This window comes from Pantoea sp. At-9b (assembly GCF_000175935.2).
Classification (GTDB): domain Bacteria; phylum Pseudomonadota; class Gammaproteobacteria; order Enterobacterales; family Enterobacteriaceae; genus Pantoea.
In genome coordinates this window covers 3,792,179-3,907,521 of the sequence record NC_014837.1, presented here as the reverse complement: position 1 = coordinate 3,907,521, position 115,343 = coordinate 3,792,179, and the positions used below count along the sequence as shown (strand labels likewise).

Genomic DNA, 115,343 nt, shown 5'->3' with positions numbered 1-115,343 from the left:
TTCTGTTCAAATACATGCCGGAGCTGGAAGCCTATTTCCACTACCGTTACCTTGATGTCAGCACGCTGAAAGAACTGGCACGTCGCTGGAAGCCCGATATCCTGCCAGGCTTCAAAAAGAGCGGCAGCCACCAGGCGCTGGATGATATCCGCGAGTCAGTCGCGGAACTGGCATACTATCGCGAGCATTTTTTGCAGCTTTAATCGCCGCCGGGTGCGCAGGAAAACAGCAGGTTGCTGAATTAATCGGCAAACGCGCGCAAAGCGCAAAATTTTGCTTTCAGGCTCTTGCGATGGAAAGGATTTCTCGTATAATGCGCACCCCGTACCGATGAAGAATTTCGGTGCGGTCAGAACCAAGATGATGCGGGAATAGCTCAGTTGGTAGAGCACGACCTTGCCAAGGTCGGGGTCGCGAGTTCGAGTCTCGTTTCCCGCTCCAAAATTTGGTTCAGCAGTACCTCCTATGCGGGAATAGCTCAGTTGGTAGAGCACGACCTTGCCAAGGTCGGGGTCGCGAGTTCGAGTCTCGTTTCCCGCTCCAAAATTTGTATAGCAGTACCTCCTACGCGGGAATAGCTCAGTTGGTAGAGCACGACCTTGCCAAGGTCGGGGTCGCGAGTTCGAGTCTCGTTTCCCGCTCCAGATTTTTATATTCATTTAAGTTATTTGTCTTCGGTCACGAGCAAAACTAAAACTGTGGCAGCCAGACCGTTTTCTGGAACGTTTGCGCCATGCTGCAAAGTCAAAAATTGATGAACTGACGACAGTTGCTGCCATGATCGGCCAGCAGGTTATCCACAATCTGCCCGGCGCATTCAGACGGCGCTTTACCCTATATGCAAAACCGTTTTGAACAGAGTTATCCACAGGCTCTGGACGACTGCATAGCGCTGAAATTATGTATAAATGTTTACGATAAATCAGTAATTTATTGATTTATATGCCTATTTTCATGTTTCAGACTGTTGTTAAACTTATTAGACGATATAACGGGGCATACCGCTAATCGGCCTGATAATTTTATTCACAGCATGTGGAAAAGGATTTTATCCTGCAAATTTGTTCAATCACGCATCACGTGATAAACCTTTTTCGATGGCGCGTACCAGACGCAATTTCTGTGCCGGTTGAACCTCAACCTTGAGGGCGGCGCGTTTCTCACGCTGTTGTGCCAACGCCCATTCAATATGCTCATCCAGCAATGGATGCTCTCCGCAACGCTGTTGCAGCACGGCGATATTTTCTTCTGACCAGGGGGCATTGCCCAGCGCCACCGCCACATTACGTAACCAACGCAGATGCCCAATACGGCGAATGGCGGATCCTTCCGTAACGCGCAAAAATTTTGCCTCATCCCACATAAACAGTGTCGTGAGCGGTGGAGCATGCAGCACGGCACGCGGTGAAAAATCGTCTTCATCCGTCAACTGACCGTAACGGTTCCACGGACAAATCAGCTGACAATCGTCACAACCATAGATACGGTTGCCAATCAGCGGGCGAAACTCTTCCGGAATGGCACCTTCCAACTCAATGGTCAGGTATGAGATGCAGCGTCGCGCATCGACGGTATAAGGCTCGACGATGGCGGAGGTGGGGCAGATGGTCATACAGGCCACGCAGCGGCCACACTGTTCCTCCTGAGGGGTATCGACCGGCAACGGCAAGTCGATCAGCAGTTCGCCGAGGAAAAACCACGAACCCGCTTCACGGTTGAGAATCAGTGAATGTTTACCGGTCCAGCCCAGACCCGCTTTGGCTGCCAGTGGGCGCTCCAGCAGCGGGGCGGAATCAACAAACGGGCGAAAATTCAGTTCGCCGCAGTGCGTCTGAATCATTTCCCCGAGCTTTTTCAGTCGATTGCGTAATACTTTGTGATAATCGCGGCCCAGCGCATAACGGCTGACATAGCCAAGCTGTGGGTTTTTAAGCGTACTGGCAAAGGCCGCTTTAGCAGGCAGGTAGTTCATGCGAACGCTGATCACCCGCAGCGTACCGGGCAGTAACTCATGCGGACGCGCACGCATCATGCCATGTCGCGCCATCCATTCCATCTCGCCGTGGTATTGTTTCTCCAGCCACGCCTGGAGCCTGGGCTCTTCAACACGCAGGTCTGTATCGCAAATACCGACTTGCTGGAAGCCAAGTTCGCGCCCCCAGAGTTTAATCTGTTGAGCAAGCTGATGAAGATCGAGAGGGTATGACATGAGAAACCAGGAATTGAACGCTAACACGGGCAGTTTATCACACTCTGTCTGGCCCGCGCAGGCTATCGGACAACTGGAGCGTGATGCCGCCGACAGCCTGGGGCTGACCCTGTATGAACTGATGCAGCGCGCCGGGCAGGCCAGTTATGAACTGGCGCGTCGCCTGTGGCCTGAAGCCAGCCACTGGTTGATTCTTTGTGGGCATGGCAATAACGGCGGGGACGGTTATGTGGTGGCGCGCCTGGCGCAAGCGGCAGGTATCACGGTCACGCTGCTGGCCTGTGAAGGGAATAAACCTCTGCCGGGCGAAGCGCAGCAAGCGCGCGATGCCTGGTTGGCATCAGGTGGCGTAATTCATGCCGCGGATGCCGCCTGGCCCGAGCCGGTTGAGGTGATCATTGACGCCCTGCTGGGCACCGGGCTGAACCGTGCGCCCGCGGCACCTTATGATGTTCTGATTACGCTTGCCAATGCCCATGCTGCACCGGTGCTGGCGATTGATATGCCGTCAGGGTTGGTGGCTGCCGATGGCACTGCGCCAGGGGCGGTGATGCTGGCGAGGCATACCTTAAGCATGATTGTCTTGAAGCCCGGACAACTCACCGGCAAAGCGCGTGATTATGTCGGGCAGTTGCATGTGGATGAACTGGGGCTGTCGGCTTTTCTGACAGGCAACCCGGCCCCGATGCAGCGTGTTGACGAGCAGGATCTCGCTGGCTGGCTGACGCCGCGTAAAGCCACCTCGCATAAAGGCGATCATGGCCGCTTGCTGGTGGTCGGCGGAGATCGGGGCACCGCAGGCGCGATTCGCATGACGGCAGAAGCTGCGTTGCGGGCGGGAGCAGGGCTTGTGCGCGTGCTGACGCATGAAGATAATATCGCCCCAATACTCACCGCGCGACCGGAACTGATGGTGGATGCGTTGGTCGAAGAACGGCTACAGCACGCGCTGGAATGGGCGGATGTGATTGCCATTGGCCCTGGTTTAGGTCAGCGCGATTGGGGTAAACAGGCGCTGAAAACCGTCGCCGCCTGTGAAAAGCCGATGCTTTGGGATGCGGATGCGCTTAACCTGCTGGCAATCAATGCGGATTACCGTCAGAATCGCATCATTACGCCGCATCCCGGCGAAGCCGCGCGTCTGCTGGGCGTCAAGACCAGCGAAATTGAGAGTGACCGCATCCATGCCGCCCAGGCGCTGGTAAAGCGCTACGGAGGCGTGGTGGTGCTAAAAGGCGCGGGCACGGTAATAGCCGATACCGGCGGAAGGCTGGCGATTGCCGATGTGGGTAATGCCGGTATGGCCTCTGGCGGTATGGGTGATGTATTAAGCGGCATTATTGCCGCGCTGATGGGCCAAAAACTGGCCCTGTTTGATGCGGCCTGTGCAGGCTGTGTGGCGCATGGCGCAGCAGCCGATGCCGTAGCCCGCCAGCGCGGTACACGCGGAATGCTGGCCACTGATTTGTTCGAGCTGCTGTGGCAGTTTGTTAATCCTGAGATGATCCAACAATAAAGAATGAAGACCTGTGTTATTCCTTTGCCCGATGAAGCGGCAACCCTTGACCTTGGCGCACAACTGGCCCGCGAGTGCCACAGCGCGCTGGTCATTTATTTGTATGGCGATCTGGGCGCGGGTAAGACCACGTTCAGTCGTGGTTTTTTGCAGGCGCTGGGCCATCAGGGCAATGTGAAAAGCCCTACTTATACGCTGGTCGAACCCTACACGCTGGCAAGTCGCACGCTTTATCACTTCGACCTGTATCGCCTGGCCGATCCGGAAGAGCTGGAGTTTATGGGGATCCGCGACTATTTCAGCGGTGACGCCATTTGCCTGGTTGAATGGCCACAGCAGGGCGCGGGTGTGTTGCCCGAGCCGGACCTGGCGCTGACGTTGCGCTACGTTGATAACGCGCGTGAAGCCGAACTCCAGGCCATTTCAGCGCAGGGTGAAACTCTGCTGCAACACCTCCAGTCGCGCAGGGATCAGGCATGATGTCACGGATGAAAATCGCGTTGGTGGCGCTGCTCTGTCTGTTCTCAGGCTCGACACTGGCCGCTACCTTAGCGGACATAAAAGTCGATAACGGCGATAGCCAGGCAACCGTCACGCTGAGCTTTAATGGTCAGCCGGTGTATGGTTTCTTCCCACTACACAATCCCGACCGCGTGGTGTTGGATATCCGCCAGAGCGGCAATATCCAGGGACTGCCACTGACCTTCAGCGGCGAAAATATCGTCAAGCGCATCCGCAACAGCAAAGCGCAGGATAAGCAGAGTATTCGTCTGGTGTTTGAATTGACCCAGGCGGCGCGCACGCGTGCGACGACGCAGCGCGACGGTAATCAGTATCGTGTGGTGTTCACCATTCGCGGTACGCAAACCGCGAAACGTAATGCCGCACCGGTCAGCTCGGTGCGCGAAACATCAAGCAGCAGCCAGGGGAATCCGTTTAACGCGAACCCGGTGACGACGGTCAGCAGCAGCAATACCACCATCCGCCCCGGTGGCGCGGTGAGCCGCAATGAACAGGTGATTGTCGCGATTGATGCCGGTCACGGTGGTCAGGACCCGGGGGCAACCGGGCAGCGCGGGTTGCATGAGAAAAACGTCACTATCGCCATCGCACGCAAACTGAAAGCGTTGATGGATCAGGACCCGATGTTCAAACCGGTGCTGACCCGTACCGGTGATTATTTTATCTCGGTGATGGGCCGTTCTGACGTCGCACGTAAAGAGAACGCTAACCTGTTGGTTTCGATCCACGCGGATGCGGCACCCAGCCACTCGGCAACCGGTGCATCGGTGTGGGTGTTATCCAACCGTCGCGCCAACAGTGAGATGGCCAACTGGCTGGAGCAGAAAGAGAAACAATCGGAACTGTTGGGCGGTGCGGGCGATCTGCTGGCGAATACCCAGGCCGATCCGTACCTGAGCCAGGCCGTGTTGGATCTGCAATTCGGCCATTCGCAACGCGTCGGTTATGACGTGGCGGTGAAAGTGTTGCAGCAGCTGCGTGGCATCACGCCGTTGCATAAACGCTTACCTGAGCATGCCAGTCTCGGCGTATTGCGTTCACCGGATATCCCTTCTTTATTGGTCGAAACCGGCTTTATCAGTAACCTGACAGAGGAGCGGCTGCTGGGCAGTAGCGCTTATCAGGAGAAGATTGCGCAGTCGATATATAAAGGGCTGCGTAACTACTTCCTGGCGCATCCGTTGCAATCGATGCCAAAGGAAGAAAACCGACCGCTGGATAACGCACCAGCGGTAAGCGTCGCCAGCAATCCGGCGACCGGCACGGTGCAATATACCGGCGCAACGCAACGCCATACCGTGACGCGTGGTGAAACCTTGTCAGGTATTGCCGCCAAATACGGGGTTAGCATGGCGACGCTGCGTGACATGAACAGCCTGAAACGTGATGTTGTTTGGGTGGGGCAGCGCCTGAAAGTCCCGGCGAAATCGACCGTGACCGCAAGTGCTTCCCGTGGTCCGGTACGTCATAAAGTGGTACGCGGCGACTCGCTGACAGCGATTGCCGCCCATTATGGTGTCAGTCCCAATGCCATCATGCAGGCGAATAATATGAAGTCATCTAACGTGATGCTGGGGCAAACCCTGAAAATCCCGCAATCCTGATTGCTGGCCCCGGGTGGGCCAGCCAGCTACAAGGATCATCAGCATGCCTATACAAATTTTACCGCCGCAGCTGGCAAACCAAATTGCCGCAGGCGAAGTGGTGGAGCGTCCGGCATCGGTGGTGAAAGAGCTGGTGGAAAACAGTCTCGATGCCGGTGCGACACGTATTGATGTGGATATCGAGAAGGGTGGCGCGAAGTTAATCCGCATTCGTGATAACGGCTGTGGTATTGCTAAAGACGAACTGGCGATGGCGCTGGCGCGACATGCAACCAGCAAAATTGCCTCGCTGGACGATCTTGAAGCCATTGTCAGTCTGGGTTTTCGTGGCGAAGCGCTCGCCAGTATCAGTTCGGTTTCCCGCCTGACGCTCACCTCCCGTACTGAAGCACAAACCGAAGCCTGGCAAGCCTACGCGGAAGGGCGTGACATGGCGGTGACGGTAAAACCGGCGGCGCATCCGGTTGGTACTACGCTGGAAGTGCTCGATCTGTTTTACAACACCCCGGCTCGACGCAAGTTTATGCGCACGGAAAAAACGGAGTTTACCCATATTGATGAAGTGATCCGGCGTATTGCGCTGGCGCGCTTTGATGTGGCGATTTCGCTCAGTCATAACGGCAAGCTGATGCGCCAGTATCGTGGCGTGAGCCAGGATGCACAGCGCGAGCGCCGACTGGGGGCGATTTGCGGCACCACCTTTATGCAGCATGCGCTGAGGATTGACTGGCAGCATGATGATTTAGCGCTGCGTGGCTGGGTGGCCGACCCGGCTGGCTCACGTCAGGTGACGGATCTGCAATATTGCTACGTCAATGGCCGCATGATGCGCGATAAGTTGATCAACCATGCGATTCGCCAGGCTTATCAAACGCAATTGGGTGACGAGCAGCAACCGGCTTACGTGCTCTATCTGGAAATTGATCCGCACCAGGTGGATGTTAATGTCCATCCGGCCAAGCACGAAGTGCGTTTTCACCAGTCACGTCTGGTCCATGATTTTATCTGGCAAGGGGTGATGAGCGCGTTGCAGGCCAGCCGTGCTGCCGAATTGCCTCTTGCCCATGCAGAAGAACCCGCGCCACAGTGGCAGCCGGAGAATCGGCAGGCGGCGGGGAGCAACCATTTTTCCCAACCGGCGACCACGCTACGTCGTTCCGGTGTGTCAGGTGGTGGCTGGCAGCCACAAGAGCCGACCTACAGTGCACGTGAAGGCGCGGCGTATCAGAAACTGATGCAAACGCCGGTCAGTGCCCCGGCCCCGGTCAAAACGCCCGCGGATCCGGCACCGGTGCGTAAGCCTGAAAGTGCCACGCCGCTGGCGGCGCATGCGCAGAGTTTTGGGCGGGTACTGAGCGTGATACGTCAATGTTACGCCTTGCTGGAACGGGGTGACACGCTGCAATTGCTCTCTTTACCGGTGGCGGCGCGCTGGCTAAAACAGGCCCAGTTACAACCAGGGGAAGAGGGGCTGAAACCTCAACCGTTGCTGATCCCTGTCAGGCTGAAAGTTGCAGCAGAAGAGATGGCGGTAATCGGTCGACAATCAGCGTTGTTAACCGCAATGGGCATTGATTTACAACGGGAAGGCCAGCATGTGACGCTCCGCGCCGTGCCTTTACCGTTACGAACACAAAATTTACAAATCTTGATTCCAGAACTGTTAGGCTATCTCGCCCGGCAGCAAGAGGTTTCTGCATTCGCGCTGGCCCAGTGGCTGGCTCGTCGTGACGATGCAGAGGCCGCACACTGGAATCACTCGCAGGCGATTGCGTTGCTGACGGAGCTGGAACGGCTATGCCCGCAACTGTTAAAGTCACCGCCATCTGGTCTGTTACAGGCCGTTGAGATTGAGAGTGCGATTAACGCGTTGAAGCATGAGTGAACAGAACCAGGCTAGCCGGCCTAAGGCAATTTTTTTGATGGGCCCGACAGCCTCCGGTAAGACGGCGCTGGCAATTTCATTGCGTCAGCATCTTCCGGTGGAACTTATTAGCGTTGACTCTGCCTTAATCTATCGCGGGATGGATATTGGCACGGCGAAGCCGTCCGAAGAGGAGTTAGCGCAGGCACCCCATCGTTTGCTGGACATTCGCGACCCGGCGGAGGCGTATTCCGCTGCCGAGTTTCGTCGTGATGCGTTGGCAGAAATGGCGGAAATCACCCAAAGGGGTAAGATTCCGTTGCTTGTTGGTGGAACCATGCTCTACTTCAAGGCGTTGCTTGAAGGATTGTCGCCGCTGCCCTCGGCCGATCCGGACGTGCGTCAGCGGATAGAGCAAATGGCGGCGGAGAAAGGTTGGGACGCCTTGCACCGCCAGCTGTGTGAAATCGATCCGGTCGCCGGTGGTCGTATTCATCCGAATGATCCGCAGAGACTTTCGCGAGCACTGGAAGTTTTTTTTATTTCGGGTAAAACTTTAACGGAACTGACAAAAACATCCGGTGAAGCGTTACCCTACGACGTGTATCAGTTCGCAATCGCTCCGGCGAACCGCGAAGTGCTACATCAACGCATTGCGTTGCGTTACAACCAGATGCTGGCGTCAGGATTTGAAGCGGAGGCTCGCGCTCTGTTTGCACGAGGTGATTTGCATACGGATATGCCTTCCATTCGCTGTGTTGGTTATCGTCAAATGTGGTCTTACCTCACTGGCGAAATCGATTACAACGAAATGGTTTATCGGGGAATTTGCGCAACCCGGCAGCTCGCGAAACGCCAGATGACTTGGTTACGTGGCTGGCCTGACGTGCACTGGTTAGACAGTGACGAGCCAGATTTAGCGCGTAATGCGGTGCTTCAGGTTGTTAGTGCGAAGCAGGGATGATTGTGTACAATTGATCCGTTATCGTGCGCAAATTTTTTACGCAGTTTTTCTGAACCACGGTTCAAAAAGTAACAAACAACAAGCATATAAGGAAAAGATAGAATGGCTAAGGGGCAATCATTACAAGACCCGTTTTTGAACGCACTGCGTCGTGAACGTGTACCGGTTTCGATCTATTTGGTGAATGGTATTAAGCTGCAAGGGCAGATTGAATCCTTCGATCAGTTCGTTATTCTGTTAAAAAACACGGTTAGCCAGATGGTGTACAAGCACGCCATCTCTACAGTGGTTCCTTCACGTCCGGTATCGCACCATAGCAACAATGCGACGGGCGGAAGCAGCAATTACCACCACGGCGGAAGCAACCAGGCCGCTCAGTCGCAGCCACAACAAGACGGCGATAACGCAGAATAATTTTTGTGTTGCCGTGAAGCCAGGGCTGGAGAGCGAGACCGTTTTCCCGTCCTGGTTATTTATTTTAGCGAGGTTATAGCTTGTTTGACCGTTATGATGCCGGTGAGCAGGCCGTACTGGTACACATCTGGTTCTCCCAAGACAAAGAGCTGGAAGATTTGCAGGAGTTTGAAACTCTTGTCTCTTCTGCGGGCGTCGAAGCGCTGCAGGTAATTACTGGCAGTCGTAAAGCGCCACATCCCAAATATTTTGTCGGTGAAGGAAAGGCAGTTGAAATTGCCGATGCGGTGAAAGCGAGTGGAGCATCGGTCGTTTTATTCGATCATGCCTTATCCCCTGCTCAGGAACGAAACCTTGAGCGGCTGTGCGAATGTCGCGTTGTCGATCGCACCGGCTTAATTCTTGATATTTTTGCTCAGCGCGCCCGCACCCATGAGGGTAAATTGCAGGTCGAGCTGGCACAGCTACGCCATCTGGCAACACGCCTGGTTCGTGGCTGGACGCACCTGGAGCGTCAGAAAGGCGGTATCGGTTTGCGTGGTCCGGGTGAAACCCAGCTGGAAACGGACCGTCGTTTGCTGCGTAACCGTATCAGCCTGATCCTTTCCCGTCTTGAGCGCGTGGAAAAACAGCGTGAACAGGGACGCCAGGCGCGCGCCAAAGCGGATGTGCCAACCGTATCGCTGGTGGGCTACACCAACGCCGGTAAATCCACCCTGTTTAACGCCATCACGTCTGCGGATGTTTATGCTGCGGATCAGCTGTTTGCAACGCTGGACCCTACCTTACGCCGTCTTAATGTGGCGGATGTGGGCGAAGTGGTGTTGGCCGACACGGTAGGTTTTATTCGTCACCTGCCTCACGATTTGGTGGCTGCATTTAAGGCAACATTGCAGGAAACACGTCAGGCTACCTTACTGATGCATGTGATTGATGCCGCTGATTTACGCGTCAATGACAACATCGAGGCGGTTAACGAAGTGTTGGCAGAGATTGAAGCCGATGAAATTCCAACCCTGCTGATCATGAACAAGATCGATATGTTGGACGGTTTTGTGCCACGTATTGATCGTGATGAAGAGAATAAACCGATTCGTGTCTGGCTGTCGGCGCAGACCGGGGTCGGTCTGCCATTATTGTGGCAGGCACTTTCAGAACGTCTGGCCGGTGAAATCGCGCAGTATGATCTGCGTTTGCCACCAGAAGCCGGGCGTCTGCGCAGTCGCTTCTACCAGCTACAGGCGATTGAGAAAGAATGGAATGAAGATGATGGCAGTGTAGGTTTACATGTACGAATGCCGATTGTGGACTGGCGTCGTCTGTGTAAACAAGAGCCGTCGCTAGCCAGTTATATTGTTTGACCGTTGCCCAACTCATTTACCGTAAAAGCCAGATCATCGGCTGCCAGGTAAAACGTAAATACAATAAATGGAGTAGAGACATGGCGTGGAATCAGCCCGGTAATAACGGACAGGACCGCGACCCGTGGGGAAGCAGCAATAATCAAGGCGGCAACTCTGGGGGAAACAAAGGAGGTCGCGATCAAGGACCACCTGATCTGGATGATATCTTCCGTAAACTGAGTAAAAAACTCGGTGGACTGGGCGGTGGCAAACAGAGTGACAACAGCGGCCAGCGCAGCGGTGGTAGCGGTGGCAAATTGGTTGGCATTGTTGCCGCTGCGGCAGTAATTATCTGGGCGGCCAGCGGATTCTACACCATCAAAGAAGCGGAGCGTGGCGTCGTCACCCGCTTCGGTAAATTTAGTCATCTGGTGGAGCCGGGTCTCAACTGGAAACCGACTTTTATCGATCATGTCCAGGCGGTCAACGTGGAAGCCGTGCGTGAACTCGCTGCTTCTGGCGTGATGCTGACCTCGGACGAGAACGTCGTGCGCGTGGAAATGAACGTGCAGTATCGTGTCACCGATCCGGAGCGTTATCTGTTTGCCGTGACCAGTGCTGACGATAGTCTGCGTCAGGCAACGGACAGTGCACTGCGTGGCGTCATTGGTCGTTCCACCATGGACCGCATCCTGACGGAAGGCCGTACCGTGGTGCGTAGTGAAACCCAGCGTGAAATTGACGAAACCATTCGTCCGTACAACATGGGGATTACGCTGCTCGACGTGAACTTCCAGGCGGCTCGTCCACCGGAAGAGGTGAAAGCCTCGTTTGACGATGCGATCGCGGCACGTGAAAACCGCGAGCAGTACGTGCGTGAAGCGGAAGCCTATGCCAACGAAGTCCAGCCACGGGCTAATGGTCAGGCACAGCGTATTCTTGAAGAGTCGCGGGCTTACAAAGCGCGCACCGTGCTAGAAGCGCAAGGTGAAGTGGCGCGTTTTGCGCTCATGCTGCCGGAATATAAGGCGGCTCCGCAGATCACTAAAGAGCGTCTCTACATCGAAAGTATGGAACGCGTGCTCAGCCATACTCGCAAAGTACTGGTTAGCGACCGTAGCAATAACCTGATGGTACTGCCGCTGGATCAATTGATGCGTGGCGGTCAGCCCGTAGCGGGTCAAACCGGTCAGAAAAATACCGACTTGATGAAGTTGCCACCTGCGGATAGCAACGCCAGCAGCAGCGACACGTCATCGTACAGTCCGAGCAGCATCATGGATCAGCGTCGCGCTAATGCGCTGCGTAACGATACCCAGCGTCTGGGGAGGGAATAATCGATGCGTAAGCCAATTATCGCCGTAGTTATTGTCGTGCTGGTGGCGCTGTACGCGTCACTGTTCGTGGTGCAGGAAGGTCAGCGCGGCATCGTGCTGCGTTTCGGCAAGGTTCTGCGTGATAGCGAAAACAAACCGCTGGTGTACGCACCGGGCCTGCATTTCAAGATTCCGTTTATTGAAACCGTGAAATCGCTGGACGCACGCATTCAGACCATGGACAACCAGGCAGATCGTTTTGTCACCAAAGAGAAAAAAGATCTGATCGTTGATTCCTACATCAAATGGCGTATCAGCGACTTCAGCCGTTACTACCTGGCAACGGGTGGGGGTGACGTTTCGCAGGCTGAAGTGCTGCTGAAACGTAAATTCAGTGACCGTCTGCGTTCTGAAATGGGACGTCTGGATGTGAAAGACATCGTGACTGACTCACGTGGCCGCTTGACCACCGATGTCCGCGATGCGCTGAACACCGGTAGTGCTGGCAACGATGACGAAGTTCAGACGCCAGCCGCTGACGATGCGATTGCCAATGCGGCAGCACGTGTGGAGCGCGAAACCAACAGCAACGAACCGGCACCGAATCCGAACAGTATGGCGGCGCTCGGCATTGAAGTGGTTGACGTGCGGATTAAGCAAATCAACCTGCCGGCTGAGGTGTCTGATGCGATCTACAACCGTATGCGCGCCGAGCGTGAAGCGGTCGCGCGTAGCCAGCGTTCACAAGGTCAGGAAGAGGCGGAAAAACTGCGTGCTCAGGCGGATTACCAGGTAACCCGTACACTGGCTGAAGCGCAGCGTGAAGCCCTGATTACTCGCGGTGAAGGGGATGCTGAAGCGGCGAAACTGTTTGCCGATGCGTTCAGTCAGGATCCGGATTTCTACGCCTTTATCCGTAGCCTGCGTGCGTATGAGAACAGCTTTGCCGATAATCAGGATATTCTGGTTTTGAGCCCGGATAGCGATTTCTTCCGCTATATGAAAGCGCCCTCTAACGCCACGCGTTAATAACTGATATAAAGCTAAGGCCGACAATGATGTCGGCCTTTTTTTGGGGAAATGATGATGAACACAACCATCTGGATGGCACTGGCGTTGGTGCTGGTTCTGGAAGGGCTGGGGCCGATGTTTTTACCGCGCATCTGGCGGCGCATGATCCTCGCAATGGCGCAGATGCCGGATCGTTTGTTACATCGTTTTGGCGGCGGTCTGGTGGTGGCTGGCGTGGTGATTTATTACATGGTCAGCGTGCATGCGAGCTAAATTAGCGCACAGAATTGTGCCTTAGCGCAGATTTCTCCCCAACATGTTGTATCGATCAAAACTCAGGCAAAAAACCACGCAATCGTATGCTAAAAGAGCTGAAAGAGAGAAAATCAGGTGGTAGAATCCATTTTTAAGCAATCGGTGATTTTGAAAAAATGGGTAAGAACGTCGTCGTACTGGGCACCCAATGGGGTGACGAAGGTAAAGGTAAGATCGTAGACCTTCTCACAGAGCGCGCGAAATACGTCGTGCGTTATCAAGGTGGTCACAATGCAGGCCACACGCTTGTCATCAACGGTGAAAAAACCGTCCTTCATTTAATTCCCTCTGGCATTCTGCGTGATAACGTCACCAGCATCATTGGTAACGGCGTTGTTCTGTCGCCTGAAGCGCTGATGAAAGAGATGAAAGGCCTTGAAGATCGCGGTGTACCGGTACGTGAACGTCTGCTGCTGTCTGAAGCTTGCCCGTTAATCCTGCAATATCATGTTGCAATGGATAAAGCGCGTGAGACTGCACGCGGTGCCAAAGCTATCGGCACCACCGGTCGTGGTATCGGCCCGGCATATGAAGATAAAGTTGCTCGTCGCGGTCTGCGCGTGGGCGACCTTTTCAACAAAGAAACCTTCGCAGCGAAACTGAAAGAAGTGGTGGATTACTACAACTTCCAGTTGGTGCACTACTACAAAGAAGAAGCCGTTGATTACGACAAAGTGCTGAATGATGTGATGGCCGTGGCCGACATCCTGACCAGCATGGTGGTTGACGTCTCTGAGCTGCTGGATACCGCGCGTCAGCGTGGCGATCTGATCATGTTCGAAGGGGCACAGGGTACGCTGCTGGATATCGACCACGGTACTTATCCCTACGTGACGTCGTCAAACACCACCGCAGGTGGCGTGGCAACCGGTTCAGGTATTGGCCCGCGTTATGTCGACTACGTGCTGGGTATTGTAAAAGCTTACTCCACTCGCGTGGGTGCAGGTCCGTTCCCGACTGAGCTGTTTGATGAAACCGGCGAGTTCCTGTGCAAAAAAGGCAACGAGTTTGGTGCCACCACTGGCCGTCGTCGTCGCACGGGCTGGCTGGATGCCGTGGCGGTACGCCGTGCCGTGCAGATCAACTCGCTGTCAGGTTTCTGCATGACCAAACTGGACGTGCTGGATGGCCTGAAAGAAGTGAAAATTTGTGTGGCTTATCGCATGCCGGATGGCCGCGAAGTCACCACTACGCCGCTGGCTGCTGAGGGCTGGGAAGGTATTGAGCCGATTTACGAATCAATGCCGGGCTGGAGTGAAAATACCTTTGGCGTGAAAACGCTGGAAGGTCTGCCGCAAGCCGCACGTGACTACATCAAACGTGTGGAAGAGGTAACCGGTGTGCCGGTAGATATTATTTCTACGGGTCCTGACCGTGAAGAAACGATGATTTTGCGCCACCCGTTCGACGCATAATCCCCTCAGGCCGGACTCAGTCCGGCCTCTGTTTATCTGCTCTTTGACTCCGCTCACACCATTTTTTCTTGCAAATATCGATAGTTGCCTGAAAAAAACGCACCGGCCTTCACGCACTGGTTTATCATCATAATTAAACACCACGCCTGCTGGCGCATAACAATAACATCTGATGATTCACTGAGGTAAATGTGCAGCTTACAAGTTTTACTGATTACGGTCTGCGCGCCCTGATATATATGGCGACGTTGCCGGAAGGCACACAGACCAACATTACCGAAGTGACCGATACCTACGGGGTGTCGCGCAATCACATGGTCAAAATCATCAACCAGCTCAGCCGGGCCGGGTTCGTGGCCGCAACGCGCGGTAAAAACGGCGGAATTCGTTTAGGCATGGACCCGGAAAAAATAGTCATTGGCGACGTTGTAAGAAAAATGGAGCCATTACAATTGGTTAATTGTAATGAGTGTTCAATTACGCCAGCCTGTCGCTTGCGTAAAGCCCTGAACGATGCGGTCCAGTTATTCCTCAGGGAACTGGACAATTACACGCTAGCCGATCTTGTCAAAGGCAACGACTCTTTGTACCAAATTTTATTGTCCGAACCGCCGGTGGCAATCCATCAAAAATGACATCGGAGGAACCGTAATGTCAAAAGACCCTTTTCAGGAAAGAGAAGCTGAAAAATATGAAAACCCGATCCCCAGTCGGGAATTTATCCTGGCGCTATTAGAAAAGCGTGAAAAGCCTGCCAACCGTGATGAAATCGCGCAGGAACTCAACATCAGCAGCGAAGAGCAGCTGGAAGCACTGCGCCGTCGCCTGCGGGCGATGGAGCGCGATGGGCAACTGATCTTTACGCGTCGCCAATGTTACGCCCTGCCGGAACGCCTCGATCTGCTACGCGGCAAAGTGATTGGCCACCGGGATGGCTATGGCTTCCTGCGCGTGGAAGGGCAGAAAGATGATTTCTACCTCTCCGCTGAGCAGTTGAAGCTCTGCCTGCATGGCGATGTCATTCTGGCGCAGCCTGGCGGTGCGGATCGTAAAGGTCGCCGCGAGGCGCGCGTAGTACGTGTGCTCGAACCGCGTAACAGCCAGATTGTCGGTCGCTACTTCACCGATGCTGGCGCGGGCTTTGTCGTGCCGGACGACAGCCGTCTGAGCTTTGATATCCTCATCCCGCAAGATCAGACGCTGAACGCGCGTATGGGTTCTGTGGTGGTGGTGGAGATCACCCAGCGTCCGACACGTCGTACCAAAGCCTTGGGTAAAGTCACCGAAGTGCTGGGCGACAATATGGGCACCGGCCTGGCTGTCGATATGGCGCTGCGCACCCATGAAATCCCCCATGTTTGGCCGGAAGCGGTAGAAAAGCAGATCGCCAAACTGAAAGAAGACGTCCCGGAAGAGGCGAAGAAAGGCCGCGTCGATCTGCGCCAACTGCCGTTAGTCACCATTGATGGCGAAGATGCACGCGATTTCGACGATGCGGTCTACTGCGAGAAAAAACGCGGTGGCGGCTGGCGCTTATGGGTGGCGATTGCGGATGTCAGCTACTACGTGCGCCCGGGCACCGCGCTGGACAATGAAGCGCACCAGCGTGGCACCTCGGTCTATTTCCCATCGCAGGTCGTCCCAATGCTGCCGGAAGTGCTGTCAAATGGTCTGTGTTCACTAAACCCGCAGGTCGATCGCCTGTGTATGGTGTGTGAAATGACCATCTCTGCCACCGGCAAGCTCACCGGTTATAAACACTACGAAGCGGTGATGAATTCACACGCCCGTCTGACCTACACCAAAGTGTGGAATATTCTGCAAGGTAACCCGGAGCTGCGTGAACAATATGCGCCACTGGTGAAACACCTTGAAGAGTTGCACCGCATGTATCAGGTGCTGGAGCAGGCGCGCGAGCAGCGTGGCGGGATTTCGTTTGAAACCGAAGAAGCCAAGTTTATCTTCAACGCCGATCGTCGTATTGAGCGGGTTGAGCGCACGGTCCGTAATGATGCGCACAAGCTGATTGAAGAGTGCATGATTCTCGCGAACATCGCCTCAGCGCGCTTTGTGGAGAAGAATGAAGAACCGGCGCTGTTCCGCGATCACGATCGTCCCAGCGATGATAGCATCACCAGTTTCCGTACCGTGCTCAACGAGCTGGGCCTGAGCCTGCCGGGTGGCAGCAAACCGCAGCCGATCGATTATGCTGAGTTGCTGACGCAGATCGCCGACCGACCGGATGCGGAAATGCTGCAAACCATGCTGCTGCGCTCAATGAAACAAGCGGTGTACGACCCGGAAAACCGCGGCCACTTTGGCCTGGCGCTGGCGTCGTATGCACACTTTACCTCGCCGATTCGTCGCTATCCGGATCTGCTACTGCACCGCGCCATCAAATATCTGCTGGCGAAAGAGCAGGGCGAAGAGAAAGGCAACACCACCGCTACCGGCGGTTATCACTACGATATGCAGCAGATGTTGCAACTCGGTCAGCACTGCTCCATGACTGAGCGCCGTGCGGATGAAGCGACCCGCGATGTTGCCGACTGGCTGAAATGCGACTTTATGCAGGATCAGGTGGGTAATGTCTTCAACGGCGTGATCTCCAGCGTGACTGGCTTTGGTTTCTTCGTGCGCCTCAACGATCTGTTTATTGATGGTCTGGTGCACGTGTCATCGCTGGATAATGATTACTACCGCTTTGATCCGGTGGGGCAGCGTCTGATCGGCGAGTCCGGCGGGCGTACTTATCGTCTCGGTGATGCGGTAGAAGTGCGGGTTGAAGCGGTACACATGGATGAACGCAAAATCGACTTCGCGCTGATTTCCAGCAAGCGTGTGCCGCGGGGTGAGGGTAAAACCGCCCGCGAGCGCGAGAAACGCGGCGCTAAACCACCGGCGAAGCGTCGCCGTGATGCCGGTAAAAACGTGAATTTCGAGCCAGATGCCGCTTTCCGCAGTGACAAGAAAAAACCTGCGAAAGCCAAAAGCGAGAAAAAAAGCAAAAAAGTCTCGGAAAAAACCCGTAAAATCGCCGCCGCCACGAAGGCGAAGCGTGCGGCGAAGAAAAAAACCAGCGAAGCCTGATGCCGTAAAGTTTCGGCATTTTTCGTAGCGGCGCGATTCATCGCGCGTCTTTTAAAATGCGCGCAATAAATTGCGCCGCTACGTTCGACATCCAACCTTGAGCTAAGTAATGAGTGAAATAATTTTTGGTATCCATGCCGTGCAGGCACTGCTGGAGCGCGATCCTCAGCGTTTTCAGGAAGTTTTTATCCTTAAAGGCCGTGACGATCGTCGCCTGCAACCGCTGGTCGCGGCACTGGAAGCTCAGGGAATCGCCGTGCAACTGGCGAACCGTCAGTGGCTCGACAGTCAGGTGGAAGGTGGGGTGCATCAGGGGATCGTGGCACGCGTTAAGCCAGGTAAAAATTACCAGGAAGGTGACCTGCCGGATTTGCTGGAATCGATCGAAAACCCGTTCCTGCTGATCCTCGATGGCGTTACCGATCCCCATAACCTCGGTGCCTGCTTGCGTAGCGCTGATGCGGCTGGCGTGCATGCGGTGATTGTGCCAAAGGATCGCTCGGCGCAACTGAATGCCACGGCGAAGAAAGTGGCTTGCGGTGCCGCAGAAAATGTCCCGTTGATCCGTGTCACCAATCTGGCGCGCACCATGCGTTTGTTACAGGAGTATCAGATCTGGATCGTCGGCACCGCCGGTGAAGCCGATCATACGCTGTATCAAAGCAAGCTGCCGGCTGCCCTGGCGCTGGTCATGGGAGCGGAGGGTGAGGGCATGCGCCGTCTGACCCGTGAACATTGCGATGAACTGATCAGTATTCCGATGGCGGGCAGTGTCTCCTCGCTCAACGTCTCGGTCGCCACCGGCATCTGCCTGTTTGAGGCGGTGCGTCAACGTCAGGCGTGATCCCTGCCGCAAATTAGTTTCTGTGCCAGGCATAACTGCGCTTCGTCCTCATACTTAGTATGGCGGAGATTCGCGAGGAGCCGTTATGACCTGGATAACCCACAACGTTTTCAATCAACCTCAGCCACTCAGCAACAGCAACCTGTTCACCCGCGACCTGCCATTATGCGAAGCGGTCGCGCGCGAAGGGGCCAGCTGGGATCGCGAATGGCTGGCATCCGTCGGCCTGCAACTCGGCAGCGCCGAATCCCTTGAGCTGGGGCGACTGGCTAATGCTCAGCCCCCGGAATTGCTGCGCTATGACGCGCGTGGCGAGCGACTGGATGAGGTGCGCTTTCATCCCGCCTGGCATCTGCTGATGCAGGGATTATGCGCCAGCCGTCTGCATAATCTGAGCTGGCAACCTGATGTCCAACCGAATGCGATGGTGGCGCGCGCGGCACGCTTTATGCTGCACGCTCAGGTGGAAGCTGGTTCCCTGTGCCCGGTGACCATGACCCATGCTGCGATTCCGCTCCTGCAAAATTATTTACCTGCACCCTACCTCGACTGGCGCGATGCGTTGCTGAGCGACCGTTATGATGCGCACCATCAACCCGGCAGTAACAAGCGCGGTTTGCTGATTGGTATGGGGATGACAGAAAAGCAGGGTGGCACCGACGTACTCAGCAACAGCACGCGTGCGGAACCGCTGGGTGGGCGCGGGCCAGGTGAGGCTTATCGTATCGTGGGTCACAAATGGTTTTTCTCGGTGCCACAAAGCGATGCGCACCTGATCCTGGCGCAGACCGCTGGTGGCCTGAGCTGCTTTTTCCTGCCGCGCCTGTTGCCGGATGGTGCACGTAACGCCATCCGCCTTGAACGTCTGAAAGACAAACTTGGCAACCGTTCCAATGCCAGCTGTGAAGTGGAGTTTCAGGACGCCATCGGCTGGCTGATGGGTGACGAGGGCGATGGAATACGGCTGATCCTGAAAATGGGGGGGATGACGCGGTTCGATTGCGCGCTCGGCAGTCACGGGCTGATGCGTCGTGCCTTCTCTATCGCCCTGCATCATGCGCAGCAGCGTCAGGTGATGGGTAAAAACCTGAGCGATCAACCGCTAATGCGCACCGTGCTGGCGCAGCAGGCGCTCCAACTGGAAGGACAAACGGCTCTGCTGCTCCGCCTGGCGCGCGCCTGGTCAACCCCGGTGAGCGAGCATGAACGTCTCTACGCACGTCTGTTCACCCCGGCGGCCAAATACGTGATTTGTCAGGCCGGAATCCCCTTCGTGGCTGAGGCGATGGAGGTACTCGGCGGCATCGGTTATTGCGAAGAGAGCGAACTGCCCCGTCTGTATCGTGAGATGCCGGTCAACAGCATCTGGGAAGGTTCCGGCAACGTGATGTGCCTGGACGTGTTACGCGTTCTGAACCGGCAATCCGATGCGCTGGTGATGCTCAGCGACGAACTGGAGGCGGTGAAAGGCTGCAATCGTCATTTTGACCGCCGCTGGCGGCAATTGCGCCTGCGTCTCGGCAATGTGCCGGAGGGGCAGGCACGTGCGGTGACAACGGAGTTGTTGCAACTGGCCACTGCCGCCATCCTGCTCAACGTAGCGGAACCGCCACTGGCCGATGGCTGGTGCCAACAGTTTCTCGATACGCGCGGGCAGCGGCCATTAAGTCACGATCTCAACTCACGGTTACTGCTGCGCGCCTGTTCCGGTTGATGGGCCGTAAAGGATGGCGGTGGCGTACCAGAAACCGGGCAATACCGTCTCATCCAGCATTAAAACCTGATAATAAGTGGCACCTAACTGATTCGCTCTGGCGGCAATGGCCCGCTGGGCATCATCCGGCGAACCGCGCACCTGCGCGCTGATGGTGCCGAGTTTGGGCAGGCCATAGCTCTGTGCCCGGTTTATTTCCTGGGCATGTGTTGTGGGCGGCGGCGGGGGTTTCGGGGTAGGCGTCAATGCCGAGCAGCCGCTCAGCAGCAGGCTCAACGCCAGAAATAACGATACACGCATGACGACTCCGGTTCAGGGAAGATGGCTCAAGTGTAAGCCATCTTCCTTTGGCGCATTATGACTTGAGATGAAAAATACTCACCAACTGCGTCAAGTGATGGCCCTGCTGACTCAGGCTTTGTGCGCTGGCCTCAGATTCTGAGACCAGATCGCTGTTCTGATGGGTTGCTTGGCTGATATGGTTCATCGCCTGATTCACCTGACCAATACCGGATGCCTGTTCCTGTGCGGCGATATTGATCTCACCCATCAGGGCTTTTACCTGCGCGATATGTTCCACAATGTGCTGCATGGCATCACGCGTCTGTTCAGACAGGGTATGCCCCTCAGCGACCTTACTGATGGAGCTGGCGATCAGCCCGTCGATCTCTTTGGCCGCCTGGGCACTGCGCTGCGCCAGCGCGCGCACTTCTGCTGCCACAACCGCAAAGCCTTTGCCGTGCTCACCGGCGCGTGCCGCTTCTACGGCCGCATTCAGCGCCAGAATATTGGTCTGGAACGCGATAGACTCAATCACATGGGTGATATCGGCAATGCTTTGCGAAGCGACGCGGATTTCCGTCATGGTACTGACTGAGCGCGACACGGTTTTGCCACCCTGCAACACGGTCTGGTCAGCCTCGCTTACCAGCGCCAGCGCCTGACGCACGTTGGCGGCGGTTTGTGCCACGGTCGCGCCAAACTGTTCCATACTGGCGGAAGTCTGCTCTACGCTGCTGGCCTGACGACCAATCTGCTCACTGATGTTCTGGCTACTGGCCGCGATGTTATCGGTGCCCTGACTAATCTGCTGCGCCGTTTGCCGTACCTGGCCGACGATTTGCGCCAGGCCATCGCCGATGCCGTTAATTGCCGTCACCAGTTGACCGATTTCATCATGACGCGTCGAATCGAGGTGCGCCTGAAGATTACCCGCCGCATAGGCTTCGGCCAGATGGATCACCTGATGAAGCGGACGGGTGATAGCGCGGCGGCTGTACCACATAAAGCCGATCGCAAAGGCCAGCACCAGCGCCAGGCCAAGAGCAAGGAACAGGTTACGGCTGTGGGTAATGGGTGCCAGCAGACTGGCCCGGCTGACTTCTCCGGCAATAATCCAGTTCCAGCCAGGTAACTGCTGCCAGGCCAGCAGCCTGGTTTCACCTTCAAGTGACAGGGCGACCAATCCCTTCGGCTGGCTCAGCAGCTGTTGCTGCGTTGCTGCATCCCACAGCGGCAACTTGCCTTCACGCTGATTATCAAACAGATATTGCCCCTGTGTGGCACCGGCGGCACCGTTCAGCACAAAGAAATGTCCACTGTCGCCAAGATGGCGGGCCAGCACTTTTTCGCGCATCAGCGCGTACTGTTTATCGATTTGCACCCCGACAAACAGAATGCCGATCACCGCGCCGCTGTCATCGGTGACAGGTTGATACTGTGTGATATAACGATGACCAAACAAGGTCGCCAGACCGCGATAAGCTTCGCCCTGGTTCACGCTGCGCCAGGCGGCGGTGCTGCGGTCCAGTCGGGTACCGATGGCACGGTTGCCGTCTTCCTTCTTCAGTGAAGTCGCGATGCGTACATAATCATCGCCGTCACGCACAAATACGGTCGAGACCGCGCCGGTACGATCGAGAAAATCATCCACAGCGATCTGGTCGAGGTTGAGGGTTTTCAAACCGGCACGCAGGGTTGGCGTGCTGATATCGCCCACCTGAATCCGCGCGCTTTCGTCGCGGCTAAAGCGTTTGGGCAGAAAACTCTGGAAGAGTCGGGTGTAATTCGCCACCTCGGCAGACAAGGTGGTATTAAACATGCTGGCCATCTCGCTGATGCCCTGCACCTGGTTCTGCATATCGTCTGTCGCCAGGGTTTCCAACTGACGCGCGGCGTTGTGGCTCAGGGTAAGGGTGAGGGTCAGCAGTACCACGGCTACGCTTAAAGACGTCAGTACAGACAGCTTGATGCCGAGCCCCATTGCGCTGAGAGAGAGACGCTTCATAAAGTACCTATGTTGATGTGGATGAGGGGATACAAGATCAACGGCAGGTGAGTGAAAAGGTTTAGGGTAGAAATTATTCACACAAAAATGTGAAGTGCCTCGCGTTTTGGGGCGCAGGGTTTACACTTGAGCAGGTGATAATCATTCTCAACGGAGGCGACATGATTGAACTGGCAACGGAAACGCTGGCAGGAATCCAGTGTATCCATGCAGCACCGGCAGGACAGCGTCAGGCGCGTCTACCGACCGTGCTGTTTTATCATGGCTTCACCTCGTCGAAAGAGGTGTACAGCTACTTTGCGGTCGCCCTGGCGCAGGCAGGCTTTCGCGTGGTAATGCCAGATGCAGACATGCATGGCGCGCGCTATAACGGTGATACCGAAACCCGGATGACGCATTTCTGGGAGATCCTCAAACAAAACATCGACGAAGTGCCGAAACTGGAAGCGGCGTTACGCGAAAATGACTGGATTGCGGACGAACGCTTTGCGGTGGCCGGTGCGTCGATGGGGGGAATGACGGCACTGGGTGCCATGGCGCGCTATCCACAGATTCACAGCGTCGCCTGTATGATGGGATCGGGTTACTTTATGCAACTGAGCCATACGCTGTTTCCACCGCTGGTGGCGCGCACGCCGGAGCAAAAGGAAACCTTTGCGGCACGCCTGGCCCCGCTGGCCCCCTACGATCCCAGTCAGCATCTTGCCATGCTGGCGAACCGACCTCTGCTGCTGTGGCATGGGGAGGCCGATGAAGTGGTGCCGTTTGCGGAAACGGTGCGGCTGGAAAAAGCGTTACGTGCCGCGCAGTTGGACGGGAAGCTAACCTATCTGTCGGAGAAGCAGATCGGGCACAAAATCACCCCTTCAGCCCTGTGCGCGCTGGTGAGTTTTTTCAAACATCATCTGTAAAACGAATTCGGGCTGGCAATCAACCGCCAGCCCGTTACGACACACCGGACTACAATTGTGACGATAACCGGTCAGCCGCGCTGCTATTGGCGCCGGTGTGGTTATCACTGGGTGCGCCCAGCCGGTTGACGTAGACAGGGCCTGATGCCGCTTGGCTGCTGTTGCTTCGCATCTGCTGCGCATAATCAGTAGTGCTGGCAACCGCGGGAGTAGACAGGAAGAGACCCAGTAAAGTAGCGATAACGAAAGTTTTCATAATCGACTCCTCACTACAGGGAATTCACTCTCAGACGCCGACGACAAGCCGAACCGTTGCGCCCATTAATAGTTTAGTTCTTCACCCAATTGCTGCCAGACAGTCCTGTTGAACCTGTTGTTCAGACTTTTTGCTGCCGTGCCGCTTAACCCACTGAATCGCCATCATTAGCACAAAAAGGCTCCTTCCCTGGCACGTTACCCACCATTTGATGAATTGTGCGCTTGAGTTTAGCGGACAACGTCAGTATGATTACGCGTCAATTTTTCAGCTGCATTCAGAGGTGTGTTTCATTTTTCGGATGAATCACAACCTATAACGTTCCTTGCTTCCGTGGGCCGCAGCTGACCCTGACAGGAGGCTGAATAATCCGTAAGGAGCAATTTCGATGCGTCATTACGAAATCGTATTTATGGTCCATCCTGACCAGAGCGAACAGGTTCCGGGCATGATCGAGCGTTACACTGGTGCTATCACTGGTGCTCAGGGCACGATCCACCGTCTGGAAGACTGGGGCCGCCGTCAGCTGGCTTACCCGATCAACAAACTGCACAAAGCACACTACGTTCTGCTGAACGTAGAAGCGCCGCAGGAAGTGATTGACGAGCTGGAAACTAACTTCCGTTTCAACGACGCCGTTATCCGCAGCATGGTTATGCGCGTTAAGCACGCGGTAACTGAAGCATCTCCGATGGTTAAAGCGAAAGACGAGCGTCGTGAGCGCCGTGAAGACTTCGCTAACGAAGCGGCAGATGACTCAGATGCTGGGGATTCTGAAGAGTAATCCAACGTGACGACCAATCGACTGCGCCTCTCTGGCACTGTGTGCAAGACGCCGGTTCGAAAAGTCAGTCCGTCAGGAATTCCTCACTGCCAGTTCGTGCTTGAGCACCGTTCCATGCAGGAGGAAGCCGGGTTTCACCGGCAAGCCTGGTGTCAGATGCCGGTGATTATCAGCGGCAGCGCCCATCAGGCGATTACTCAACATATAACGGTCGGCACGCAACTCATTCTTGAAGGTTTTATTAGCTGCCATCAGGCACGCAATGGACAGAGTAGAATGGTGTTACATGCCGAGCAGATTGAATTGATAGATTCTGGAGACTAGCCAAATGGCACGTTATTTCCGTCGTCGCAAATTCTGCCGCTTCACTGCGGAAGGCGTTCAAGAGATCGATTACAAAGATATCGCTACGCTGAAAAACTACATCACTGAAAGCGGTAAGATCGTACCGAGCCGTATCACCGGTACTCGCGCTAAATACCAGCGTCAGCTGGCTCGTGCTATCAAGCGCGCGCGTTACCTGTCCCTGCTGCCGTACACTGATCGTCATCAGTAATCGGCCGCCGTCAACCACGACTTTAAGAGGATAAGGTAATGCAAGTTATTCTGCTTGATAAAGTAGCAAACCTGGGCAGCCTGGGTGATCAGGTTAACGTTAAAGCAGGTTACGCTCGTAACTTCCTGTTCCCGCAACAGAAAGCTGTACCGGCTACTAAAAAATACGTTGAGCAATTCGAAGCGCGCCGCGCTGAACTGGAAGCCAAACTGGCTGACGTTCTGGCAGCTGCTAACGCACGTGCTGAGAAAATCAACGGTCTGGGCAGCGTCACCATCGCGTCTAAAGCAGGCGACGAAGGTAAACTGTTCGGTTCCATCGGTACTCGCGACATCGCTGACGCTGTAACTGCAGCTGGCGTTGACGTGGCTAAGAGCGAAGTTCGTCTGCCGAACGGCGTTCTGCGCACCACCGGTGAGCACGAAGTTGACTTCCAGGTTCACAGCGAAGTATTCGCTAAACTGGTTGTGAATGTCGTTGCTGAGTAATTTTACTCAGTGATGCGAAAAAGCCGGCCTTGTGCCGGCTTTTTTGTTATTGCGCGCGAATAAAGCTGCCGTCCGGCTGGCGGGTAAACAGCACCGGTCCGTTGCCGCTATCCACCGTCAAGCCTGTCACTACCCCCTGCGCATTTTGACGAATCTTCACCTCTTGACCACTTTGCAACGCGCTCAGCGGTTGATCGTTGCCTTCCACTCGTGCCATCGCAAACACATCATTTACCGGTAAATTGTTATCGCGGAACAGCTGCGCCAGTGTCTGGCCGGATGCGACGGTGTAGGTATGCCATTCGCCTTGTGAATCAGGCGCAGGTGCTGCCTTGTTGTCATAAATCTCCGCCTGCATCGGCACCTCTTTAGGTGCGCTATCGCTGACCGGGCGTTCTACCGGGTACTGCGGGGTGCTACTCGGCCACAGGAAGGCCAGCAGGATGACCAGCAGGGCAATGACGATACCGCGACGATGCAGCGCGGGCAGGGGATCCATCCAGCGGACGTTGTCCAGCAAATGCCAGACACGGTTCAGACCTTCGGCAACACGGGAAGGGGTAGCAGAAGCCATTCGTGAATCCTCCTCACTGGCGGCCTGGCGTTTGCCTTGCGGCAGCCAACGTTGCAACCAGGGTAAAATAGTACGCGGTGCGCGCGTCCTGCGACGTCGTGGGGCGATCTGGCCCATGTATTCTCTCTTATCTCGACGGAGGAAAGGTTCATCCTCTCCTCTATTGTAGTATGGGCAATGTTGGGGCGAAGTGCCTGCCAGCATTGAAAAATTTCACATCTGTATTGTTTCTCTTTCCCTGAGAAATGTCATCTGTGATGCGTGAGATTTTACGCCAGCGGCCTGCGCTGTTATGCTGCCGTTTCTATTTTTCTCCGGGATTAAGGAAACAAGATGACGACCCCTTCATTCGACAGCGTCGAAGCACAAGCAAGTTACGGTATCGGTTTACAGGTAGGCCAGCAGCTGCTGGAGTCCGGATTGCAGGGCCTGCAACCGGAAGCGCTGCTCGCGGGCCTGCGCGACGCGCTGGAAGGGAATTCACCGGCAGTTCCGGTTGATGTGGTCCATCGTGCACTGCGCGAAGTACACGAACGTGCTGAAGGTGTGCGTCGTGAACGTGTACAGGCGATGGCAGCAGAAGGCCAGAAGTTCCTTGAGCAGCATGCACAGCGTGAAGGCGTGAGCAGCACCGAATCAGGTCTGCAATTCAGCGTGATCAAACAGGGTGATGGGGCTATCCCGTCTCGTCAGGACCGTGTGCGTGTACACTACACCGGTAAGCTGATCGACGGCACCGTGTTTGATAGCTCTGTGGCGCGTGGCGAACCGGCGGAATTCCCGGTAAGCGGCGTGATTGCTGGCTGGATTGAAGCGCTGACCCTGATGCCGGTTGGCTCCAAATGGGAACTGGTGATCCCACACAACATCGCTTACGGCGAGCGTGGCGCAGGTGCTTCCATCCCGCCGTTCAGCACCCTGATCTTTGAAGTTGAGCTGTTGGAAATTCTGTAAGGCTCAGGCTGGGCGGCACGATGCCGCCCGCCATTCCTTACGGCTGCTGTAAATTGACCTGCCAGATGGCAAAACCAATCTCATCACTTCCCACCGTTTTCATTGGATAATCCGCGTGTTGCTGGATAAAGCCGGTCGCTTTCGCGCCAGGTGCGGTTTCAAAACGAATATCTAACGCTGTATCGCTATGAATCGGTGCCAGACGCCAGTTATGGTCAGCCTGCGGTTTCACCTCACCCTGCGCTTTGGTTTCGCTGCTGATATAAGCCGCGACCACGGAGCGGTTCTCATCCGGTGAAGCAAACGCCACAAACTTATCCCCTGTACCCGCAAACTTGCCGCCGTAAGCACGATAGTTATTGGTGGCCACCAGGAAGGTCATGCCGGGGTCAATGGGTTTACCCTGCCAGCGTAGATCCTTAATGCGCGAAGCATCTTTATTGATCAACTGACATTCGCTGTCGTAACGCGCCGGTTGGGTGACATCAATTTGGTACTGCACGCCGTCAATGACATCAAAATTGTAGGTGCGGAAATCCCAGTTGATCAGCGCCTGGGGTTGCGTGCTGTGCGGATCGATCTGGTTAAATTGCCCGGCGGAGCACTCCAGCCACTCCTTCACCTGCGCCCCACTGACCTTCATCACCACCAGGGTATTGGGATAGAGATAGAGGTCGGCGGCGTTACGGAAGGTCAGATTGCCTTTCTCCACTTCCACGTAGCTGGCCGGATCGTTTTTGCGTCCACCGGCTTTGAAGGGCGCGGCGGCGCTCAGTACCGGCAACCGGCTGAGGTCGGGATCGCCCTGAATAAAATGTTCGACATAAGCACGCTGCGCATTATTGACGATCTGTACCGTTGGATCGTCCTGTACCAGCGCCAGATAGCTATACATCACATCAGCGGATTTGCCGATCGGTTTGGCGACGAATGCCCGCGTCGCACGATGGTCCTGAGCCAGCACTTTCACCAATCCGGCGTCTTCGGCCGCCAGTGATTTTTTGGCTGCGCTGTCGTAGATCGGACGCGCCTCCGCTTTGCCCTGCGTCACTTGCCAGCGGCCACCCGCATTATTGAGCACCAAATCGACCACACCAAGATGATCGCCCCACATGCCCGGCATCACGGCGGGCACACCATTCAGCGTCCCCTGAGTGATATCAGCGCCTTTAATCGCCGCAAAATCCTTGCTCGGGAACACCGCATGGGCATGCCCAAACATGATGGCATCAATACCTGCGACCTGGCTGAGATAGTAAACCGAGTTTTCTGCCAGGGCGTGATACGGCTCACTGCTTAAACCGGAATGCGGGATAGCGATGATTATTTCAGCACCTTTTGTACGCATTTCCGGCACATAACGCTTCGCTGTTTCCGTGATGTCATCAACGCGAACTTTTCCCTGCAGATTGTTGCGATCCCAAATCATAATCTGCGGCGGAACGAAGCCGATATAACCAATTTTTAACTTTTGTGGCTTGCCGTCGCGGTCAGTGACGGTAGTTTCCTTGATTAAGTAAGGGGTAAACAGTGGTTTTCCGCTTTTCAGGTCAATAATGTTGGCGTTCACATAAGGAAAACGCGCGCCGGCCAGCGCTTTTTTCAGATAGGGCAGACCATAATTAAATTCGTGGTTGCCGAGATTGCCAACGCTGTAATCCAGCGTATTAAGTGCTTTATACACCGGGTGGACTTCGCCGGGTTTCAGCCCTTTCGCGGCCATGTAATCGCCCAGTGGGCTGCCCTGAATGATGTCGCCATTGTCCACCAGCACGCTATTTTTGACCTCCGCACGCGCCTGATGAATCAGCGTCGCGGTGCGCACCAGGCCAAATTTTTCCGTCGGGGTATCTTTGTAATAGTCGAAGTCCATCATATTGCTGTGCAGATCGGTGGTTTCCAGAATGCGCAGATCCACCGTTGCGGCCTGTGCCAGGCTGGCAGAAAGGCCGAGTGTCAGTAACGCCATGCTCACTTTGAACATGTTTTCTCCTTGTTGCTGTCCAATGGGCCTCTCAAAATAATGTAAAAAGGTGACAAATTGTCAGATGAAAACGTGATGTGCTTCAGGGTTTTGCCATGTTGTTGTACTGATACCGTAGCGCGAGATGTCATAGATGACGGCAGGCGATGAACTATGATATTGATATTAAAATAGATTGCTCTCGCCCCAGGCGTGAACGCCGGTTAAAACCGGTCGCCTGCTAAAATGGTTACAGGTTTACCGTTGGCAGCGAGTAAGCAGAATCAGCAGAAAAGAGGTGAAGTATGTTAGAGCAAATTTGCCAGCTGGCGCGTGCGGCGGGCGATGCGATTATGCAGGTTTATAACGGCGTGCAGCCGATGGATATCGAACGCAAGGCGGATGATTCCCCGGTCACGGCAGCCGATCTCGCCGCACATAAAGTGATTGTCGCGGGTCTGAATAGCCTGACACCAGAGGTGCCGGTCCTGTCTGAAGAGGATCCTCCGGGCTGGGAAATTCGTCAGCACTGGCAGCGTTACTGGCTGGTTGATCCGCTCGACGGCACCAAAGAATTTATCAAGCGCAATGGCGAGTTCACGGTCAATATTGCCCTGATTGAAAATGGCAAACCGGTACTGGGGGTGGTGTATGCCCCTGCGATTGGCGTGCTGTATTCCGCGGCAGAAGGCAAAGCCTGGAAAGAAGAAGGCGGCAATAAAACCCAAATTCATGTGCGCGATGCACGTCCACCGCTGGTGGTGATCAGCCGTTCTCATTTCGACAAGGATGAGGAGCTGAAAGAGTATATCCAGCAACTGGGTGAGCATCAGACCACAGCCATCGGTTCATCGCTGAAGTTCTGTCTGGTGGCAGAGGGCAAAGCACAGCTCTACCCGCGTTTTGGGCCGACCAACATTTGGGATACCGGTGCCGGACACGCTGTCGCGATTGCCGCAGGCGCGCACGTGCATGACTGGACCGGTAAAACCCTCGATTACGCCCCGCGTGAATCTTTCCTCAACCCAGGCTTTCGTGTGTCGCTGTTTTAGCGTTTTCCGTAGCGGCGTGATCAATCGCGCGCCGCTACTTCAGTAGTTGATGTAACAGCGTCATCACCTGCTGTACTTCTTGCTGCGTCAGTGCGCCATCTTTAGCGAACTGGACATGCCCGCTCTTATCCAGCACCACAATCGCTGAGCCACCACTTTCCAGCTGCCAGGCTTTGCGCGCATTGCCATTGCTATCAACAATAAATTGCGACCACGGATACTGCTGTTTATTGCTTTCGATGCTGCTGCGCACAAACATACCGGTTCCCGGAATCGCATCGTCTGTGTTGACCACCGTGGTGGTCTGATAGCGGTCATGCGGTAGACCGGCAGCTTTGATGGCTTCAATCAGTGCCGCATTTTGTTCTTTTGCTGACGATCGCCCGGCAATGTGTTGAATGACTCGCACCTTGCCAATCAGTTGGGCGCTATTCCACGGGCGATAACTGAATTTGTCCTGTTGCCAGAGCAATTCTCCTTTGTCATTCACACCGACTGCGGGTACGCGCTCCCCTTGTTTGAACAGGTGGGCTGCGGCGATATTGGGCAAAACCAGTGCCAGTGCAAACAGCAGATGTGGCAATCGCATGAAAGTCGCTCCTTAGTGATCCGACCAGTTAGTCATGTTCCTGCAATAATAAGCGTGGATGATGCGCCCTGTCGCGAAGATTTCACAGCTTTGTAACCGACGCCACAATTCCTTAATGTCTGAAGGTTTATACTGGATTGTGTGACCGTGATAACAGAGTGTTCTGTAATGATGTGTCAATTCAGTAAAAAATTCATTTTTTCGGAACATCCGCAACGCAGGATGTTCTATAGTTTAGGCCTCATTTTCGCTTCATGGGCTCGTACCGATTTTGGCAACGGCGAAGCGTTTTACATCTGTACAGGAGTTAGAACAGTATGAAGATCTTCCAGCGTTATAATCCGCTGCAAATTGCGAAATATGTAAAAACGCTATTTAAAGGAAGGTTGTATATCAAGGACGTTGGCGCATTCGAGTTCGACAAAGGGAAAGTGCTTATCCCGCGTGTCAAAGACGTACAGCACTTAAGTGTGATGTCTGAAATCAATCGCCAAGTGCTGCGGCTACAAGCCGAGTACCATTAAGCAGAAGAAAGGGCGCCGATGGCGCCCTAAGTTTTTTTACGATGAGGGGTTTTCCGCATCAGCGACGGCGCTCTTCGCCACATTCAGCACCGGCGGGCGTTCATCAATGCGTGTTACCAGCAACTGATCAATGCGATAGCTATCAATATCGACCACTTCGAACTTGTAACCCGCGAATTTCACGAAATCGGTACGTTTCGGGATCTTACGCAGCATATACATCATAAAGCCGCCGATGGTTTCGTAATTGCCCGACTGCGGGAATTCATCGATGTGCAGCACACGCATCACGTCATCAATCGGCGTACCGCCTTCCACCAGCCATGAGTTCTCATCACGCGCCACAATCTGCTCTTCCAGACCCTGGCCGACCAGGTCACCCATGAGCGTAGTCATCACGTCGTTGAGCGTAATAATACCGACCACCAGCGCGTATTCGTTCATGATCACCGCAAAATCTTCACCGGCAGTTTTGAAGCTTTCCAGCGCTTCCGATAACGTCAGCGTATCCGGCACAATCAGCGCGGAGCGAATTTGTACTCCGCTATTCAGCGTCATGCTCTGGTTGCCCAGCACGCGCAGCAGCAGCTCTTTGGAATCGACATAGCCGACGATATGGTCAATATCGCCATCGCAGACGAGGAACTTGGAGTGCGGATGTTCGGCGATTTTAGCTTTCAGGCTGTTCTCGTCTTCGTGCAGATCGAACCAGACGATATTTTCACGTGATGTCATGGAAGAGGGCACGGTACGCGATTCCAGTTCGAACACGTTCTCAATCAGCTCATGCTCCTGCTTGCGCAGCACCCCGGCCAGCGCACCGGCTTCCACCACGGCATAGATGTCATCGGAGGTGATGTCATCTTTACGCACCATCGGCAGATTAAAGATACGGAAGAAGACGTTCGCAAGGCCGTTAAACAGCCAGACCAGCGGGCGGAACACCAACAGGCAGAAACGCATCGGATTGATGATACGCAGCGCAATGGCTTCTGGCGCGATCATACCCACGCGTTTCGGGGTTAAATCGGCAAACAGAATGAACATGCTGGTGACGATGGTGAAGGAGCAGATAAAGCTCAGCTGATCGGCCAGTTCTGGTGAAACAAAGCGGATGAACAGCGAGTTAAAGGCGGGCGAAAATGCGGCGTCACCGACGATACCGCCAAGGATGGCGACCGCATTCAGGCCGATCTGCACCACGGTGAAGAACATACCTGGCGTCTCCTGCATCTTCAGGACACGCTGTGCGTTGATATTGCCTTCGTCGGCCAGCAGTTTGAGCTTGATCTTACGGGCAGCCGCCAGCGAGATCTCCGACAGAGAAAAAAACGCACTGATAATAATCAGTAAAAGGATGACAAGTAAGCTATCGAGCATAAAAGGTCCGTTGGGTTAATCACTTGTCATTTTTGGCCTGGGCAGCTCAGAAAGGGCGTACATCCGGTACTCACCAGTCAAACAGGGCTATCCGTGCCAAAAATGTCTGCGCCAATTCGACAAGGCAGTAAACGTCGGGGCAGAAATGAACGCAGGCAAAGCCTGCAGGACGCTGATTATAGCAGCAGCGCTTATCATGCCGCCAGCGGAGACGATGCGCGCATTAAGATTAGTCTGAGTGCTTGTCAAGAAGACGCAGAAGCGCCGTCTGGCTGTTGTATCGATCCGGGCATTTGCCGACAATAGACGCGATTTGGCTTAGTTGCCGTTTTTATGCAGCTGTTCGGGGAAAAGAGCGGCTATGCTGATGGGTATGCCTGCACTGGTTTTACCCGCGAAACAGACACATGCCCCTGCGGAATAGGGGCAGGCATTATTAACAGGAGTAAGCGTGCCACGATTTCATGTTTATTGCTTGGCCAGCCTGCTGCTGGTTGCACCTGCCCTTCAGGCGGCGAAGGTGCGATTGCAGCTGGAAGGCTTATCCGGGGATTTAGAGAAAAACGTCAGGGCGCGCCTCTCGACCATCGGTAGCGATGAGGTTTCCAACGACGGCCGTTTTCGCGCGCGCGTTTCTGTCGCGGTGAAAGAGGGTCTGCACGCGCTGGGTTACTACGAACCGCAGATTGACTTTGAATCGCGCCCGGCACCGCCCCAGGGCGGACGGCCGGTATTGATCGCGCGCGTCACTGCCGGGGAGCCGGTGAAGATTGGTGGCAGCACCATCGTGGTGGAAGGTGCAGCGAAAAATGATCCGGACTACAAAGCCTGGGTAAAGCAGGGCACCCCCAAAGTGGGCACCCAGCTCAATCACGGCGCTTACGACAAATTTAAAAGTGGTTTTTCCAGCCTGGCGCTGCGTAATGGCTATTTCGACGGTGACTTTAAGCGGAGTCAGCTTGGTGTATCGGTAGAACGTCGTGAGGCGTTTTGGGATATCGATTATGACAGCGGTCCGCGCTATCGCTTTGGCGACGTCACCTTCCAGGGTTCACAGATTAATGAAGCCTATCTGCGTAATCTGGTGCCATTCAAAGAAGGTGATCCCTACAGCTCACGTGATTTAGCCGAACTTAACCGCCGCCTCTCGGCCACTGGCTGGTTTAACTCCGTGGTGGTGGCTCCGGAATTTGACAAAGGGCGGCAAACCAAGGTGTTGCCGCTAAACGCGGTGGTTTCGCCGCGTGTGGAAAACACCCTCGAAACCGGTATTGGTTACTCCACAGATGTGGGGCCGCGCCTGAAAGGCACCTGGAAAAAGCCGTGGATTAACGACAGCGGCCACAGTCTGACCACCAGCGCGTATATATCCGCCCCGGAGCAGCAGCTCGACCTCAGCTACAAAGTTCCGCTGCTAAAAAGCCCGCTGGAACAATATTATACCTTCTCGGGTGGCGTAAAACGCACCGATCTGAACGACACCAAAGCCGACACCACCACGCTCGGCATGTCACGCAACTGGGATAGCAGCAGCGGTTGGCAAAAAGCCGTCAACCTGCGCTGGAGCCTCGATCACTTTACCCAGGGTAGCGTCACGAACACCACCATGCTGCTGTATCCGGGCGTCAGCCTCAGCCGCACCCGTTCGCGTGGTGGCCTGATGCCTGACTGGGGTGATTCGCAACGCTATTCCGCCGATGTCTCTGACACGACCTGGGGCTCGGATGTCGATTTCCTGATCTTACAGGCGCAAAACGTCTGGATACGCACCCTGGGCGAGAAAAACCGTTTCGTGGTACGTGGCAATCTTGGCTGGATCGAAACCAACGATTTTGACAAAGTGCCGCCCGACCTGCGTTTCTTCGCCGGGGGCGACCGCAGCATTCGCGGCTATAAATACCAGGGGATCTCTCCGCGTGATGAAAATGGCAAGTTGACCGGTGCCTCGAAACTGGCGACCGGTTCACTCGAATATCAGTACAACGTCACCGGGAAATGGTGGGGAGCGGTGTTTGTCGATTCCGGCGAAGCGGTGAACGACATCAAACAAAGCAACTTTAAAACCGGCGCAGGCTTTGGCGTTCGCTGGGCCTCTCCGGTCGGGCCGATCAAACTCGATATCGCTCGTCCGATTGGTGATGATGAGGAGCATGGATTGCAATTTTATATCGGACTGGGGCCTGAACTATGAAGCTGTGGAAAAAGGTCCTGATTGGTTTTGGTATTTTTCTGCTGCTGATCTTTGGCAGCGTGGCGTTCCTGATTGGCACCACACCGGGTTTACATCTGTTATTGAAAGGTGCCGATCGCTGGGTGCCGGGATTGTCGATCGACAAGGTGGAAGGTGGCTGGCGCGATCTGACGCTCAGTGGCGTGAAATATGAAATGCCAGGCGTCAGCGTGGATGCCGGGCGCTTCCATCTGGCGCTCAGGTTGAATTGCCTGCTGCACTCAGCGGTGTGTGTCAACGACATTGCGTTGCAGGATGTCAGCGTGGTGGTGGATAGCAAGAAAATGGCACCGGCCAGTCAGGCTGCGCCAGAACCGGAGAGCGGGACAACCAATCTCAGTACCCCTTATCCGATCACCCTCAGCAAAGTCGGCCTGCATAACATCAACGTTAAAGTGGATGACACGGCGATTTCGCTGCTGGATTTCACCACCGGCCTGCACTGGCAGGACCGTGCGCTGACACTGACACCCACCCATATTGAAAGCCTGCTGATTGCGCTGCCTAAAGCAGCCAAAGTGGTCGACGAGCAGGTGGTGCAGCCGAAAGTTCAGCAGCCACAGCCGGATGAAAAACCGCTGGGTGAGACGCTACAGGCGATGTTTGCTCAGCCGCTACTACCGGCGTTGCCAGACTTCCAGTTGCCGCTGGATATCACCGTACAGGAGCTGAGCGGTAAACAACTACGCCTGACCGGCGATACCGATGTCACCATTAACAGCCTGCTGCTGAAAGCCCAGACGAACGATCGCCATCTGCAACTGGAAACCTTCGATGTGGATTCCACGCAGGGGCAGGTCAACGCCAGCGGTGAGGCCACTCTGGCCGATAACTGGCCGGTCAATTTTGCGCTCAACGGTGCGGTGAATCTCGACCCAATTAAAGGGGAAAAGATCAAACTGAACCTGAGCGGCGCGCTGCGTGATGAGTTAAAGCTGGCGCTTAATCTCTCTGGCCCGGTGCAGGCGCAGTTAGATGCTGCCGCCCAGCCTGCGGCGGTGGGGCTGCCGTTGTCGCTGAAACTTACCAGCCCGCAACTGCGCTGGCCGCTGACCGGCCCGGTGCAGTATCAGGCGGATAAGCTGGATTATCAGTTCAAAGGTAAAGCCACCGATTACGTGATGTCATTGCGTACCGCAGTGAAAGGAGAAGGCGTTCCGCCTGCTGACATCGCCCTTGATGGTAAAGGCAACGTGCAGCAGTTCAGCCTCGATAAACTGCGTGTTGCCGCGCTACAGGGCAATATCGATCTGACGGCGCTGGTGGACTGGAGCAAAGCGATCAGCTGGCACAGTGAACTGACGCTGTCCGGCATCAACACCGCCAAACAATACCCGGAATGGCCCGCGAAGCTGGAAGGTAAAATCGCCACGCGCGGCAGCCTGTACGGGGGCAGTTGGCAGCTGAGCGTGCCGCAGTTGCAACTGAAAGGGAATGTGAAAAACAACGCCGTGAGTGCGGACGGCTCGCTGACCGGCAATAGCTATAACCAGTGGAAAATCCCCGGTATCAATCTGGTGCTGGGGCGTAACCACGTTGATGTCAAAGGCGAGTTGGGTGATGCCCTGAACCTTGACGCGGTGATTGATGCGCCGCACCTCGACAATGCACTGCCGGGATTAGGTGGTGTGGTGAAAGGCAATATCAAGGCACGTGGAACGTTACAGGCACCGCAGGTGTTGGCTGATCTCACCGCGACAGGCCTGCGCTGGCAGGCGCTGAGTATTGCGCGTGTTGCGTTGCAGGGCGATGTGAAATCCAGCGACCAGGTGGCCGGTAAGCTGCAACTGCGCGTTGAGCAACTCAAGCAGGACACACTGGCGATCAATTTGCTGACGCTCAACGCTGACGGTAACGAAAAACAGCATCAGCTGAAGCTGAACGTGCAGGGTGAACCGGTCTCCGGCCAACTGGCGCTCAACGGTAGCTTCGATCGCAAAACCCAGCACTGGCAGGGTACGTTGAACAATACCCGTTTCGATACGCCAGTGGGCGAGTGGCGTTTGACGCGGGCGATGGCGATTGATTATCTCAACAGCAAGCAAACCGCGACTATCGGGCCACACTGCTGGCAGAACCCGAACGCGCAAGTGTGTGTGCCGGAACCGATTGAAGCCGGAGCCAGTGGTCACGCGCACGTGGTACTGAGCCGTTTTGATTTGGCGATGATTAAACCCTTCCTCACCGATGAAACCAAACTGACAGGCGTCTTCAGTGGTGATGCGCGGGTGAACTGGACAGCCGACGGCGCACTGCCAACTGGCACCGTTGCACTGAAGGGCAATGGGGTGAAAGTCGAGCAGGATGTGCAGGGGAATACGCTGCCTATTGCTTTCGATACCCTCAACCTCAATGCCGCCATGCGCAATGGTCGTGCTCAGCTCGACTGGCTGATTCGTATTGCGAATAACGGGCAACTGAGTGGTAACGTACAAATCGCCGATCCGGAGAAACGCCGTCAGCTGTCGGGGAACGTCAATATCAGTAACATTTCGCTGGCGATGTTCAACCCGGCATTGATGCAGGGCGAGAAGATCAAGGGCAGCCTCAACAGCGCGCTACGCCTCGGTGGTAATCTGCAACAGCCGCAGGTGTTCGGTCAGTTGGCGTTAAGTGGTGTGGATGTGGAAGCCAGCTTTATGCCGGTTGATCTCACGGCTGCTAACCTTAACCTGGTATTTAACGGGATGAGTTCGACCCTCAATGGCTTGATTCAAACCGCGCAAGGCAATATCAACCTCAACGGTAATGCCGACTGGAGCCAGCTGGATAACTGGCGCGCGCGGATTGCCGCCCAGGGCAGCCGGGTACGTGTCACCGTACCGCCGATGGTGCGGATGGATGTGTCGCCAGACCTGGTGTTTGAGGCCACGCCTGCCGCCTTCAATCTTGACGGCAGGGTAGATATCCCTTGGGCGCGTATCACGGTGCAGGAAGTGCCGGAAAGTGCGACCGGCGTGTCGTCCGACGAGGTGATGCTGGACGAGAACCTGAAGCCGATTCAGCCGAAAAGCACCGCGATTCCGATTAACAGCAATCTGGTTATCCACGTCGGCAACGATGTACGCTTGTCGGCTTTCGGCCTGAAAGCGAAGCTGAATGGTGATCTGAAGCTGGTGCAGGATAAAACCGGTCTTGGTTTAAATGGCCAGATTAATATTCCTGACGGTCGTTTCCGTGCTTATGGCCAGGATTTGATTGTGCGCAAAGGCGAGCTGCAATTCGCCGGGCCGCCTGATCAGCCCTATCTGAACCTCGAAGCTATCCGCAATCCGGAATCGACGGAGGATGATGTCACCGCCGGGATTCGCGTAACCGGATTAGCTGATGAACCTAAAGTTGAAATCTTTTCCGACCCGGCGATGTCGCAGCAGGAAGCGCTTTCTTATCTGTTGCGTGGTCAGGGACTCGATGCCAACGGCGACAGCAATGCGCTAACTTCAGCCTTAATTGGCTTGGGGGTTGCACAAAGTGGGCAGGTTATGGGTAAAATCGGTGAGACATTCGGTGTCAGTAACCTTGCGCTTGATACCACCGGTGTTGGCGACAGCCAGCAGGTGCAGGTAAGTGGTTATGTGTTGCCGGGTCTGCAAGTAAAATACGGTGTTGGCATATTTGATTCACTGGCGACTTTAACCTTGCGTTATCGCCTGATGCCCAAACTCTATTTGGAAGCCGTGTCTGGCGTTGATCAGGCACTGGATTTGCTCTATCAGTTTGAGTTTTAGCAATGCGAATAATTGTCTACGGCAGTTTACGGCGCAAACAAGGAAACAGTCACTGGATGACGAATGCGCAATGGCTTGGTGACCATCAGATCGAAGGGTTTGAACTCTACAATCTGGGCCACTACCCGGGCGTGGTTGAAGGGGAAGGGAGCGTCTATTGCGAGGTCTATCGCATCGACGCCAGCACCCTGGGCGAGCTGGATGCTTTGCGCACCAGAAATGGCGAATACAAGCGCCAATTGATCCAGACGCCCTACGGCAGCGCCTGGTTATACGTTTATCAGCGTTCAATCAAAGGCCTCACGCGTATTCCCAGTGGTGACTGGTTGCTGCGTGAGGATCTGCCGAAGGATGAGTAACCGATAAAAATTCAGGTTAGTTATGACTAAACTGAAGGGTTACAGTGATTAAAAAGGGTCATGTCGGACATGACCCTTTTTTACGGCCTTGATCAGGCGTTGTCAGGAAGATTTATCGGGTGTGTTGAGTAACATCTGTTCACGGGGTTGGGATAAAACGATAAACGAGAAAGGAAATGAAAAAATCTTATAATATTTATCTTGTTGCTCTATTTCTTTATTGTCTGCCGCTGCTTATCGCTAATATCTATTATATTGATGACAACAGAAGGGCGACTGAAGGATACACGAACTGGGGTGGTGATGGCAGGCCGTTAGCCGATGTCATCATGAAATTACTTTTTCTTAGCAGCCACATGGCAGATATATTCCCCTTGCCATTGATTATCTCAGTTGCCCTGCTGGCGTTGGTTTTCGCTGCTTATCATAATAAAAACTTCAGTGATTTACCTGGCTGGGTGAGCGTGCTGCCAACACTGAGTTTTTTGGCAAACCCTTATCTTGCTGAAATTTTTTCATACCGCTTTGATGTGCTGACACTGAGTTGTGCGCTGGCGTTAAGTTTTGCATGGATACTCTTGCCACCCTTAAATAAATGGGTTCGATTTGCGGTTGGTGTGGCGATAATTGTTGCCATCTATAGTTTCTATCAGATTGCCGTTAATATTGCGGTGATGATGGTCCTGGTAATGACGTTTCGGCAAATCATCAATAATGATCGCCCGGCGATGATTGTTATGCATTTGTTTCAACGCGGGGCAGAGTTTTTGCTTGCATCGATAATTTATTTGAAAATTATTGTACCGGCGACGTTTTCTGGTGACCATCCGGCAAACCATCCCAATATTGCGACTCATCAGCTATGGGTGACGATCAATAATAACCTGCATGCCTATTGGGCCTTCATCAACCAGTCATTTTATAAAGACGGGAAAGGCATGGCAGTATTACTTGCCATTCTGGTCTTATCGGTTATTTCTGCCTCGATTATCGCGTTGCGTTATGTCCGACGGGAGAAGGGAAAATCACGCATTGCTGTGGGTTTATGCGCACTGGCGTTGCCTTTTGTTGCGTTTGCCCTGATCCCGGGTAGCCTGTTATTTCTGGATAATGCGCTGTTGGTTCCGCGTGCACTGCTTTCAATCAGTGGGTTTATGTTGTTCAGTGCCACGTTGATTGCCTGGGCATTTAGAGGAAAAATGTGTTTTGTTACCGGTGTGATGGCAATACCTTTGCTTTACGCCGTGACCAGCATTTACGTTTTCGGCAATGCGATTAAGCAACAGGATAATATTAATCAGGGTATTGTTTATCAGTTGAAAAATGATACTGCTGCCCTCGCCGATCAACACTTTTATATGCAGTTCGTTGGGTCATCACCTCGTGCTCTGGTGTATCAAAATTCATTGAGAAACTATCCGGTTTTAGGTGTTCTGATCCCCGAATATTTTGCCAACTGGTGGTTTCCGTTTCCCTATATGGCGCTCAAGGGCTATCAGGTTCTGAACCCGTTGAAAGACTCTCTTACCGTGACCAATGAAAATCTGCGCGCGGGATTGTGTCAGGGGGAACGTATTGCACACCACCAGGATTATGATCTGTACCAGCATGAAAATCGATTGACGGTCGATTTTACGTTGCAGGGATGTCCACGTTAGGCGTGGCAGAGAAAAAAACAGGCCCGAGAATCGGGCCTGTTGATAGATATCTTCCGCTGCGATTAACAGATTATTTCTTCTGTGCGCGCTCGAAAGAGGAGATGATCTCAGCTTTAGCGGCTTCAGCGTTATCCCAGCCGTCAACCTTCACCCATTTGCCTTTTTCCAGATCTTTGTAGTGTTCAAAGAAGTGGGTGATCTGCGCACGCAGCAATTCCGGCAGGTCGTTCACATCTTTGATGTGATCGTACTCTTTGCTCAGCTTGGTGTGCGGAACCGCAACCAGTTTGGCATCTTCACCGGATTCGTCGGTCATTTTCAACACGCCAACCGGACGGCAACGGATAACAGAACCCGGCTCCAGCGGATACGGGGTCGGGACCAGTACGTCAACCGGGTCACCATCCAGAGACAGGGTGTGGTTGATGTAACCGTAGTTGCACGGATAGAACATGGCGGTAGACATAAAACGGTCTACAAACAGGGCGCCAGACTCTTTGTCGACTTCATATTTGATCGGATCGGCGTTGGCCGGGATCTCGATGATGACATAGATATCTTCTGGCAGATCTTTACCTGCGGGCACCTGGTTCAAACTCATCTGGCTTTCCTTCATTAGTCGTAAGTTGAGTGTCGGCTATTATAGCCAACTGACTCCGAAAGTATGCCCCCTTTTTGGCGTTTCGGAATGGTCCAGCCGGTTACTTTGCGGTGACAAACAGCGAGACGATGCCTGCAGCAATCAGTGGTCCGACCGGAACCCCACGGAAGAAAGCCACACCAATCACCGTACCAATCAATAAGCCGCCAATCACCGAGGGCTGTGCGCTCATAAAGTTCACGCCGCGACCACCCAACCATGCCACAAACACGCCGACCAGGATCGCCACAATCGATTGCCAGTTAGCAAACGATTTGATTAACGAAGAGGCCGGCAACGAACCGCTGGCCAGCGGTGCCATCACCGCTACCGTCAAAATAATAATCCCGAGTTGAATCCCCTGCTTTTCGACATAAGGAAAGAACTGTGCCAGCGGGGTAATTTTAATCGCCAGCAGAATCAAGATTGAGATAGTGACCGCGTTGTTGTGGACGAAATAACTCAGAACGGCGAGGCAAATCAGAATGATGGTGGAGGCATAAGCAGCCATGATTTCTCCCTGAGGATTGATAGAGCACTGACAATCGTCAGCGCGAAGCGGTGTTTACCGCCCCCATTTATCAACAATCATCGGGATTCGCGCAACTGCCTTTGTTAATGGATTGCAGCATCAGCGCCTGATTACGCACCAGGTTAACCCCTTGCGCCCCGACGGAAAGCACGGCCATGGTGCCTTGGCTGGCGGAAAAATAGCGCTTGCTGGCATCAAGCCAGCTATCGCGATACGCCAGCCAGGCACGTTGGGCGTTTTTAAGTTTGGCTTTAGGTTCACCGGTTAATTTTTTCATCAGTTGGTTGTACTGATTATTCATCTCCTGATCCCACGCCTTATTAGCAGCATCGTAACATTGAGACATCCCGAGGGTGCTGGACTCCCTGTTCAGGCATTGCTGCAAGCTTTGGTCGATGGGGTTGCCTTGCGCGGTCGCATAACTACTCAGCAACAGACAAGTAACCGGGAGCCATTTTTTCATACTGAACGTCCTCAGGTAGGTTAGGGATGACTTTAGCATCATTGAAGATCTGGTGATCATCAGCAGATTGACCATCAACAATGGTTAAAGTTTAGCGAAGTGACTGCCGATAACTTATCCGTTTTAGGGCTGCTGGATTTCTGCCTTTTTCTACACACACGGGTACTAACATGATCAAAAATTTATCAGTGCGGACCGGTTTACTCACACTACTCGCTTTTATGACGTTGCTGCTGCTGGCGGTCAGCACGCTGGGGATTTACGCCATCAATGCCGGGAACCAGTCGCTGGATGTGATCAATCGCATCCAGGGGATCGAACTCAATAGCCTGTATCAAAGCAACGCTGATCTGATGCGCGCCCGTGCCAGTGGTGCGCTGGCGGTGCGCAAGATCGAAATCGGTCTGTTGGATGAGGGCGCTGCGGTAACCAAACAGGCCCAGGCCGATGTCGCCACATCGCAACAGCATCTGAAGGATTTTGTCGATGCGGGCACGGTGACGGCACAAGGTAAAGCGCTGGCGGATGCGGTGGCAGCCAGTTTTGATGCTTATCTTAAACAAGGTATCGCACCCATGATGGATGCGTTGCAAAAGCAGTACACCGATGAATATTACACGGTGCTGGAAGGGAATCTCTCCACGCTGGCAGCCAGCTACGCGAAAGCGGTAAATGATTTCAGTAAGTATGCCGATCAGGTGTCTGGCGATCGCCTGGCGCAGGCCGCGCGTAATGAAACACAGATGAAAATCCTGATTGGCATTGCCATGCTATTGACGGTGATGTTGATCGTGCTGGCCTGGCAGCTTCTGCGTCGCCTGTTGCTGAAACCGCTGGAAAGTGCGATTGGTCATCTGCAACAGGTGGCCGCTGGCGATCTGTCACAAACTTTGCCGGAAGCCACCCACAATGAGCTGGGGCGGCTTAATCAGGCACTGGCGACCATGCAGTTGGCCCTGCGCGATTCCGTTAGCCAGGTTCGTGAAGCCAGCCTGCAAATTGATGTCGGCAGTCGCGAACTGGCGGCCGGAACGGTACACCTTTCACAGCGTACCGAAGAGTCGGCGGCGTCACTGGAACAAACCGCTGCCAGCATGGAGCAACTCACCGCCACGGTACGGCTTAACGCCAGCAATGCCCAGCAGGCACATCAACTGGCGAACAGCGTTTCAGACACCGCAGACCGTGGCGCAGAAGTGGTGTGCTACGTGATCGAGAAGATGCAGGAGATCACCCACAGCTCCGATCGTATCGCCGATATTCTCAGCGTGATTGACGGCATCGCTTTCCAGACCAACATCCTTGCGCTTAACGCCTCGGTGGAAGCCGCACGCGCTGGCGAGCAGGGGCGTGGTTTCGCTGTGGTGGCGAATGAGGTTCGCACCCTGGCTGGACGCAGTGCCACTGCTGCGAAGGAGATTCGTGAGCTGATTAGTGAGTCACAGACCCGAGTCAGAGAGGGCAGCACCATGGCGACGCAGGCGGGCGAAACGATGGATGAGATCTCCAGCGAGGTAATGCGCGTGACGACGCTGATGAAGGAGATTTCGGTCTCTTCAGAGGAACAGAGTCGCGGTATTGAGCAGGTGAATCAGGCGGTGACGCAAATGGATGAGGTTGCGCAGCAGAATGCGGCGTTGGTGGAGGAAGCCAGTGCGGCAACCCAATCGCTGGAAGCGCAATCGCAGCAGTTACAGGAATCGATGGCGCAGTTTCGTATAACCACGGTATAAATCCGTAGCGGCGCGATTCATCGCGCCGCTACTTCATGCGGTCACTCAGCCCTGATGCTCATCCGGGAACTCGCGCAGGAAGCGCTCGACGTCATCCACCATCGCATCATTGCCGCAGAAGAACGGGCAGCGTTGATGCAGGGTTTCTGGCTGAATATCAAGAATACGGTTTTTACCGTCGCTGGCTTTACCGCCCGCCTGCTCAGCAAGGAACGCCATCGGATTGCACTCATACAGCAGGCGCAGCTTACCTTTCGGATGGCTGGCGGTGCTTGGATAGAGATAAATTCCGCCTTTCAACAGGTTACGATGGAAATCTGCCACCAGTGACCCGATGTAGCGTGAGGTATAAGGGCGCTTAGTGGCGATATCCTCTTCCTGGCAGAACTTCAGGTATTTCTTCACACCCTGCGGGAAACGAATGTAGTTACCTTCGTTGATGGAGTAGGTATACCCCTTCTCCGGGAAGGTCATACGTTCGTGGCTCAGGCAGAACACGCCAAGCGACGGATCGTAAGTGAAGGCATGGACACCCACCCCGGTGGTGTAAACCATCATGGTGGAAGAACCGTAGACCACGTAACCTGCGGCAACTTGCTTGCTACCCGGCTGCATAAAGTCTGCTTCGGTAACCGGTGTGCCGGGTGGTGAAACGCGGTGGTAGATGGAGAAGATTGTGCCAACGGAAACGTTAACGTCGATGTTAGAAGAACCGTCGAGCGGGTCCATCAGCACCACGTATTTGCCATGTTCGACTCCTTCAAAGATGACGAACTCATCTTCCTCTTCGGAGGCGATACCTGCCACGATGCCGCGCGCTTTCAGTGCCGCTTTCAGCTTTTCGTTAGCGAACAGGTCCAGCTTCATCTGCTGTTCACCCTGAACGTTTTCCACGCCGCTGGCACCGAGAATATCCACCAGACCCGCTTTGTTGATGTCGCGGTGGATAATTTTAGCGCCCAGCTTAATGGCTGAAATCAGCGCCGTCAGTTCACCTGTGGCGTGAGGAAAGTCGTGTTGCTTCTCGACGATAAATTCGCCTAACGTTTTCATAACACATTCCCTGAATCTACGATGGAGTGGCAGCCACTGTAACAAACTGCCAACGTATGCTTACGCAGTTTAGCCGATTGAACTTCAAAAACCATAGGCCAAATCCGTTTCTTCCGCTTGAACTCGGGGTTAAACTGAGCGCCGGACTTATGAGTAATGGAACATATTTATGCGTATTCACATCCTTGGGATTTGTGGCACTTTCATGGGCGGCCTGGCGATGCTGGCCCGTTCACTGGGCCACCAGGTGACCGGCTCTGACGCCAATGTCTATCCGCCAATGAGTACCTTGCTGGAGCAGCAAGGCATTGAATTAACGGAAGGTTATGATGCCAGCCAGCTCGATCCTGCACCCGACATGGTGATCATCGGCAACGCCATGACACGCGGTAATCCCTGTGTGGAAGCGGTACTGGAACGCAACATTCCTTACCTTTCTGGTCCTCAGTGGCTACACGATTTCGTGCTGCGTGACCGTTGGGTACTGGCGGTGGCGGGCACTCATGGAAAAACCACCACAGCCGGCATGGCAGCGTGGATTCTGGAGGCTTGTGGCCTTGAACCGGGCTTCATTATTGGTGGCGTGCCGGGAAATTTTGATGTTTCGGCAAAATTAGGAAAAAGCCCGTTCTTCGTTATCGAAGCGGATGAATATGACAGCGCCTTTTTCGACAAACGATCCAAGTTTGTGCATTACTGCCCGCGCACGCTGATTCTCAACAATCTGGAGTTCGATCATGCGGATATCTTTGACGATCTGCGGGCGATCCAGAAACAGTTCCATCATCTGATCCGCATCGTGCCGGGCCAGGGCAAGATCCTGCTGCCGGAACACGATCACAATCTGAAGCAGGTGATGGCGATGGGCTGCTGGAGCGAGCAGGAAACCGTGGGTGACAACGGTCACTGGCAGGCGAAAAAGCTGACGCCGGATGCCTCGCGCTGGGAAGCCTGGCTCGACGGGGCGAAAGTGGCGGAAGTGAACTGGGGTCTGGTGGGTGAACACAACATGCACAACGGCCTGATGGCGATGGCTGCCGCCCGTCATGTTGGGGTGAAACCCGAAGATGCGGGCGATGCGCTGGGACGCTTTATCAACGCGCGCCGCCGTCTGGAACTACGTGGTGAAGTGAACGCCATCAAGGTCTATGACGATTTTGCTCACCACCCCACCGCAATTCTGGCGACCCTGGCGGCGCTACGCAGCAAGGTGGGTGGCACGGCGCGTATCCTGGCAGTACTGGAGCCGCGTTCCAATACCATGAAGATGGGGGTCAGCAAGAACGATCTGGCACCGTCTTTGGGACGTGCCGATGAAGTGTTCCTGTTCCAGCCACACCACATTCCGTGGCAGGTTTCAGATGTGGCCGATGCCTGCATCCAGCCTGCGCACTGGAGCGCGGATATCGATACGCTGGTGGAGATGGTCGCGAAGGTGGCACAACCGGGCGATAACATCCTGGTGATGAGCAACGGCGGGTTCGGTGGGATTCATCAGAAACTGCTGGAGAGGCTGGGTCGTTAATCCGTAACGGCGCGATTTATCGCGCCGTTACGGTTCAGCAGTTTGAAGCTTATTGAGCCTCAGCCAGTTCACGCAAGTACTGGAAAATCTGGCGCGCAGATTTCGGTGGTTTGTTGCTGGCTTTCTCTTTCTGCGCATTACGGATCATGCTACGCAGTTGCTGGCGATCTGCCTGCGGATAGAGGTTAATCACCTCCGCCATCACATCATCACCCTGCTCAATCAGGCGATCGCGTAAGTTTTCCAGTTTATGGAACAACGCAACCTGCTGGTTGTGGCGGTTTTTCAGCTTATCCAGTGCCTGGCGAATCGGGTCTTCATCGCGTGCGCGCAGCATTTTGCCGATCAGCTGCAACTGGCGGCGACGGCCTTCTTTCTTGATGCGCTGCGCCAGTTCAATGGCGGCACGCAAATCTTCGTCGAGTGGAATCTTGTCGAGGGAGTTTTTCCCCAGTTCAACTAACTCGGCACCCAGGCGCTTCAGCTCCTCGGCATCGCGTTTGATTTCGCTTTTACTGACCCAGATAATCTCTTCGTCTTCTTCTTCCTGATTATCCGGCACATCATCGAGCCAGTCTTCGGGCTGCTTGGTCATCTCTTGGCTCCCTAAAAAAAGAGGCTAATCCTACCAGTTTATCGGGTGACTGCGAAATTGTTCTCTGAGTCTGATAGACTCAAAATATTCATACATAAGATTAGACGGCAGGTCGATGAACGTATCTACTCAGGTTGCAGAACAACGTAAAGTGTTGGAACAGGCTGTCGCACAGGCGCTGGAACTGGCGAAAGCCAGCACGGATGGCGCGGAAGTGGCGGTCACCAAAACTACCGGGATTGGTGTCAGTACCCGCTACGGCGAAGTGGAAAACGTCGAATTTAACAGCGATGGCGCGCTCGGCATCACCGTTTATCATCAGAATCGTAAAGGCAGTGCGTCTTCTACCGACCTCAGCCCGGATGCCATCAAACGCACCGTGCAGGCGGCGATCGATATCGCACGCTACACCTCAACCGATCCCAATGCCGGTCCGGCCGATCGCGATCTGCTGGCGTTCGAGGCACCGGATCTCGATCTCTACCATCCGTGGGAGATCGATGCCGATCGCGCCATTGAACTGGCGGCGCAGGCAGAGCAGGCGGCGTTGCAAGCTGACTCGCGCATCACCAATACCGAAGGTGGCAGCTTTAACAGCCATGTCGGCATCAAAGTCTTTGGTAACAGCCACGGCATGTTGCAGAGTTACTGCTCCAGCCGTCATTCGCTCTCCAGCTGCGTGATTGCCGAGCAAAATGGTGAAATGGAGCGTGATTACGCCTACACCATTGGCCGTGATATCAACGACCTGCAAAGTGCCGACTGGGTCGGTGCCGAATGCGCCCGTCGCGTGTTGTCGCGCCTGGCCCCACGCAAACTCTCCACCATGAAAGCGCCGGTGATTTTCGCCCCTGAAGTTGCCACCGGCTTGTTTGGCCATCTGGTGGGCGCGATCAGCGGCGGCAGTGTCTACCGTAAATCCACTTTCCTGCTGGATGCGCTGGGCACGCAGATTCTGCCGGAGTGGCTGACCATCGAAGAGAAACCGCACCTGCTGAAGGGACTGGCTTCAACGCCGTTCGACAGCGAAGGGGTACGCACTCAGGCGCGTGACATCATCAAGCAGGGCGTGCTGCAAAACTGGCTGCTGACCAGCTATTCCGCGCGTAAACTCGGCCTGCAAAGCACCGGCCATGCAGGTGGCATCCACAACTGGCGTATTGCCGGTCAGGGCCACAGCTTTGAAGACTTGCTGAAGCAGATGGGGCGCGGTCTGGTGGTGACGGAGTTAATGGGGCAGGGCGTCAGCGCCATTACCGGCGACTACTCACGCGGTGCCGCCGGTTACTGGGTGGAGAACGGCGAAATTCAGTACCCGGTGAGCGAAATCACTATCGCGGGCAACCTGAAGGACATGTGGCGCAATATGGTCACGGTCGGCAACGATATTGAAACCCGCAGCAACATCCAGTGTGGATCGGTGCTGCTACCGGAGATGAAAATCGCCGGGCAATAATGACATCGCTTCCTGAAGGCAGCCCGCAAGGCTGCCTTTTTTGTCAGTAAAATAAAAAAGGAATAAACGATGCGTAAGCATATGATTGCAATGTTGTCTCTGTCGCTGTTGTTCTCCAGTACCAGCCTGTTTGCGGCTGATCTGAAGCAAGATATGCACACCCTGAATGATGGGCTGAAAACGGTGAAGAAAACCGACGATGCCCAGGAGATGCAAACCGCGCTTGGCCAGATGCGCCAGGCGGCGGAGGATGCGAAAAAATCTACCCCGGAAAAACTGGCAGGACAGCCTGCTGATAGCGCTGAAATGAAGGATTTTCACGCCGGACTGGATTCCCTGATTGCCCAGATTGATGTCGTCGATCAACTGGCGAAAGCCAACAAGTTGGATGAAGCCAAAACTGAGGCGAAGAAACTGGACGATATTCGTAGCGTTAACCATAAGAAATTCCGCTGACAGCCAGGCCAGCCATGCGGCTGGCCTTATTTCCCGGGTCATATCTGACTGCTTATTCGCCTTAAATCCATCATTCTGTGTAAAACGTGATGCGTTTTGCATTATTCGTGCATCCTGCGATCTGGCGCACAGTTGCCCGCGTGATTTCCACTTCGAGGTGGAAAAGATGCGTCTCCACAGCCAACCACGAACAGCGTAATTTCTTCTCAACGCGAATTAACTGTGATTGTCCGCTGTAAACAGGAGTGAGCCAGGTGAGTAGTGAAGCTGTTCCGCTGAAACAAAGCACGCCGGAAGCGATTCAGGCGCTGGCGGATAACGTGATGATGCAGATTGCCGCGCTGTATGCCGCGCACCACATCGAACCTAATGCGGTGCAGCAGCAGATGCTGGCCTCACATGTGCGGGCGATGGCCTCGCGCTCCCTGACCGGTGAAGCCTTACCGGAAGTGGAAGCGGAGTTGTTCGAGGATATTTCGCCCGAGACCATGGCGCTGGCGCAGCAGGTGGTGGATTTGTTCGGCAACCTGCCACGTGAAGAAGCGTGGCTGCTGTCGGTACACATTGAAGTAGCAAGAACTCATTAAGTCAGCAATCAGAGAGGAATTGAACATGGTAACGGTAGTCATTGGCGATCGTCTGGGTAAAGGACAAAAAGTAGCGGCAGGCGTGGAAAAAGCCGGTGGCCGTGCGGTGGTGGTGCCAGGTGTGGCCGCAGATATGAAGCTGGGCGACGTGATGAAGGCGGAGAATGCGGATTTCGGCATCTCCTTCTGCGGCAGCGGCGGTGCAGGGGCGATTACCGCGCAGAACAAATATGGCTACAAATCGAAACACGGTATGCGTTCGATTGATGAAGGCGTCACCGCGATTAACGAAGGTGCCAATGTCCTCGGTTTTGGCTTTATGGATAAAGAAGAACTGGGGGAGCGGCTGGTACTGGCCTGGAAGAAAAAATACGGCAGCTAAGTATGAAACAACAATACGTGACTCAGGTAACGGTACAGGGCAAAGGTGACAGCAAAGCCAAAGCCTTTGCCGATGCCCTGAGTAAGGTGCAGCAGCAGGTGCTGCGCACCACACAAAAGATTCTGCTGCGCATCGAACCCCAGGATGTTCGGGTGCTGCGCGCGCAGGAGCGCGTTAAGACAGAGAAATTTTTGTTCTTTTTCCTCGCGCGTGAGCGACGGAACTACAGCGTGGAGCTGGAGATCACCGTTAGCGTCACCGTGATCGATACCGAGCAGGTGGAATTCACGGCGGCACCTTAACAACAGACGAAAAACAAAGGTAAACGCATGTTTTTAATTATTTTGTTTAAGTCGTTAATCATTGGCGGGTTGGTAGGGGTTGGCGTTGGAGCAGGTGCGGCGCGCATGTTCCATGCTCCTACCACGCAGGGCATGGGCGCGTTCCGGACATTGGGCGAGCTTAATTCCTGTGAGGGCGATCCGGCATCGCACTTCTCCTTTGGTCTCGGCTTTTTCTTTAACGCCTGGGCTTCATCTGTTGCAGCAGGTTCTTTCACCCAGGATGTTGACCATCGCATTCTGCCCAACTGGGGCGCGGCGGCTCTGATGGTGAAAAACCGCAACGTGGCCGAAACACTACACAACCCGAAGAAGATGGCGATTGCCTGCGGCATCATCGGCATGATCGTCGTCGCCTTTTTGAATAGCACGGCTTCTGCTGTGCCAGCAGCGTTGCAGGTCACAGCGGTAAAAGTACTGGTACCGGCGGCTAACCTGCTGGTGAACACCGTCATGCCGGTGATCTTCTGGCTGGCCGCTATCGATGCCGGGAAAAAATCGGGCTTCTGGGCCACCATTTTTGGCGGTTTGGCTCAGCTGATTATGGGTAACGCCGTGCCGGGTCTGGTACTGGGCATCCTGATTGGTAAAGGCGTCGAGGAGAGCGGTTGGAACAAGGTCACCAAAGTGATGATGATCGCCATCGTGCTGCTATTCGTGCTGAGCGGCTTCTTCCGCGGCTTCGATATGAAACTGCTGCAATCCTTCCAACTGGGTATTCCGGGTTGGCTGGATATGATCCACAACAGCCTCAGCGGCAAATAAGGAGCCATCCGCATGAACGAAAACAAAGGGTTCTGGTACGCCGACTGGTCTTTCCCGATTTTTGTCGGCCTGCTCTCCGCCGGGGTATTTGCCGGTACGCATATGTACTACCTGTACGGCATTGGTGCTTTTAACGAAGTGGCGTTTGTCTCGATGCTGCGTTCCGGCATGGAAACCGGTGTCTACGGTGCCGTCGCGGCGTTCGGTGCCAGCTTCCTGTTTGCCCGTATCATCGAAGGTTCGCTGGTGGGGATTCTCGATATCGGCGGGGCGATTCAGACCGGGGTCGGTCTTGGGGTTCCGGCGCTGCTGCTGGGCGCGGGCATTGTCTTCCCGGTAGCGAACTTCGCCGCCTCGCTGGCGACCGGTCTGGTGATTGGTGTGGCGATTGGCTACATCATCATCCTGGCGCGTAAGTTCACCATCAATCAGAGCGACTCCACCTACGGTGCTGACGTGATGATGGGGGCAGGTAACGCTTCGGGCCGCTTCCTCGGGCCGTTGATCATCCTTTCGGCGATGACCGCTTCGATTCCTATTGGTCTCGGCTCGCTGGTGGGTTCCCTGTTGTTCTACCTGTGGAACAAGCCCATTACCGGCGGTGCGATTCTCGGTGCCATGGTGCTGGGCGCGATCTTCCCGATTTCTCTCTAAGGAGGGGATATGTTTGATGTCATTCTCCGTCGTGCGCGTCTGTGCGACGGGCAACTGGTGGATATCGCGTGGCAGGACGGCAAAATCGCTGCGCTGGGCGCGGTAAGCGGCCAGACCGCCAGGGAGCACGACCTGGCCGGACGCTTTTACGTCAGCGCAGGCTGGATCGACAGCCACGTTCACTGTTACCCAAAATCGCCAATTTATCATGACGATGCGGATGCCATCGGCGTCGCGCAAGGCGTTACCACGGTGGTGGATGCTGGCAGTACGGGGGCTGATGATATTGACGATTTTTATCAGCTGACGCGCCAGGTCACCACCGACGTTCGTGCGCTGATCAACATCGCCCGCACCGGTATTGTCACGCAGAACGAACTGGCCGATATGGCGCAGATCGACGGCGAGGCAGTGGTACAGGCCATTCAACGCCGTCCCGACTTTATCGTCGGCCTCAAAGCGCGTATGAGCAGCAGTGTGGTGGGTGAAAACGGTATCCAACCGTTAATCCGTGCCAAAGCCATCCAGCAGGCGGCCGGTAATCTGCCGCTGATGGTGCACATCGGCAACAATCCGCCGGTACTGGAGGAGATCGCTGATCTGCTGACCTCCGGCGACATCATCACGCATTGCTACAACGGCAAACCCAACCGCATCCTGACGCCACAGGGCGAGCTGAAAGCGGCGGTGAAAAACGCGATCGCGCGCGGCGTGCGGCTGGATATCGGACACGGCAGCGCCAGCTTCAGCTTTGAAGTGGCGCGCCAGGCGATTGCCCAGGGCATTCTGCCGGACACCATCAGTTCTGATATTTACTGCCGCAACCGTCTCAATGGCCCGGTGCACAGCCTGGCGCATGTGATGTCGAAATTCTTCAGCATGGGTATGACGCTGCCGCAGGTGATCGACTGCGTTACACGTAACGCTGCTACCGGTCTGCGACTGAAAAACAAAGGTTGCCTGGCAGTCGGTTACGACGCCGACCTGACCATTTTTACCGTCAAAGAGGAAGCCCGCCCGTTTGTCGATGCTGAAGGCGAACAGGTGCTGGGTGAGCAACATCTGGTGCCGCTGGCCGCCGTGGTGGCAGGCCAGTGGCATCTGACTGATGAAGGGAAAGCCAATCATGTCTTCGATTTATGAAAAATATGACCTGAAGCAGGTCATCAACGCCTCTGGCCGCATGACCATTCTCGGCGTGTCGACACCGGCAGCGGATGTGGTGGATACCGTAAAATACGGCCTCAACCACTACTTTGAGATGAAAGATCTGGTGGATAAAACCGGTGCGTATATCGCCCGGTTGCTTGAGGTAGAAAACGCGGTGGTGGTCTCCTGTGCCTCGGCCGGTATCGCCCAGAGCGTAGCAGCGGTGATCGTCAAAGATAATGCCTGGCTGCTGGAAAACCTGCATGCCGCCCCCCTCAGTGTGCCGCACGATATCGTGGTACCGAAGGGGCATAACGTCAATTTTGGCGCACCGGTTGGTACCATGGTGGCGTTGGGCGGTGGACGCCTGGTGGAAGCAGGCTACAGCAACGAATGTTCGGCAGAACAGCTGGCAGCGGCGATTACGCCGACCACTGCCGCGTTGCTGTACATCAAATCTCACCATTGCGTGCAGAAAAGCCACCTCAGCGTCGAACAGGCGGCGGTGGTGGCACGTAAGCATGGTATCCCGTTGATTGTCGATGCCGCTGCCGAAGAGGATTTGCAGTGCTATTACCAGATGGGCGCTGACCTGGTGATCTACAGCGGGGCGAAGGCGATTGAGGGGCCAACCAGTGGACTGGTGATTGGCCGTTCACACTATGTTGAGTGGGTGAAGCGCCAGAGCAACGGCATTGGCCGTGCGATGAAGGTGGGCAAAGAAGGCATTCTGGGGCTGACGCAGGCGATTGAAAACTATCTGTCGCAGGAGAAAACCACCGGCGCAGAGATGGTAGAAAAAATGACGCCGTTTATCACCAACCTCAACACCCTGAACGGTGTGAGCGCGCGTGTCGTGTGGGATGCTGCCGGACGTGACATCGCGCGTGCCGAAATCAAGTTCGACGAGACGCAAACCGGCTGGGCCACTGGCGAGTTGGTGCAGGCACTGAAAACCGGGGATATCGCTATCTACTTCCGTGGCTACAAAGCCAATGAAGGGATTATCGAAGCTGATGTACGCAGCGTCAGTGCCGATCAGCTGCATACCATTTTTACCGCTATTCAGGGATTGCTCAACGGGGAGACACGCGCATGACGCTGACACCGAAATTTTATCAGGGCCGTCTGTGCCTCAATGTGCTGGCGGGTTCTAAACAGAACGCGCGTGATATCTGGGAAGCGGCGGACGGTTATGTGCTGGTGGGCGTGTTGTCAAAAAACTACGCCAGCACCGAGGCGGCGATTGCCGACATGCGCGAGTACGCGGCGCTGATTGATAATGCAATTTCTGTCGGGCTGGGTGCCGGCGATCCCAATCAATCGGCGATGGTGAGTGAGATTGCGGCTGAGCTGCAACCACAACACGTTAACCAGGTGTTCACGGGCGTTGCCACCAGCCGCGCGTTACTCGGCCAGCACGACACCGTGGTGAACGGTCTGATTTCCCCCACCGGTACGCCGGGCCTGGTCAAAATCTCCACCGGACCGCTGAGTGCGCAAGGGCCGGATGCCATCGTGCCGATCGACAGTGCCATCCGCTTGTTGCAGGACATGGGCGGCAGTTCGGTGAAATATTTCCCGATGGGCGGGCTGAAAGCGGTGGCGGAGTATCGCGCGGTGGCGGAAGCCTGTGCACGTCACAACTTCTGGCTGGAACCAACCGGCGGCATTGATCTCGACAACGTTGAAGAGATTGTGCGTATTGCGCTGGAGGCGGGCGTCAGTAAAGTGATTCCGCACGTCTATAGTTCGATTATCGACAGTGCAACTGGCGACACACGCATTGAAGACGTGCGTCAGCTGCTGGCAACGTGCAAAAAGTTGTTGTGACAATTAAGTAACAGGTGAAGCCCGTGAGATTTCCCAACCAGCGTCTGGCCCAACTTTTCGCTGCGCTGCAAAATGAAACGCTGCCGCAAGATGAGCTGGCACGGCGTTTTTCCGTGTCGACCCGCACGGTGCGCACCGATATCACGGCGCTCAATGCGCTGCTGGCGCAGCATGGCGCGCAGTTCGTGTTGGCGCGTGGCGAGGGTTATCAACTGAAGGTGGAGGACGCGCTGCGTTTTGGCCAACTCCAGACACAGACCGCAGCACCGTTGCGCGTGCCACGCACTTCGCAGGAACGGGTGCGTTATCTGCTCAGTCGTTTTCTCACCGCAGCCTATTCGCTCAAACTGGAAGATTTGTCAGAGGAGTGGTTTGTCAGCCGCGCGACCCTGCAAAGCGATATGGCTGAGGTGCGTGAATGGCTCGGGCGCTATCACCTGAATATTGAAACCAAACCGCGTTACGGTATGAAGCTGTTCGGCAGCGAAGCGGCGATCCGTACCTGCCTGACCGATTTGTTGTGGCAAATTGATCAGGAAACGCCGGATAGCCCGCTGTTGACGGTAGAAACCTTACACAGCGGGATGCTGGAGCAGCTGCAACCGCTGCTCCAGCAATGTTTCACGCATCACGCCATCCGCCTCAGCGATGAAGGTGAGCGCTATCTGCAAATCTATTGCGCGGTGGCGGTACGGCGTATCAGCGAGGGGTTTCCCCTCAACGATCCTGGCGCGGAAGATGTGGGTGATGAAGTGCGCGAAGCCGCGCATCAGTTGGTGAACCTGATGCGGCCGCTGGTGGGCAAACCGATTTCCCAGGCGGAAGAGAACTGGCTGCGCGTTAACATCGCGGCCCGCCAGATTCAGGCGCTGGCTCCCAGCACCATCAATGCCGATGATGCGGACGCGCTGGTGGATTACCTGCTGAATTACATCAACACCCACTACAACTACCGTCTGCAACAGGATGAGCAACTGCGCGCTGATTTGCTCACCCATATCAAAACCATGATTACCCGGGTGCGTTACCAGATCCATATCCCCAATCCGCTGTTGAGTAATATCAAGCAGCATTACCCGATGGCCTATGACATGACCCTGGCGGCGGTTACCAGTTGGGGAAAATATACGCCATACACCATCAGTGAAAACGAAATCGGTTTCCTGGTACTGCATATTGGTGTGGGCCTGGAGCGTCATTATGACGTGGGTTATCAGCGTCACCCACGGGTGCTGCTGGTGTGCGATAGCGGTAATTCTACGTTGCGTATGATCGAGGCGATGTTGCTGCGTAAATACCCTCAATTGCAGGTAACGGGACGCCTGTCGCAGCGTGAGTATGAAGCAATCGACGTTATCGACGAGGATTTTGTTATCTCCACCGCCCGGTTGCGCGAGAAAAACAGCCCGGTGGTGGTGATGTCGCCATTCCCAACAGAATTCCAGCTGGAGCAGCTTGGCAAGCTGGTGCTGGTGGATCGGACCCGGCCTTATATGCTGGAAAAATACTTCGATGCGCAGCATTTCCTGGTGATTGACCAGCCGATGACGCAATCGGCGCTGTTCCGCCAACTGTGTGACCAGCTACAGCACGAAGGCTATGTGGAAGCGGATTTTTATCCGTCGGTTGAGGAACGCGAAGCGATTGTCAGCACTCTGTTGGGGGAAGGCATTGCGCTACCGCACTCGCTGGGGCTGCTGGCGAAGAAAACCGTGGTCTACACCGTGTTAGCCCCGCATGGCATTAGCTGGGGCGAGGAAACTGCGTCGGTGATTTTTCTGCTGGCCATCAGCAAAAGCGAATACGAAGAGGCGATGGCGATCTATGACCTGTTCGTGACTTTCCTGCGCGAACGCGCCACCACCAGACTGCGTGACTGTGGTGATTTCACCAGCTTCAAAGCGGTGGCGATGGATTGCCTCAGTCGCCTGTAGCGGCGCGATTAATCGCGTAATGCGTCTCCGTACCCTTCGTAGCGGCGCGATTTATCGCGCGGTTTCGTACACGTTGCCAGAAAAATCCGCGCGATAAATCGCGCCGCTACGGAAAGGCTAACCCGCTGCGCGGATTAGCCTTTTTTCGCCAGCAGACGTGGGATCTCGCGCAGGCACCAGGCTTTCGCTTCGCCCATGCTGTCGCGCCGCCACGCCATAATGATATCCACTTCACGGGTATATTCGGCACTCACCACGCGCAGACGCCCTTCAGCGATATCCTGCTCCACCAGTGAGTAAGGCATGGTGGCTACGCCAAGCCCGGCCAGCAGCGCTTTACGTTTGTCCTCCATGCTACTCACCGTCAGGCGCTGCTGTTTATCCAGCAACTGCACGGTCAACACTGGACGCTCGCGGGCGGTGTCGGCCACGGCAATGCCGCGATACTTCACACGCGTCACTTCAGACTGTGGCTCCGCTTCCTGATGAATCGGATGATCAGGGCTGGCGACGTACACGCTCATCATGCTGTACAGCTTGCGGGTGTTGATTTCAGTTGAAGCGCGGAAGTGCATATCCGGCGCAATGACGATATCGGCACGTCCTTGCTCCAGACGTTCCCAGGCACCGGCCAGCACTTCGGTCACCAGGGAAATCTGCGTATTGGCTTTATCCGCCAGTTTGGTCACCAGCGGGAACAGGTGTTCGGTCGGCACCAGCGCCTCGGTAACGATGGTGAGATGCGTCTCCCAACCACGAGCCAGCGCTTCGGCATCGGTGGTGAGTTTGTCGGCGGCCTCCAGCAACACACGCCCGCGCTCCAGCAGCATGCGGCCCACATTGGTGAATTTGGTGCGGTGGCCGGAACGGTCAAACAGCACCACATCCAGCTCCTCCTCCAGCTTCTGCATGGTGTAGCTCAATGCGGAAGGTACACGTCCCAGCTCGTCGGCCGCAGCGGCAAAGCTGCCGCGCCGGTCAATAGCATCCATCACACGTAAGGCTTCCAGGGTTAACGCGCGCTCTTTTGCCATGCCGCTTCTCTGTCAGGAAATTTGAACATGCCAGGCAGATTAACTGGCTAACAATCCGGCGTCCAGCCTTTTACCATAATCCTATAAAGCCTGCGGTCGTATCATCCCGCAGAGCGTCGGAGGACTATCATGATGACAACCCGCTGCGCGTCAGCATGTGGCCAGGCCGATTTCGGTTGGTTGCAGGCGCGATACAGCTTCTCATTTGGCCACTATTTTGACCCCAAACTGATGGGCTATGCCTCGTTGCGCGTACTCAATCAGGAAGTGCTGGCACCCGGTGCTGCCTTCCAGCCACGTACCTATCCGCAGGTTGATGTACTCAACCTGGTGTTGCAGGGCGAGGCCGAGTACCGCGATAGCGAGGGCAACCACATCATTGCGCGTGCTGGTGAAGCGCTGCTGTTGTCAGCGCGTCAGGGCGTGAGCTACAGCGAAATCAACCTCAGCAAAGATCAACCGCTGACGCGCATGCAGTTGTGGCTGTCGGCCTGCCCGGAGCGTGAAAACCCGTTATTGCAGAAAATGACGCTGCCTGCGCAGACCTCTTTCCTGTTGGCCTCGCCAGACGGTGCACAAGGTAGTTTACAGCTGCGTCAGCAGGTGTGGATTCACCAGGTGACACTGGCACCCGGTGAGCAGCACAGCGTGAAGCTGAATGGCCCACGTGCCTATCTGCAATCGATTCACGGATCGCTGGATGTGCAGGCGAGCAGTGCGCATCAGGAAAAACTGAGTTGTGGCGATGGCGCGTTTCTGGCTGAGGAACAGCAGATTACGTTGCAGGCAAAAACGCCGTTACGTGCGCTGGTGATTGATATTCCGGTGTGAAAAAAGGGCGGCGGATGCCGCCCTGAAGGTTTATTTCAGAATGGTAAAGGCGGTGGTGACGTGCTTCACGCCGCTCACCCGGCTGGCAAGATCGGCCGCCGCAGTGGCTTCCTGTTGGGTAACCAGACCCAGCAGGAACACTTCGCCGTTTTCAGTGGTGACTTTCACGTTTGACGATTTCACCTGATCGCTGCCCAGCAGTTGTGAGCGGATTTTGGTGGTAATCCAGGTATCGGTAGAGGACGTTCCGAGGCTGACCTTCTGGCCGGTACGGATTTCGTTGTAGACCTCGGTCGCGCCATCAACGCCCATCGCGATCTGTTTCGCGCGGCTGGCGAGATCCGCTGACGGTGACTGACCGGTCAGCAGCACTTTGCCCTGATAGGCGGTCACGACGACACGCGCCTGATTTTTGATCTGTTCATCTTTTGCCAGCGCATTGCTGACGCGCAATTCCAGCGTACCGTCATCCACCTGGGTGCCCACGGTGCGGGGATCGGTCGCGGTTTTAGTGGCCACTGCGGCACCGCCAGCAACAACGGCTACGCAGCCCTGCAACATCATGGCGGTGAAAAGAATGGCGACAGCGTTCAATGCTTTCATCTTAGCTCCTTCAGTCATTCCTGGTGGGGGAACAAGGTGTTATCGATCAAATCGCACAGGCAGTTCAGCGTCAGCATATGCATCTCCTGAATACGCGCACTGCGATGTGACGGAATGCGAATTTCCACATCGTGTGGGCCGAGCAGGCCAGCCAGCTCACCGCCGTCGTAGCCGGTCAGCGCCACGATGGTCATATCGCGTGTAACCGCAGCTTCAACCGCTTTGATAATGTCGCGGGTGTTGCCACGGGTGGAAATGGCCAGCAGAACATCACCGGCCTGGCCAAGCGCTCGCACCTGCTTGGCATAAATTTCATCGTGCAACCGATCGTTACCAATGGCCGTTAACATCACGTTGTCGGCACTGAGCGCCAGCGCGGGCAGGCTGGGACGCTCGGTCTCAAAGCGGTTAATCATGCTGGCGGCAAAGTGCTGGGCATTGGCCGCTGACGCGCCATTGCCACAGCTGAGGATTTTGTTACCGCTCAACAGCGACTGCACCAGCGTCATGGCGGCGCGGGAAATAGCATCCGGCAGCGCCTCGGCGGCAGCGATTTGAGTCTGAATACTTTCGGTAAAACACGCTTTAATTCTGTCCTGCACAAGACCACCTGGTTCTACACATCAGCATGAAAGGCATCGGGCAGCCACTCCAGCTCGCGCCCGGTAATGGCTATGATGTCAAAGCGGCAATTTACCGTGTCAAAACTGCCGTTACGTCCCAGCAGCCATAGCGCTGCGGTACGGAGTAGCTTTTGTTGTTTCTGACGTGTCACGCTGGCGGCCGCACCGCCAAAACGCGCATCACGTCGATAGCGCACTTCGACAAACACCCAGCAATCGCCATCCTGCATGATGAGGTCAATCTCACCGCTGCGACAGCGAACATTGCTGGCAATCCATTGCAGCCCGGCGCGCTCCAGATAGCGGCGCGCCTGCTGCTCTTGCTCAGCGCCAATGCGCTGGCGATTTACTGTACCGGAACGATTTGTCCCTGACGATACTGGTTCCATGCCAACTTCCTGTTGATCACGCAATCCGGGGTGGCGCTCAGCTTGCCGGTGTTGCCATCAATGGCAAAGCCCGGCACCTGACGCATCTGGTTAAAGTGGTTCGCCAGCGTCCAGGCATCAATGCCCATCGCGTACAGGCGGACCAGCGAATAATCGTTATTAAACGATTTTGCTGCTTGCTGCATCAGTGCCGGGTTGCTACCGGAGAGCAACGGAATATCACTGAATTGCAGGCCATCCATCTCCAGGCGGAAATCCGGGCCGGCACCGGCCTGGAAGCTGCGTGAACTGGCGTACAACGCGATATTGCTGCGGCTGCTGGTGCGCATTGCAATCATCGGCTTGATCAGCTGTAACTCATCCTGGTTGGCAACGATATACACCGCATCAAGGCTGCCACCGCTGGTATCGGCCACGGGAGCGCTGGTCTGCGGTGCCGGGATGTTCAATCCGGCGATCGACACACCCTGCGGCTGTGCCGGTTCCACTATCAGCGGCGTACCGCTTAAGTTAATGCCCGCGCCACTGTTGATGCCTTGTTTCAGCTCGCTGACCGAGCCAAAACGTTGTTGCAACACGGTCGAACCGCCCAGCGTCTGCCACTCTTGCGCAAAGGCTTTACCGACGCGATCGCCATAGCTGTTACGCGGCAACAGAAGCAACGGCTGACGCTTGCCCTGGTCCCACATATGGTGAGCGGCATCGCGCGCTTCGTCTTCAGGAGAAAGCGCAAAGTAACAAATATTCGGATGGTTCTGGATCTGTTCTGGCTCGTTCAACGCCAGCACGTTAAGCGGCGAGTTGCTGTTGGCAACGGTTTCTACGTCACTTTTCAGCAGCGGACCCACTACGATGGTCGCGCCATCCTGCTGTGCCTGCTGCATCACCTGCTGAATGGGTTGGCTGCTGGTGTCATACACTTTGACCTGAGCGCTGCTATCGCCTGTGCTGGCTGTCGGGGCAGGTGCAGCAGCAGGTTGTGGCTGGCTGCTTTGATCCGGGGTGATGGCCGCAGCGGCCGGGCTGACCACCGTATTGGCGGTTGCATCTGGCGTAGCCGTGGCTTGTTGTGGTTGCTGAGCGTTGGCGTTGGCATCAGCACTGGCCGGTGCCGCGGTTGGCTGCGGTTGTGGAGCGGCTGCCGGTGCTGTTAACACCCCGTTTTTCGCATCGTTAAAACCTTTCTGGATGGCGTTGGCGAAGATCTGTGCCTGACCATTCAGCGGCAGCAGCAGCGCGATGGTGCTGGTAGACGCTTTGCTGAAGTTCTGCACCTGACCCAACGCGGTCGGCAGCGTTTTGGCGGCCGGATTGAGCGGGTAGCGTGTTTGCCAATCTTTGATGGCGGCTTTCAGCATCTCCGGGTCCTGGCTGTTGGTATGCCAGGTGTTGAGCAGATCCAGCCAACCTTGCAAGGTATTCTCGTCGGCATTGATCACCAAGCTGTTCAGCTGATCTTTGGTCATCTGGGTCAGCGCCTGCCAGGTGGCGTCAATATTGCTCTGGTGATCGGCCGCTTTCAGCAGCGGTTCCTGAGCGATATAGGCGCGCAGCAATGCCAGCGAGGGACGATTCTGGGCGGCTGCGATTTGCAGACCGTAATAGCGAGCCTGCTGATCCTGCGACAGGCTGTCAGTTTTCACCTGGCTCAACAGTTGTTGTGCGCCATTGAAATCCTGCTGACCAATCTGCATCTGCGCTCGCAGCAACTGCAATTCCTGCTGCTGCACATCAGAGAGCTGCTGCGGCAATTGTTTGATCTGATCGCTGGCTTGTGGATACTTTCCTTCCTTCAACAAGGCACGGATGGCAAGTAATTGCCAGTCGGTCTTGCTATCATCGCTGCTTTGCTGCACCTGCTGCAGGTAATAGTCAGACTGGGCCGTGATCGGACCCTGAACATTGACGGTGGACGTTTGCTGTGGTCCCTGACCGCTACAGGCGGCTAAAATTAGCCCAGCGAGAAGAACAGGTACAAAGCGTCCTGCTTTACGACGTAAGACTTTTGAAGGAAGCATACTGTATCCAGTGATGTTTTTTTCTAGATGCTCAATATTAAATCGGCAATTCGGATGAAACAATGAAACAACTCGATCGGGCAGACATTTCTGCCAGCACGCTCTATATCGTTCCTACCCCGATCGGTAACCTGGGTGATATTACGCAGCGTGCGTTAACGGTGCTTGCGAGCGTCGATCTGGTCGCTGCGGAAGATACACGTCATACCGGGCTGTTGCTACAACATTTCGCCATCAATGCGCGACTGTTCGCACTTCACGACCACAACGAGCAGCAGAAAGCCGAGGTGCTGCTGGCCAAATTGCAGGAAGGCCAAAGCATTGCGCTGGTTTCTGATGCCGGAACGCCGTTAATCAACGATCCCGGTTATCATCTGGTGCGTCGTTGCCGTGAAGCAGGTATCCGCGTGGTGCCGTTGCCGGGTGCCTGCGCGGCGATTACAGCATTAAGCGCAGCGGGATTACCGTCCGATCGTTTCTGTTACGAAGGGTTTCTGCCCGCGAAAACCAAGGCACGCTGCGATGCCTTGCGTGCGCTGGCGCAGGAACCGCGCACCCTGATCTTCTACGAATCGACCCACCGTTTAATCGATAGTTTACAGGATATGGTCAGTGAGTTGGGTGGCGATCGCTATGTGGTGCTGGCGCGTGAAATCACCAAAACCTGGGAATCACTGCATGGCGCGCCGGTAGCGGCGTTGCTGGCCTGGGTGCTGGAAGATGACAATCGCCGCAAAGGTGAGATGGTGCTGGTGGTAGAAGGGCATAAGGCCGATGAAGAGGCGTTACCGGCGGAGGCTCTGCGTACCCTGGCGCTGCTGCAACAGGAGCTGCCATTGAAGAAAGCCGCCGCGCTGACGGCGGAAATTCACGGTGTGAAGAAGAACGCACTGTATCGCTACGCACTCGATCAGCAAGAGGCGTGACAAACGACGGCGGATCGCCTATTATCCCGCGCCGAAGCTGACCAGACAGTCGCCGCTTTGTCGTCGTCCCTCTTCGGGGGGAGACGGGCAGAGGGGAGGAAAGTCCGGGCTCCATAGGGCAGGGTGCCAGGTAACGCCTGGGGGGCGCAAGCCTACGACCAGTGCAACAGAGAGCAAACCGCCGATGGCCCAGTAATGGGATCAGGTAAGGGTGAAAGGGTGCGGTAAGAGCGCACCGCGCGGCTGGTAACAGTTCGCGGCACGGTAAACTCCACCCGGAGCAAGGCCAAATAGGGGTTCACAAGGTACGGCCCGTACTGAACCCGGGTAGGCTGCTTGAGCCAGCGAGCGATTGCTGGCCTAGATGAATGACTGTCCACGACAGAACCCGGCTTATCGGTCAGTTTCGACTTTTTAATGCAAAAACCCCGCTTCGGCGGGGTTGTTGTTTTTGTCCGAAATGAATGACTGTCCACTCCTCTTTCCATGAAAAGAACCCGGCTTATCGGTCAGTTCCGACTTTTTAACGCAACAACCCCGCTTCGGCGGGGTTTTTGTTTTTGTCCGAAATGAATGACTGTCCACTCCTCTTTCCATGAAAAGAACGCCGGCTTATCGGTCAGTTTCGACTTTTTAATGCAAAAACCCCGCTTCGGCGGGGTTTTGTTTTTTAGCATCCAATGAACCGTAGCGGCGCGATTTATCGCGCCCTGAAGAATTTATCCCCGACCGTGCGGCTCATCCCAGTTAAATGCCGGTCCCAGCGAAATCACTCCGCTCGGATTGATGGTCTTGTGGCTGCAATAGTAATGATGACGGATATGCGGCAGATTGACCGTCTCTGCAATTCCCGGCATCTGGTAAATATCACGCAGGAAGCCGCTCAGGTTGCGATAATCGCTGATCCGGTGGCGATCGCACTTGAAATGCGTGACATACACCGGATCAAAACGCACCAACGTGGTCCACAGGCGCAGATCGGCTTCGGTTAACTGATCGCCGGTAAGATAGCGATGCTGACCAAGAATTTGCTCCAGGCGTGCCAGCGAATGGAACAGCGCCGTCACCGATTCATCATAAGCGGCCTGCGAAGTGGCGAAGCCCGATTTGTACACGCCGTTGTTGACCGTGTCGTAAATCCAGCCATTCAGCTCATCAATCTGTGGCCGTAACGTCTCGGGATAGTAATCGCCCGCGCGAGCACCCTGGGCATCAAACGCGCTATTCAGCATGCGGATAATATCGGCAGATTCATTGCTGACAATGGTGTGCTGCTGTTTGTCCCACAACACCGGCACAGTCACGCGCCCGCTGTAATGCGGATCGGCATGCAGATAGAGTTGATACAGGTATTCGTTCTGATACAGCGAATCGCCGGTCGCGTCGGGAAAATCGTCGTCGAAGGTCCAGCCATTTTCCAGCATCAGCGGATGCACCACTGACACGGAAATCATCTCTTCCAGCCCCTTCAGCTTGCGCATCAGCAGGGTGCGATGCGCCCATGGGCAGGCGAGTGAAACGTATAAATGATAGCGGTCGCGTTCGGCAGCAAACCCCGCCTTCCCGGTAAGACCTGCGCTGCCATCGGCGGTAACCCAGTTACGCCACACCGCTTCGGAGCGTTTGAAGCGGCCACCGGTTGACTTCGTATCGTACCAGGTGTCATGCCAGACACCATCAATCAGTTGTCCCATAAGCCCTCCATAAAAAAATGGGGCGAGGAATATCCTCGCCCCTTTTCAGTATACGCTGCTTGTATGCTTAGCGTGCGGTTGCAGGCTGCAAACGCTGACGAATCAGACGGTCGATGCTGTAAGCACCCGGACCTACCAGACCCAGTACCAGGAAACCGCCTGCGATGGACAGGTTTTTCATGAACATCAGCTGGTTAACGCCTTCTGCGAAGTTACTGTGGAACAGGAACGCCGTCAGAATGGTGAAGCCGGCAGTAAACAGCGCGGTGAAACGGGTCAGGAAGCCGAACAGAATCGCCAGACCACCACCCAGTTCCAGCAAAATCACCAGCGGCAGCAGGAAGCCAGGGACGCCCATTGACTGCATGTACTGTGCGGTGCCCGCATAACCGGTCAGTTTGCCCCAGCCAGCGGTGATAAACAGAATGGTCATCAGAACGCGTGCCAGTAACAGGCCAGAATCTTCGAATTTTTTCATCATCTACTCCAACAAGGTTTTTATTGCAGGTTGCTGGCCTGCGGCAATGTATCCCGTCGAATCACGTCTTGCAATTCATTGGGCTGATGGCTAGAGATGATAATCGCGGGTTGGAAAGGTTGTAAGCGAGATAATCTGTCGATGTTGTTCAGGAATTCTGATGAAGAGAAAAACGGACCTGAAAAAGGCCCGTTGCAAGAAGGAGTTAGCTTAGCGTGGTGGCATCGCTGATTTGATCATGCGCCAGGTGCTCCACAGGCCAAAGCCGCGTTTTGCCCAGCGCAGCAGCCGATTAGGACTGCGAATTGACCATATTGCCAGCGCGCTGCTGCCGATCGCCAGATAGCGACGCAGACTGAGAAAGGTGAGCCAACCCCGGTCATATTGCGCGGTGCTCTCCAGCCACTCACGCCTGGTTGCGCTCAGATCCAGCCGTTGCTGTTGTACCTGATTCAGCAAGGCATGGATGCGTGCTTCGCGCTCGCGGCGGCTCATGAGCGATGTTCCTCCAGCAATTTGCGATCGGTTTCCAGCTCTTTCCGCGTATGACGCAGCAGCGTGGACTGGCGGGATTTACGGAGTGTCCAGACACCAAAAATCAGTGCCAGCAGGAACAGGACGGCGGTGGTAATCGCAATCGCCATCAGCCGATATTGCGCATCCACTGCCCAGATGATCAGCACCATCAGGCTCATCAGCCCGAAAGCGGTAAACAACATGGTCAGGCCCACCATCATCAACATCTGAATCAGGTTGGCTTTTTCCTCTTCCAGTTCCACCACTGCCAGCCGGATGCGTGTCTCAACGATACTGACCAGCGTGGTAACGATACGTTGACCGATGTTGAGGACCCCTTTGCCCGGGCCGTGGCTTTGCTGACTGTCACTCATCATTAACGCCGGGAAAGCAGAATGCCGATGACCACACCCACTGCGGCCCCGATACCCACACCGTGCCATGGATTCTCTCGCACGTAGTCATCCGCCTTGTGCGCGGCTTCGCGGGTGGATTGCGCCAGGCGTTCGCCGGATTCGCCCAGACGTTCACGCGAGGTGTCGAGCGCTTCGCGAGCTTTCTGACGCAGTTTATCCAGCTCGGTTTTCGATTTATCACCGGTGCTGCTCAGTACCTCTTCCAGGGTGTCTGCAAGGTTTTTCAGTTCCGCACGCAAATGTTCTGATGTTGAGTCTTTAGCCATAAAAATCTCCTTTTATGCCCGTCATACTTCAGGTTACAGGTGCATTAGCTGCGTTCATACACCTCAGTCACTTACTGGGGTAAGCTCCTGAAGTCTATGAGCTTGCCGCCTTCCTGCAACCTGAATTATTTAGGGCATATAACAGTAATTCCGATTAATAGCGCTCAGCCTCGAGTTGTTTCAGTTCGTGGCGCGCTTCTTCCAGCTTGCGCTCGCGTTTTGCGATCTTCTCTTTGTCATTACCTTGCTGGCGTTCTTCTTTCAACTCACGCTCACGTTCGGCCACATCATGCTTTTGCGCTTCAATACGCTCGCGGTGCGCGGCTTTCAGTTTTTCATCGGTACAACTGGCGCGCACTTCGGTTAACGCGCGTTCCAGCCCGGTGACCCGGCGCTGGTTATCATGCTGCTTTGCCATACCAATTTCGCGCTGAATGTCCTGCTCCTTCTGCTGGCACAGTGACTCTGCTGCCAGCAGTGAACCGGAGAGGGAGAAGAGAACAGCACCCAAGAGTAATTGACGTTTCATCAGGTAAAACCTTCCTTTGTGAATGACCTGCCGCAAACCGGGCAGGATAGACTTCCCAGCTTGTCTTGTGCTCGCGCTACCTTTAAGCATAGACAGCGGATGAAAAAATTCAAAGAAGACGCGGAGATAGCGAGGAGTAGCGGTTGCCCGGCACCATGTCCGGGCAACCTGATTTAGCTGTAAATCGAACGATTAGCGTCCTGATTCTGCTGTGATGCCTGATGACCAGCCGCCACCACAAACCCCTGTGGCAGCAAGCGACGCAGCACTTTCTGCGCGGCCAAACTTTGCTCTTCGTTTTCGAAGTGAATCACCAATGCATCGCCAGAAGGGGTAATGCTTTTGATGCGTACCCCTTGAGCGGAGAGCTGTTGATACAGATAGAAGCCATCCGGCAGCGGGGTGCCGCTGTTGGCCACGCGAATCTGTACCACGGTTTCATGGCTCAACAACGCAGGGGCGAAGCTGACGGCAACGAGAGCCAGCGCACCACCCAACAACCAGGGCAGCAGACGCCTGGGGATGCGGGTCAGAATTTTCATCACTGTGACTTCCCGTTCTGATCAGACTGACGTTTACGCCAGAGCACTACCAGCGAACCGACAAGGCCAAACACCAGCAATACCAGCGGTAGCATCATCAGACAGAACATCAGTTCGTCTTCATAGCGACGGAAAATAGGGGTCTTGCCGAGTGCGAAGCCGAGCACCGTCAGGATCACCACCCACAACAAGCCGCTCACCCAGTTAAAGAACTGGAAACGCGCGTTGCTCAGGCCCGACAACCCGGCGATGGTGGGCAGCAGGGTACGCACAAACGCGATAAAGCGGCCAATCAGCAGGGCGGAGAGTCCATGGCGGTGAAACAGACTATGCGCGCGCTGGTGATATTGCGCGGGCAGATGGGACAGCCATTTTTGAACGGTGGGGGTATTGCCCAGCCAGCGTCCCTGAATGTAGCTGACCCAGCAACCGAGGCTGGCGCCGGTGGTCAGTACCAGGATGGTGAGTGGGAAGTTCATGGTGCCTTTGGCGATCAGCACGCCTACCAGAATCAGCAGACTGTCGCCGGGCAGAAATGCCGCGGGCAGCAAGCCATTCTCAAGGAACAAAATCATGAACAGCACGCCATAAATGGCCCACACCAGTGTCGGGTCGGAGAGTGTTTCGAAATCCTGCTGCCATAAGGCATGCAGTAATGCCTGCAAAATATCCATCAATCGGTCCTGAACATCATTGTTAAACGTGCCCGAAGGGCTGGAGCACTAGCTGGCAGTTTAGTTATGCATTTTAGGAGCACAGCTGAGCCGGATTTTCCGGATCCTTCCAGAATTGATTGTTAAATCAGCAACTTTTTAATGCCCTGTCGCAAAGGGTAAGAAAAGGGCGATAACTGTAACAAAAATCATAGATCTGAGACAGTAGAAAGTTCCCGCAAGAGAGGAGTTTTACCTTTAGATGCAACTGGCCCAAAGGAGCTTTACATGAGCTGACACTATTGCAGATTAACTGACTTTCCTGCCTGGAAAATCAGCAAAATTAGCGGGCGTTATCAGTGCCTTCCGGCAGGATAACCGGGTTTTCAGCAAACATGTAACGGTCGACATTAAACTCAAAATCGTCTGCGGTAGCGTTAAACAGCATCTGTTTAGTATTTTCCAGATGCTGCCACATAGCCAGCTTACTGGCGGCGGGATCTTTGCGGATAAGTGCTTTTAGAATCTGATCGTGATCGTCGCACCAACTGAGGATGTTGCGTTGATCAATATGTTCATGCAATTTCAGCCAGTAGGGATTGTGCAGGCGGTGCAGCCACATCTTTTCCACAATCGCGGCTAAGGCGCTGTTTTGCGTCGATTGCGCAATACGCACATGGAACTGCATGTCCCACTCCGAATCACGGAAGTGGTCTTCCTGACGGGCTTTTTCCTGAATGGCCATCAGCGCCATAATGTCCTGGCGAGTCACCTGGGTCGCGGCAAACTCTGCCACATTGCTCTCAATCAACTGACGCGCCTGCAACAATTCAAACGGACCGAAACTGGCGAACTCCAGCTGGCTGGAGGTGACGATGCGATTTTGCTGTTGGCTGGCAATAACGTGAATGCCGGAACCTTTACGCACTTCGACGTAGCCTTCGACTTCCAGCATGATAATTGCTTCACGCACCACGGTGCGGCTGACCTGCATCTCCTCGGCGATTAAACGCTCGGCAGGGAGTTTATCGCCCACCGGGTATTCACCGGCTTCAATGCGGCGTTTTAGCTCGCTGGCCAGTTGTTGATAAAGGCGTCGGGATTCGGTCAGGTCCATTGCGCGGTTCCGCTATGCAGGTAAACGAGGAGTTGTTATACCACTTCAGGCGGGCGGAAGAAATGGGCTGGCTCACACCAGCCCGAAGAGATTAACTACGGGCCGCCGCCGTGTGGACGGGGGGCGCACTTTCCAGCTCGGAAACCGGTTTGTTTTTCAGCACGCTCCAGATGACTACCGCACCGATCAAGTCAAACACTGCCAGCGCAGCAAACAGCGGGCTAAAACCAAGGGTATCAGCCAAAGCACCCACGACCAGCGCAAACAGGGTGCTGGCGGTCCAGGCAGCCATACCGGTCAGGCCGTTGGCGGTTGCCACCTCATTACGACCGAACACGTCTGATGACAAAGTGATCAGTGCGCCGGACAGGGCCTGGTGTGCAAAACCACCGATACACAGCAAACCAATCGCGACATACGGGCTGGTAAACAGGCCGATGGTGCCCGGGCCGATCATCAACACCGCGCCCATAGTGACCACTAACTTACGTGAGACGATGAGATTGACGCCGAACCAGCGTTGAAACAGCGGCGGCAGATACCCACCCAGGATGCAGCCGAAGTCGGCAAACAGCATTGGCATCCACGCGAACAGCGCAATCTCCTTCAGATTGAAGCCATACACCTTAAACATAAACAGCGGAATCCACGCGTTGAAGGTGCCCCAGGCCGGTTCGGCGAGGAAACGCGGCAGCGCAATGCCCCAGAACTGACGGTTACGCAAAATCTGACCCACTGACATTTTGCTGCTGTTGCCGGTTTGATGCTGTACTTCCTGACCGGCAATGATGTAGTGACGCTCTTCTTCGCTCAGTTTGGTTTGTTGTTTCGGATGTTTATAAAACACCAGCCAGCACAGCGCCCAAATCATGCTCAGCACGCCAGTGATGATAAACGCCATCTGCCAGCTGTGCGCCACAATGGCCCATACCACCAGGGGCGGAGCCAGCATCGCACCAATTGATGAACCGACGTTGAAATAGCCCACCGCAACGGATCGTTCTTTCGCCGGGAACCACTCGCTGCTGGCTTTTAATCCCGCCGGGATCATTGCCGCTTCGGCGGCACCGACCGCACCACGTGCCAGCGCAAAGCCGCCCCAGCTCCCCGCCAGCGCGGTAGCGGCACAGAAGATAGCCCAGAGCACGGCAAACACCGCATAGCCCACTTTGGTGCCCAACATGTCCAGCACGTAACCGGCAACCGGCTGCATCACGGTGTAACAAGCCGAATAAGCGGCGACGATATATGAATATTGCTGGGTGGTGATGTGAAGCTGGGTCGCCAGCGTGGGTGCTGCTACGGCAATGGTATTACGCGTCAGGTAGCCCAGCACGGTGCCCATCGTCACCAGCCCAATCATGTACCAGCGTAGCCCTTTGATCTTACGCATCATTAACCTCTTCCAGTTTGTCGTTGCGGCGCTGCCGCTGTTGTTATCTGGAGCGGGACTGCACGTGAGACAACTCTCTTCACGCCCGCAGGCGCTGAAAGCGCGCCTTTATTTCCTTGCCTGTGCCATCGGTGTGGCATCAATGGAGCGAGAGGTTAACTTGTTATACAACTTTAAAAGTTGAGAGCTATCACAAAAACCCTTAAATACGTGTGTGATACTGTTGTTCAACGTAATAACAGCAAGTTAGCTGCGTTTGTGTGCGTTTTTTGTCCATATCCACACTAAAAAGCTGTCATTAATGTGAGGTGTATCGCAAAGAATTTTGCCGGATGGCGAAATTGGTATGATAACTTTGTGTCATTAGCCAACAGGCTACAAAAATGAGGAAGCAGGTATGTCGCGTTTTATGAGTGAGGATTTTTTACTGGAAAGCGAATTTGCGCGTCGTCTTTATCATGACTACGCCAAAGACCAACCGATTTTCGATTATCACTGTCATCTGCCACCACAGCAGATTGCCGAAAATTACCGCTTTACCAACCTCTATGACATCTGGCTGAAAGGCGATCACTATAAATGGCGAGCGATGCGTGCCAATGGTGTACCGGAAGCGCTCTGTACCGGTGCCGCCAGCGATCGTGAGAAATTTAATGCTTGGGCGCGCACCGTGCCGCACACCATTGGTAACCCTTTGTATCACTGGACACACCTCGAACTGCGCCGCCCGTTTGGCATTACCGATGTACTGCTGTCTGAGCAAACGGCAGACGCTATCTGGGATCGCTGCAATGCCTTATTGGCGCAGGATGCCTTCACCGCGCGCGGCATCATGCAGCAGATGAAGGTGAAAATGGTCGGCACCACCGATGATCCGCTGGACGATTTACAGCATCATCGCGCGCTGGCACAGGATGACAGCTTCAGCGTCAAAGTGCTGCCCAGCTGGCGTCCGGATAAAGCCTTCAATATCGAGCTGGAAACCTTCCTGCCGTGGATTCACAAGCTGGAGCAAGTTGCCGATGTCAGCGTACAGCGTTTTGACGATCTGCGTCGTGCCTTAAGCAAACGTCTTGATCACTTTGCTGCGCACGGCTGCAAGATTTCCGACCACGCGCTGGATGTGGTGGTGTATGCCGAAGCCGATGAAGCAACGCTGGATGGCATTCTGACGCGTCGCTTGCAAGGCACTGCGCCGTCCAACGAAGAGACCGCGCAGTTTAAAACGGCGGTACTGGTGTGGCTGGGTAGCGAATATGCCCGGCGCGGTTGGGCGCAGCAGTACCACATTGGTGCGCTGCGTAACGCCAATCGCCACCACTTTGAGCTGCTGGGACCCGATACGGGGTTCGACTCCATTAACGATGCACCGCTGGCGATCCCACTGGCACGCCTGTTGGATGCGCAAAACCGCCAGAGCGGGTTACCCAAAACCATCCTCTATTGCCTCAACCCACGTGATAACGAAGTGCTGGCGACCATGGCCGGGAATTTCCAGGGTGAAGGCGAACCCGGCAAGATGCAGTTTGGTTCGGCATGGTGGTTCAACGATCAGCTCGATGGTATGCAGCGTCAGATGACACAACTGGCGCAGATTGGCCTGCTTAGCCGTTTTGTTGGCATGCTCACCGACAGCCGCAGCTTCCTGTCCTATACCCGTCACGAATATTTCCGTCGCCTGCTGTGTCAGATGATCGGCAATTGGGTGGAGCGTGGCGAAGCGCCTGCCGACGAAGCGCTACTGGGACAGATGGTACAAAACATCTGTTTCAACAATGCGCGTGATTACTTCGGCATTGAGTTAGGAGCCTGATGATGCAGCGGCTAAACCGTCACGATTTTCCCGGCGCTCGCTATACCGATCGCGTGATTCAGTTTGGTGAGGGGAATTTTCTGCGTGCCTTTATTGACTGGCAGCTCGACTGGCTAAACGAACATCAGGGCACCGATGCCGGTGTGGTGGTGGTGCGGCCGCGTAACCGGGAAGTAAAAGACTCGCTGAATCAGCAGGATGGCTTGTATACCACGCTGATTCGCGGCTTGAACCCGGCAGGGGAACAGGTGAGCGAAACTCGCCTGATCCGTAGCCTCAACCGGGAGATCCAACCGTATCAACAGTTCGACGCGTTTCTTGCGTTGGCGCGTGCGCCCGAAATGCGTTTTGTGTTCTCCAACACCACCGAAGCAGGGATCGCTTTTGCCGAACAGGATCGACTGGCTGATGCGCCGGCGTCCTCTTTCCCCGGCAAGCTGACCCAGTTGCTGTGGGCGCGTTACCAGCACTTCGCCGGTTCAGCGGACAAGGGCTGGTTAATCGTTCCCTGTGAATTGATTGACTACAACGGCGATACGTTGCGCGAACTGGTGCTGCGTTATGCCAGCCACTGGCAGTTGCCGCCGGCCTTTGCTCAGTGGGTGCAGCAGCATTGTGCGTTCTACAACACGCTGGTGGATCGTATTGTCACCGGCTTCCCGGCAGACAGTGACGCCATCGCCACCCAATTGGGCTACGAAGATCGTTTTCTGGTGGCGGGCGAGGTGTATTACCAGTTTGTGATCCAGGGGCCAGGCGCGTTGGCGCAGGAACTGAAACTGGCCGCGCTGGCACCGGAAGTGAAGCTGGTGGAGGACATCACCCCTTACAAAGCGCAAAAAGTGGCGATCCTTAATGGTGCGCATACCGCGATGGTACCGGTGGCGTTCCAGTCTGGTCTGGAGAGCGTCGGTGAAGCGATGGATGATGCGCAGATCGCCGGCTTCGTTGAGGTGTTGCTGCGTGATGAGGTGATCCCCACGCTCGATCTGCCGACTGCTGAACTGCACGCGTTTGCTGATGCGGTACAGCGCCGTTTCCGTAATCCTTTTATTCGCCATGCGCTGCTTTCCATCGCGCTGAACGGCATGACCAAATTCCGCACCCGTTTGCTGCCGCAACTGTTGCTGGCGCAGCAACAACAGGGTAGCTGGCCGCCACGCCTGACCTTTGCCTTTGCGGCGTTGCTGGCGTTTTATCGCGGCCAGCAGGGCGATAAAAGCTGGCCGTTGCAGGACGATGCCCACTGGTTGCAACGCTATGCCGAATTGTGGCCAGCGGTGCAAACGCAGCAACTTCCCGTGGAACAACTGGTCAGCACGGTACTGAGTGACGCCAGCCATTGGGGCGAAGATTTAACCCGGCAGCCAGGGCTGGTGGCTGCGGTAAGCCAACACCTGCAAAACATCATCGTTCACGGGATGCGAACGGCGCTGACACAACTGAGATAACGCTATGCAAGATGCGATAAGAATACATTCACGCGATAACGTCGCTGTGGCGTTGCGCGATTTGGAAGCCCATACCCAGGTTGAAATCAATCATGTCCGTGTGGAGCTGCGTCAGGCGGTGGGGCGCGGGCATAAATTTGCGCTGCAACCGCTGGCGACCGATGCACTGGTGATCAAATACGGATTACCGATTGCGCACGCCACGCAGCCGATTGCTGCCGGTGAAATCATTCATTCGCAGAACGCGCGCACTAACCTGAGCGATCTCGACGAATATGATTATCAGCCCGATTTTCTCGAACTGCCGCCGCAGGCCGGGGATCGTGACGTACAGATCTACCGTCGCGCCAGCGGCGAGGTGGGGATTCGCAATGAATTGTGGATCCTGCCCACCGTGGGGTGCGTCAACGGCATCGCGCGCCAGATCCTGCAACGTTTTCTCAAAGAGACAGATGATGCCGCGGGCATCGATGGCGTGCATCTGTTCAGCCATCCTTTTGGCTGCTCGCAGCTGGGCCAGGACCATGAGAACACCCGTACCATGTTGCAGAACATGGTGCGTCACCCCAATGCTGGCGCGGTGCTGGTGATTGGTCTCGGTTGCGAGAACAACCAGGTGGATGTGTTCCGCGACACCCTCGGTGCGTTTGAAAGCGATCGTGTGCAATTTATGGTGTGCCAGCAGCAGGATGATGAGGTAGAGGCCGGACTTGAACGGCTGCATGCTTTATATAATGTGATGCGCCATGATCAGCGCCAGCCCGGCAAACTCAGTGAGCTGAAGTTTGGTCTGGAGTGTGGCGGTTCAGACGGCTTTTCCGGCATCACCGCCAACCCGATGCTGGGTCGTTTCTCCGATCAGATGATCGCCAATGGCGGCACCACGGTGCTGACCGAAGTGCCGGAGATGTTCGGTGCGGAGCGTATCCTGATGAGCCGCTGCCGCGATGAGGCCACTTTTGATAAAACCGTGGCGATGATTAACGACTTCAAACGCTACTTTATCGACCACCAACAGCCGATTTATGAGAACCCCTCACCGGGCAACAAAGCCGGGGGGATCACCACGCTGGAGGAGAAGTCGCTGGGCTGCACGCAAAAAGCCGGGCAGAGCCAGGTGGTGGATGTGCTGAAATACGGTGAGCGCCTGAAAACACCGGGCCTTAATCTGCTCAGCGCGCCGGGCAACGATGCCGTAGCCACCAGTGCGTTAGCAGGGGCAGGCTGCCATATGGTGTTATTCACCACCGGACGCGGCACGCCTTATGGTGGCTTTGTACCCACGGTGAAAATTGCCACCAATACGCAGCTGGCGGAGAAAAAACCGCACTGGATTGATTTCAACGCCGGACGGCTGATTGAGGGCATGAGCATGGAGGCGATGCTGGCGGATTTTGTCGATATGATCGTTGCCATTGCCAACGGCAAACCTGCGCGCAATGAAGCCAATGACTTCCGCGAACTGGCAATTTTTAAAAGCGGGGTGACGTTGTAAATCCGAAGCGGCGCGATTCATCGCGCCGCTATGGGGAAATAATTATACTGCGGTGCGTGTTTCGCGCTCTGCTTCGGCCTGGCATACCGCCGCAGTGAACAGAATATCGGTTGAAGAGTTCAGCGCGGTTTCGGCTGAATCCTGCAACACGCCAATAATAAAGCCCACCGCTACCACCTGCATCGCCAGATCATTGGGAATGCCAAACATATTGCAGGCAACCGGAATCAGCAGCAGTGAACCACCTGCTACCCCGGAAGCGCCACAGGCGCACAGCGAGGCCACCAGGCTGAGCAAAATCGCCGTCGGCACATCAACAGAAATTCCCAACGTATGCACGGCCGCCAGCGTCAGTACCGTGATGGTAATCGATGCCCCCGCCATGCTGATGGTGGCACCCAGCGGAATCGAAACCGAATAGGTATCCTCATCCAGGCCCAGGCGTTTCGCCAGCGCCATATTCACCGGGATATTGGCCGCAGAGCTGCGGGTAAAGAAGGCGGTGACGCCGCTCTCACGGATGCAGGTGAACACCAGCGGATAGGGATTGCGACGGATTTTGTTAAACACCAGCAGCGGATTGACCACCAGCGCCATCAGCAGCATACAACCGAGCAGCAACGACAGCAGGCTGGCGTATTCCCACAGCGCATCAAAACCGGTGGAGGCCAGAATCGATGCCACCAGGCCGAAAATGCCCAGCGGTGCACAGCGGATCACGCAACGCACCACCCAGGTCGCGGCGTTCGAGGCATCATTGAGGAAGGCTTTACTGCTCGGGCTGGCGTGACGGAAAGCCAGGCCCAGTCCCAGCGCCCACACTAAAATCCCGATGTAATTGGCGTTCATCAACGCATCAATCGGGTTGGCCACCATGCTCATCAGCAGGCCGTGCAATACCTCGGCAATCCCGGACGGCGGGGTGATTTCCGTTTTGCCGACGTTCATCGACAATATTTGCGGGAACAGATGGCTGAAAACGACCGCGACCACGGCGGCAAAGAAGGTGCTGAGCAGATACAGCATGATAATCGGGCGGATATTGGTTTTCTGCCCTTGCTGATGGTTAGCAATCGAGGAGATCACCAGCACCAGTACCAACAATGGTGCCACCGCTTTCAGCGCGCGAACGAACAGTTCACCCAACAGGCCGACAGCCAGAGCGGCATCGCGCGAAAACCAGGCCAGTGCCACACCGGCGATCAGACCCAGCATAATTTGTTTTACCAGGCTGCCCGCAAACAGCGCGCCCAGACGTCCAATGATGTTTGTTTGCATATCACGATCTTTTTATATGGCGGTAATAAGTTTGCTGCGCGGAGCCACCACGCAGCCCTAGTTTAACGGGCGGAGTATAAGGAAAACATGCATTGAGGGAAGAGATAATTCTGTCTGTGTGCGGAAGATTGGATTTTTGATCTACTGGTGATGCGAGGTGTGACAGCAGTATAAAATGTGACTATTTATTGTGGCGAAATAAAGCAGGGGCGATTAACGCCCCTGTAGCAGATTATGATGATATCTTCTTCTGGTCGTTTCTGCGGTTAACCCAGGCATTAATCAGCAGCGTTCCCCCCAGAATGACGCCAACCACCGCCAGCGAAACCCCGACCGGGATATGCCAGAACTCAACGATCAGCATCTTAATACCGATAAACACCAGCACAATCGCCAGGCCGTATTTCAGCATCGAGAAGCGCTCCGCCACGTTTGCCAGCAGGAAATACATGGCACGCAGGCCGAGGATGGCGAACAGGTTAGAGGTCAGCACGATGAAGGGATCGGTGGTGACGGCAAAGATCGCCGGGATACTGTCGACAGCAAAGATCACGTCGCTCAGCTCCACCATAATCAACACCAGCAACAAGGGGGTGGCGAACAGCACACCGTTTTTACGGGTGAAGAATTTCTCGCCTTCCAGGCTGTCAGTCATGCGCAGGTGTTTGCGCAGCCAACGTACCAGCGGCTTATCACCCACAGCGCTGTCATCATCTTCCTTCGCCAGCGCCATTTTCAGGCCGGTAAACAGCAGGAAGGCACCGAAAAGATAGAGAATCCAGCTAAATTGCGTGACCAGCCAGCTGCCGCCAAAAATCATGATAGTACGCAGCACGATCGCGCCCAATACGCCATAGACCAACACGCGGCGTTGCAATTGGGCCGGAATCGCGAAGTAGCTAAACAGCATCAACCAGACGAAGACGTTATCAACCGCCAGCGCTTTTTCCAGAATATAACCGGTAAGGAAGGCGAGGGTTTGGGCGGTGGCAACTTCGCGCCCGACGGTGCCATTGAGATACCACCAGAAGGCGGCGCTAAACAGCAATGAGAGGGAAACCCAAACCAGCGACCAGATCGCCGCTTGTTTGAATGACATAGTTTGTGCGCCGCGTCGTCCCTGAAGAAAGAGATCGATCGCCAGCATGATAAGCACTACGACGGCAAAGCTGCCCCAGAGTAGTGGCGTACCTACAGATTGCATAAGCGTATCCTGTCCTGAAAATAAAAAAGGCCGAAGTCAGAAGACGTCAGCCGCTTTTTTCATATAAGCAAACCTCGCCTTCCGGCAAGGTCTCACTTACAACTCAGAATAGATTCCGCGTTGCCTGATGACCGGATGCAGCATGTTATGCATCGTAATGACGATCAATCAGCTATACCCATAGTACTGCGGGTAACAAGTTACTCCCCTTTGCAGTTGCGTAAATTACGTGCAGTTGAGTCAATAAGCAATGGGATGTGGAAATATTTAGACATATTTACACAGCAGGGATACGCGCCATCAATTGCCATGATCCGCCGGGAATACCACACCAGTCTGACGGCGGATTTCCGTCAGCAGCGCCGCTGTGATGCGTGACGCCTGCAACCCCGGATGCTCCACCTGACCCCGACTCACCAATTGTGCAAAGGTTTCAGCCTCATACAGCATCGAGTTGATGTGCTGCGGTTGGGTCAGGTTTTGGCTTTCACCGCCACGTGGCGTAAAGCGCAACTGCTGGCACTCAGAAATTTTTTCGATCACCAGCGAACCGGCTTCACCCTGAATCTCACTGGGTATCAGTGAGTCACTCACCTTCGAATGTAAGATCGTGACATCGAAGTCGCCGTAGCCCAACACCACCACCCCATGTGCGTCCACGCCGCTCGCCAGCAACGACGCCTGTGCCGTTACGCGCTGCGGCTCCCCCCATAAGGTGACGGCGGCCGCGAGGCAGTAGTAGCCAATATCCATAATCGAACCATTCGACCAGCGGGGATTGAAGGTGTTGGGGTTTTCACCCTCCAGATAACGCTGATAACGTGATGAATACTGGCAATAATTAAGTAACGCTTTGCGTAATTTACCCACCTGCGGCAATGCTTTTTGCAGTTGCAAAAAGGTGGGTAAGCTGGCGGTTTTAAAGGCTTCGAACAGCACCACGTTGTTGTCACGTGCGCAGGCGATCATCGCTTCTGCTTCGCGCAGATTCGACGCCAGCGGCTTTTCGCAGATCACATGCTTACCGTGTGACATAAACAGCAGCGCCTGCTCGCAATGCAGTGCGTTCGGGCTGGCGATATAGACCGCATCAATGGCATCACTGGCCGCCATTGCCTCAAGCGAGGTAAAGGTCAGCTTGCAGGGGTAATCCGTTGCGAACGCCTCAGCCTGTTCCTGCAGGCGCGAATAGATGGCGCTCAGTTTCATTTTGCCGCTCTCATGTGCGGCGTCGATAAACTGGCGGGTGATCCAGTTGGTTCCCACAATAGCGAAGCGAATCACGTGCGGTTTCTCCACAAGGGTAAAACGGCAGAGTAACACGCGGACCGGGTGGCGTAATTAGCAAACGCAGGCGAAATTTGATCCTGAGATCCGCATTCCAATATGATGATGCAGCTACGATTTTTTAACCCGGAAAGAAGAGGACGCGTGGGTGAGCGGAAGTAAACATGCCCTGAACTGGACCACCTTGCTGATTGCTATCCCCGTGGGTTGTGCCGCCTCGCTGGTCACACTGGCTTTTCGCGGGGTGATCGACCTGATTAACCGTCTGCTGTTCAACAGTGATAATGAAATCACCGTGGCAATGCATGTCTGGCCGTGGATTTTCTGGCCGGTGTTGGTGGGTGCGGGTGGCCTGCTGGCCGGGTGGTTTTTACGTTATGCCGTCACCATTGAGCAGCAGGAAACGGTGAAAACCGACTATCTGGAGGTGATCAACGCCCGGCTGGATGCGGTGCCCACCAAAACGTCGCTGTTTCGCGCCCTGTCATCGATTGCCAGTATCGGCAGCGGTGCCTCAATCGGTAAAGAAGGGCCGATGGTGCAGCTCTCGGCGTTGTGCGGCAGCCTGATGGGCCGTTGGTTACCGCAATCACTTGGCTTGCGTAACAGCGACATAGTGGCGATGGCCGCCGCTGCCGGACTCTCGTCGGTGTATCACGCCCCGCTTGCCTCGGCCATTTTTGTCGCCGAAATCGCGTTTGGCATCTCCGCGTTGCAGCGGCTGATCCCGCTGGTAATCGCTTCGGCGGTGGCGGTGATGACCATGTGGTCGCTGGGCTTCCGCAGCGCGCTCTATCCGCTAGCCAACGTCACGTTCCAGATGGATATCACCAGCCTGCTGCTGACGGTAGTGATTGGGCTAGCATCCGGGCTGGCCGGTTGGTTGCTGATTAAACTGATTGCGCGCAGCAAGGCGATGTTTAGTCATGTGCGTTCGCTACCGTTACGTTTGGGGGCCGGTGGGTTGGCGGTGGGCTTTCTGGCGCTGATCTCCACCGATATTCTGGGCAACGGCTATGAAGTGATCGTCAAAATCATCGACGGTCATTATTTACTGGGCGGTCTGCTGGCGGTGTTGGTATTAAAAACCCTGGCGACTACCCTGTCGGTCGGCTCCAATGCGGTCGGCGGGTTGTTCACCCCTTCGTTACTGATTGGCGCGCTGCTGGGGGCGTTGCTTGCCGGTGTCGGCGCGGCGCTGCATTTGCCGGTCGGCGATACGCTGCTCTACGCGGCGGTCGGTATGGCGGCGGTGCTGGCGGCCGTTAGCCAGGCACCGTTGATGGCGATGCTGATGGTGCTGGAGATGACGCTTAACAGTAGCCTGTTGTTCCCGTTGATGATTGCCTCGGTGCTGGCTTCCATGCTGGTGTACCGCCTGCAATCCGCCAGTACCTATCCGGTCGTCAGCGGGCATCTGAGCCGCTCCGAAGCCAAATACGATTTCGATAATATGCGTGTCGACCAACTGATCATCCCCGGTGCCGCCTTGCAGCCAGAGGAGTCGGTGGGGCAGGCACTGGCGGTCAGCTCGCTGAAACGTGAGCGTTATGTCTATGTCATCAACGCCAGCGGCCAGTTTCTTGGTGTGGTGTCGATTCACGATATCGCGCGCAAAGTATTGGCGGAAGAGATCACCCTGCATTCACCGGTCAGCACGGTGATGGACAGCAATTTCCCCTGTATCTATCAGAACCAGAGCATGCGTGAAGGCTGGGAAGCGTTTGCCCGTGTCACGCTGGAGCGCTTGCCGGTGCTGAATAACCCGCAGGAACGCCGTTTCCTTGGGGCGTTGACGAAAACCAGTTTGATTCAAAAGGCGCAGGAGTTTTTGTAATCCGGCCAGCGGCAGCGCCCATCCTGGGGCGCTGCATGGGGCTTAACGAATGGCGTAAGTTTCAATCTCTACCCGTTGCCAGGTGCGTAGCATCGAGTCCACTTGTACGATGGTGCTGGCCGGACGGATGGTGCCAAACGTCTCAAGATGCGCCTTAGCCACCTTTTCTGCATCGTTGATATCACGCACATACACCACGGTTCGCACCACATCCTCCATCTCCATATCCGCCTGTTGAATCACGTTGGCGATAGTGTTCAGGATCGATTTTGTCTGCTCGTAGGCATCTGCTTTTTCAAAGTCGGGTGTGGCACAGGTGCCCGAAATATGCAGCTGGTTGTCGGCTTTGACCGCCCGTGAGTAACCAAAAACAGACTCATAGGCACCGCCGGAAGAGATTTTTACTTTCGTGGTCAGGCTCATTTTATGCTCCATAGATACACAGGTGATAAAGGGGGATCAGGACGGCAACGCCTGGCCGGTTCGGTCTTGCATTTTCCACAAGGCCAGCAAACCCAGCACCGCACCGCCCATCAGGTAAAACGCCGGGATTAGCGTGATACCGGTTTTTTCGATCAACCAGGTGTTCACCAGCGGCGCAGTCCCACCGAGCAGTGACACCGATAAGTTGTAGCTAATGGCGAAGCAGCTGTAGCGGACCGTGGTGCCGAACAGCGAGGTCAGGGTGGCGGGGATGGTGCCCTCGAAGAACAACATGCCGAGAATCAACACCGCCATACCGATGACGATGGCGGCCAGGCCGTGGCTTTGAATTGCCCAGAAAACGGGGATCGCAGAAAGGATGATCAGCACACAGCCAGTGATGAGCATGCGCTTTCTGCCAACCCGGTCACCCAGCATGCCGAACAGCGGAATAAACAGCAGCAGCGCGAGGGTAGCAATCAGTGACAGTCGGGCGCTGAACTCAGCGGATTTCCCCATAAAACTCACCAGATAGCTCGGGATATAGCCCAGTACGATGTAGTAGTTGATATTGAAGGTGGCGACCAGGCCGGCGCAGCGGAGCAACTGTGGCCATTCTTTGAGGAATAGCGTCCAACGCGCCGGAGCCTGTGCGGCGGCCCGGGCTTTACCGGCCTGCATTTCACGAAATACCGGGGTTTCATCGACGCGTAAGCGGATAAACAGCGCCACAATGCCCAGCAATCCGGCAATCACAAACGGCACCCGCCAGCCCCAGGCGACCATGGTGTCATCGCCCAGCGTATTGCTGATCACATTGACGATAATCCCGCCCACCAGGAAGCCGGAAATATTACCGAACTCCAGCCAGCTGGTGAAAAAGGTGCGGCGTTTATCCGGGCTATGCTCGGCGATAAAAATGCAGGAGCCGCCGTATTCACCGCCGGTGGAAAGCCCCTGCAACATGCGCATCAGCACCAGTAAAATCGGGGCGGCGATACCAATGCTGTGATAACCGGGAATCAGCGCGATGCAGAGGGTGGCAATCGACATCAGGCTGATGCTGGCAACCAGCGCAGTACGGCGGCCATATTTATCGCCAAGCGGGCCAAACAGAAAGCCCCCTAACGGTCGGATGACAAATCCGGCGGCAAACGCCGCATAAATAGCGATCAACTCGTTGTAGCTGTTGGTGGTGGGGAAGAAAACTTTTGCCATGGTCATGGCCATTGAGGAATAGATGGCGAAATCGAACCATTCCACCATATTCCCCAGTGTAACGCCGGTGACGGCGCGGGTTAAATTGCCGTCCCGTGCCATCTGACGCGATGTTGGTCGCTCCTTTACATAGCGAACTGCTCCCTGAAGTGCTGGATTTATTGTTTGTTGTTTCATTGTCTTACCCTGTCTGTTTGAAGTGGAGTACGACGCCTGTGAAAAAATGCTTAACGCATATAACTGCCCCCGGAAATGACCAGGGTTTCGCCGGTGATATAGCCCGGTTGTGAACTGAAGGCCCACACCCAGTCAGCGATCTCTCCGACACTGGCCGCGCGTTGCATCGGCACGGCTTTAACACCTTCATGAATTCGTCCGCTTTTCAGCGTGCCCTCGGTCTCGACCCAGCCCGGGGCGATGGCATTCACCACGATCTTTTTGCCCACCAGCTCAATCGCCAGCGATTTCACCAGCGACACCACGGCGGCTTTCGAGGCGCTGTACAACAGCTGACCGGGCGAGACGGCAAAGGCATCGACCGAGGCAAACATCAATAACGCGCCGCCTTGCTCACTGATAAATTCGCTGGCGACTTTGGCGGTGTTGACGCTGCCCAGCACGTTGACGTCGAAAATCTGGCGATAGAGGGCATCGTTGCTGCTCTCCAGCGTCGAGACCGGGAAAATCCCCGCAGCGTTGATCAATGCGCTGACGCGGCGGCCCTGGAGCGCCCCGGCCACGGCTTCGCGCAATGCGCTGTAGCAGGTAATATCGGCCACCACCGGAGTGATACCGGGCTGTGCTGGCAGTGCGCTGCGGTCGATAGCGATCACCGCCCAGCCTTCACGCTGAAACTTCTCCATCACCGCTTTGCCCATACCGGAGGCAGCACCGGTAACCAGGGCGACAGGTTGTTGTGTGTTCATGGTTTTTCTCCAGTCAGGCGGTCAGGGATGTGTTGTGCAGCAGGCTGCTATGCATGGTTGCTAGCAGGTCCAGCGTGCGCCAGGTTTCGTCGAGATTGGCTTGCCACAGGCGGCGGACGATATCGATGCGCGCCTCATGCGGCTGTTGTGCCGCCAGCAGGCTGGTGATATTGGGGATGCCCTGTTCGCGCAGTTGAATCATGCGTGCGATAAGCCGCGTCTGCTGGCAGTAGGTCGGCCATTGCGGGCCGCGCGGGGCGGAAAGCCCAACAAAATAGAGGTTCTCAACGGTGGTTGGCAGAGTCATGGCGGCGGTGCGTAACGGCACACCATCCTGCCAGTCAAGCAGAGCCGCATCGAGGAACGGTAAGCGGGTGTGGAACCCGGTGGCCCATACAATGCTGTCATATTCTGTGGCGCTGCCATCGCTGAAATGCACGGTTTTGCCGTCGATATGGTCGATTGCCGGACGCACGCCAATACGGCCATGCTGGATCCAGTACATCAGCAAGGTGTTGACCACCGGCGGCTGTTGTTCCAGATCCCAGCTTTCTGGTTGCGGCATGCCGGGATAGTTTTCCCAGCGTCCCACGGAGATCAGGGTCAGCACCTGGGTGACCGCGTTCTGCATTTCCGGCGGGAGCTGATTCAGGAACGGAATTTCGGCGCGCGGCACACCGAGCAGCGCTTTGGGCTGGAACACCTGTCCCCGACGAATCACGATATCGGTAGGCAGGCGATGCTGGGCGGCGTCCACCGCCAGGTCGCAACCGGAGTTACCACAGCCCACCACCAGCACCTTACCCTGCAACTGATCGGTGTTGCGATACTGGCCGGAATGCAGCGAGATGCCACTGAAATGGCTCGCTTCGGGCGGAAACGCGCAATCCCACAGATGCCCATTGGCGACCAGCACGCCCTGGTAGTGGCGAGTCTGGCCATTGACCGTCACGTGCCAGCCCTCGCTGCCCGCCTTACCCAGCGGCACAATACGTTCTACCGTGCTGTTGAAATGGATCTGCGTTCTGAGGTTGAAATGGTCGGCGTAGCTGTCAATGTAGTGCCGCACCTGATCGCGGCTGGGGTAGACCGGCCACGACTCGGGCATCGGGAAGCCATCAAAACCGGAGCTTTTTTTCGGGGTAATCAGATGCAGGGCATCGTAGTCATGATGCCAGTGACCGCCGACCTGGCTGCTTTTCTCGAAGCAATCAGCGTGGATGCCCAGCTCTTGCAAGGTGCGCAGTGCTGCCAGACCAGCAGCTCCTGCACCAATCACACAATAGCGCGCCTGTGATGTCATACGTCTCTCCTGCAAAGTTATTGCAACATTGGGGTAACGTGATTGACATAGTTTTAAGCGGCTATTTGCGCGGAATGAATAGGGTTATGATTTTGGTTCATATAGGTTTGCCCTATACCCACCGTTTTCCATCAGCATTCGATATGGCTGTACGCCATCTGCACCTCCTGCAAATAACGTCGCATCAGCTGCATCATTTCGCGGGTGGCAGAGGAGATCGCGGTATCGGCGCGGTGGATAAAGGCGAACACCTCAAAAGCGGGAGGTTCGATTGGCACCCACTTCAGTTTGTCACCGTAGCCAAGATGGTGGAGGATCGGACGCGTAGCGATAAGATCTCCCAATCCCCGCGCCGCCAGTTCCAGCGCCGTAGCCTGATGCTCCACTTCAATAATCGGCTCCAGCCGTGCGCCTATCTCCTGCGCCCGCTGGTTGAGCAGGCGGCGGATCGGATCACTGTTATGCCAGGTGGCCTCGCTGAGGATCAGCGGGGCATTGAGCAGTGCCGACATATCTTTACTGCCTTCCAGCCGCGCGTCGCTGGCCGAGATATAGCCAATCTGCGTGGACCACACCGGTTCACTGATCACCAGGTTTTTATTGTTCACCGGCAGCATCACCAGGCCCGCTTCGATTTCGCCATCAATCACCGATCGCGCTACCTCTGAAGAGTTGGTACCGACCAGCCGCATCCGTACCCCCGGATAGCGCGCGCGGAACTCACAAATCAGATCGGCGAGAAAATATTGGTAGGCGGAGCTGAAAGTGCCGAACGAAGCGAGACCATCCTTGAGCTGGCGCACCGATTGCACCGCTTCATAGCCGCGTTGTGCCGCCTGAGTGGTGGCGCGGGCATGGGGTTCGAGACGTAACCCGGCTTCAGTGAGGATCAGACGACGGTTGGTACGAATAAACAGGTGGGTGCCCATCTCGCTTTCCAGCCGCAAAATCTGGTCGGACAGCGATGGCTGCGAGATATGTAACGCCTCAGCCGCTTTCGAGATGGTGCCGAAATCGATAGCGGCAAGAAAATAGTTCAGCTGCTGGAGGGTCATAGCGCCAACTCATTAAGTGAGGGAAATCAGACGCCTCTGAGCATATGCGCTACCACAGGAAAAGCAAACTGGTCAGGCAGCGTTGCCGCGTAGCGCCTGGTCGGTCATCCACAGCCGTGCATCAAACTCCAGTTGATGATAATCCGGCTCCATATGGCAGCAGAGCTGATAAAAGGCTTTGTTGTGATCTTTTTCTTTCAGGTGTGCCAGCTCATGAACCACGATCATGCGCAGAAAGGGTTCGGGGGCGAGACGGAAAAAGGTGGAGATGCGGATTTCCGCTTTGGCTTTCAGGTTACCGCCTTGCACGCGGGAAATGGCGGTATGCAGGCCAAGAGCATGCTTCATCACCTTGATTTTATTATCCCAGATGACTTTGCTCAGCGGCGGTGCGCTGCGAATATAGCGGTTTTTCAGACTTTGCGTGTAGTCGTACAGCGCCTTGTCACTCACCACGTCATGGGTATCCGGGTAGCGCTGTTGGAGAAAAGCCCCCAGCCGTTGGTGGTCAATCAGCGTCTGGACCTGGGTGAGGATATGTTCAGGGTAGCCCTGGAGGTAAATTAATGACATTGGGATTCCTGACGAAAGACAGTATACTGCGCCCCCTTTTTAGGGCGAAAATCGCGCAAAGTGTACCACGCCGGAGATTCCATGAGCCAACTTGAACTGACCGAACGCACCCTGACACTGCACCGCTTTCCACCGATGCGTGAAGAAAGCCCGTTGCAGGCGTGGGATGCGGCAGATGAATATCTGTTGCAGCAGGCGCTGCCGGATGGTCCGGTGCTGGTGTTTAACGACAGCTTTGGCGCGCTGACCTGCGGATTAAATCCGCGTCAGGTCTGGCACGTCAGTGATTCCTGGCTGAGCCAACAGGCAGCACGTCAGAATCTGCATCTTAATCAGCAGGATGAAGATCAGGTGACGTTTCTCGATAGCCTGGCAGATCTGCCGTCCTCCCCGGCGGTGGTGATGATTAAGATCCCGAAAGCGCTGGCATTGCTGGAGCATCAGCTGCGTGCCTTGCGCGAAGTGGTCACGCCGGACACCCTGATTCTGGCGGCGGCAAAAGCCAAAGATATTCATAGCTCCACCCTGCAACTGTTCGAACGCATTCTTGGCGAGAGCAAAACTTCGCTGGCGTGGAAAAAAGCGCGTCTGATTTACAGCCGCTACACTGCACCGAAATTGCCCGCTCAGGCGCAAACCACCGTCTGGCCGCTCGACGACACCGATTATCAGATCCACAACCATGCCAACGTGTTTTCCCGCAGTTCGCTGGATATTGGCGCGCGCTTTTTTATGCAACATCTGCCGCATGATATTGAAGGCGAGATCCTCGACCTCGGCTGTGGCAACGGGGTGATTGGTCTGATGGCGCTGGAGCAAAATCCGCAGGCGGAGGTGTTGTTCTTTGACGAATCGTACATGGCGGTGGCTTCCAGCCGGTTGAACGTTGAAGTCAACCGACCGCAGGATCTGGCACGCAGCCAATTCCGCGTCAATAACGCGCTGAGTGGCTTCCCGTCCGATCGCCTGCATGCCGTGCTCTGCAATCCGCCGTTCCACCAACAGCATGCAGTGACCGACCACCTGGCGTGGCAGATGCTGCGTGATGCCAAACGTTGCCTGCAATATGGCGGCGAGTTGCGCATCGTGGGCAACCGCCACCTCGATTATCACCACAAAATGAAGAAGCTGTTTGGCAACTGCACGCTGGTGGCGTCGAATGCCAAGTTTGTGGTGCTGCGTTCGGTCAAACTGCGTTAATCATAGGCTAAGCGCCAGCTCGGTGGCCTGGGCGATGGCGCGGCGGGCATCCAGCTCCTGCGCCACATCGGCTCCGCCGATCAACCTGACCTTTTTGCCGCGCGCGGCCAGCTGATCTGCCAGCAGGCGTAGCGGCTCCTGCCCGGCACAGATCACCACATTATCCACCGCCAGCACCAGGGATTCGTCCAGATGACGCAGGTGGAGTCCCTGGTCGTCAATCTTCAGATACTCCACATCGCCCCACAGGGTGACACCGTGCGCCTGTAAACTGGCGCGATGGATCCAGCCGGTGGTACGCGCCAGTCCGGCACCCGGTTTGCCGGATTTGCGTTGCAGTAGCCAGATCTGCCGGTCGGCGGGTAGCGGCTGTGGCGCAATCAAACCTCCCCGCGCCGCCAGCGCACGGTCAACGCCCCAGCTTTGATAGAAATCTTCGTGATGGCCTGCCTGATGCAGCAGATATTCTGCGGTATCAAAACCAATCCCCCCTGCGCCAATAATCGCTACCCGTTTGCCAACCGGTTTCTTATCCCGTAACACGTCGAGATAATTGAGCACGCAGGGATGATCGATACCCGGCAACGTGAGCTGGCGCGGCGCGATGCCGGTGGCGACGATCACTTCATCGGCGTCCTCCAGTTGGTCGGCGCTCACACGGCATTGGGTGTGAACCGCCACGCCTGCGGCCTGAAGTTGGTGGCGAAAATAGCGCAGCGTTTCGCTGAACTCCTCTTTACCGGGGATCTGACGGGCGATGTTGAACTGCCCGCCAATTTGCGCGTCGGCTTCGTACAGCGTCACCTGATGGCCGCGCTGTGCCGCTTGCAACGCAAACGCCATCCCCGCCGGTCCGGCACCCACCACCGCCAGCCGTTTGGGTTGGCTGGCGGCGGTTACCGGCATCAGCGTTTCATGACAGGCACGGGGATTGACCAGGCAGGAGGTGACTTTGCCGACAAAAATTTGGTCGAGACAGGCCTGATTGCAGGCGATGCAGGTATTGATCGCGGCAGCATTTCCCGCCTGAGCCTTGCTGACAAAGGCGGCATCAGCGAGAAATGGGCGCGCCATCGACACCATATCCGCAATGCCGTCATGCAACAGTGCTGCCGCCACCGCCGGATGGTTGATGCGGTTGGTGGCGATGACCGGCACGGAAACGCGTTCGCGCAGGTGTTTGGTCACCCAGGCAAACCCGGCCCGTGGCACACAGGTGGCGATGGTGGGAATACGCGCCTCATGCCAGCCGATGCCGCTGTTAAACAGCGTGACGCCGCATTGCTCCAGCTGCTCCGCCAGATCCAGCGTTTCCTGCAACGTGCTGCCGTTGTGCACCAAATCCAGCATCGAGATGCGGAAGATAATAATGAAATCGTTACCGACCGCGGCTCGCACGGCACGTGTCACCGCCAGCGCGAAACGTTGACGGCGTGCCACATCGCCACCCCAGGCATCATCGCGCTGGTTGGTGTGCGCCACCAGAAACTGGTTTATCAGATAACCTTCTGACCCCATGATTTCGACGCCATCATAACCGGCCTGCTGTGCCAGCCGCGCGCATTGGGCGAAGTCGGCGATGGTTTGCTGAATATCTGCGTCACTCAGAGCCTGAGGCATAAACGGATTGATCGGTGCCTGCAACGGGGAAGGTGCCACCAGATTGCGCTGATAGCTGTAGCGCCCGGCATGCAGGATTTGCAGGGCGATTTTGCCACCCTCGGCATGCACCGCATCGGTGATGGTGCGATGCCACCCACACTGGCTTTCCTGATGAAGAATGGCTCCGCCCTGGGCCACCACCCCTTGCGGGTTGGGCGCGATGCCGCCGGTAACAATCAGTGCCACGCCTTCACGCGCGCGTTCTGCATAGAAGGCGGCGAGCCGGGGTGCGCCATCAGCATGCTCTTCCAGGCCGGTGTGCATCGAACCCATCAAAAAGCGGTTTTTAAGTTGGGTAAAACCTAAATCCAGCGGGGTGAACAGCGCAGGGTACTGACTCATAATCACTCACAAATTAAGTGGTCGGATGAGTTGACTGTAGCGGGTATTTAGCGCGAAGGAAGAGGGATGCATTCATCCTGTGAGTGGCGTCAAAAAAGCGTGCGCGGTCGTCGCGGTTACTGATGAGCTTGTCCGTATCACGTTATGCGTAACAGCTTTTCCGTAACATGTTTTTGAGTGATCTCCATCACAGTTTTAACCCCGGTAACCCGGTTTTATGACCCCCATTGCAACACCACTGAATGGGGAAGTTATGAAAATCGAAACGCAATCCTGCGTGATCACCGGAAAACAACAAGTCAGCGTGGCGCAGCAGCAGGTGGAGTGGAACGGCAAAGGTACGCTGGTGCGCATCACGCGCGGCGGTATTTGCGGCTCCGACCTGCACTACTATCAGGAAGGCAAAGTCGGCAGCTATGAAGTCAAGATGCCGATGATCCTCGGTCACGAAGTGATTGGTTTTGTGGTGGAAAGTGATGATCCGCGCCTGAAGCCGGAACAGAAGGTGGCAGTTAACCCGTCGAAGCCCTGTGGGGAGTGTAAATACTGCCGCCGTGAGCAGGAGAACCAGTGCGTGTCGATGCGCTTCTTCGGCAGCGCCATGTACGTACCGCATGTTGATGGCGGATTTACCCAGTACAAAGTGGTAGACAGCGCGCAGTGCATTCCCTTCCCACAGGACGCGGACGAGAGCGTGATGGTGTTTGCCGAGCCGCTGGCCGTGTGCATTCACGCCACCCATCAGGCGGGTGACCTGACGGGTAAGCAGGTATTTATCTCCGGCGTTGGCCCGATTGGTTGCCTGATTGCCGCAGCGGCCAAAGCGCGTGGCGCGGCATCGATTGTGTGCAGCGACATCAGCGAACGTTCGCTGGCAATGGCACAGCAGATGGGAGCCACAGAGGTGATCCATGCTGCCAACGGTGACTTCACCCCATTCCTGGCTGACAAAGGCTACTTTGACGTGTCATTCGAAGCCTCCGGTCATCCTTCTTCACTGCAACGTTGCCTCGATGTGACCTGCGCTAAAGGCACATTGGTGCAAGTGGGTATGGGCGGCGCGATCCCGTCGTTCCCCATTATGCAGTTGATTGCTAAGGAGATTAACCTGGTCGGTTCCTTCCGCTTTACCCACGAATTCAATACCGCCGTCGAGTGGCTGGCGCAGGGCGTGGTCAAGCCACTGCCGTTGTTCAGCGGTGCATATGGCTGGCAGGACATTGATGCGGCGTTGCAGTTTGCGGGTGACAAAACCCGTGCGGCAAAAGTCCAGTTAACATTTTAAGGAGAGACTATGAGTCAGCTATTTTCCCTCGAAGGCAAACGCGTACTGATCACCGGTTCGGCGCGAGGTATCGGTTTCCTGTTGGCACGTGGTCTGGCGGAAGCGGGTGCTGAAGTGATCGTCAACGCCACCACCCCGGCCGGGGCCGAGCAGGCGGCAGCGAAACTGCGTGATCTGGGGCTGCGTGCGCAGTCGAAAGCGTTTGACGTGACGCAATCAGCGCAGGTCCAGCAGGCGGTGGACGAGATCGAAGCCGAGTGGGGGGCTATCGATGTGCTGGTGAACAACGCCGGTATCCAGCGTCGCCGTCCGTTCCTCGAATTCCCGGAGCAGGACTGGAATGACGTGATTGCGGTCAACCAGACGGCGGTGTTCCTTGTGTCACAAACCGTGGCGAAGAAAATGGTGGATCGTCAGCAGGGGAAAATCATCAACATCGGTTCGATGCAGAGCGAATTGGGCCGCGACACCATCACGCCGTATGCCGCATCCAAAGGGGCCGTCACCATGCTGACGCGCGGCATGTGCGTGGAACTGGCGCGCCACAATATCCAGGTCAACGCCATCGCACCGGGCTACTTCGTGACTGAGATGACCCAGGCACTGGCCGACGATCCGGCTTTCACCGGCTGGCTCACCAAACGTACTCCGGCGGCGCGTTGGGGCAAGCCAGAAGAGTTGATTGGTGCCGCGGTGTTCCTCTCCTCAAAAGCGTCCGATTTCGTCAATGGCCACTTGCTGTTTGTCGATGGTGGTATGCGCGTGGCGGTGTGATGCGACTGGCGCATTCACCAGGGTGCGCCTAAACCTTAATCACCTCTTGTTTCTCTATGGATAATAAAAAATGCCAATAACCATAATCGTTCTGGGCGTGGTTCTCCTGCTGGTTTTAATGATTGTTTTCAAGGTCAACGGCTTTATCGCGTTGGTGTTTGTCTCCGCCGTGGTGGGGATCGCTGAAGGGATGACGCCGCTGAATGTCATGGCGTCGATCCAGAAAGGTATCGGCTCTACGCTGGGTGGGCTGGCGATGATCCTCGGCTTCGGTGCCATGCTGGGACGACTGGTGTCGGACACCGGGGCGGCACAACGGGTTGCCACCACTTTGATCGCCGCTTTCGGTAAGGAGCGGCTGCAATGGGCGCTGGTGGTCACCGGCCTGATTGTCGGCCTGGCGATGTTCTATGAAGTGGGCTTTGTACTGCTGCTGCCACTGGTGTTCACCATTGTCGCCGCTGCCGGGCTGCCGTTACTGTATGTAGGTGTACCTATGGTGGCTGCGTTGTCGGTCACGCACTGTTTCCTGCCGCCACATCCCGGTCCGACGGCCATCGCCACCATTTTCGGCGCGAACCTTGGCACCACGCTGCTGTATGGCATGATCATCACCATCCCGACGGTGATCGTCGCCGGTCCAATCTTCTCGAAGTTCCTCAAAAGCTTTGAAAAGTCACCGCCGGAAGGGCTGTATAACCCGAAAATCTTCACAGAAGAGGAGATGCCAGGCTTCGGTATCAGTATCTTCGCTGCCGTGATCCCGGTGGTGCTGATGGCGATCGCTGCGGTGTTTGAATTAACCACGCCGAAAGAGAATCCGCTGCGTCAGTTCTTTGAATTTATCGGCAACCCGGCGGTGGCACTGTTTATCGCCGTGGTGATTGCGGTCTTCACCCTTGGCCTGCGCAATGGCCGTAAGATGGAGCAGGTGATGGAGATGTGTGGCGAATCGATCGCTGCCATTGCCATGATCATCTTTATCATTGCCGGTGGTGGTGCCTTCAAACAGGTGCTGGTGGATAGCGGCGTGGGTAACTATATCGCCGATATGATGAAAGGCTCCTCGCTGTCTCCGCTGCTGATGTGCTGGACGGTGGCCGCGATGCTGCGTGTCGCACTCGGTTCCGCCACGGTCGCCGCGATCACTACTGCGGGTATCGTGACGCCGATCATTGCGGCGACCCATGCCGATCCGGCATTGATGGTGCTGGCAGTCGGCTCCGGTAGTGTGATCGCCTCGCACGTTAACGATCCCGGCTTCTGGCTGTTCAAAGGGTATTTCAACCTTAGCGTGGTTGAGACGTTGAAAACCTGGACGGTGATGGAAACGTTGATCTCGATCCTGGGTCTGGCGGGCGTGTTGATCCTTAACGCATTGATTCACTGATTCACCGTGGCGGCACAGGGAGGTGAGCTATGACGAAAACCTTGCAGGACATTGCCGAGCGGGCAGGTGTGACCCGGATGACGGTCAGCCGTTATTTGCGAACACCGGATAAGGTTGCGGCGCACACCGGCGAGCGCATCGCACGTGCGATCAGTGAACTCAATTATGCAGCGAAAACCCCGGCAGCAATGCCGGGCAATTCACCGGGACGCACGCTGGGGGTGTTGATCCCGTCGTTTAAAAATCAGATCTTTGCCGATCTGCTGAGTGGCATCGAGCAGGCCACGCGCGCCAGTCACTATCAAACGCTGATCGCCAACTACAACTACGATCCACGTAGCGAAGAGGAGCAGGTACGCAACCTGCTGGCCTGGAACATTGACGGCATTATCCTGTGCGATAAACAACACACGCACCGCACCGTGAAGTATCTGCGTGCGGCCAGGATCCCGATTGTTGAGGTGATGGATACCGAAGGCCCCTGCCTGGATATGCAGGTGGGTTACAACAACTTCAATGCCGGTTACGACATGACGCGCATGCTGCTGGAGCAGGGGCGGCGCTGCATCGTCTACCTCGGATCGCTGGACGATCGGCGTGATGCGTGTCGTTTTCAGGGCTTTCGTAAGGCGATGCAGGAGCAGAAATTGCGCGCGGCGCGCCTCAATCCACGTGAAATGTCATCGCAGCGGTTGGGGGCCACCCTACTGGAACAGGCGCTGCGACTGCATCCTGAACTGGACGCTATTTTCTGTACCAATGACGATTTATCCCTCGGCGCATTGTCATGGTGCCAGCGTCAGGGGATTACGGTGCCGGATGAGATTGCCATCAGCGGCTTTCACGGTCTGGAGAGCGGCCGCGCAATGTATCCCAGCCTCGCCAGCGTGATCACGCCGCGCTATGACATTGGCTACCAGGCGGTAGAACTGTTGCTGAAGAAGATCGCCGATCCGGCATTCATCGCCAACAGCATCGATCTCAACTACCAGATCTTTGTCGGCGAAACCCTTCAGTCACGGCAACGTATCCACGAAAAACGCGACTGATAACCGCTGGCGAAATGGGTGTTGTAGCGGTAACTGGAACCACTCTCGGCCATGCAATAGGTACACATCTCCACCACTTCAATCTGGGCAGCCGGAATGCCACGTTGTTGCAGTAACCCCCGCGCCAGATGTGGCAAATCAAACCAGATTCCTTGCTGCTGCGCCTGCGCCTGGGGACGGATGGCGCGCAGATTCTTCGGCTGCGTTTCGGACCAGCTCAACGGCGGTAAACCGGGCTGCGCTTGCATCTGGTCAACCCGATCTCTGCCGAGTTCATAGCAGCACGGCCCAATTGCCGGACCGATGGCGACATGCAGCGTCTGCGTTTGTGCACCCAGCGTCAGCAGGCGATCGATGGTGCTGTTCAGCACGCCAGCCAGCGTGCCTTTTAACCCGGCATGCACGGCTGCTACCTGATGGCTGTGGCTATCGGCAAATAACACCGGTAAACAATCGGCGGTGTACACCGCCACCGGCCGTGACCCCTCACCAATCACCGCGTCAGACTCGCAGCTTTTTGGCGGCAGGTTATCGGTCGCCATCACCACGGTAGCGCTATGGCGCTGATGGCCGTAGGCGGCATCGTCAGGCACGGCGACGCCCGCAGGCTGAAAGGCATACTCCAGCCAGCTCAACCCATCCAGTAGCGCTGAGCGTGGAACCTGCGGGGAGTGATGAGTCATAAGTATCTCCTTTATCTTGCCGATCGCTTTGTACTGCCAACCGCGTGAGTTAACTGCTACATTTTTAACGCTTTACCTAAACTGACCGCAATCGCTTAAGGATGAAATGATGAAAAAAACCCCCTGGCTGGCCGCCTCCGGCCTGATGGCGTTGGTGCTGACCGGCTGTGCACAGCCAACCCAGCAGCAGGCACAGACGCAGCTTGCCCAGCAATCGGTGCTGGCCGTCAACTGGTTCCAGCAATCGGGTGAGTATCAGGCGCTCAGCTGGCAGGCATTCAATACCGCGCGTATGGCATTTGATCAGGCACCTTCGCTGGCCGGTAAGCCGAAAGCGGTGATTGTCGATCTCGACGAAACCATGATTGATAACAGTGCCTACAGCGCGTGGCAGGCGAAAAATGGTCAGCCATTCAGCGGGAAAACTTGGTCAGCCTGGACGCAGGCGCGTCAGGCGGCAGCGGTGCCGGGGGCAGTGGATTTTGCCAATTATGTTAACAGCCACGGCGGCATCATGTTCTACGTCTCCAACCGTGACCAGAAAGATTACGCCGCGACAGTGGATAACCTGAATAAACTCGGTTTTACCGGGGTGAATGAAAAAACGGTACGGCTCAGTACTGGCAGTTCCAACAAGCAGGCCCGTTTCGATGCCATCAAAGCGGAAGGTTATCACGTGGTGCTGTACGCCGGGGATAACCTGAATGACTTCGGCGGTACCACCTGGCATCAGAATAATGCGCAGCGCCAGGCCTTCGTGAGCAGTAACCATCAGCGCTTTGGCACCCAATTTATCGTGCTGCCCAATCCCCTGTATGGTGACTGGGAGAGTGGAATGGCGGAAAACTACAACAAGCTGACACCACAACAGCAGTTGCAGGTCCGTGAAGCGCGCCTCAAAGCGTGGGACGGCAAATAATTCATCAGACCAAAAAGCGCCTGCCGGTCGGGCGCTCTTCTCCTCTTTTTAGGTCCGGCAATATTTACTTTTCACGGCAACTATTATTTCCCTCATTATTTTCCTGATCTCTTGCCACCACACCCGGCTGAAAATAGCGTGTTATTCGGTAGTAATGGTTATTTGATAGTGAAACATTCCAATCATAAATTTTATAATTAAGATATTTCCTGGTAAAAACGGCCTGTCTGGTATGGAAGGAAAAAAGCCTTAATAGTGATGCGTGTATTTTTTTGTCGTTGCATCAAAAATCCATCATTTATTTTTTAATTTAACTACATGATTTTTATAAGTATCATTCGGCGTAACATTGCTGCTACCTCTTGCATAACCTTACATTCATCTGACGTAAATTGAATCTCAATTTACATTGAGAGGCATCTTATCGTGCATGGAAATATTCAGGGTGCATAACTACTCTTAAGCGTCTATAACCATTTTCTGTGAGGAAGCTCCACTTTTTCCCCTGAGCCCTGTCTTATTCACGGCGTTATTCGCCTGGATGCGATATTCCCGGACATTAAGAGAAGATAATTGTGACGACACTCAAACCCTTATTAGCGAAAAATCGCAGTTGGGCATTACAGCGCCGCCAGCGTAATCCGCACTATTTCGAAAAATATCTTCATCAGCAGCAACCGCATTCCCTGTGGATTGGCTGCTCCGATAGCCGTGTACCCGCGGAAGTGTTGACCGGAGCGCATCCCGGCGAGCTGTTCGTCCATCGCAATATCGCCAATATGGTGGTGCCGGATGACGACAACCTGATGAGCGTGTTGCAGTACGCAATTTTCTATCTCGGCGTACAACGCATTGTGTTGTGTGGCCATTACGGCTGTGGCGGGGTGCAGGCCGCGCTTGGGCTGCCACAAAGCCCGCTGGCGAAAGAGGATTCGGCGCTGGCGCGGCGTATTGCGGCCCTGCGCCGTAGTCTGGCACAGGGACTGGCGGCGTATCGTGCTGCGGATGCGCAGGAAGAGGAGAGCAGCAAGCTTAACCGCCTGGTGGAAGCCAACGTCCTGGCCCAGTTTTCGCAGTTGATAAGCAGCGAACCCGTGCGCTCGGCGTGGCAGGCTGGCCAGTCGCTGGATGTGTTTGGTTGCGTGTATGACCTGCAATCCGGGCATCTGAAAGAGTTAATTCAGCAATCTACAGAGGAATCGATACCATGAATCTGCATACTCTGCGCCAGGACATCCCGGCCGGTTTGGTGGTGTTTCTGGTGGCGCTGCCACTCTGTCTTGGCATTGCCCAGGCCAGCGGCCTGCCGCCGTTTGCCGGTCTGCTCACCGGGGTGATCGGTGGCTTGCTGGTCACCGCGTTAAGTCCATCACGTTTTGCCGTGAGCGGCCCGGCCGCCGGATTAGTCACCATTGTGGTGGCGTCGATCGAGACGCTCGGCAGCTTCTCCGCCTTTCTGACCGCATTGATGCTGGCGGGGGTGTTGCAGTGTCTGTTTGGTTTGCTGCGTGCCGGACGTTTTATCGCGCTGGTGCCGGGTAGCGTCATCAAAGGCATGCTGGCCGCCATTGGTATTTTGCTGATTATCCAGCAGGTTCCGGTGGCTCTGGGGGCAGCGGGTGATGCGGAGCTGGTCTCGCTGATCAATGGCGAGTTTACCTTCTCCACCTCGGCGCTACTGGTGGCGGGGGGCGGGCTGGCGATTCTCTGGCTGTGGACCACGCCACTGGTTAAATCGATCAAAGCGTTAAGCTGGATACCCGGGCCACTGGTAGCGGTAGTGGTCGGTTGTCTGGCGACGGTGTTGGGTGTGGCTGGCCTGCCGCGCATCGCCCTGCCGGAGTTTGACAGCATGGCACAGCTTGCTGCGGAGCTGGAAACCCCGGACTGGCTGGCATGGCGTAATCCGTCGGTGTGGGTGGTGGCGGTGACGCTGGCGCTGGTCGCCAGCCTGGAAACGTTGCTGAGCCAGGAAGCGCTGAAAAAGCTGCGTCCACAACATCCGGCACCTTCGCCGAATAAAGAGATGTTTGCGCAGGGGGTGGGGAATCTGACCGCCGGTTTACTAGGCGCAATGCCGATTACGGCGGTGATTGTGCGCAGTTCGGTCAACGTCAGCGTAGGCGCACAAAGCAAGGTGTCGATACTGCTGCACGGTGTGTTGCTGCTGATTTGTGGCTTGTGGTTTAGCGATCTGCTGAACGCCATTCCGCTTGCCAGCCTGGCGGCGGTATTGCTGTACACCGGTTACAAGCTGGCGACTCCGCGCCTGTTCATCGAACAGATGCGCATGGGAGCGCAGCAATATGTCCCGTTCCTTGCCACCATCGGCGGCATCATCGTGTTTGGTATGCTGGCGGGAATTGGCATAGGTATCGCGACCCAGCTGTTATGTAGCCTCTATCAAAGCCATCGTAATGCGTTGCAGCTCACCCGTTATGACGACCACTACGTGTTGCGCTTCCAGCAGAATCTGACCTTTATGCACAACCCTAAATTGCAGGGGCTACTGGCGGAGATCCCGGAAAATAGCGTGGTGATTGTGGACCACGATAATGCCGAGTATCTCGACCCGGACGTCAAAGCGGTGCTACAGGATTTTGGCGAAACGGCTGATAAACGTGGCATTCGTCTCAGCCAATGGCCGGTCGCGGTAAAATAGCAATCCGTTAGTCACTGAAATTTGTGTTTTGGCTTCAAAATCGGATATCTCGGATATCCGATTTTTTTGTTTACAGGGCATAATTATCCCGCTTTTCTCCAACATCCTTAGCATCGGCCATGGATTCAGCCGCAGAGTTGAAGGATGAACACGAGCTTAATTAACGAATCAGATTACTCACTTTTCAGGTTTAATGCCTGCTGATGCCCACCGGCGTATGGCAGCGACTTTCCAGGTTACAGGGTTTAGACGTATGCGCGTTAAGCTGTTTGCAGAGAATAATTTTAAAAAGAATGCTCTCTCGCTGTTCCTCATCACGCTTTTTTTCTGCTTTATTGGCAGCCATTTGCGTGTGCCGCAGGAATTGTCGCTGTTCTGGCCGGTCAACGCGCTGATTGCCGGGTTGATGGTGCGTAATCCCTTTCTGCATCGCATCTCCAGCTATCTGGTGTGCTTTGTCGCAATGGTGTTTAACGACACGGTATTTTCTGGCTGGGCGCTGCCTGCCGTCACCCTCAACGTGGCGAATATCCTGTTTATTCTGGTGGCGGTGAGCATGTTAATTAAGCATCTGTCGCCGCCCTCAGCCAATAGCCAGGTGATCAACGCGATGCGTATTTTCCCCGCCTGTTTGCTGGCGGCGCTGGCCTGCGCCACTTGGGGAGCCTGGGCGCAGGAAGTGGATTTCAACGCGCGCTTTATTACCGCCTGGGGCGATTGGTTCAGCGAACAATTTTCTACGTCATTGATGTTGCTGCCGGTACTGTTGGCGCGCCCGCTGCGCACCGTGCTCTGGCGCTCGTTGTTGCATCCCGGAAAACTGTTACCCCTGACGGGCGTGGTGTTGTCACTCACCATTGGCGCGATGATTGGTGGGGCAGGGAGTCTGACCTTCCCGGTGCCCGCGTTGATCTGGTGTGCCATTGTTCTGCCGATTCCGATTACCAGCCTGGTGCTGCTGATTACCGGCATCACCGAAATTATTCTGGTCTCGCACGGCGTGATGAATATCCAGGGTGATGATGCCTTGCTGCCTATCAGCCATCTGACCTCGGTTCGCCTTGGCGTTGCCACGATCACCATCAGCCCGTTGCTGGTGGCCGTCAGTATGGATGCCATCCGTCAGTTGAATCAGCGTCTGTCGCTTCGCGCCAATTTTGATTTTCTCACCCAGCTGTTGTCACGTTCCGGGCTGTATGAAAATCTGCGCCAGGAACCGTTCTCACCGCAGCGTGCGGCCGGAGTAGTGATGCTGGATGTCGACTATTTCAAAACCATTAATGATAACTTTGGTCACGATGCCGGTGATGGCGTGCTGGAGGAGATTGCGCGTCGCATTCAGGATGTGGTGAACAATCGAGGCTTGGTTTGTCGCTTCGGTGGCGAAGAGTTTGTGGTGGTGGTGTTTGACTACAATCACAGCCAACTGTATCAGCTTGCTGAAGTTATTCGCCAATCAATGGTCAGAGAGAAATTCTGGTTGCAGGGGAATACTGTCACCGTCACCGCCAGCCTGGGGCTGGCGTTGGGCAATGCCGTGAACGAGCGTGAATGGCAGGGGGTGGTTAACCGCCTGATTTCGGCGGCCGACAAAAACCTCTACCTGTCAAAACGTAATGGCCGCAATCAAACCTCACCTGCGGTAGAGCCACGTCCGCTGGTTAACGACGTGGCCTGAGGGGTTAGACGCTGCTTTTCAGCGCACTGCTTTGCTGATGGCGCTCCTGCGCCAGTTCAATCAGGCGGGTAATCAGCGCACTGTAGCTCAGCCCCGCTGCCTGCCAAAGCTTCGGATACATGCTGATGTTGGTAAAGCCGGGCAACGTATTGACTTCATTGACGATGATTTCTCCATCTTCCGTCAGGAATACATCGACACGTGCCATTCCGCTACACTCCAGCGCCTGAAATGCCTGTAGTGCCACCGCCCGAATCGCTTCGCTATCTGCGGTGCTGATCGCGGCGGGCACCACCACCTGAGCGCCACTCTCGTTGATATACTTGGTGTCATACGAATAAAACGCATCGTGTACCACCACTTCCCCGCAGGGGCTGGCGACCGGTTCATCATTGCCCAGCACGGCACACTCGATTTCACGTCCTTTAATGCCTTGTTCAATCAGAACTTTGCGGTCGAAGGTAAAGGCGAGATCAAGCGCAGCAGCGAATTCTTCGATGCAGCTGACTTTGCTGACGCCGACTGAAGACCCCTGGTTCGCCGGTTTGATAAACAGCGGCAGGCCCAATTGCGCCACCACCGCTTGTGCATCAAGCCGGGCGCGCTGCGCCTGCGTGACGCTAATCCACGGCGCAACCTTGAGTCCGGCATCGCGCAGCAGACGTTTGGTGAAATCTTTATCCATGCTGACGGCGGAACCCAGCACCCCTGAGCCAACAAACGGCAGATTAGCCATACGCAGCAGCCCTTGTAGAGAACCGTCTTCGCCCAGGGTGCCGTGCACGATCGGGAAAATGACATCGACCTGTGACAGCGGATGCGCATTCTGGCGTGTAATCAGCTGTTGTGATGCCTGACCAGGCACCAGTGCCACATTCTCGCCGGAGCGATTGAGCGCGATCAGCGAGGGGTTTTCCGCGTTGAGCAGAAAGCCGGAGGCATCATTCAGATGCCACTCGCCCTGCTTATCAATCCCCAGCAGCACGACATCGAATTTGCTGGTATCGATGGCCTCAAGAATGTTTTTGGCTGATTGTAATGACACCTCATGTTCGGCTGACTTGCCGCCAAAAATGATCCCCACGCGCTGTTTTGCCATTGTTTTTTGTCCGGTTGCGATAAAGCGAATGGCTAAGATAGCACGGGGTGTTAAGGGGGGAAATCAGATGAGCAGAAGCGTGTTTAGCCGTGAAAAAATCCCCTCGGATGAGGGGATGTGTGATTATGTGATTCTGTTTATACGGGCGTCACAATATATCCCGCCGTGGACTTTCCTTTCGTGATTGCCCCGACTGTTGATTGATGCAAGATATCTCCCGCAATCTGGATATTTACACAGGTAGGTAAATTCTTTGGTATGTGTATTGATGTGATTATCCAGAGCGTATTCTGAAGGCAGATAGAGTCCACACATGGGACATTGAAAATTAAGTTTAGTATGGCAATATGTAATGTGAATATTAAGGATATCTTTTGATTTAAAATACTTCCCGCACCCGGACGCATGACAACGGAAAGAAGCTTCTCTGGCATGGGCGTTTTTTATATGTCGATTCAAATCTCCTTTCGTCTTAAAACGAGAGGCACAGGTCGATCTGGGGCAGTGTACTTCATATGACATATTATGTTGCGACAGATGCTGGGAGAGTAAGGTGCGACTGTTAAAACTGGCATTGCAATCCCGATGTCCACAGCGAAAACGGACAGACGTATGTTGCAAGCGATGTGCATAAAGACTCTCTTGATGTTTATATTCTTTATCACATCCTGGCCAATCGCATTTATAGAACAGAATTTTATGGACATCGCTCAGGTGTGTCGCATACATGTTTTTACGATGGAAACTCTCACTGCAACCAGGGATACGACAGGTATAATTAATCGTAGGTGGTTCGATGATGACGTTTTTGTCCAGTAAGTTTTTTTTGTCCAGTGTTCTGTAGTCTTCATTAGCCGCTACATACTCTTTGGCCGTTAATTTATTATTTTTTCGATGTTTGTCGATGCCTTCTTGTGCCATCCATACAGCAAAACCCTCATCATCATTGAGATATAATTTATTACCCTCTTCACGCATTCTACCATCAATGTCATTAAAGGTTATGGGGTTATTTCTGGCGAGGGAGAAAAGATTCATCCCATCGATTTCCCCCGCCGGATCAGGAGTCAACCAGCGTAAAAGCCAGGGTGCATAATAGCGGTAACCATAATAAACCAGGCCGGTCCTGTCCCGCTCTTTTCCTGAATAATGAAGGGTCTTATAACATGCTTCTATTTGGCTGCGTGTTAACCAGATGGCCGTGCCACCGTAGGGATAATATTCTTCGCGGCTGATGATTTCCGCTTCCCCATCAATTTCCAGTGTACAACTCTGATTCCGATTTTGCAGGCTGTAGCGTTGGTGTTGATTCTCCACCCCTTCAGGTATATCTGATAACCAGTAGTGTATTCGCACATTATCGGTAGTTATCACCGTTAATCTTTCTTTCTGCCGGGTTCCCGAATAACGCATACGTATTTCAATGCCTGGCAAATAACGTATGAGATGCTGTCGCACTGAATAGGCACTTTTCTGTGATGAGGATTTTAGCACGCGTGTTCCAAGGGTGCAGTAACGATACTGCTCACGGTGCATGATGTTGCTGTTTGACTGCATGGTGCTTTTCTCCATCAGGATAAAAAGCTCAGCATTATCGACGTCAAATCCAACGAATAGCCTTCCCCTTATGTAGACAGCACAAAAAAAATCCCCTCGGAAGAGGGGATGCCTAATTAACTCAGGCCAACACCAGGGAAATAGTGATAAGACTATACCAAAGTATAGTTAATATAAATGTCGGGTTGATCAAAAAATTCGCAATCAGATTTTCGCGCTTCATCGCACTCCTTCGGCATGAGCATGATTGAACGATATCACGCGCTAAGGATTAAAATTGTTGATGATTTCTTCAAGCTGAGAATTGAACTATTAATATGATTCTTTTGTTCTTTTTCATAAGAAATTATGAAAATTCCTGGTATTAATTTGCACGAGACCATCGATTTATATTCATTTTTTCTGCGATACATGCCGAAATATGCCATTTCAGGCATTGCATTTCTGCAGAAATCTCATCTATATTGCTCAAGTTTTACACATGGAAAGCATTGCCCTGCCGATCTTTATGCCATTTTTACAAGGAGTAAATATGAGCAATTCTTATCAAAATGAGATTCCGAAAGCCCGTGTCAATATTAAGCTCGACCTGCATACGGGAGGAAGTCTGAAGAAGGTTGAGTTGCCGCTCAAGTTATTGGTTACGGGGGATTTTAGTCACGGTAAGGAGACTCGCCTGCTCTCGGAGCGAGAAAAAACCGAGGTTAACAAACACAATTTCAACCAAGTGCTGGCGGAATATTCGCCTGCTATCAATTTGAATGTCCCGGACACCCTGGCTGCTGACGGCAGTGAACAGTGGTTAAATCTGACCTTCCGGGAGATCAAGGATTTTGAACCGGAACAGGTTGCCCGCCAAATACCGCAACTGAAAGCGATGCTCGCCATGCGCAATTTATTGCGCGACCTTAAATCCAATCTGCTTGATAACGTGACCTTCCGCAAAGAGTTCGAAGCCATCCTGAAAGATCCCGCGCTGAGCGATGCCTTGCGCACTGAACTGACCTCCCTGGTGCCGGAAAAAGCCTGAACACCAGCGATTTAATGGATTAATACGAGAGAAAAGTCATGTCTGCAAAGAATGAAACTGCTACTGGCGGTCAGGCGACTGTGCTTGAAAGACCTGAATCGGCCCGTGTTTACGCCTCCCTGTTTGAAAAAATTAACCTCAATCCGGTAGCGCATCTGAGTGATGTGGCGGTCTGGCAGGACAGTCAGGCCATGTCTGATGCCAGCGCTGATGAACGCGTTACGGCAGCGATGCAGGTGCTACTGGAGTGCCTGAAACAGAGCGGCTTAAAAGTGGAGAAACTCGACAAAACGCTGTTGGATCATCATATTGCACAGTTGGACCAACAAATTAGCCGTCAACTCGATTTGGTGATGCATCACCCTATTTTTCAGCAAGTTGAGTCCACCTGGCGTGGTCTGAAATCGCTGGTTGATAAGGCCGATTTTCGCCAAAACGTCAAAATTGCCTTGCTGGATCTCTCCAAAGAAGCCTTACGTCAGGATTTTGAAGATTCTCCGGAGATTATTCAGAGCGGCCTCTATCTCCAGACTTATGTCAGCGAGTATGACACCCCGGGCGGCGAACCCATTGCTGCCATCATCTCTGCCTGGGAGTTTGATGCTTCGGCACAGGATGTGGCCTTGTTGCGTAATATTGCGAAGGTCGCTTCATCGGCGCACATGCCGTTTATCGGGTCTGTCGGCCCGGCCTTCTTCCTGAAAGAGAACATGGAAGAGGTGGCTGCCATCAAGGATATTGGCAACTACTTCGACCGGGCCGAGTACATCAAGTGGCAAGCCTTCCGCGAAAGCGATGATGCGCGTTACATCGGCCTGACCATGCCCCGTGTGCTGGGACGCCTGCCGTATGGCCCGGATACCCTGCCGGTGCGGAGCTTCAACTACATGGAGGAGGTGAAAGGCCCGGATCACGACAAGTACCTGTGGATCAGTGCCTCTTTTGCCTTTGCCACCAATATGGTACGCAGTTTTATCCACAACGGCTGGTGCGTACAAATCCGTGGTCCCCAAGCTGGCGGTGCGGTGCAGGATCTGCCAATCCATCTCTATGATCTTGGCACCGGCAATCAGGTAAAAATTCCTTCTGAAGTGATGATCCCGGAAACCCGCGAATTCGAGTTTGCCAGTCTTGGCTTTATCCCGCTGAGTTACTACAAAAATCGCGATTATGCCTGCTTTTTCTCGGCGAATTCGACGCAAAAGCCCCTTCAGTTTGACACTGCTGATGCCACGGCTAACAGCCGTATCAACGCTCGTCTGCCTTATATATTTTTGCTATCGCGTATTGCGCACTACCTGAAGATGATTCAGCGCGAAAATATCGGCACCACCAAGGATCGGCGTTTGCTGGAGATGGAGTTGAACGCCTGGGTACGCAGCCTGGTCACCGAGATGACCGATCCCGGCGACGATCTTCAGGCCTCACATCCACTGCGGGATGCCAGGGTGGTGGTGGAGGACATTGAGGATAACCCCGGGTTTTTCCGCGTGAAGTTGTTCGCTGTGCCGCATTTCCAGGTGGAAGGTATGGATGTCAACCTGTCGCTGGTTTCACAGATGCCAAAAGCGAAATCGTAAGGGTGGTATTCAGGGATGAAAACGGAACAACCGCTCTGGGGGCGGGGGGTGATGATCTCGCCCCAGCATTTTCAGCAGCAAGCGGCATGGGCGGAGTGGCGCAGTGAGTGTCTGGCAAAGATGGGGCTTAATCATCCCTGGGGGGTGCTACAGGCCGAGTTTGACCCCGAGCCACTGAGGCATGATCGGCTTCAGCCTCGTCATCTGCATGTTCGCTTCAGTGACGGGACGCTGATTGATACCCAGAATGCCGATGCACTCCCACCCACACTGACATTGAGCGCTGAGCACCGGGAAGTCGAGGTGGTTCTGGCGTTGCCACAGATGTATGCCAATGGTGGTAACTGCCTGCAACCTGACCAGGTGGCGGAACGTCCGGTGCGTTTTCGTCAGCGTTGGCGCGATATCCGTAACCTGTTTGGCGATGACTCACGGCAGATTGCCGTGCTGCATCCCGAATTGACGCTGCGCTATGCCCATCAGGACAACAGCGAGTGGTTAACCTGTCCGGTCGCGCGTCTGCAACGGGATACTCAGGGGGTCTGGACGTTGGACCAGCAGTTTCTGCCCCCGATACTGGTGTTGAGCGGAAGCAACTGGTTACTCACCGCGCTGGAACAACTGCTGACGCAATTGCGCTCCCGGCTGACGCGGTTGATGGCGATGCGTCGTGAAAGCAACCAGCGCATGGCCGATTTTGCCGTTGCAGATGTATCACTGTTCTGGTTGTTGAATGCGTTAAACAGCGCTGAACCGGTGTTGGCGAATTGCCTGCGCCATCCACAAAGCGCGCCTGAGCGGTTATACCCGGAGCTGGCAAGACTGGCCGGGAGTTTGTTGACCTTTTCCCTTGAGCATCAAATCAACGCCATACCGATCTATCGACATGATGATCTCAACAACGTATTCCCGCCATTGTTTCGTTTGCTCTCCCGGCTACTGGAAGCCAGCCTGCCCTCGCGTGTCGTGGCAATTGAGATGAGTCATGACCAAAGGTTGCGTCAGTGGCTGGCTCGCCTCAATGATCCACGTTTGCGTGAAGAGGCTGATTTTTATCTTTCGGTACGCTCACCATTACCGGTAGCGCAACTGCAGGAACAGGTGCCACGTCAGTGCAAAGTGGGTAGCCCGGATGATGTGATGAGCCTGGTGAATACCTCACAGTTGGGGATTCCACTCCAGCCATTGAGCCGCGTTCCCGCCGCCATTCCATTACGGCTGGAAAATCAATATTTCTCCCTCGATCTGTCTCACCCGGCGGCACGCACGATGCTGGAAAGTGGCTGCTGCATGTTTTATGTCCCCGGCACGTTGGGCGATCCGCAACTTGAACTCTTCGCGGTGCTAAGAACATGAGTAACAACCAACAGGGAGGTTTTGTGGATATCGATGCATTGATGCAGAACAGCTGGCTTCAGGTCATTAGCCTACGGCATCAGCCGCAGTTTAAAGAGGGAGAGGGTAAAGCGTTATGGCAGCGTTGCGTGGCCGATATTAAGCAGGTACAGCAGGTACTGCGCGATGCGGGCACCGGAGATGAAAGCCGTCAGGACATCCTGCTCGCACACTGTGCATTGCTTGATGAAGCCGTGAAGGGGCGAGGGGTGCAGGATGACGCCTGTATGCAGTGGTATCACCTGCCGCTTCAGGGGCATTTTCTGCATTCCATCGATGCCGGTGAAACCCTGTGCGACCGAATGTGGCAGGTACTTCGCCAGCCAACTGCGGATGCCTTGGTGTTGATGTGCTTTCATCGGGTGATGTTGCTGGGGTTCCTTGGTGGCTATCCATCGCTGCAGGCAGCGGAACGCCAGGAGCTGGTCAGCGCGCTTAATGCACGTGTGCCGCCGTACAAACATACCACCGAACAATTCCTGCTAACCGGAACGGAGGGCAGTTTGCAGCGGCGCATCGTAAGTCACTGGCCGGTGCGTCTGGGGTTGTCAGCATTACTGTTGTTGGCAGTGTGGTGGGGGCTGGATCGTTGGTTGGATCAACTGATAGTGGTACTGCTACCAGAGGTGACGGGATGAGCAGCGTGCCGCAGCGCATTAAGAGAGGATGGGCCGCGAAACATCGCCCACATTCCGCCTTATCATTCGTCAGGGCGCTGCCCGAAGAGAGTTATCGTCTGCCGGTGGTGTTGTACTGCGGCGATGATGCGCAGGGCTGGCCGGAGCAGGAAGCCGTCCGGCTGGTGCCACAGGGATGCTGGATACACATCAAAGCCAGTCGCGAGCTACAACATGTATTACGCCAATTGCTGCTATCGCGTCCTGGCTGGGGAGGCCAGATCGCCATCTGTGTCAGTGTGAATCCACAGCAACATACGCAGCTGGCGGCAGTGGAAAACCAACTACATGAATTGCGCTGGCAGATTGCCATGCTGCGTCGTGAGGTGCAGCTGGCGCTACCGTTGCTGTTAACCATGCGGGTGGCGGGCAACATCACACTGACGACACAACCGCTGTGGCAAGTCAGCGTGGTGGGGGCCGGGACACAGATATGGTATGAGGGTCAGGCACCACAATCTATTGAGCAGTGGTTAGCGCAGGCGGATAGCCGCGTGCTCCAACAGCAGATCCTGTTCAACGCACTGGATTGTGGCTTCAGTCAGCGTGTGTTGGGCTTTTTTACCGCAGATCACCCGGATGTTGCACCGGTTGCCCCTCATGCCATGCTCTGTGCGTTGCAGGCCACGTTGACGCAGCAGCAGACCGATTCGCTGTGGCAACAAGGGCTATCCGGCTGCACCACTCTGCGGTCGGTCACTGGCTGGTCGGCAAACCATGGAGAGAGTGTCCAACCCGATTTCATTTTACCCTTGTTGCCGCGCGGGCGGACCGTTAGCCCGGTTCGTCGGGCAGTGCTGCCAGTGCTGACCTCGTTTCTCGTCCTGGTCTTTATCGCACTGAGTTACAGCGCATGGAATAACCAGGTGCTCATCCATCGCATCGCGTTTGACCTTGCGCACTATCACCGTATTGCCATGGTCGATGCAGGCCCGAAAGCTGCCGCCGTTGCGCTACTGCGCGAGGATGCCGCACAGCTAAACCAGTGGGCGCGCCAGGGCGAACCCTTCTCTCTGGGGATGGGGTTGTATCGTGGCGAACGTTTGCACCTGCCGGTGCTGGATGCCATCCGCAGCTGGCAGCCTCCTCCTTCACACCCGCTGGCTCCCCAACCACAAGCAACGATTGCGCAGCTCGACAGCCTGGCGTTGTTCGATTCCGGCAAAGCAGAGCTGAAGCCAGGCTCGACCAAAATGCTGATCAAGGCCCTGGTTGGCATTCGGGCAAAACCAGGCTGGCTGATTGTGATTAGCGGGCATACCGACAACACCGGTGACCCGGCATTTAATCAGCAGCTCTCGCTGCAACGTGCGGAAGCCGTGCGTAACTGGATGCGCGACACCGGGGCTATTGCTGAAAGCTGTTTTGCGGTGCAGGGGTACGGTGTGAGCCGCCCGCTTGTCACCAACGATACCCCGGAGGGGCGCGCAACCAACCGGCGTGTCGACATTCGTCTGGTGCCACAGGCTGATGCCTGTCTGGAGCCGGATGACACCCTGCTGTCATCACGGGATGGTGACAGTAATCAACACTTAACGGAGTAAAAATTATGGCGATTCCAGTTTATCTGTGGCTGAAAGACGACGGCGGCATGGATATTAAAGGTTCGGTTGAGGCCGAGCATCGGGAGGGAAGCGTAGAGGTCGTGGCCATGAAACATCAGGTCCACATTCCTACCGATGGGAATACCGGCAAGGTGACGGGCACCCGCGTCCATGCCCCTTTGCAGTTTACCAAAGCGATCGACTCCTCCAGTCCGTATCTCTACAAAGCGGTCACCACCGGCCAGACGCTGAAGAGCGCCGAGCTTAAGTGGTATCTCATTGATAGCGGAGGTAATGAGGTGGAGTACTTCAATACCCGGCTGGAAAACGTCAAGGTGGTGAAGGTTAGCCCCCTGATGCATGACATCAAAGATCCCGCCAAAGAGCAGCACAATCATCTGGAAGAGATTGAGCTGCGCTACGAAAAAATCACCTGGACCTTCAAAGAGGGCAACCTTGTTCATTCTGATGAGTGGAACACGCGAACGGTTGCTGTCGCTGGCTAAACCCTGCGGGCGGTAGTTCCGCCCGCTGTTTCCTGCCTGCGCGGGCTTGCAATAAACATCGGAAGTTTACACCTGATGGGCATGGGTTACGGCCAGGGGCGGTAGCGTGCCTGCAATGGAGAGCAAAATATGGAACATCAGTCCGCCGTTCTGCTGCGACATCTCAACCCTTTCTGCGCCCGAGCGCTCGAAGGCGCAGCTTCTTTATGTCAGAGCCGCGCTCACGCGGAAATCACCCCCGAACATTGGCTGCTGAAGTTGCTGGAAACCGGCGAAGGCGATCTGACGGTGATTGCCCGTCGTTATGCGTGGGATATGGAGGCTATCTGGCAATCGTTATTGCGCTATCTGGACACACAGCCACGCACCGTGCGCAGCAATCCCGCGCTTTCCGCACGCTTGCAACACTTGCTAAAACAAGGCTGGCTGTGCGCGTCACTGGAAAATGAAAGCACACAAATTCGGACACTCCATTTGCTGATGGCGCTGGCGGATACCCCGACGCTGCTGGAGTGTGATGAACTCTGGCCGTTACTGACGCTGGGTAAAACGCAACTTGAACGCTTGTGTCCGCTGCTTGAGGAACAGTCTGAAGAACGAGTCAGGCCACTTGAGATGTTCAGTGCGGCTGCTGTATCGCCACCCTCTGCGGCAAATAGCGATGGCCATCCGGCGGTGCTGGAACGCTTTACCCTTGATCTCACGGCCCGCGCGCGTGCAGGTCAAATCGACCCGGTTTTTGGCCGTGACAATGAAATTCGTCAGATGGTGGATATCCTGGCTCGTCGGCGTAAAAACAACCCAATCCTGGTGGGGGAACCCGGCGTGGGGAAAACTGCGCTGGTGGAAGGCTTGGCGCTGCGTATCGTTCAGGGGAATGTGCCAGACAGCCTGAAGTTGGTGAGCATTCGCACGCTTGAGCCGGGGCTGCTCCAGGCGGGAGCCGGGGTCAAAGGCGAGTTTGAGCAGCGACTGAAAAATATTATCACCGCCGTACAGCGCTCACCCCATCCGGTGCTGCTGTTTATTGACGAAGCCCATACCCTGATCGGTGCAGGTAATCCGGCGGGCAGTGCCGATGCGGCCAATCTTCTGAAACCGGCACTGGCGCGAGGTGAACTACGCACCATCGCGGCCACCACCTGGAGTGAATACAAACAATATTTCGAGCGCGATGCTGCGCTGGAGCGGCGTTTTCAGCGTGTGCAGATCGATGAACCTGACGATGAAACCGCCTGCCAGATGTTACGAGGTCTGAAGTCTCGCTATGCACAACACCACGGTGTCTACATTTCCGACGAAGCGGTGCGGGCAGCGGTCACCCTCTCGCGGCGTTATTTGGTGGGGCGTCAGTTACCGGATAAAGCCGTTGATCTGCTGGACACCGCCAGTGCGCAGGTCCGAATGAGTCTGGACACCGTACCGGAATCACTCACCCGACTCAGGGCACAGATCGCTGCTCTGGAAATGGAGCAACAGGCGCTGCTGGAGGATTGTGCGGTCGGCCATTATGACGGCAATAACCGTTTGGCCGAAACCCGGCAGTTTATCCGACAGCGGCATGATGAGCTTGCGGCAATAGAAGCGCGTTATCAGCAGGAAAAAGCGCTGACGGAGCAGTTGCTGGCCTGCCGCCGCGACCCTTCACGGGAGCAGGAGATTGCTGCCTTACACGATCGGCTGGTGAAGATTCAGCAGACGACGCCGCTGCTGGCGCTGGATGTGGACGCACGCACGGTGGCACAGGTAGTTGCCGACTGGACCGGCATCCCGCACGCCTTATTGATGAAAGATGAGCAGAACGAACTACTGAGGCTGGACGCCGTCCTGGCCCAACGGATTGTCGGGCAGGATCACGCGCTGCATGCGATTGCGCAGCGGCTGCGCGCGACGAAAACCGGTCTCGCTGCGGAAAATGGACCACAGGGGGTATTCCTGCTGGTGGGCAGCAGCGGCACAGGAAAAACCGAAACTGCGCTGGCGCTGGCAGATACCCTCTACGGCGGGCCACGGTCGCTGATTACCCTTAACCTCAGCGAATATCAGGAGGCGCATACCGTCAGTCAGCTCAAAGGTTCACCGCCCGGCTACGTCGGCTATGGTCAGGGCGGCATCCTGACGGAAGCCGTGCGTAAACGCCCCTACAGCGTGGTGCTGTTGGATGAAGTGGAAAAGGCGCACCGCGATGTGTTGAATCTGTTTTATCAGGTGTTTGATCGCGGTTTTATGCGTGATGGTGAAGGGCGTGAGATCGATTTTCGTCACACCGTTATTCTGATGACCTCCAATCTCGGCAGCGACCAACTGATGCAGCAGTTGGCGCAACAACCTGACGCCAGTGATGCTGATTTACAGGAACGACTACGTCCGTTGCTGCGTGACCATTTCCAGCCCGCGCTGTTGGCACGTTTCCAGACGGTGATATACCGGCCGCTGGCTCCGGCAGCGATGCGCACCATCGTTGCCATGAAGCTGGAACAGGTTAGCCAACGGCTGGTTCGTCATTATGGCATCCGTACCCACCTTGAAGAGAGCCTGTATGAGGCGCTCACCCATGCCTGTCTGCTGCCGGATACCGGTGCCCGCAACATCGATAGCCTGCTGAACCAACAGATTCTCCCGGTGCTGAGCCAACAACTGTTGACGCTGATCGCCGCCGGAGGCAAACCCGCAAGCCTGACATTGGGCTGGGATGAGGAGCAGGGCATCGTGCTGTCGTTGCAGGAGCACAGCAACGATGTGGCAGGTGAGCTAAAGCATCAACCCACGGTTTGAAGCGGATTGCCCGCGATCCCTCTGGAGGCGTCACAACAGGAATTGTGAAACCCTATGAATAAGCAAGAAAAACTGACTTTTTTCTCCGTAAAGATAACCGTCATATTTATCCTTGTGGCCACCGCGTTACCGGTGTTTCTGGGCGGAGCGCTGATGTGGTTCTATCCGCTTGAACGCACTACGGAGTGGAAAGCACTGTTTCACCTGGTCATAGGTTGCATCGCGGTCTGGCTGGGGTTGCTGTGCCTGTTTACGCTTGGTGTCACTGTCGTCAGTGGTGATATTCGTGGTGTCATCAGGTCCATGACCAAAACCGAACAAAGCCCGACAGAAGAGAGGCAGCACCCGATGATAGCGGCGTTGCTTCACCATTTACGCGCCCGTTACACCCGCTTCTGGCGCAGTAAAGTCCGTCTGTTACTGGTCACCGGGGAGGATGCAGCCATAGATGCCCTGGTTCCCGGCCTGCGGGTACAACAATGGCTGGAAGGCCAGCGAACCGTGCTGATTTATGGCGGCAATCTGCGTACCGGGGCCGATCGGGAAAAACTGGCTGCTTTACGAACGCTACGGTCTGGCCGACCGTTGGATGGCATCGTGCAGGTGTTGGGACAGGATGAAAGCTTAACGGTGCACCACAGTGAGGCTTCGCTGCGTGTGCTTGAGGGCATCAACGCTCTCCTGCACTGGCAGGCACCGGTCTGGCTATGGCAGTTACTTCGCAGCAGCTGGCCGCAGGGAGGGCATGATCCCTGCGCCGTGGGTGTGACCTTTGCCGCTGGCGCAGCGCCTGAAGATATTCAGCAGCAGCTGGATAAATTGCAGCCTGCATTACGCGATCGTGGCATGGCGCAGCTGGCAGATAACCTCAGCCATGACGGGTTGCTGCGTCTGGCTCAGCAACTGGCAGAGGGCGGCAGCCTGCTTTGGCAGCGATATCTGACCCCCTGGCTCATGTCGCCGTCTGCCGTAGCATTACGCGGTTTGATATTTAGTTTGCCCCACGGCACGTCCGGCGAGGTTGATCCGCATGCGCTGCCGCAACCCTCTCTCTGGCAGCAGATAAGCCGCGACAAGGTGAAAGGCCGACGTATCGGGTTGCCCTGGCAGCAGACGCTGGCTTGGTCACTGCTGGGGCTGATGTTGCTGTGGGGGACTGGCATGCTGGTGTCGTTTACGGTTAACCGCTCGCAGGTGATGGCTGCTGCGCAACAGGTCCGGGCGTTGGAAAAGAACCCGGAAATCAATGATGCGCAACTGATTGCCTTACATCGGCTACGTAATGATCTTGGTCGTCAGCAGCACTGGCTGGCGCAGGGTGTCCCTTGGTATCAACGCTTCGGGCTCAGTCATACCCGTGAACTTTATACCGCGTTGCTCCCCCGGTATGGCGTGACGAGTCATCGTGTGATTCACGATGCCGCTCGTGTGGCACTTGAGGCGAAGCTCACGCGGCTGGCAGAATCACCTCCGGACAGTCCGCTGCGTGCGTCGCTGGCATCCTCAGGTTATAACCAACTGCAGGCCTGGCTGATGATGTCGCGCCCGGAACGGGCCGTGGCGGATTTCTTTGTCCGGACGATGAAAGCGGTGGAACCGCAACGCGACGGGATCTCCACCCCTCTGTGGCAAAGTCTGGCACCGGATTTATGGGCCTTCTATGCCGCCTCGTTATCCTCTCACCCCCAATGGGCGATGCCGCCTGATCCGACGCTGCTTGCCCAGGTGCGGCAGGTTTTACTTCAGCAAATGGGCCGCCGCAATGCGGAGAGTACGCTGTATAGCAACCTGTTACAGGCGATGGGGCGTAACTATGCGGATGTCGATTTGGAAGATATGACGGCAGGCACCGATCCGCACCGATTGTTCACCAGCGATAAGGTCGTTCCCGGCATGTTTACCCGTCAGGCATGGGAGGGGGGCGTACAGCAGGCGATTGAGAAAGCGGCGCGGGAGCGTCGTGAGGAGATCGATTGGGTGCTGAGCGACAGCCGGAGCGCGCTGGCGCGGGATGTCTCACCCGAGGCGCTACAGGAACGGCTGACACAGCGCTATTTCACCGATTTCGCCGCCAGCTGGCTGAACTTCCTCAATGGATTGCGGTTGAACCCGACGCATAACATCGCCGATGTAACCGACCAACTTACCTTAATGAGTGACGTGCGCCAGTCGCCGTTGATTGCGTTGATGAATACCCTCGCGTGGCAAGGACAGACCGGACAGCGGCGCGATGCCGTTGCCTCCAGCCTGCTAAATTCGGCGCAAACGTTGATTGGCCGTAAAGCGCAACCGGTCATTGACCAGCAACCCTCTGCGCCCACCGGGCCGCTGGATAGCACCTTCGGTCCGCTGCTGGCGTTGCTGGGGCGGGACAATGGATCGCAACTGATGGCCGCGGACGGTTCTCTCAGCCTGCAAACTTACCTGACGCGCATCACCCGGGTTCGGCTCAGATTACAGCAGGTGGCGGCGGCACCCGATCCCCAGGAGATGCTCCAGGCACTGGCTCAGACGGTATTTCAGGGCAAAAGTGTCGACCTGACTGACACCCAACAATATGGCAGCCTGATGGCGGCCAGCCTGGGGGAAGAGTGGAGTGGTTTTGGCCAGACGCTGTTTGTCCAGCCATTGGCGCAGGCGTGGGAGACGGTCCTGCAACCCTCGGCGGTCAGCCTGAATACGCAGTGGCGACGTGCGGTGGTGGAAAACTGGCGTAGCGCGTTTGATGGTCGCTATCCGTTTGCTGCCAGCACCAGCGACGCTTCATTGCCAATGCTGGCGGAGTTCATCCGTAAGGATGCCGGTCGTCTCGATAGTTTCCTCACCCAGCGTCTCGCGGGGGTGTTGCAAAAAGAGGGCAGCCACTGGGTGCCAGACCCTGTACACAGTCAGGGTCTGACATTTAATCCGGCCTTCCTGCAAGCAATCAATCAGTTACGCGAACTGGCGGACATTCTGTTTACCGACGGCACTCAGGGTATCAGCTTCGAATTACAGGGACGTCCGGTCTCTGCGGTGATGGAAACACATTTGACGATCGATGGGCAAAAGCTCCGTTACTTCAATCAGATGGCCGAATGGCAGGCTTTCCGCTGGCCGGGTGAGAGTTTAAA

At 55.3% G+C, this 115,343-nt stretch carries 105 protein-coding genes, 3 tRNA genes and 1 other RNA gene (2 of these 109 running past the window's edge); 68 read left to right on the top strand and 41 right to left on the bottom strand.

Translation table 11 applies throughout. The annotated features are described in order from the left end of the window. The 4 genes from orn to PAT9B_RS17945 form a co-directional block, all read left to right on the top strand. A protein-coding gene (gene orn / locus PAT9B_RS17960) for an oligoribonuclease (protein ID WP_013510705.1) crosses the window boundary here: on the top strand, positions 1-203 show its end. The gene continues 346 nt to the left of window position 1, outside the view; 203 of the gene's 549 nt are visible here — the last part of the coding sequence; its start codon lies beyond the left edge, outside the window; the stop codon is at positions 201-203. 162 nt (positions 204-365) lie between these two features. Beyond that, positions 366-441: transfer RNA gene (locus PAT9B_RS17955), tRNA-Gly, on the top strand. A gap of 26 nt (positions 442-467) precedes the next feature. Continuing rightward, positions 468-543, top strand: a tRNA-Gly gene (locus PAT9B_RS17950). 25 nt (positions 544-568) lie between these two features. After that, positions 569-644: transfer RNA gene (locus tag PAT9B_RS17945), tRNA-Gly, on the top strand. A 425-nt stretch (positions 645-1,069) separates the two neighbouring features. Here the strand turns inward: PAT9B_RS17945 and queG are convergent. Then, positions 1,070-2,209 carry a tRNA epoxyqueuosine(34) reductase QueG gene (queG, locus tag PAT9B_RS17940; RefSeq protein WP_013510704.1) on the bottom strand — a complete coding sequence of 380 codons (1,140 nt, stop codon included), beginning with the start codon at positions 2,207-2,209 and terminating at the stop codon, positions 1,070-1,072. Between queG and nnr the strand changes: the two genes are divergently transcribed. The 15 genes from nnr to PAT9B_RS17865 all read left to right on the top strand — a co-directional run bounded on the left by nnr (position 2,208) and on the right by PAT9B_RS17865 (position 20,141). Continuing rightward, positions 2,208-3,725: a bifunctional ADP-dependent NAD(P)H-hydrate dehydratase/NAD(P)H-hydrate epimerase gene (gene nnr, locus PAT9B_RS17935; RefSeq protein ID WP_013510703.1), complete on the top strand. Its 1,518-nt coding sequence runs from the start codon at positions 2,208-2,210 to the stop codon at positions 3,723-3,725. The two genes, queG and nnr, sit on opposite strands and share 2 nt — an antisense overlap. Before the next feature lie 3 nt (positions 3,726-3,728). Further along, positions 3,729-4,205 carry a tRNA (adenosine(37)-N6)-threonylcarbamoyltransferase complex ATPase subunit type 1 TsaE gene (gene tsaE / locus PAT9B_RS17930; protein ID WP_013510702.1) on the top strand — a complete coding sequence of 159 codons (477 nt, stop codon included), beginning with the start codon at positions 3,729-3,731 and terminating at the stop codon, positions 4,203-4,205. Next, positions 4,202-5,851, top strand: a complete 1,650-nt coding sequence (gene amiB / locus PAT9B_RS17925; protein WP_013510701.1) for an N-acetylmuramoyl-L-alanine amidase AmiB — start codon at positions 4,202-4,204, stop codon at positions 5,849-5,851. Before tsaE ends, amiB begins: the two co-directional genes overlap by 4 nt. A gap of 43 nt (positions 5,852-5,894) precedes the next feature. Further along, a complete protein-coding gene (gene mutL, locus PAT9B_RS17920; RefSeq protein WP_013510700.1) occupies positions 5,895-7,736 on the top strand; it encodes a DNA mismatch repair endonuclease MutL in 1,842 nt (613 codons plus the stop codon). Beyond that, positions 7,729-8,679, top strand: a complete 951-nt coding sequence (gene miaA, locus PAT9B_RS17915; protein WP_013510699.1) for a tRNA (adenosine(37)-N6)-dimethylallyltransferase MiaA — start codon at positions 7,729-7,731, stop codon at positions 8,677-8,679. Before mutL ends, miaA begins: the two co-directional genes overlap by 8 nt. A gap of 102 nt (positions 8,680-8,781) precedes the next feature. Beyond that, positions 8,782-9,093, top strand: coding sequence for an RNA chaperone Hfq (hfq, locus tag PAT9B_RS17910; RefSeq protein WP_013510698.1), 312 nt, complete (start codon positions 8,782-8,784; stop codon positions 9,091-9,093). A gap of 80 nt (positions 9,094-9,173) precedes the next feature. After that, positions 9,174-10,454 carry a ribosome rescue GTPase HflX gene (hflX, locus tag PAT9B_RS17905; protein WP_013510697.1) on the top strand — a complete coding sequence of 427 codons (1,281 nt, stop codon included), beginning with the start codon at positions 9,174-9,176 and terminating at the stop codon, positions 10,452-10,454. 80 nt (positions 10,455-10,534) lie between these two features. After that, a complete protein-coding gene (hflK, locus tag PAT9B_RS17900; protein ID WP_013510696.1) occupies positions 10,535-11,773 on the top strand; it encodes an FtsH protease activity modulator HflK in 1,239 nt (412 codons plus the stop codon). A 3-nt stretch (positions 11,774-11,776) separates the two neighbouring features. Next, positions 11,777-12,781: a protease modulator HflC gene (hflC, locus tag PAT9B_RS17895; RefSeq protein ID WP_013510695.1), complete on the top strand. Its 1,005-nt coding sequence runs from the start codon at positions 11,777-11,779 to the stop codon at positions 12,779-12,781. 57 nt (positions 12,782-12,838) lie between these two features. Next, the gene (locus PAT9B_RS17890; RefSeq protein ID WP_013510694.1) at positions 12,839-13,036 is read left to right on the top strand and encodes a DUF2065 family protein; all 198 of its coding nucleotides are present in this window, start codon (positions 12,839-12,841) and stop codon (positions 13,034-13,036) included. Between the two features lie 158 nt (positions 13,037-13,194). Continuing rightward, positions 13,195-14,493 carry an adenylosuccinate synthase gene (locus PAT9B_RS17885; protein WP_013510693.1) on the top strand — a complete coding sequence of 433 codons (1,299 nt, stop codon included), beginning with the start codon at positions 13,195-13,197 and terminating at the stop codon, positions 14,491-14,493. A gap of 191 nt (positions 14,494-14,684) precedes the next feature. After that, the gene (gene nsrR, locus PAT9B_RS17880; RefSeq protein ID WP_013510692.1) at positions 14,685-15,128 is read left to right on the top strand and encodes a nitric oxide-sensing transcriptional repressor NsrR; all 444 of its coding nucleotides are present in this window, start codon (positions 14,685-14,687) and stop codon (positions 15,126-15,128) included. A 16-nt stretch (positions 15,129-15,144) separates the two neighbouring features. Continuing rightward, positions 15,145-17,583 carry a ribonuclease R gene (gene rnr, locus PAT9B_RS17875; protein WP_013510691.1) on the top strand — a complete coding sequence of 813 codons (2,439 nt, stop codon included), beginning with the start codon at positions 15,145-15,147 and terminating at the stop codon, positions 17,581-17,583. Between the two features lie 109 nt (positions 17,584-17,692). Then, positions 17,693-18,427 (top strand): 23S rRNA (guanosine(2251)-2'-O)-methyltransferase RlmB, encoded by a 735-nt coding sequence (rlmB, locus tag PAT9B_RS17870; protein ID WP_013510690.1) that lies wholly within the window; start codon positions 17,693-17,695, stop codon positions 18,425-18,427. An 85-nt stretch (positions 18,428-18,512) separates the two neighbouring features. Next, positions 18,513-20,141: an isovaleryl-CoA dehydrogenase gene (locus tag PAT9B_RS17865; RefSeq protein ID WP_013510689.1), complete on the top strand. Its 1,629-nt coding sequence runs from the start codon at positions 18,513-18,515 to the stop codon at positions 20,139-20,141. Here the strand turns inward: PAT9B_RS17865 and bsmA are convergent. Both bsmA and PAT9B_RS17855 read right to left on the bottom strand, forming a co-directional pair. Continuing rightward, complete coding sequence (gene bsmA, locus PAT9B_RS17860; RefSeq protein ID WP_013510688.1) at positions 20,115-20,441, bottom strand: biofilm peroxide resistance protein BsmA; 327 nt, start codon at positions 20,439-20,441, stop codon at positions 20,115-20,117. The two genes, PAT9B_RS17865 and bsmA, sit on opposite strands and share 27 nt — an antisense overlap. A 55-nt stretch (positions 20,442-20,496) precedes the next feature. Beyond that, the gene (locus tag PAT9B_RS17855; RefSeq protein ID WP_013510687.1) at positions 20,497-22,428 is read right to left on the bottom strand and encodes a methyl-accepting chemotaxis protein; all 1,932 of its coding nucleotides are present in this window, start codon (positions 22,426-22,428) and stop codon (positions 20,497-20,499) included. Positions 22,429-22,589: 161 nt separating this feature from the next. On the opposite strand from PAT9B_RS17855, the gene yjfP reads away from it, so the two are divergent. After that, complete coding sequence (gene yjfP, locus PAT9B_RS17850) at positions 22,590-23,339, top strand: esterase (protein ID WP_013510686.1); 750 nt, start codon at positions 22,590-22,592, stop codon at positions 23,337-23,339. A gap of 49 nt (positions 23,340-23,388) precedes the next feature. Here yjfP and PAT9B_RS17845 read toward each other — a convergent pair whose 3' ends face one another. Beyond that, positions 23,389-23,595 (bottom strand): hypothetical protein, encoded by a 207-nt coding sequence (locus tag PAT9B_RS17845; RefSeq protein WP_013510685.1) that lies wholly within the window; start codon positions 23,593-23,595, stop codon positions 23,389-23,391. Positions 23,596-23,983: 388 nt separating this feature from the next. Here PAT9B_RS17845 and rpsF point away from each other — a divergent pair, with 388 nt between their 5' ends. The 4 genes from rpsF to rplI are packed head-to-tail and all read left to right on the top strand — an operon-like array spanning position 23,984 to position 25,423. Next, entirely contained in the window at positions 23,984-24,379 is a 396-nt protein-coding gene (gene rpsF, locus PAT9B_RS17840) for a 30S ribosomal protein S6 (RefSeq protein WP_013510684.1), read from the top strand. A gap of 6 nt (positions 24,380-24,385) precedes the next feature. Then, positions 24,386-24,703, top strand: coding sequence for a primosomal replication protein N (gene priB, locus PAT9B_RS17835; protein ID WP_013510683.1), 318 nt, complete (start codon positions 24,386-24,388; stop codon positions 24,701-24,703). A 4-nt stretch (positions 24,704-24,707) separates the two neighbouring features. After that, positions 24,708-24,935 (top strand): 30S ribosomal protein S18, encoded by a 228-nt coding sequence (gene rpsR, locus PAT9B_RS17830; RefSeq protein ID WP_000135199.1) that lies wholly within the window; start codon positions 24,708-24,710, stop codon positions 24,933-24,935. A gap of 38 nt (positions 24,936-24,973) precedes the next feature. Beyond that, entirely contained in the window at positions 24,974-25,423 is a 450-nt protein-coding gene (rplI, locus tag PAT9B_RS17825; protein WP_013510682.1) for a 50S ribosomal protein L9, read from the top strand. A gap of 46 nt (positions 25,424-25,469) precedes the next feature. On the opposite strand, the gene PAT9B_RS17820 is transcribed toward rplI, so the two are convergent. Continuing rightward, on the bottom strand, positions 25,470-26,114 hold the full coding sequence (locus tag PAT9B_RS17820; RefSeq protein WP_013510681.1) for an OapA family protein: 645 nt from the start codon (positions 26,112-26,114) through the stop codon (positions 25,470-25,472). Positions 26,115-26,330: 216 nt separating this feature from the next. Between PAT9B_RS17820 and fklB the strand changes: the two genes are divergently transcribed. Next, positions 26,331-26,951, top strand: coding sequence for an FKBP-type peptidyl-prolyl cis-trans isomerase (gene fklB / locus PAT9B_RS17815; RefSeq protein WP_013510680.1), 621 nt, complete (start codon positions 26,331-26,333; stop codon positions 26,949-26,951). A 37-nt stretch (positions 26,952-26,988) separates the two neighbouring features. Here fklB and PAT9B_RS17810 read toward each other — a convergent pair whose 3' ends face one another. Beyond that, the gene (locus PAT9B_RS17810) at positions 26,989-28,935 is read right to left on the bottom strand and encodes a bifunctional 2',3'-cyclic-nucleotide 2'-phosphodiesterase/3'-nucleotidase (protein ID WP_013510679.1); all 1,947 of its coding nucleotides are present in this window, start codon (positions 28,933-28,935) and stop codon (positions 26,989-26,991) included. A 284-nt stretch (positions 28,936-29,219) separates the two neighbouring features. Here PAT9B_RS17810 and cysQ point away from each other — a divergent pair, with 284 nt between their 5' ends. Then, positions 29,220-29,966, top strand: coding sequence for a 3'(2'),5'-bisphosphate nucleotidase CysQ (cysQ, locus tag PAT9B_RS17805; RefSeq protein ID WP_013510678.1), 747 nt, complete (start codon positions 29,220-29,222; stop codon positions 29,964-29,966). A 34-nt stretch (positions 29,967-30,000) separates the two neighbouring features. Here cysQ and PAT9B_RS17800 read toward each other — a convergent pair whose 3' ends face one another. Continuing rightward, positions 30,001-30,555, bottom strand: coding sequence for a YtfJ family protein (locus PAT9B_RS17800; RefSeq protein WP_013510677.1), 555 nt, complete (start codon positions 30,553-30,555; stop codon positions 30,001-30,003). Between the two features lie 317 nt (positions 30,556-30,872). On the opposite strand from PAT9B_RS17800, the gene PAT9B_RS17795 reads away from it, so the two are divergent. After that, positions 30,873-31,079, top strand: a complete 207-nt coding sequence (locus PAT9B_RS17795; RefSeq protein ID WP_013510675.1) for a DUF1107 domain-containing protein — start codon at positions 30,873-30,875, stop codon at positions 31,077-31,079. A 36-nt stretch (positions 31,080-31,115) separates the two neighbouring features. On the opposite strand, the gene PAT9B_RS17790 is transcribed toward PAT9B_RS17795, so the two are convergent. After that, positions 31,116-32,459 (bottom strand): hemolysin family protein, encoded by a 1,344-nt coding sequence (locus tag PAT9B_RS17790; protein WP_013510674.1) that lies wholly within the window; start codon positions 32,457-32,459, stop codon positions 31,116-31,118. Positions 32,460-32,910: 451 nt separating this feature from the next. On the opposite strand from PAT9B_RS17790, the gene PAT9B_RS17785 reads away from it, so the two are divergent. The 4 genes from PAT9B_RS17785 (at position 32,911) to PAT9B_RS17770 (ending at position 40,434) form a co-directional block, all read left to right on the top strand. After that, complete coding sequence (locus PAT9B_RS17785) at positions 32,911-34,650, top strand: autotransporter assembly complex family protein (RefSeq protein ID WP_013510673.1); 1,740 nt, start codon at positions 32,911-32,913, stop codon at positions 34,648-34,650. Beyond that, complete coding sequence (locus PAT9B_RS17780) at positions 34,647-38,417, top strand: translocation/assembly module TamB domain-containing protein (protein WP_013510672.1); 3,771 nt, start codon at positions 34,647-34,649, stop codon at positions 38,415-38,417. The genes PAT9B_RS17785 and PAT9B_RS17780 overlap by 4 nt, the downstream gene beginning before the upstream one ends. A 2-nt stretch (positions 38,418-38,419) precedes the next feature. Continuing rightward, positions 38,420-38,776: a gamma-glutamylcyclotransferase gene (locus PAT9B_RS17775; RefSeq protein WP_013510671.1), complete on the top strand. Its 357-nt coding sequence runs from the start codon at positions 38,420-38,422 to the stop codon at positions 38,774-38,776. A gap of 176 nt (positions 38,777-38,952) precedes the next feature. Continuing rightward, on the top strand, positions 38,953-40,434 hold the full coding sequence (locus tag PAT9B_RS17770; RefSeq protein ID WP_013510670.1) for a glucosyltransferase domain-containing protein: 1,482 nt from the start codon (positions 38,953-38,955) through the stop codon (positions 40,432-40,434). Between the two features lie 70 nt (positions 40,435-40,504). Here PAT9B_RS17770 and ppa read toward each other — a convergent pair whose 3' ends face one another. The 3 genes from ppa to PAT9B_RS17755 form a co-directional block, all read right to left on the bottom strand. Next, positions 40,505-41,035 (bottom strand): inorganic diphosphatase, encoded by a 531-nt coding sequence (gene ppa, locus PAT9B_RS17765; RefSeq protein ID WP_013510669.1) that lies wholly within the window; start codon positions 41,033-41,035, stop codon positions 40,505-40,507. 100 nt (positions 41,036-41,135) lie between these two features. Further along, on the bottom strand, positions 41,136-41,585 hold the full coding sequence (locus PAT9B_RS17760; protein ID WP_013510668.1) for a DUF441 domain-containing protein: 450 nt from the start codon (positions 41,583-41,585) through the stop codon (positions 41,136-41,138). 70 nt (positions 41,586-41,655) lie between these two features. Next, entirely contained in the window at positions 41,656-42,069 is a 414-nt protein-coding gene (locus PAT9B_RS17755) for a lysozyme inhibitor LprI family protein (protein WP_013510667.1), read from the bottom strand. Between the two features lie 173 nt (positions 42,070-42,242). Between PAT9B_RS17755 and PAT9B_RS17750 the strand changes: the two genes are divergently transcribed. Next, a complete protein-coding gene (locus PAT9B_RS17750) occupies positions 42,243-43,802 on the top strand; it encodes a methyl-accepting chemotaxis protein (protein WP_041526008.1) in 1,560 nt (519 codons plus the stop codon). Between the two features lie 45 nt (positions 43,803-43,847). On the opposite strand, the gene fbp is transcribed toward PAT9B_RS17750, so the two are convergent. Continuing rightward, entirely contained in the window at positions 43,848-44,855 is a 1,008-nt protein-coding gene (gene fbp / locus PAT9B_RS17745; protein ID WP_013510665.1) for a class 1 fructose-bisphosphatase, read from the bottom strand. 169 nt (positions 44,856-45,024) lie between these two features. Here fbp and mpl point away from each other — a divergent pair, with 169 nt between their 5' ends. Then, positions 45,025-46,380 (top strand): UDP-N-acetylmuramate:L-alanyl-gamma-D-glutamyl-meso-diaminopimelate ligase, encoded by a 1,356-nt coding sequence (gene mpl, locus PAT9B_RS17740; protein WP_013510664.1) that lies wholly within the window; start codon positions 45,025-45,027, stop codon positions 46,378-46,380. Positions 46,381-46,429: 49 nt separating this feature from the next. On the opposite strand, the gene yjgA is transcribed toward mpl, so the two are convergent. Further along, on the bottom strand, positions 46,430-46,975 hold the full coding sequence (yjgA, locus tag PAT9B_RS17735) for a ribosome biogenesis factor YjgA (protein ID WP_013510663.1): 546 nt from the start codon (positions 46,973-46,975) through the stop codon (positions 46,430-46,432). Positions 46,976-47,090: 115 nt separating this feature from the next. On the opposite strand from yjgA, the gene pmbA reads away from it, so the two are divergent. The 11 genes from pmbA to PAT9B_RS17680 all read left to right on the top strand — a co-directional run bounded on the left by pmbA (position 47,091) and on the right by PAT9B_RS17680 (position 56,532). Then, the gene (pmbA, locus tag PAT9B_RS17730) at positions 47,091-48,431 is read left to right on the top strand and encodes a metalloprotease PmbA (RefSeq protein ID WP_013510662.1); all 1,341 of its coding nucleotides are present in this window, start codon (positions 47,091-47,093) and stop codon (positions 48,429-48,431) included. A gap of 69 nt (positions 48,432-48,500) precedes the next feature. Further along, positions 48,501-48,887 (top strand): cytochrome b562, encoded by a 387-nt coding sequence (cybC, locus tag PAT9B_RS17725; RefSeq protein WP_013510661.1) that lies wholly within the window; start codon positions 48,501-48,503, stop codon positions 48,885-48,887. A gap of 254 nt (positions 48,888-49,141) precedes the next feature. After that, positions 49,142-49,474: a glycine dehydrogenase gene (locus PAT9B_RS17720; RefSeq protein WP_013510660.1), complete on the top strand. Its 333-nt coding sequence runs from the start codon at positions 49,142-49,144 to the stop codon at positions 49,472-49,474. 19 nt (positions 49,475-49,493) lie between these two features. After that, positions 49,494-49,856 carry an SFCGS family glycine-rich protein gene (locus tag PAT9B_RS17715; protein ID WP_150105800.1) on the top strand — a complete coding sequence of 121 codons (363 nt, stop codon included), beginning with the start codon at positions 49,494-49,496 and terminating at the stop codon, positions 49,854-49,856. A gap of 2 nt (positions 49,857-49,858) precedes the next feature. After that, the gene (locus PAT9B_RS17710) at positions 49,859-50,158 is read left to right on the top strand and encodes a DUF4312 family protein (protein WP_013510658.1); all 300 of its coding nucleotides are present in this window, start codon (positions 49,859-49,861) and stop codon (positions 50,156-50,158) included. A 27-nt stretch (positions 50,159-50,185) separates the two neighbouring features. Then, on the top strand, positions 50,186-50,962 hold the full coding sequence (locus PAT9B_RS17705; protein WP_013510657.1) for a DUF4311 domain-containing protein: 777 nt from the start codon (positions 50,186-50,188) through the stop codon (positions 50,960-50,962). A gap of 12 nt (positions 50,963-50,974) precedes the next feature. Further along, positions 50,975-51,616 carry a DUF4310 family protein gene (locus PAT9B_RS17700; RefSeq protein WP_013510656.1) on the top strand — a complete coding sequence of 214 codons (642 nt, stop codon included), beginning with the start codon at positions 50,975-50,977 and terminating at the stop codon, positions 51,614-51,616. Positions 51,617-51,625: 9 nt separating this feature from the next. Continuing rightward, positions 51,626-52,759 (top strand): amidohydrolase/deacetylase family metallohydrolase, encoded by a 1,134-nt coding sequence (locus tag PAT9B_RS17695; protein ID WP_013510655.1) that lies wholly within the window; start codon positions 51,626-51,628, stop codon positions 52,757-52,759. Beyond that, positions 52,743-53,864, top strand: coding sequence for a DgaE family pyridoxal phosphate-dependent ammonia lyase (locus tag PAT9B_RS17690; protein ID WP_013510654.1), 1,122 nt, complete (start codon positions 52,743-52,745; stop codon positions 53,862-53,864). The genes PAT9B_RS17695 and PAT9B_RS17690 overlap by 17 nt, the downstream gene beginning before the upstream one ends. Continuing rightward, positions 53,861-54,598 carry a KDGP aldolase family protein gene (locus PAT9B_RS17685; RefSeq protein WP_013510653.1) on the top strand — a complete coding sequence of 246 codons (738 nt, stop codon included), beginning with the start codon at positions 53,861-53,863 and terminating at the stop codon, positions 54,596-54,598. The genes PAT9B_RS17690 and PAT9B_RS17685 overlap by 4 nt, the downstream gene beginning before the upstream one ends. A 23-nt stretch (positions 54,599-54,621) precedes the next feature. After that, positions 54,622-56,532 (top strand): transcription antiterminator, encoded by a 1,911-nt coding sequence (locus tag PAT9B_RS17680; RefSeq protein ID WP_013510652.1) that lies wholly within the window; start codon positions 54,622-54,624, stop codon positions 56,530-56,532. 134 nt (positions 56,533-56,666) lie between these two features. Here the strand turns inward: PAT9B_RS17680 and PAT9B_RS17675 are convergent, their stop codons facing one another. Continuing rightward, positions 56,667-57,566, bottom strand: a complete 900-nt coding sequence (locus PAT9B_RS17675; protein WP_013510651.1) for a LysR family transcriptional regulator — start codon at positions 57,564-57,566, stop codon at positions 56,667-56,669. A 129-nt stretch (positions 57,567-57,695) separates the two neighbouring features. Between PAT9B_RS17675 and PAT9B_RS17670 the strand changes: the two genes are divergently transcribed. Next, complete coding sequence (locus tag PAT9B_RS17670; protein ID WP_013510650.1) at positions 57,696-58,397, top strand: pirin family protein; 702 nt, start codon at positions 57,696-57,698, stop codon at positions 58,395-58,397. Between the two features lie 30 nt (positions 58,398-58,427). Here the strand turns inward: PAT9B_RS17670 and dolP are convergent, their stop codons facing one another. From dolP to PAT9B_RS17650, 4 genes are read right to left on the bottom strand one after another with little or no spacing between them, the layout of a single operon-like run. Next, positions 58,428-59,000, bottom strand: a complete 573-nt coding sequence (gene dolP, locus PAT9B_RS17665; RefSeq protein ID WP_013510649.1) for a division/outer membrane stress-associated lipid-binding lipoprotein — start codon at positions 58,998-59,000, stop codon at positions 58,428-58,430. 14 nt (positions 59,001-59,014) lie between these two features. Continuing rightward, a complete protein-coding gene (diaA, locus tag PAT9B_RS17660) occupies positions 59,015-59,602 on the bottom strand; it encodes a DnaA initiator-associating protein DiaA (RefSeq protein ID WP_013510648.1) in 588 nt (195 codons plus the stop codon). Between the two features lie 14 nt (positions 59,603-59,616). Continuing rightward, the gene (locus PAT9B_RS17655; RefSeq protein ID WP_013510647.1) at positions 59,617-60,012 is read right to left on the bottom strand and encodes a YraN family protein; all 396 of its coding nucleotides are present in this window, start codon (positions 60,010-60,012) and stop codon (positions 59,617-59,619) included. Then, entirely contained in the window at positions 59,970-62,030 is a 2,061-nt protein-coding gene (locus PAT9B_RS17650; RefSeq protein WP_013510646.1) for a penicillin-binding protein activator, read from the bottom strand. The genes PAT9B_RS17655 and PAT9B_RS17650 overlap by 43 nt, the downstream gene beginning before the upstream one ends. A gap of 62 nt (positions 62,031-62,092) precedes the next feature. On the opposite strand from PAT9B_RS17650, the gene rsmI reads away from it, so the two are divergent. Both rsmI and rnpB read left to right on the top strand, forming a co-directional pair. After that, a complete protein-coding gene (gene rsmI / locus PAT9B_RS17645; RefSeq protein ID WP_013510645.1) occupies positions 62,093-62,956 on the top strand; it encodes a 16S rRNA (cytidine(1402)-2'-O)-methyltransferase in 864 nt (287 codons plus the stop codon). A 33-nt stretch (positions 62,957-62,989) separates the two neighbouring features. Then, positions 62,990-63,368, top strand: an RNA gene (gene rnpB, locus PAT9B_RS29405) — RNase P RNA component class A. Between the two features lie 307 nt (positions 63,369-63,675). Here the strand turns inward: rnpB and PAT9B_RS17640 are convergent. The 10 genes from PAT9B_RS17640 to PAT9B_RS17595 form a co-directional block, all read right to left on the bottom strand. Beyond that, positions 63,676-64,650 carry a glutathione S-transferase family protein gene (locus PAT9B_RS17640; RefSeq protein WP_013510644.1) on the bottom strand — a complete coding sequence of 325 codons (975 nt, stop codon included), beginning with the start codon at positions 64,648-64,650 and terminating at the stop codon, positions 63,676-63,678. 67 nt (positions 64,651-64,717) lie between these two features. Beyond that, a complete protein-coding gene (locus tag PAT9B_RS17635; RefSeq protein ID WP_013510643.1) occupies positions 64,718-65,128 on the bottom strand; it encodes a DoxX family protein in 411 nt (136 codons plus the stop codon). 210 nt (positions 65,129-65,338) lie between these two features. Then, positions 65,339-65,623 (bottom strand): YqjK-like family protein, encoded by a 285-nt coding sequence (locus PAT9B_RS17630; protein ID WP_013510642.1) that lies wholly within the window; start codon positions 65,621-65,623, stop codon positions 65,339-65,341. Then, positions 65,620-66,018 (bottom strand): phage holin family protein, encoded by a 399-nt coding sequence (locus PAT9B_RS17625; protein ID WP_190274671.1) that lies wholly within the window; start codon positions 66,016-66,018, stop codon positions 65,620-65,622. Before PAT9B_RS17625 ends, PAT9B_RS17630 begins: the two co-directional genes overlap by 4 nt. Before the next feature lie 2 nt (positions 66,019-66,020). Then, a complete protein-coding gene (locus PAT9B_RS17620; RefSeq protein ID WP_013510640.1) occupies positions 66,021-66,326 on the bottom strand; it encodes a YqjD family protein in 306 nt (101 codons plus the stop codon). A 154-nt stretch (positions 66,327-66,480) separates the two neighbouring features. Continuing rightward, entirely contained in the window at positions 66,481-66,855 is a 375-nt protein-coding gene (locus PAT9B_RS17615) for a DUF1090 domain-containing protein (RefSeq protein WP_013510639.1), read from the bottom strand. 173 nt (positions 66,856-67,028) lie between these two features. Beyond that, on the bottom strand, positions 67,029-67,397 hold the full coding sequence (gene mzrA / locus PAT9B_RS17610; protein WP_013510638.1) for an EnvZ/OmpR regulon moderator MzrA: 369 nt from the start codon (positions 67,395-67,397) through the stop codon (positions 67,029-67,031). Then, complete coding sequence (locus PAT9B_RS17605) at positions 67,397-68,071, bottom strand: DedA family protein (protein WP_013510637.1); 675 nt, start codon at positions 68,069-68,071, stop codon at positions 67,397-67,399. The genes mzrA and PAT9B_RS17605 overlap by 1 nt, the downstream gene beginning before the upstream one ends. A gap of 322 nt (positions 68,072-68,393) precedes the next feature. Continuing rightward, a complete protein-coding gene (exuR, locus tag PAT9B_RS17600; protein WP_013510636.1) occupies positions 68,394-69,167 on the bottom strand; it encodes a transcriptional regulator ExuR in 774 nt (257 codons plus the stop codon). A 91-nt stretch (positions 69,168-69,258) separates the two neighbouring features. Further along, on the bottom strand, positions 69,259-70,560 hold the full coding sequence (locus PAT9B_RS17595) for an MFS transporter (protein ID WP_013510635.1): 1,302 nt from the start codon (positions 70,558-70,560) through the stop codon (positions 69,259-69,261). Positions 70,561-70,957: 397 nt separating this feature from the next. On the opposite strand from PAT9B_RS17595, the gene uxaC reads away from it, so the two are divergent. Genes uxaC through PAT9B_RS17580 form a run of 3 tightly spaced genes read left to right on the top strand, consistent with a single transcriptional unit; the run spans position 70,958 to position 75,319 of the window. Continuing rightward, positions 70,958-72,373 carry a glucuronate isomerase gene (gene uxaC / locus PAT9B_RS17590; protein ID WP_013510634.1) on the top strand — a complete coding sequence of 472 codons (1,416 nt, stop codon included), beginning with the start codon at positions 70,958-70,960 and terminating at the stop codon, positions 72,371-72,373. A 2-nt stretch (positions 72,374-72,375) separates the two neighbouring features. Beyond that, complete coding sequence (locus PAT9B_RS17585) at positions 72,376-73,824, top strand: tagaturonate reductase (protein WP_013510633.1); 1,449 nt, start codon at positions 72,376-72,378, stop codon at positions 73,822-73,824. Between the two features lie 4 nt (positions 73,825-73,828). Continuing rightward, complete coding sequence (locus PAT9B_RS17580; protein WP_013510632.1) at positions 73,829-75,319, top strand: UxaA family hydrolase; 1,491 nt, start codon at positions 73,829-73,831, stop codon at positions 75,317-75,319. A gap of 42 nt (positions 75,320-75,361) precedes the next feature. Here the strand turns inward: PAT9B_RS17580 and sstT are convergent, their stop codons facing one another. From sstT to PAT9B_RS17565, 3 genes are all read right to left on the bottom strand, one after another. Continuing rightward, positions 75,362-76,597: a serine/threonine transporter SstT gene (gene sstT, locus PAT9B_RS17575; RefSeq protein WP_013510631.1), complete on the bottom strand. Its 1,236-nt coding sequence runs from the start codon at positions 76,595-76,597 to the stop codon at positions 75,362-75,364. A gap of 232 nt (positions 76,598-76,829) precedes the next feature. Next, a complete protein-coding gene (locus PAT9B_RS17570) occupies positions 76,830-77,801 on the bottom strand; it encodes a TerC family protein (protein WP_013510630.1) in 972 nt (323 codons plus the stop codon). A 300-nt stretch (positions 77,802-78,101) separates the two neighbouring features. Further along, positions 78,102-79,085, bottom strand: coding sequence for a Gfo/Idh/MocA family protein (locus PAT9B_RS17565; RefSeq protein ID WP_013510629.1), 984 nt, complete (start codon positions 79,083-79,085; stop codon positions 78,102-78,104). Between the two features lie 151 nt (positions 79,086-79,236). Here PAT9B_RS17565 and PAT9B_RS17560 point away from each other — a divergent pair, with 151 nt between their 5' ends. Next, on the top strand, positions 79,237-80,925 hold the full coding sequence (locus PAT9B_RS17560) for a chloride channel protein (RefSeq protein ID WP_013510628.1): 1,689 nt from the start codon (positions 79,237-79,239) through the stop codon (positions 80,923-80,925). A gap of 42 nt (positions 80,926-80,967) precedes the next feature. Here PAT9B_RS17560 and PAT9B_RS17555 read toward each other — a convergent pair whose 3' ends face one another. From PAT9B_RS17555 to PAT9B_RS17530, 6 genes are all read right to left on the bottom strand, one after another. Then, the gene (locus PAT9B_RS17555; protein WP_013510627.1) at positions 80,968-81,348 is read right to left on the bottom strand and encodes a Rid family hydrolase; all 381 of its coding nucleotides are present in this window, start codon (positions 81,346-81,348) and stop codon (positions 80,968-80,970) included. 36 nt (positions 81,349-81,384) lie between these two features. Continuing rightward, positions 81,385-82,743, bottom strand: a complete 1,359-nt coding sequence (locus PAT9B_RS17550; protein WP_013510626.1) for an MFS transporter — start codon at positions 82,741-82,743, stop codon at positions 81,385-81,387. A 50-nt stretch (positions 82,744-82,793) separates the two neighbouring features. Then, a complete protein-coding gene (locus PAT9B_RS17545) occupies positions 82,794-83,492 on the bottom strand; it encodes an SDR family NAD(P)-dependent oxidoreductase (RefSeq protein ID WP_013510625.1) in 699 nt (232 codons plus the stop codon). A gap of 13 nt (positions 83,493-83,505) precedes the next feature. Further along, entirely contained in the window at positions 83,506-84,795 is a 1,290-nt protein-coding gene (locus tag PAT9B_RS17540; protein ID WP_013510624.1) for an NAD(P)/FAD-dependent oxidoreductase, read from the bottom strand. Positions 84,796-84,926: 131 nt separating this feature from the next. Then, positions 84,927-85,850 (bottom strand): LysR family transcriptional regulator, encoded by a 924-nt coding sequence (locus PAT9B_RS17535; protein ID WP_013510623.1) that lies wholly within the window; start codon positions 85,848-85,850, stop codon positions 84,927-84,929. A 72-nt stretch (positions 85,851-85,922) separates the two neighbouring features. After that, positions 85,923-86,423 carry a M48 family metallopeptidase gene (locus tag PAT9B_RS17530; RefSeq protein ID WP_013510622.1) on the bottom strand — a complete coding sequence of 167 codons (501 nt, stop codon included), beginning with the start codon at positions 86,421-86,423 and terminating at the stop codon, positions 85,923-85,925. Between the two features lie 81 nt (positions 86,424-86,504). On the opposite strand from PAT9B_RS17530, the gene rlmG reads away from it, so the two are divergent. Then, positions 86,505-87,623 carry a 23S rRNA (guanine(1835)-N(2))-methyltransferase RlmG gene (gene rlmG, locus PAT9B_RS17525; protein ID WP_013510621.1) on the top strand — a complete coding sequence of 373 codons (1,119 nt, stop codon included), beginning with the start codon at positions 86,505-86,507 and terminating at the stop codon, positions 87,621-87,623. Here rlmG and PAT9B_RS17520 read toward each other — a convergent pair whose 3' ends face one another. After that, on the bottom strand, positions 87,624-89,627 hold the full coding sequence (locus PAT9B_RS17520; RefSeq protein ID WP_013510620.1) for an NADPH-dependent 2,4-dienoyl-CoA reductase: 2,004 nt from the start codon (positions 89,625-89,627) through the stop codon (positions 87,624-87,626). It abuts the gene before it with no gap. 253 nt (positions 89,628-89,880) lie between these two features. On the opposite strand from PAT9B_RS17520, the gene idnD reads away from it, so the two are divergent. The 4 genes from idnD (at position 89,881) to PAT9B_RS17500 (ending at position 94,125) form a co-directional block, all read left to right on the top strand. Further along, the gene (gene idnD, locus PAT9B_RS17515) at positions 89,881-90,912 is read left to right on the top strand and encodes an L-idonate 5-dehydrogenase (protein WP_013510619.1); all 1,032 of its coding nucleotides are present in this window, start codon (positions 89,881-89,883) and stop codon (positions 90,910-90,912) included. A 9-nt stretch (positions 90,913-90,921) separates the two neighbouring features. Beyond that, the gene (gene idnO, locus PAT9B_RS17510; protein ID WP_013510618.1) at positions 90,922-91,686 is read left to right on the top strand and encodes a gluconate 5-dehydrogenase; all 765 of its coding nucleotides are present in this window, start codon (positions 90,922-90,924) and stop codon (positions 91,684-91,686) included. A 70-nt stretch (positions 91,687-91,756) separates the two neighbouring features. After that, positions 91,757-93,076 carry a gluconate:H+ symporter gene (locus PAT9B_RS17505; RefSeq protein ID WP_013510617.1) on the top strand — a complete coding sequence of 440 codons (1,320 nt, stop codon included), beginning with the start codon at positions 91,757-91,759 and terminating at the stop codon, positions 93,074-93,076. 29 nt (positions 93,077-93,105) lie between these two features. After that, the gene (locus PAT9B_RS17500) at positions 93,106-94,125 is read left to right on the top strand and encodes a LacI family DNA-binding transcriptional regulator (protein WP_013510616.1); all 1,020 of its coding nucleotides are present in this window, start codon (positions 93,106-93,108) and stop codon (positions 94,123-94,125) included. On the opposite strand, the gene PAT9B_RS17495 is transcribed toward PAT9B_RS17500, so the two are convergent. Beyond that, positions 94,089-94,808, bottom strand: a complete 720-nt coding sequence (locus tag PAT9B_RS17495) for a polyphenol oxidase family protein (RefSeq protein ID WP_013510615.1) — start codon at positions 94,806-94,808, stop codon at positions 94,089-94,091. The two genes, PAT9B_RS17500 and PAT9B_RS17495, sit on opposite strands and share 37 nt — an antisense overlap. Positions 94,809-94,917: 109 nt before the next feature. On the opposite strand from PAT9B_RS17495, the gene PAT9B_RS17490 reads away from it, so the two are divergent. The 4 genes from PAT9B_RS17490 to PAT9B_RS17475 all read left to right on the top strand — a co-directional run bounded on the left by PAT9B_RS17490 (position 94,918) and on the right by PAT9B_RS17475 (position 100,067). Beyond that, positions 94,918-95,727, top strand: coding sequence for a 5'-nucleotidase, lipoprotein e(P4) family (locus PAT9B_RS17490; protein ID WP_013510614.1), 810 nt, complete (start codon positions 94,918-94,920; stop codon positions 95,725-95,727). A gap of 569 nt (positions 95,728-96,296) precedes the next feature. Beyond that, a complete protein-coding gene (locus PAT9B_RS17485; protein ID WP_041525859.1) occupies positions 96,297-96,938 on the top strand; it encodes a carbonic anhydrase in 642 nt (213 codons plus the stop codon). Positions 96,939-96,940: 2 nt separating this feature from the next. Continuing rightward, on the top strand, positions 96,941-98,389 hold the full coding sequence (locus tag PAT9B_RS17480; RefSeq protein ID WP_150105826.1) for a SulP family inorganic anion transporter: 1,449 nt from the start codon (positions 96,941-96,943) through the stop codon (positions 98,387-98,389). Positions 98,390-98,642: 253 nt separating this feature from the next. Continuing rightward, positions 98,643-100,067 carry a GGDEF domain-containing protein gene (locus PAT9B_RS17475; protein ID WP_013510611.1) on the top strand — a complete coding sequence of 475 codons (1,425 nt, stop codon included), beginning with the start codon at positions 98,643-98,645 and terminating at the stop codon, positions 100,065-100,067. A gap of 4 nt (positions 100,068-100,071) precedes the next feature. Here PAT9B_RS17475 and ddlA read toward each other — a convergent pair whose 3' ends face one another. Both ddlA and PAT9B_RS29815 read right to left on the bottom strand, forming a co-directional pair. Next, positions 100,072-101,166, bottom strand: a complete 1,095-nt coding sequence (gene ddlA / locus PAT9B_RS17470) for a D-alanine--D-alanine ligase (RefSeq protein ID WP_013510610.1) — start codon at positions 101,164-101,166, stop codon at positions 100,072-100,074. Between the two features lie 123 nt (positions 101,167-101,289). Beyond that, a complete protein-coding gene (locus tag PAT9B_RS29815; RefSeq protein WP_013510609.1) occupies positions 101,290-102,723 on the bottom strand; it encodes an RHS repeat-associated core domain-containing protein in 1,434 nt (477 codons plus the stop codon). A 532-nt stretch (positions 102,724-103,255) separates the two neighbouring features. Between PAT9B_RS29815 and tssB the strand changes: the two genes are divergently transcribed. The 8 genes from tssB to PAT9B_RS17420 form a co-directional block, all read left to right on the top strand. Continuing rightward, positions 103,256-103,753, top strand: coding sequence for a type VI secretion system contractile sheath small subunit (gene tssB / locus PAT9B_RS17455; protein ID WP_013510607.1), 498 nt, complete (start codon positions 103,256-103,258; stop codon positions 103,751-103,753). A gap of 38 nt (positions 103,754-103,791) precedes the next feature. Then, complete coding sequence (gene tssC, locus PAT9B_RS17450) at positions 103,792-105,333, top strand: type VI secretion system contractile sheath large subunit (RefSeq protein ID WP_013510606.1); 1,542 nt, start codon at positions 103,792-103,794, stop codon at positions 105,331-105,333. A gap of 15 nt (positions 105,334-105,348) precedes the next feature. Continuing rightward, complete coding sequence (gene tssK, locus PAT9B_RS17445) at positions 105,349-106,689, top strand: type VI secretion system baseplate subunit TssK (protein WP_013510605.1); 1,341 nt, start codon at positions 105,349-105,351, stop codon at positions 106,687-106,689. Continuing rightward, positions 106,686-107,366, top strand: coding sequence for a type VI secretion system protein TssL, short form (gene tssL, locus PAT9B_RS17440; RefSeq protein ID WP_013510604.1), 681 nt, complete (start codon positions 106,686-106,688; stop codon positions 107,364-107,366). Before tssK ends, tssL begins: the two co-directional genes overlap by 4 nt. Beyond that, the gene (locus PAT9B_RS17435; RefSeq protein WP_013510603.1) at positions 107,363-108,949 is read left to right on the top strand and encodes an OmpA family protein; all 1,587 of its coding nucleotides are present in this window, start codon (positions 107,363-107,365) and stop codon (positions 108,947-108,949) included. Before tssL ends, PAT9B_RS17435 begins: the two co-directional genes overlap by 4 nt. A 5-nt stretch (positions 108,950-108,954) precedes the next feature. Beyond that, entirely contained in the window at positions 108,955-109,455 is a 501-nt protein-coding gene (locus tag PAT9B_RS17430; protein WP_013510602.1) for an Hcp family type VI secretion system effector, read from the top strand. A 129-nt stretch (positions 109,456-109,584) separates the two neighbouring features. Next, positions 109,585-112,230, top strand: coding sequence for a type VI secretion system ATPase TssH (gene tssH, locus PAT9B_RS17425; protein WP_013510601.1), 2,646 nt, complete (start codon positions 109,585-109,587; stop codon positions 112,228-112,230). Positions 112,231-112,284: 54 nt separating this feature from the next. Further along, positions 112,285-115,343, top strand: partial view of an ImcF-related family protein gene (locus PAT9B_RS17420; RefSeq protein ID WP_013510600.1) — the 5' portion only. It continues 298 nt past the right edge of the window; the window shows 3,059 of its 3,357 coding nt (coding positions 1-3,059); the start codon lies at positions 112,285-112,287; its stop codon lies beyond the right edge, outside the window.

Coding starts and splice junctions, on each gene's coding strand:
- nnr (WP_013510703.1), top strand. CDS start 2,208: ATGAGAAACCAGGAATTGAACGCTAACACGGGCAGTTTATCACACTCT.
- queG (WP_013510704.1), bottom strand. CDS start 2,209: ATGTCATACCCTCTCGATCTTCATCAGCTTGCTCAACAGATTAAACTC.
- tsaE (WP_013510702.1), top strand. CDS start 3,729: ATGAAGACCTGTGTTATTCCTTTGCCCGATGAAGCGGCAACCCTTGAC.
- amiB (WP_013510701.1), top strand. CDS start 4,202: ATGATGTCACGGATGAAAATCGCGTTGGTGGCGCTGCTCTGTCTGTTC.
- mutL (WP_013510700.1), top strand. CDS start 5,895: ATGCCTATACAAATTTTACCGCCGCAGCTGGCAAACCAAATTGCCGCA.
- miaA (WP_013510699.1), top strand. CDS start 7,729: ATGAGTGAACAGAACCAGGCTAGCCGGCCTAAGGCAATTTTTTTGATG.
- hfq (WP_013510698.1), top strand. CDS start 8,782: ATGGCTAAGGGGCAATCATTACAAGACCCGTTTTTGAACGCACTGCGT.
- hflK (WP_013510696.1), top strand. CDS start 10,535: ATGGCGTGGAATCAGCCCGGTAATAACGGACAGGACCGCGACCCGTGG.
- hflC (WP_013510695.1), top strand. CDS start 11,777: ATGCGTAAGCCAATTATCGCCGTAGTTATTGTCGTGCTGGTGGCGCTG.
- PAT9B_RS17890 (WP_013510694.1), top strand. CDS start 12,839: ATGAACACAACCATCTGGATGGCACTGGCGTTGGTGCTGGTTCTGGAA.
- PAT9B_RS17885 (WP_013510693.1), top strand. CDS start 13,195: ATGGGTAAGAACGTCGTCGTACTGGGCACCCAATGGGGTGACGAAGGT.
- rnr (WP_013510691.1), top strand. CDS start 15,145: ATGTCAAAAGACCCTTTTCAGGAAAGAGAAGCTGAAAAATATGAAAAC.
- rlmB (WP_013510690.1), top strand. CDS start 17,693: ATGAGTGAAATAATTTTTGGTATCCATGCCGTGCAGGCACTGCTGGAG.
- PAT9B_RS17865 (WP_013510689.1), top strand. CDS start 18,513: ATGACCTGGATAACCCACAACGTTTTCAATCAACCTCAGCCACTCAGC.
- bsmA (WP_013510688.1), bottom strand. CDS start 20,441: ATGCGTGTATCGTTATTTCTGGCGTTGAGCCTGCTGCTGAGCGGCTGC.
- PAT9B_RS17855 (WP_013510687.1), bottom strand. CDS start 22,428: ATGAAGCGTCTCTCTCTCAGCGCAATGGGGCTCGGCATCAAGCTGTCT.
- yjfP (WP_013510686.1), top strand. CDS start 22,590: ATGATTGAACTGGCAACGGAAACGCTGGCAGGAATCCAGTGTATCCAT.
- PAT9B_RS17845 (WP_013510685.1), bottom strand. CDS start 23,595: ATGAAAACTTTCGTTATCGCTACTTTACTGGGTCTCTTCCTGTCTACT.
- rpsF (WP_013510684.1), top strand. CDS start 23,984: ATGCGTCATTACGAAATCGTATTTATGGTCCATCCTGACCAGAGCGAA.
- rpsR (WP_000135199.1), top strand. CDS start 24,708: ATGGCACGTTATTTCCGTCGTCGCAAATTCTGCCGCTTCACTGCGGAA.
- rplI (WP_013510682.1), top strand. CDS start 24,974: ATGCAAGTTATTCTGCTTGATAAAGTAGCAAACCTGGGCAGCCTGGGT.
- PAT9B_RS17820 (WP_013510681.1), bottom strand. CDS start 26,114: ATGGGCCAGATCGCCCCACGACGTCGCAGGACGCGCGCACCGCGTACT.
- fklB (WP_013510680.1), top strand. CDS start 26,331: ATGACGACCCCTTCATTCGACAGCGTCGAAGCACAAGCAAGTTACGGT.
- PAT9B_RS17810 (WP_013510679.1), bottom strand. CDS start 28,935: ATGTTCAAAGTGAGCATGGCGTTACTGACACTCGGCCTTTCTGCCAGC.
- cysQ (WP_013510678.1), top strand. CDS start 29,220: ATGTTAGAGCAAATTTGCCAGCTGGCGCGTGCGGCGGGCGATGCGATT.
- PAT9B_RS17800 (WP_013510677.1), bottom strand. CDS start 30,555: ATGCGATTGCCACATCTGCTGTTTGCACTGGCACTGGTTTTGCCCAAT.
- PAT9B_RS17795 (WP_013510675.1), top strand. CDS start 30,873: ATGAAGATCTTCCAGCGTTATAATCCGCTGCAAATTGCGAAATATGTA.
- PAT9B_RS17790 (WP_013510674.1), bottom strand. CDS start 32,459: ATGCTCGATAGCTTACTTGTCATCCTTTTACTGATTATTATCAGTGCG.
- PAT9B_RS17780 (WP_013510672.1), top strand. CDS start 34,647: ATGAAGCTGTGGAAAAAGGTCCTGATTGGTTTTGGTATTTTTCTGCTG.
- PAT9B_RS17775 (WP_013510671.1), top strand. CDS start 38,420: ATGCGAATAATTGTCTACGGCAGTTTACGGCGCAAACAAGGAAACAGT.
- PAT9B_RS17770 (WP_013510670.1), top strand. CDS start 38,953: ATGAAAAAATCTTATAATATTTATCTTGTTGCTCTATTTCTTTATTGT.
- ppa (WP_013510669.1), bottom strand. CDS start 41,035: ATGAGTTTGAACCAGGTGCCCGCAGGTAAAGATCTGCCAGAAGATATC.
- PAT9B_RS17760 (WP_013510668.1), bottom strand. CDS start 41,585: ATGGCTGCTTATGCCTCCACCATCATTCTGATTTGCCTCGCCGTTCTG.
- PAT9B_RS17755 (WP_013510667.1), bottom strand. CDS start 42,069: ATGAAAAAATGGCTCCCGGTTACTTGTCTGTTGCTGAGTAGTTATGCG.
- fbp (WP_013510665.1), bottom strand. CDS start 44,855: ATGAAAACGTTAGGCGAATTTATCGTCGAGAAGCAACACGACTTTCCT.
- mpl (WP_013510664.1), top strand. CDS start 45,025: ATGCGTATTCACATCCTTGGGATTTGTGGCACTTTCATGGGCGGCCTG.
- yjgA (WP_013510663.1), bottom strand. CDS start 46,975: ATGACCAAGCAGCCCGAAGACTGGCTCGATGATGTGCCGGATAATCAG.
- pmbA (WP_013510662.1), top strand. CDS start 47,091: ATGAACGTATCTACTCAGGTTGCAGAACAACGTAAAGTGTTGGAACAG.
- cybC (WP_013510661.1), top strand. CDS start 48,501: ATGCGTAAGCATATGATTGCAATGTTGTCTCTGTCGCTGTTGTTCTCC.
- PAT9B_RS17710 (WP_013510658.1), top strand. CDS start 49,859: ATGAAACAACAATACGTGACTCAGGTAACGGTACAGGGCAAAGGTGAC.
- PAT9B_RS17705 (WP_013510657.1), top strand. CDS start 50,186: ATGTTTTTAATTATTTTGTTTAAGTCGTTAATCATTGGCGGGTTGGTA.
- PAT9B_RS17700 (WP_013510656.1), top strand. CDS start 50,975: ATGAACGAAAACAAAGGGTTCTGGTACGCCGACTGGTCTTTCCCGATT.
- PAT9B_RS17695 (WP_013510655.1), top strand. CDS start 51,626: ATGTTTGATGTCATTCTCCGTCGTGCGCGTCTGTGCGACGGGCAACTG.
- PAT9B_RS17690 (WP_013510654.1), top strand. CDS start 52,743: ATGTCTTCGATTTATGAAAAATATGACCTGAAGCAGGTCATCAACGCC.
- PAT9B_RS17685 (WP_013510653.1), top strand. CDS start 53,861: ATGACGCTGACACCGAAATTTTATCAGGGCCGTCTGTGCCTCAATGTG.
- PAT9B_RS17675 (WP_013510651.1), bottom strand. CDS start 57,566: ATGGCAAAAGAGCGCGCGTTAACCCTGGAAGCCTTACGTGTGATGGAT.
- PAT9B_RS17670 (WP_013510650.1), top strand. CDS start 57,696: ATGATGACAACCCGCTGCGCGTCAGCATGTGGCCAGGCCGATTTCGGT.
- dolP (WP_013510649.1), bottom strand. CDS start 59,000: ATGAAAGCATTGAACGCTGTCGCCATTCTTTTCACCGCCATGATGTTG.
- PAT9B_RS17655 (WP_013510647.1), bottom strand. CDS start 60,012: ATGGAACCAGTATCGTCAGGGACAAATCGTTCCGGTACAGTAAATCGC.
- PAT9B_RS17650 (WP_013510646.1), bottom strand. CDS start 62,030: ATGCTTCCTTCAAAAGTCTTACGTCGTAAAGCAGGACGCTTTGTACCT.
- rsmI (WP_013510645.1), top strand. CDS start 62,093: ATGAAACAACTCGATCGGGCAGACATTTCTGCCAGCACGCTCTATATC.
- PAT9B_RS17640 (WP_013510644.1), bottom strand. CDS start 64,650: ATGGGACAACTGATTGATGGTGTCTGGCATGACACCTGGTACGATACG.
- PAT9B_RS17635 (WP_013510643.1), bottom strand. CDS start 65,128: ATGAAAAAATTCGAAGATTCTGGCCTGTTACTGGCACGCGTTCTGATG.
- PAT9B_RS17630 (WP_013510642.1), bottom strand. CDS start 65,623: ATGAGCCGCCGCGAGCGCGAAGCACGCATCCATGCCTTGCTGAATCAG.
- PAT9B_RS17625 (WP_190274671.1), bottom strand. CDS start 66,018: ATGAGTGACAGTCAGCAAAGCCACGGCCCGGGCAAAGGGGTCCTCAAC.
- PAT9B_RS17620 (WP_013510640.1), bottom strand. CDS start 66,326: ATGGCTAAAGACTCAACATCAGAACATTTGCGTGCGGAACTGAAAAAC.
- PAT9B_RS17615 (WP_013510639.1), bottom strand. CDS start 66,855: ATGAAACGTCAATTACTCTTGGGTGCTGTTCTCTTCTCCCTCTCCGGT.
- mzrA (WP_013510638.1), bottom strand. CDS start 67,397: ATGAAAATTCTGACCCGCATCCCCAGGCGTCTGCTGCCCTGGTTGTTG.
- PAT9B_RS17605 (WP_013510637.1), bottom strand. CDS start 68,071: ATGGATATTTTGCAGGCATTACTGCATGCCTTATGGCAGCAGGATTTC.
- exuR (WP_013510636.1), bottom strand. CDS start 69,167: ATGGACCTGACCGAATCCCGACGCCTTTATCAACAACTGGCCAGCGAG.
- PAT9B_RS17595 (WP_013510635.1), bottom strand. CDS start 70,560: ATGCGTAAGATCAAAGGGCTACGCTGGTACATGATTGGGCTGGTGACG.
- uxaC (WP_013510634.1), top strand. CDS start 70,958: ATGTCGCGTTTTATGAGTGAGGATTTTTTACTGGAAAGCGAATTTGCG.
- PAT9B_RS17585 (WP_013510633.1), top strand. CDS start 72,376: ATGCAGCGGCTAAACCGTCACGATTTTCCCGGCGCTCGCTATACCGAT.
- PAT9B_RS17580 (WP_013510632.1), top strand. CDS start 73,829: ATGCAAGATGCGATAAGAATACATTCACGCGATAACGTCGCTGTGGCG.
- sstT (WP_013510631.1), bottom strand. CDS start 76,597: ATGCAAACAAACATCATTGGACGTCTGGGCGCGCTGTTTGCGGGCAGC.
- PAT9B_RS17570 (WP_013510630.1), bottom strand. CDS start 77,801: ATGCAATCTGTAGGTACGCCACTACTCTGGGGCAGCTTTGCCGTCGTA.
- PAT9B_RS17555 (WP_013510627.1), bottom strand. CDS start 81,348: ATGAGCCTGACCACGAAAGTAAAAATCTCTTCCGGCGGTGCCTATGAG.
- PAT9B_RS17550 (WP_013510626.1), bottom strand. CDS start 82,743: ATGAAACAACAAACAATAAATCCAGCACTTCAGGGAGCAGTTCGCTAT.
- PAT9B_RS17545 (WP_013510625.1), bottom strand. CDS start 83,492: ATGAACACACAACAACCTGTCGCCCTGGTTACCGGTGCTGCCTCCGGT.
- PAT9B_RS17540 (WP_013510624.1), bottom strand. CDS start 84,795: ATGACATCACAGGCGCGCTATTGTGTGATTGGTGCAGGAGCTGCTGGT.
- PAT9B_RS17535 (WP_013510623.1), bottom strand. CDS start 85,850: ATGACCCTCCAGCAGCTGAACTATTTTCTTGCCGCTATCGATTTCGGC.
- PAT9B_RS17530 (WP_013510622.1), bottom strand. CDS start 86,423: ATGTCATTAATTTACCTCCAGGGCTACCCTGAACATATCCTCACCCAG.
- rlmG (WP_013510621.1), top strand. CDS start 86,505: ATGAGCCAACTTGAACTGACCGAACGCACCCTGACACTGCACCGCTTT.
- PAT9B_RS17520 (WP_013510620.1), bottom strand. CDS start 89,627: ATGAGTCAGTACCCTGCGCTGTTCACCCCGCTGGATTTAGGTTTTACC.
- idnD (WP_013510619.1), top strand. CDS start 89,881: ATGAAAATCGAAACGCAATCCTGCGTGATCACCGGAAAACAACAAGTC.
- idnO (WP_013510618.1), top strand. CDS start 90,922: ATGAGTCAGCTATTTTCCCTCGAAGGCAAACGCGTACTGATCACCGGT.
- PAT9B_RS17505 (WP_013510617.1), top strand. CDS start 91,757: ATGCCAATAACCATAATCGTTCTGGGCGTGGTTCTCCTGCTGGTTTTA.
- PAT9B_RS17500 (WP_013510616.1), top strand. CDS start 93,106: ATGACGAAAACCTTGCAGGACATTGCCGAGCGGGCAGGTGTGACCCGG.
- PAT9B_RS17495 (WP_013510615.1), bottom strand. CDS start 94,808: ATGACTCATCACTCCCCGCAGGTTCCACGCTCAGCGCTACTGGATGGG.
- PAT9B_RS17490 (WP_013510614.1), top strand. CDS start 94,918: ATGAAAAAAACCCCCTGGCTGGCCGCCTCCGGCCTGATGGCGTTGGTG.
- PAT9B_RS17475 (WP_013510611.1), top strand. CDS start 98,643: ATGCGCGTTAAGCTGTTTGCAGAGAATAATTTTAAAAAGAATGCTCTC.
- ddlA (WP_013510610.1), bottom strand. CDS start 101,166: ATGGCAAAACAGCGCGTGGGGATCATTTTTGGCGGCAAGTCAGCCGAA.
- PAT9B_RS29815 (WP_013510609.1), bottom strand. CDS start 102,723: ATGCAGTCAAACAGCAACATCATGCACCGTGAGCAGTATCGTTACTGC.
- tssB (WP_013510607.1), top strand. CDS start 103,256: ATGAGCAATTCTTATCAAAATGAGATTCCGAAAGCCCGTGTCAATATT.
- tssC (WP_013510606.1), top strand. CDS start 103,792: ATGTCTGCAAAGAATGAAACTGCTACTGGCGGTCAGGCGACTGTGCTT.
- tssK (WP_013510605.1), top strand. CDS start 105,349: ATGAAAACGGAACAACCGCTCTGGGGGCGGGGGGTGATGATCTCGCCC.
- tssL (WP_013510604.1), top strand. CDS start 106,686: ATGAGTAACAACCAACAGGGAGGTTTTGTGGATATCGATGCATTGATG.
- PAT9B_RS17435 (WP_013510603.1), top strand. CDS start 107,363: ATGAGCAGCGTGCCGCAGCGCATTAAGAGAGGATGGGCCGCGAAACAT.
- PAT9B_RS17430 (WP_013510602.1), top strand. CDS start 108,955: ATGGCGATTCCAGTTTATCTGTGGCTGAAAGACGACGGCGGCATGGAT.
- tssH (WP_013510601.1), top strand. CDS start 109,585: ATGGAACATCAGTCCGCCGTTCTGCTGCGACATCTCAACCCTTTCTGC.